The 115,343-nt window shown below is 44.0% G+C and carries 114 protein-coding genes and 2 pseudogenes (2 of these 116 cut by a window edge); 103 read left to right on the top strand and 13 right to left on the bottom strand.

Annotated elements, in window-relative coordinates:
• The 16 genes from pcsB to purH form a co-directional block, all read left to right on the top strand.
• Positions 1–1,058, top strand: the 3' portion of a protein-coding gene (gene pcsB, locus K1I80_RS10240; protein WP_223313743.1) for a peptidoglycan hydrolase PcsB. Its footprint begins 157 nt before the window's first position; 1,058 of the gene's 1,215 nt are visible here — the last part of the coding sequence; its start codon lies off the left edge, out of view; its stop codon occupies positions 1,056–1,058.
• Between the two features lie 124 nt (positions 1,059–1,182).
• Complete coding sequence (locus tag K1I80_RS10235) at positions 1,183–2,148, top strand: ribose-phosphate diphosphokinase (RefSeq protein WP_002894321.1); 966 nt, start codon at positions 1,183–1,185, stop codon at positions 2,146–2,148.
• A gap of 313 nt (positions 2,149–2,461) precedes the next feature.
• A complete protein-coding gene (locus K1I80_RS10230) occupies positions 2,462–3,031 on the top strand; it encodes an LPKTxAVK-anchored surface protein (RefSeq protein WP_002905703.1) in 570 nt (189 codons plus the stop codon).
• A gap of 94 nt (positions 3,032–3,125) precedes the next feature.
• A complete protein-coding gene (gene srtB / locus K1I80_RS10225; protein WP_223313742.1) occupies positions 3,126–3,968 on the top strand; it encodes a class B sortase, LPKTxAVK-specific in 843 nt (280 codons plus the stop codon).
• A 180-nt stretch (positions 3,969–4,148) separates the two neighbouring features.
• Positions 4,149–5,321: a pyridoxal phosphate-dependent aminotransferase gene (locus K1I80_RS10220; RefSeq protein WP_223313741.1), complete on the top strand. Its 1,173-nt coding sequence runs from the start codon at positions 4,149–4,151 to the stop codon at positions 5,319–5,321.
• Positions 5,314–6,087 carry a DNA repair protein RecO gene (recO, locus tag K1I80_RS10215; protein WP_223313740.1) on the top strand — a complete coding sequence of 258 codons (774 nt, stop codon included), beginning with the start codon at positions 5,314–5,316 and terminating at the stop codon, positions 6,085–6,087. Before K1I80_RS10220 ends, recO begins: the two co-directional genes overlap by 8 nt.
• 5 nt (positions 6,088–6,092) lie before the next feature.
• A complete protein-coding gene (gene plsX, locus K1I80_RS10210; protein WP_223313739.1) occupies positions 6,093–7,091 on the top strand; it encodes a phosphate acyltransferase PlsX in 999 nt (332 codons plus the stop codon).
• A 2-nt stretch (positions 7,092–7,093) separates the two neighbouring features.
• Positions 7,094–7,342, top strand: a complete 249-nt coding sequence (locus tag K1I80_RS10205) for an acyl carrier protein (RefSeq protein WP_002898839.1) — start codon at positions 7,094–7,096, stop codon at positions 7,340–7,342.
• Positions 7,343–7,495: 153 nt separating this feature from the next.
• Positions 7,496–8,203, top strand: a complete 708-nt coding sequence (gene purC / locus K1I80_RS10200; protein WP_223313738.1) for a phosphoribosylaminoimidazolesuccinocarboxamide synthase — start codon at positions 7,496–7,498, stop codon at positions 8,201–8,203.
• 19 nt (positions 8,204–8,222) lie between these two features.
• Positions 8,223–11,957 (top strand): phosphoribosylformylglycinamidine synthase, encoded by a 3,735-nt coding sequence (locus K1I80_RS10195; protein ID WP_223313737.1) that lies wholly within the window; start codon positions 8,223–8,225, stop codon positions 11,955–11,957.
• A 97-nt stretch (positions 11,958–12,054) separates the two neighbouring features.
• Positions 12,055–13,494, top strand: coding sequence for an amidophosphoribosyltransferase (gene purF / locus K1I80_RS10190; protein WP_223313736.1), 1,440 nt, complete (start codon positions 12,055–12,057; stop codon positions 13,492–13,494).
• A 14-nt stretch (positions 13,495–13,508) separates the two neighbouring features.
• Complete coding sequence (locus tag K1I80_RS10185; RefSeq protein WP_125435421.1) at positions 13,509–14,717, top strand: PDDEXK-like family protein; 1,209 nt, start codon at positions 13,509–13,511, stop codon at positions 14,715–14,717.
• Positions 14,714–15,733 carry a phosphoribosylformylglycinamidine cyclo-ligase gene (purM, locus tag K1I80_RS10180; RefSeq protein WP_223313735.1) on the top strand — a complete coding sequence of 340 codons (1,020 nt, stop codon included), beginning with the start codon at positions 14,714–14,716 and terminating at the stop codon, positions 15,731–15,733. The genes K1I80_RS10185 and purM overlap by 4 nt, the downstream gene beginning before the upstream one ends.
• Positions 15,730–16,281, top strand: coding sequence for a phosphoribosylglycinamide formyltransferase (purN, locus tag K1I80_RS10175; protein ID WP_223313734.1), 552 nt, complete (start codon positions 15,730–15,732; stop codon positions 16,279–16,281). The genes purM and purN overlap by 4 nt, the downstream gene beginning before the upstream one ends.
• Positions 16,282–16,325: 44 nt before the next feature.
• Positions 16,326–16,790 carry a GNAT family N-acetyltransferase gene (locus K1I80_RS10170; protein WP_223313733.1) on the top strand — a complete coding sequence of 155 codons (465 nt, stop codon included), beginning with the start codon at positions 16,326–16,328 and terminating at the stop codon, positions 16,788–16,790.
• Between the two features lies 1 nt (position 16,791).
• Complete coding sequence (gene purH / locus K1I80_RS10165; RefSeq protein ID WP_223313732.1) at positions 16,792–18,339, top strand: bifunctional phosphoribosylaminoimidazolecarboxamide formyltransferase/IMP cyclohydrolase; 1,548 nt, start codon at positions 16,792–16,794, stop codon at positions 18,337–18,339.
• 141 nt (positions 18,340–18,480) lie between these two features.
• On the opposite strand, the gene K1I80_RS10160 is transcribed toward purH, so the two are convergent.
• Positions 18,481–20,436, bottom strand: coding sequence for a GBS Bsp-like repeat-containing protein (locus K1I80_RS10160; RefSeq protein WP_223313731.1), 1,956 nt, complete (start codon positions 20,434–20,436; stop codon positions 18,481–18,483).
• 322 nt (positions 20,437–20,758) lie between these two features.
• Here K1I80_RS10160 and purD point away from each other — a divergent pair, with 322 nt between their 5' ends.
• From purD to purB, 10 genes and pseudogenes are all read left to right on the top strand, one after another.
• Positions 20,759–22,018: a phosphoribosylamine--glycine ligase gene (purD, locus tag K1I80_RS10155; RefSeq protein ID WP_223313730.1), complete on the top strand. Its 1,260-nt coding sequence runs from the start codon at positions 20,759–20,761 to the stop codon at positions 22,016–22,018.
• A gap of 59 nt (positions 22,019–22,077) precedes the next feature.
• Positions 22,078–23,259 (top strand): annotated as a pseudogene (locus K1I80_RS10150) (ATP-grasp domain-containing protein).
• 235 nt (positions 23,260–23,494) lie between these two features.
• The gene (purE, locus tag K1I80_RS10145) at positions 23,495–23,983 is read left to right on the top strand and encodes a 5-(carboxyamino)imidazole ribonucleotide mutase (RefSeq protein ID WP_223313729.1); all 489 of its coding nucleotides are present in this window, start codon (positions 23,495–23,497) and stop codon (positions 23,981–23,983) included.
• Positions 23,970–25,049, top strand: coding sequence for a 5-(carboxyamino)imidazole ribonucleotide synthase (gene purK, locus K1I80_RS10140; protein ID WP_223313728.1), 1,080 nt, complete (start codon positions 23,970–23,972; stop codon positions 25,047–25,049). The genes purE and purK overlap by 14 nt, the downstream gene beginning before the upstream one ends.
• A gap of 132 nt (positions 25,050–25,181) precedes the next feature.
• Complete coding sequence (locus tag K1I80_RS10135) at positions 25,182–25,859, top strand: hypothetical protein (RefSeq protein WP_125435437.1); 678 nt, start codon at positions 25,182–25,184, stop codon at positions 25,857–25,859.
• Positions 25,860–25,901: 42 nt separating this feature from the next.
• Positions 25,902–26,129: a phosphoribosylaminoimidazole carboxylase gene (locus K1I80_RS10130; protein WP_125435439.1), complete on the top strand. Its 228-nt coding sequence runs from the start codon at positions 25,902–25,904 to the stop codon at positions 26,127–26,129.
• Between the two features lie 3 nt (positions 26,130–26,132).
• Complete coding sequence (locus K1I80_RS10125; RefSeq protein WP_125435441.1) at positions 26,133–26,825, top strand: aspartate/glutamate racemase family protein; 693 nt, start codon at positions 26,133–26,135, stop codon at positions 26,823–26,825.
• 2 nt (positions 26,826–26,827) lie between these two features.
• Positions 26,828–26,911 (top strand): annotated as a pseudogene (locus K1I80_RS12110) (phosphoribosylaminoimidazole carboxylase); the annotation flags it as partial.
• Positions 26,912–27,021: 110 nt separating this feature from the next.
• A complete protein-coding gene (locus K1I80_RS10120; protein WP_125445487.1) occupies positions 27,022–28,479 on the top strand; it encodes a hypothetical protein in 1,458 nt (485 codons plus the stop codon).
• Positions 28,480–28,502: 23 nt separating this feature from the next.
• Positions 28,503–29,798: an adenylosuccinate lyase gene (purB, locus tag K1I80_RS10115; RefSeq protein WP_125445488.1), complete on the top strand. Its 1,296-nt coding sequence runs from the start codon at positions 28,503–28,505 to the stop codon at positions 29,796–29,798.
• A 191-nt stretch (positions 29,799–29,989) separates the two neighbouring features.
• Here the strand turns inward: purB and K1I80_RS10110 are convergent, their stop codons facing one another.
• On the bottom strand, positions 29,990–30,556 hold the full coding sequence (locus K1I80_RS10110; protein ID WP_125434087.1) for an NAD(P)H-dependent oxidoreductase: 567 nt from the start codon (positions 30,554–30,556) through the stop codon (positions 29,990–29,992).
• A complete protein-coding gene (locus K1I80_RS10105; RefSeq protein WP_125434086.1) occupies positions 30,553–31,149 on the bottom strand; it encodes a TetR/AcrR family transcriptional regulator in 597 nt (198 codons plus the stop codon). Before K1I80_RS10105 ends, K1I80_RS10110 begins: the two co-directional genes overlap by 4 nt.
• A gap of 217 nt (positions 31,150–31,366) precedes the next feature.
• Between K1I80_RS10105 and dhaK the strand changes: the two genes are divergently transcribed.
• From dhaK to dhaM, 3 genes are read left to right on the top strand one after another with little or no spacing between them, the layout of a single operon-like run.
• Positions 31,367–32,356 carry a dihydroxyacetone kinase subunit DhaK gene (gene dhaK / locus K1I80_RS10100; RefSeq protein ID WP_125434085.1) on the top strand — a complete coding sequence of 330 codons (990 nt, stop codon included), beginning with the start codon at positions 31,367–31,369 and terminating at the stop codon, positions 32,354–32,356.
• Positions 32,357–32,366: 10 nt separating this feature from the next.
• Positions 32,367–32,945, top strand: coding sequence for a dihydroxyacetone kinase subunit DhaL (dhaL, locus tag K1I80_RS10095; RefSeq protein WP_125434084.1), 579 nt, complete (start codon positions 32,367–32,369; stop codon positions 32,943–32,945).
• Positions 32,945–33,319 carry a dihydroxyacetone kinase phosphoryl donor subunit DhaM gene (dhaM, locus tag K1I80_RS10090; RefSeq protein WP_125445489.1) on the top strand — a complete coding sequence of 125 codons (375 nt, stop codon included), beginning with the start codon at positions 32,945–32,947 and terminating at the stop codon, positions 33,317–33,319. Before dhaL ends, dhaM begins: the two co-directional genes overlap by 1 nt.
• Positions 33,320–33,646: 327 nt before the next feature.
• On the opposite strand, the gene K1I80_RS10085 is transcribed toward dhaM, so the two are convergent.
• The gene (locus K1I80_RS10085) at positions 33,647–34,363 is read right to left on the bottom strand and encodes a GntR family transcriptional regulator (protein ID WP_002907683.1); all 717 of its coding nucleotides are present in this window, start codon (positions 34,361–34,363) and stop codon (positions 33,647–33,649) included.
• A 140-nt stretch (positions 34,364–34,503) separates the two neighbouring features.
• Here K1I80_RS10085 and K1I80_RS10080 point away from each other — a divergent pair, with 140 nt between their 5' ends.
• The 37 genes from K1I80_RS10080 (at position 34,504) to K1I80_RS09900 (ending at position 67,874) form a co-directional block, all read left to right on the top strand.
• Entirely contained in the window at positions 34,504–36,291 is a 1,788-nt protein-coding gene (locus K1I80_RS10080; RefSeq protein WP_223312008.1) for a glycoside hydrolase family 35 protein, read from the top strand.
• Positions 36,288–36,764: a PTS system mannose/fructose/N-acetylgalactosamine-transporter subunit IIB gene (locus tag K1I80_RS10075; protein WP_002898809.1), complete on the top strand. Its 477-nt coding sequence runs from the start codon at positions 36,288–36,290 to the stop codon at positions 36,762–36,764. The genes K1I80_RS10080 and K1I80_RS10075 overlap by 4 nt, the downstream gene beginning before the upstream one ends.
• Before the next feature lie 25 nt (positions 36,765–36,789).
• Positions 36,790–37,695 (top strand): PTS mannose/fructose/sorbose/N-acetylgalactosamine transporter subunit IIC, encoded by a 906-nt coding sequence (locus tag K1I80_RS10070; protein ID WP_161544014.1) that lies wholly within the window; start codon positions 36,790–36,792, stop codon positions 37,693–37,695.
• Positions 37,682–38,506, top strand: coding sequence for a PTS system mannose/fructose/sorbose family transporter subunit IID (locus tag K1I80_RS10065; RefSeq protein WP_002907685.1), 825 nt, complete (start codon positions 37,682–37,684; stop codon positions 38,504–38,506). Before K1I80_RS10070 ends, K1I80_RS10065 begins: the two co-directional genes overlap by 14 nt.
• Before the next feature lie 11 nt (positions 38,507–38,517).
• Positions 38,518–38,922 carry a PTS sugar transporter subunit IIA gene (locus tag K1I80_RS10060; protein ID WP_002894390.1) on the top strand — a complete coding sequence of 135 codons (405 nt, stop codon included), beginning with the start codon at positions 38,518–38,520 and terminating at the stop codon, positions 38,920–38,922.
• A gap of 310 nt (positions 38,923–39,232) precedes the next feature.
• Positions 39,233–40,411 (top strand): SIS domain-containing protein, encoded by a 1,179-nt coding sequence (locus K1I80_RS10055; RefSeq protein ID WP_223313727.1) that lies wholly within the window; start codon positions 39,233–39,235, stop codon positions 40,409–40,411.
• Between the two features lie 14 nt (positions 40,412–40,425).
• Positions 40,426–41,463, top strand: coding sequence for a tagatose-bisphosphate aldolase (gene lacD / locus K1I80_RS10050; RefSeq protein ID WP_048773652.1), 1,038 nt, complete (start codon positions 40,426–40,428; stop codon positions 41,461–41,463).
• 24 nt (positions 41,464–41,487) lie between these two features.
• On the top strand, positions 41,488–42,534 hold the full coding sequence (locus K1I80_RS10045; RefSeq protein ID WP_111675127.1) for an aldose epimerase family protein: 1,047 nt from the start codon (positions 41,488–41,490) through the stop codon (positions 42,532–42,534).
• A 560-nt stretch (positions 42,535–43,094) separates the two neighbouring features.
• The gene (gene ruvB / locus K1I80_RS10040; protein ID WP_048773656.1) at positions 43,095–44,093 is read left to right on the top strand and encodes a Holliday junction branch migration DNA helicase RuvB; all 999 of its coding nucleotides are present in this window, start codon (positions 43,095–43,097) and stop codon (positions 44,091–44,093) included.
• 131 nt (positions 44,094–44,224) lie between these two features.
• Positions 44,225–44,668, top strand: a complete 444-nt coding sequence (locus tag K1I80_RS10035) for a hypothetical protein (protein ID WP_125434078.1) — start codon at positions 44,225–44,227, stop codon at positions 44,666–44,668.
• Entirely contained in the window at positions 44,668–45,930 is a 1,263-nt protein-coding gene (locus tag K1I80_RS10030) for a hypothetical protein (RefSeq protein WP_125434077.1), read from the top strand. The genes K1I80_RS10035 and K1I80_RS10030 overlap by 1 nt, the downstream gene beginning before the upstream one ends.
• Positions 45,912–46,304, top strand: coding sequence for a hypothetical protein (locus K1I80_RS10025; protein ID WP_125434076.1), 393 nt, complete (start codon positions 45,912–45,914; stop codon positions 46,302–46,304). The genes K1I80_RS10030 and K1I80_RS10025 overlap by 19 nt, the downstream gene beginning before the upstream one ends.
• Entirely contained in the window at positions 46,285–46,581 is a 297-nt protein-coding gene (locus K1I80_RS10020; RefSeq protein ID WP_125434075.1) for a hypothetical protein, read from the top strand. Before K1I80_RS10025 ends, K1I80_RS10020 begins: the two co-directional genes overlap by 20 nt.
• A gap of 40 nt (positions 46,582–46,621) precedes the next feature.
• Positions 46,622–47,185, top strand: coding sequence for a nucleotidyltransferase family protein (locus K1I80_RS10015; RefSeq protein WP_223313726.1), 564 nt, complete (start codon positions 46,622–46,624; stop codon positions 47,183–47,185).
• A 275-nt stretch (positions 47,186–47,460) separates the two neighbouring features.
• The gene (locus K1I80_RS10010; protein WP_223313725.1) at positions 47,461–47,883 is read left to right on the top strand and encodes a low molecular weight protein-tyrosine-phosphatase; all 423 of its coding nucleotides are present in this window, start codon (positions 47,461–47,463) and stop codon (positions 47,881–47,883) included.
• Positions 47,876–48,301 carry an MORN repeat-containing protein gene (locus tag K1I80_RS10005; RefSeq protein ID WP_002907692.1) on the top strand — a complete coding sequence of 142 codons (426 nt, stop codon included), beginning with the start codon at positions 47,876–47,878 and terminating at the stop codon, positions 48,299–48,301. Before K1I80_RS10010 ends, K1I80_RS10005 begins: the two co-directional genes overlap by 8 nt.
• The gene (locus K1I80_RS10000; protein WP_317628164.1) at positions 48,291–50,096 is read left to right on the top strand and encodes an acyltransferase family protein; all 1,806 of its coding nucleotides are present in this window, start codon (positions 48,291–48,293) and stop codon (positions 50,094–50,096) included. Before K1I80_RS10005 ends, K1I80_RS10000 begins: the two co-directional genes overlap by 11 nt.
• Positions 50,097–50,117: 21 nt before the next feature.
• Positions 50,118–50,390, top strand: a complete 273-nt coding sequence (locus K1I80_RS09995) for a TIGR04197 family type VII secretion effector (RefSeq protein ID WP_223313723.1) — start codon at positions 50,118–50,120, stop codon at positions 50,388–50,390.
• Between the two features lies 1 nt (position 50,391).
• Complete coding sequence (locus tag K1I80_RS09990) at positions 50,392–50,751, top strand: hypothetical protein (protein WP_048773666.1); 360 nt, start codon at positions 50,392–50,394, stop codon at positions 50,749–50,751.
• Positions 50,742–52,193, top strand: a complete 1,452-nt coding sequence (locus K1I80_RS09985; protein ID WP_223313722.1) for a polymorphic toxin type 44 domain-containing protein — start codon at positions 50,742–50,744, stop codon at positions 52,191–52,193. Before K1I80_RS09990 ends, K1I80_RS09985 begins: the two co-directional genes overlap by 10 nt.
• Entirely contained in the window at positions 52,190–52,717 is a 528-nt protein-coding gene (locus K1I80_RS09980; protein WP_223312665.1) for a hypothetical protein, read from the top strand. Before K1I80_RS09985 ends, K1I80_RS09980 begins: the two co-directional genes overlap by 4 nt.
• Before the next feature lie 21 nt (positions 52,718–52,738).
• Positions 52,739–52,981, top strand: coding sequence for a hypothetical protein (locus K1I80_RS09975; protein ID WP_223313721.1), 243 nt, complete (start codon positions 52,739–52,741; stop codon positions 52,979–52,981).
• A gap of 14 nt (positions 52,982–52,995) precedes the next feature.
• Positions 52,996–53,613: a hypothetical protein gene (locus K1I80_RS09970; RefSeq protein WP_223313720.1), complete on the top strand. Its 618-nt coding sequence runs from the start codon at positions 52,996–52,998 to the stop codon at positions 53,611–53,613.
• A 358-nt stretch (positions 53,614–53,971) separates the two neighbouring features.
• On the top strand, positions 53,972–56,626 hold the full coding sequence (adhE, locus tag K1I80_RS09965) for a bifunctional acetaldehyde-CoA/alcohol dehydrogenase (protein ID WP_223313719.1): 2,655 nt from the start codon (positions 53,972–53,974) through the stop codon (positions 56,624–56,626).
• A gap of 202 nt (positions 56,627–56,828) precedes the next feature.
• Positions 56,829–56,987 carry a shikimate dehydrogenase gene (locus K1I80_RS09960; RefSeq protein ID WP_223313718.1) on the top strand — a complete coding sequence of 53 codons (159 nt, stop codon included), beginning with the start codon at positions 56,829–56,831 and terminating at the stop codon, positions 56,985–56,987.
• Between the two features lie 82 nt (positions 56,988–57,069).
• Positions 57,070–57,750: a DUF6796 family protein gene (locus K1I80_RS09955; protein WP_223313717.1), complete on the top strand. Its 681-nt coding sequence runs from the start codon at positions 57,070–57,072 to the stop codon at positions 57,748–57,750.
• Positions 57,751–57,865: 115 nt separating this feature from the next.
• Complete coding sequence (locus K1I80_RS09950; protein WP_223313716.1) at positions 57,866–58,867, top strand: acetylxylan esterase; 1,002 nt, start codon at positions 57,866–57,868, stop codon at positions 58,865–58,867.
• 377 nt (positions 58,868–59,244) lie between these two features.
• Positions 59,245–59,943 carry an N-acetylmannosamine-6-phosphate 2-epimerase gene (locus K1I80_RS09945; RefSeq protein ID WP_002922738.1) on the top strand — a complete coding sequence of 233 codons (699 nt, stop codon included), beginning with the start codon at positions 59,245–59,247 and terminating at the stop codon, positions 59,941–59,943.
• A gap of 13 nt (positions 59,944–59,956) precedes the next feature.
• Positions 59,957–61,093: an ABC transporter ATP-binding protein gene (locus K1I80_RS09940; protein WP_002931787.1), complete on the top strand. Its 1,137-nt coding sequence runs from the start codon at positions 59,957–59,959 to the stop codon at positions 61,091–61,093.
• A 257-nt stretch (positions 61,094–61,350) separates the two neighbouring features.
• Positions 61,351–62,670, top strand: a complete 1,320-nt coding sequence (locus K1I80_RS09935; protein ID WP_002922735.1) for an ABC transporter substrate-binding protein — start codon at positions 61,351–61,353, stop codon at positions 62,668–62,670.
• Positions 62,671–62,765: 95 nt separating this feature from the next.
• Positions 62,766–63,653, top strand: coding sequence for a carbohydrate ABC transporter permease (locus tag K1I80_RS09930; RefSeq protein ID WP_032906291.1), 888 nt, complete (start codon positions 62,766–62,768; stop codon positions 63,651–63,653).
• Positions 63,654–63,669: 16 nt separating this feature from the next.
• On the top strand, positions 63,670–64,500 hold the full coding sequence (locus K1I80_RS09925; protein ID WP_002905745.1) for a carbohydrate ABC transporter permease: 831 nt from the start codon (positions 63,670–63,672) through the stop codon (positions 64,498–64,500).
• A gap of 4 nt (positions 64,501–64,504) precedes the next feature.
• Complete coding sequence (locus tag K1I80_RS09920) at positions 64,505–64,957, top strand: YhcH/YjgK/YiaL family protein (RefSeq protein WP_223312020.1); 453 nt, start codon at positions 64,505–64,507, stop codon at positions 64,955–64,957.
• A gap of 21 nt (positions 64,958–64,978) precedes the next feature.
• Entirely contained in the window at positions 64,979–65,629 is a 651-nt protein-coding gene (locus K1I80_RS09915) for a DUF624 domain-containing protein (RefSeq protein ID WP_002922731.1), read from the top strand.
• A gap of 34 nt (positions 65,630–65,663) precedes the next feature.
• Positions 65,664–66,581, top strand: a complete 918-nt coding sequence (locus K1I80_RS09910; protein ID WP_223312021.1) for an N-acetylneuraminate lyase — start codon at positions 65,664–65,666, stop codon at positions 66,579–66,581.
• A gap of 33 nt (positions 66,582–66,614) precedes the next feature.
• Positions 66,615–67,499: an ROK family protein gene (locus tag K1I80_RS09905; RefSeq protein WP_223312022.1), complete on the top strand. Its 885-nt coding sequence runs from the start codon at positions 66,615–66,617 to the stop codon at positions 67,497–67,499.
• 45 nt (positions 67,500–67,544) lie between these two features.
• A complete protein-coding gene (locus K1I80_RS09900) occupies positions 67,545–67,874 on the top strand; it encodes a DNA helicase (RefSeq protein ID WP_223312023.1) in 330 nt (109 codons plus the stop codon).
• A gap of 61 nt (positions 67,875–67,935) precedes the next feature.
• Here the strand turns inward: K1I80_RS09900 and K1I80_RS09895 are convergent, their stop codons facing one another.
• Positions 67,936–68,787: a MurR/RpiR family transcriptional regulator gene (locus K1I80_RS09895; RefSeq protein ID WP_125330700.1), complete on the bottom strand. Its 852-nt coding sequence runs from the start codon at positions 68,785–68,787 to the stop codon at positions 67,936–67,938.
• 415 nt (positions 68,788–69,202) lie between these two features.
• Between K1I80_RS09895 and K1I80_RS09890 the strand changes: the two genes are divergently transcribed.
• The 13 genes from K1I80_RS09890 (at position 69,203) to thrC (ending at position 83,088) form a co-directional block, all read left to right on the top strand.
• Complete coding sequence (locus tag K1I80_RS09890) at positions 69,203–69,526, top strand: hypothetical protein (RefSeq protein WP_223313715.1); 324 nt, start codon at positions 69,203–69,205, stop codon at positions 69,524–69,526.
• The gene (locus tag K1I80_RS09885; protein ID WP_223313714.1) at positions 69,516–71,471 is read left to right on the top strand and encodes a V-type ATP synthase subunit I; all 1,956 of its coding nucleotides are present in this window, start codon (positions 69,516–69,518) and stop codon (positions 71,469–71,471) included. Before K1I80_RS09890 ends, K1I80_RS09885 begins: the two co-directional genes overlap by 11 nt.
• A 132-nt stretch (positions 71,472–71,603) precedes the next feature.
• A complete protein-coding gene (locus K1I80_RS09880) occupies positions 71,604–72,083 on the top strand; it encodes a V-type ATP synthase subunit K (RefSeq protein ID WP_002898768.1) in 480 nt (159 codons plus the stop codon).
• Between the two features lie 10 nt (positions 72,084–72,093).
• Entirely contained in the window at positions 72,094–72,684 is a 591-nt protein-coding gene (locus K1I80_RS09875; RefSeq protein WP_223313713.1) for a V-type ATP synthase subunit E family protein, read from the top strand.
• 10 nt (positions 72,685–72,694) lie between these two features.
• Positions 72,695–73,708: a V-type ATPase subunit gene (locus K1I80_RS09870; RefSeq protein ID WP_223313712.1), complete on the top strand. Its 1,014-nt coding sequence runs from the start codon at positions 72,695–72,697 to the stop codon at positions 73,706–73,708.
• Positions 73,695–74,015 carry a V-type ATP synthase subunit F gene (locus K1I80_RS09865; RefSeq protein ID WP_223313711.1) on the top strand — a complete coding sequence of 107 codons (321 nt, stop codon included), beginning with the start codon at positions 73,695–73,697 and terminating at the stop codon, positions 74,013–74,015. Before K1I80_RS09870 ends, K1I80_RS09865 begins: the two co-directional genes overlap by 14 nt.
• 7 nt (positions 74,016–74,022) lie before the next feature.
• Entirely contained in the window at positions 74,023–74,724 is a 702-nt protein-coding gene (locus K1I80_RS09860; protein ID WP_223313710.1) for a GNAT family N-acetyltransferase, read from the top strand.
• Positions 74,725–74,838: 114 nt separating this feature from the next.
• Positions 74,839–76,128 (top strand): hypothetical protein, encoded by a 1,290-nt coding sequence (locus K1I80_RS09855; RefSeq protein ID WP_223324091.1) that lies wholly within the window; start codon positions 74,839–74,841, stop codon positions 76,126–76,128.
• 37 nt (positions 76,129–76,165) lie between these two features.
• Positions 76,166–77,956: a V-type ATP synthase subunit A gene (locus tag K1I80_RS09850; RefSeq protein WP_125340230.1), complete on the top strand. Its 1,791-nt coding sequence runs from the start codon at positions 76,166–76,168 to the stop codon at positions 77,954–77,956.
• Complete coding sequence (locus tag K1I80_RS09845) at positions 77,943–79,337, top strand: V-type ATP synthase subunit B (protein ID WP_002902006.1); 1,395 nt, start codon at positions 77,943–77,945, stop codon at positions 79,335–79,337. Before K1I80_RS09850 ends, K1I80_RS09845 begins: the two co-directional genes overlap by 14 nt.
• Complete coding sequence (locus K1I80_RS09840; RefSeq protein WP_002902008.1) at positions 79,334–79,957, top strand: V-type ATP synthase subunit D; 624 nt, start codon at positions 79,334–79,336, stop codon at positions 79,955–79,957. Before K1I80_RS09845 ends, K1I80_RS09840 begins: the two co-directional genes overlap by 4 nt.
• A 436-nt stretch (positions 79,958–80,393) precedes the next feature.
• Positions 80,394–81,491, top strand: coding sequence for a LysM peptidoglycan-binding domain-containing protein (locus tag K1I80_RS09835; RefSeq protein ID WP_223313708.1), 1,098 nt, complete (start codon positions 80,394–80,396; stop codon positions 81,489–81,491).
• 112 nt (positions 81,492–81,603) lie between these two features.
• Entirely contained in the window at positions 81,604–83,088 is a 1,485-nt protein-coding gene (gene thrC, locus K1I80_RS09830) for a threonine synthase (RefSeq protein WP_125340232.1), read from the top strand.
• Between the two features lie 43 nt (positions 83,089–83,131).
• Here the strand turns inward: thrC and pulA are convergent, their stop codons facing one another.
• Both pulA and K1I80_RS09820 read right to left on the bottom strand, forming a co-directional pair.
• Positions 83,132–85,207 carry a type I pullulanase gene (pulA, locus tag K1I80_RS09825; protein WP_223313707.1) on the bottom strand — a complete coding sequence of 692 codons (2,076 nt, stop codon included), beginning with the start codon at positions 85,205–85,207 and terminating at the stop codon, positions 83,132–83,134.
• A 117-nt stretch (positions 85,208–85,324) separates the two neighbouring features.
• Positions 85,325–86,308, bottom strand: a complete 984-nt coding sequence (locus K1I80_RS09820) for a LacI family DNA-binding transcriptional regulator (RefSeq protein WP_002922705.1) — start codon at positions 86,306–86,308, stop codon at positions 85,325–85,327.
• Between the two features lie 435 nt (positions 86,309–86,743).
• Between K1I80_RS09820 and malQ the strand changes: the two genes are divergently transcribed.
• The 4 genes from malQ (at position 86,744) to nrdI (ending at position 91,798) form a co-directional block, all read left to right on the top strand.
• On the top strand, positions 86,744–88,255 hold the full coding sequence (malQ, locus tag K1I80_RS09815) for a 4-alpha-glucanotransferase (protein WP_223313706.1): 1,512 nt from the start codon (positions 86,744–86,746) through the stop codon (positions 88,253–88,255).
• Positions 88,256–88,288: 33 nt separating this feature from the next.
• Positions 88,289–90,550: a glycogen/starch/alpha-glucan family phosphorylase gene (gene glgP / locus K1I80_RS09810; protein WP_223313705.1), complete on the top strand. Its 2,262-nt coding sequence runs from the start codon at positions 88,289–88,291 to the stop codon at positions 90,548–90,550.
• 178 nt (positions 90,551–90,728) lie between these two features.
• Complete coding sequence (locus K1I80_RS09805; RefSeq protein WP_125410544.1) at positions 90,729–91,247, top strand: ABC transporter permease; 519 nt, start codon at positions 90,729–90,731, stop codon at positions 91,245–91,247.
• Positions 91,248–91,309: 62 nt separating this feature from the next.
• Positions 91,310–91,798: a class Ib ribonucleoside-diphosphate reductase assembly flavoprotein NrdI gene (nrdI, locus tag K1I80_RS09800; RefSeq protein ID WP_125410545.1), complete on the top strand. Its 489-nt coding sequence runs from the start codon at positions 91,310–91,312 to the stop codon at positions 91,796–91,798.
• 33 nt (positions 91,799–91,831) lie between these two features.
• Here nrdI and argS read toward each other — a convergent pair whose 3' ends face one another.
• A complete protein-coding gene (gene argS / locus K1I80_RS09795) occupies positions 91,832–93,520 on the bottom strand; it encodes an arginine--tRNA ligase (RefSeq protein ID WP_223313704.1) in 1,689 nt (562 codons plus the stop codon).
• Between the two features lie 300 nt (positions 93,521–93,820).
• Here argS and argR point away from each other — a divergent pair, with 300 nt between their 5' ends.
• Positions 93,821–94,258, top strand: a complete 438-nt coding sequence (gene argR, locus K1I80_RS09790) for an arginine repressor (RefSeq protein ID WP_002894105.1) — start codon at positions 93,821–93,823, stop codon at positions 94,256–94,258.
• Between the two features lie 78 nt (positions 94,259–94,336).
• Complete coding sequence (gene mutS / locus K1I80_RS09785; RefSeq protein ID WP_223313703.1) at positions 94,337–96,886, top strand: DNA mismatch repair protein MutS; 2,550 nt, start codon at positions 94,337–94,339, stop codon at positions 96,884–96,886.
• Between the two features lie 48 nt (positions 96,887–96,934).
• Here the strand turns inward: mutS and K1I80_RS09780 are convergent, their stop codons facing one another.
• Together K1I80_RS09780 and K1I80_RS09775 are read right to left on the bottom strand one after the other, a co-directional pair.
• On the bottom strand, positions 96,935–97,405 hold the full coding sequence (locus K1I80_RS09780; RefSeq protein WP_223313702.1) for a DUF3021 family protein: 471 nt from the start codon (positions 97,403–97,405) through the stop codon (positions 96,935–96,937).
• Positions 97,402–97,842, bottom strand: coding sequence for a LytTR family DNA-binding domain-containing protein (locus tag K1I80_RS09775; protein WP_223313701.1), 441 nt, complete (start codon positions 97,840–97,842; stop codon positions 97,402–97,404). Before K1I80_RS09775 ends, K1I80_RS09780 begins: the two co-directional genes overlap by 4 nt.
• Positions 97,843–98,026: 184 nt before the next feature.
• Here K1I80_RS09775 and mutL point away from each other — a divergent pair, with 184 nt between their 5' ends.
• Positions 98,027–99,970 (top strand): DNA mismatch repair endonuclease MutL, encoded by a 1,944-nt coding sequence (gene mutL / locus K1I80_RS09770; RefSeq protein WP_223313700.1) that lies wholly within the window; start codon positions 98,027–98,029, stop codon positions 99,968–99,970.
• Positions 99,971–100,005: 35 nt separating this feature from the next.
• Here mutL and K1I80_RS09765 read toward each other — a convergent pair whose 3' ends face one another.
• Complete coding sequence (locus K1I80_RS09765) at positions 100,006–100,527, bottom strand: RDD family protein (RefSeq protein ID WP_002907723.1); 522 nt, start codon at positions 100,525–100,527, stop codon at positions 100,006–100,008.
• On the bottom strand, positions 100,511–101,017 hold the full coding sequence (locus K1I80_RS09760; protein WP_223313699.1) for a helix-turn-helix domain-containing protein: 507 nt from the start codon (positions 101,015–101,017) through the stop codon (positions 100,511–100,513). Before K1I80_RS09760 ends, K1I80_RS09765 begins: the two co-directional genes overlap by 17 nt.
• Positions 101,018–101,186: 169 nt before the next feature.
• Here K1I80_RS09760 and ruvA point away from each other — a divergent pair, with 169 nt between their 5' ends.
• The 4 genes from ruvA to K1I80_RS09740 are packed head-to-tail and all read left to right on the top strand — an operon-like array spanning position 101,187 to position 103,566.
• Positions 101,187–101,777 (top strand): Holliday junction branch migration protein RuvA, encoded by a 591-nt coding sequence (gene ruvA, locus K1I80_RS09755; RefSeq protein ID WP_032913065.1) that lies wholly within the window; start codon positions 101,187–101,189, stop codon positions 101,775–101,777.
• A complete protein-coding gene (locus tag K1I80_RS09750) occupies positions 101,777–102,346 on the top strand; it encodes a hypothetical protein (protein WP_002907726.1) in 570 nt (189 codons plus the stop codon). Before ruvA ends, K1I80_RS09750 begins: the two co-directional genes overlap by 1 nt.
• Before the next feature lies 1 nt (position 102,347).
• Positions 102,348–102,902, top strand: coding sequence for a DNA-3-methyladenine glycosylase I (locus K1I80_RS09745; protein WP_002899291.1), 555 nt, complete (start codon positions 102,348–102,350; stop codon positions 102,900–102,902).
• 4 nt (positions 102,903–102,906) lie between these two features.
• Positions 102,907–103,566, top strand: coding sequence for a CPBP family intramembrane glutamic endopeptidase (locus K1I80_RS09740; RefSeq protein WP_032916163.1), 660 nt, complete (start codon positions 102,907–102,909; stop codon positions 103,564–103,566).
• Between the two features lie 50 nt (positions 103,567–103,616).
• Here K1I80_RS09740 and K1I80_RS09735 read toward each other — a convergent pair whose 3' ends face one another.
• A complete protein-coding gene (locus tag K1I80_RS09735; protein ID WP_002907728.1) occupies positions 103,617–104,027 on the bottom strand; it encodes a helix-turn-helix domain-containing protein in 411 nt (136 codons plus the stop codon).
• A 270-nt stretch (positions 104,028–104,297) separates the two neighbouring features.
• On the opposite strand from K1I80_RS09735, the gene K1I80_RS09730 reads away from it, so the two are divergent.
• The 13 genes from K1I80_RS09730 to K1I80_RS09670 all read left to right on the top strand — a co-directional run.
• Complete coding sequence (locus tag K1I80_RS09730; protein ID WP_223313698.1) at positions 104,298–105,554, top strand: competence/damage-inducible protein A; 1,257 nt, start codon at positions 104,298–104,300, stop codon at positions 105,552–105,554.
• A gap of 58 nt (positions 105,555–105,612) precedes the next feature.
• Complete coding sequence (recA, locus tag K1I80_RS09725; RefSeq protein WP_002907738.1) at positions 105,613–106,761, top strand: recombinase RecA; 1,149 nt, start codon at positions 105,613–105,615, stop codon at positions 106,759–106,761.
• Positions 106,762–106,846: 85 nt separating this feature from the next.
• On the top strand, positions 106,847–107,245 hold the full coding sequence (gene spx, locus K1I80_RS09720) for a transcriptional regulator Spx (RefSeq protein WP_002894078.1): 399 nt from the start codon (positions 106,847–106,849) through the stop codon (positions 107,243–107,245).
• 134 nt (positions 107,246–107,379) lie between these two features.
• Entirely contained in the window at positions 107,380–107,952 is a 573-nt protein-coding gene (locus K1I80_RS09715) for an SP0191 family lipoprotein (protein ID WP_002907741.1), read from the top strand.
• Positions 107,953–108,057: 105 nt separating this feature from the next.
• Positions 108,058–108,600: a hypothetical protein gene (locus tag K1I80_RS09710; protein ID WP_002928322.1), complete on the top strand. Its 543-nt coding sequence runs from the start codon at positions 108,058–108,060 to the stop codon at positions 108,598–108,600.
• A 177-nt stretch (positions 108,601–108,777) separates the two neighbouring features.
• Positions 108,778–109,044 (top strand): IreB family regulatory phosphoprotein, encoded by a 267-nt coding sequence (locus K1I80_RS09705; protein WP_002894075.1) that lies wholly within the window; start codon positions 108,778–108,780, stop codon positions 109,042–109,044.
• Entirely contained in the window at positions 109,044–109,463 is a 420-nt protein-coding gene (ruvX, locus tag K1I80_RS09700; protein ID WP_002911439.1) for a Holliday junction resolvase RuvX, read from the top strand. The genes K1I80_RS09705 and ruvX overlap by 1 nt, the downstream gene beginning before the upstream one ends.
• A 24-nt stretch (positions 109,464–109,487) precedes the next feature.
• Positions 109,488–109,799 (top strand): DUF1292 domain-containing protein, encoded by a 312-nt coding sequence (locus K1I80_RS09695; RefSeq protein ID WP_002894073.1) that lies wholly within the window; start codon positions 109,488–109,490, stop codon positions 109,797–109,799.
• Between the two features lie 184 nt (positions 109,800–109,983).
• Positions 109,984–111,216 carry a bifunctional folylpolyglutamate synthase/dihydrofolate synthase gene (locus tag K1I80_RS09690; RefSeq protein ID WP_223313697.1) on the top strand — a complete coding sequence of 411 codons (1,233 nt, stop codon included), beginning with the start codon at positions 109,984–109,986 and terminating at the stop codon, positions 111,214–111,216.
• A gap of 57 nt (positions 111,217–111,273) precedes the next feature.
• Positions 111,274–111,753 (top strand): SP_0198 family lipoprotein, encoded by a 480-nt coding sequence (locus K1I80_RS09685; protein WP_223313696.1) that lies wholly within the window; start codon positions 111,274–111,276, stop codon positions 111,751–111,753.
• A gap of 194 nt (positions 111,754–111,947) precedes the next feature.
• Positions 111,948–113,483: a cardiolipin synthase gene (cls, locus tag K1I80_RS09680; RefSeq protein WP_223313695.1), complete on the top strand. Its 1,536-nt coding sequence runs from the start codon at positions 111,948–111,950 to the stop codon at positions 113,481–113,483.
• A 177-nt stretch (positions 113,484–113,660) separates the two neighbouring features.
• Positions 113,661–113,804, top strand: coding sequence for a hypothetical protein (locus tag K1I80_RS09675; protein WP_002899268.1), 144 nt, complete (start codon positions 113,661–113,663; stop codon positions 113,802–113,804).
• A gap of 38 nt (positions 113,805–113,842) precedes the next feature.
• Positions 113,843–115,343, top strand: partial view of a heme transporter CcmD gene (locus K1I80_RS09670; protein ID WP_223313694.1) — the 5' portion only. Its footprint extends 47 nt past the window's final position; the window shows 1,501 of its 1,548 coding nt (coding positions 1–1,501); its start codon is at positions 113,843–113,845; the stop codon falls past the right edge of the window.

Here is a 115,343-nt window from a genome sequence, read left to right as displayed (position 1 = left end):
CACAAGTCAACGAGATTCAAGGTCAAGTATCTGCTATTCAAAAGCAACAAGAAGAGCTTAAAGCAGAAAATGAAAAATTGTCTGCTGAATCTGCAAGACTTTCTGCTGAGATTGATGAACTGTCTAAAAACATCGTAGCTCGTAATGAGTCACTTGCAAATCAAGCTCGCAGTACCCAAACAAATGGAACTGCTACTAGCTACATCAATACAGTTGTGAATTCTAGCTCTATCACAGAAGCTATTTCTCGTGTAGCAGCTATGAGCGAAATTGTTTCAGCAAATAATAAAATGCTGGAACAACAAAAGAAAGATAAAGAAGTAATTGCTGAAAAGCAAGTTGCGAATAATGAAGCTATCAATACTGTAATTGCTAACCAAGAGAAGTTAGCTGATGATGAGCAAGCTTTGGCAACAAAACAAGCTGAACTGAAAGCAGCTCAGGCAAGTCTTGCAGCTGAAAAAGCGACTGCTGAAAACGAAAAGAATTCTCTTCTTGAAGAAAAAGCAGCAGCTGAAAAAGCAGCAGCTGAAGCGGCAGCTCTTGAAGCAGCTTATAAAGCAGAGCAAGAATCAAAACGTCAAGCAATTGAAGCTTCAGGAAATACTACCCTGCAAGCTCAGGTTCAAGCAGTTGTTAATTCAGCTCCAGCAGCTGAAGCAGCGGCTCCAGCAGCACCTGCAGTAACTCAATCTGTTGCCCGTGCGAATAGACCAGTTTATAGCTCATCTGCATCTTCTTATCCAGTAGGTCAATGTACTTGGGGTGCTAAGACATTAGCTCCTTGGGCTGGCGATTACTGGGGTAATGGCGGACAATGGTCTGCAAGTGCAGCAGCAGCAGGCTTCCGTGTTGGTTCACAGCCAGAAGTTGGAGCGATCGCATGTTGGACTGACGGTGGATATGGACACGTTGCAGTAGTAACAGCTGTTCAATCTACTACAAGCATCCAAGTATCAGAAGCAAACTATCTTGGACAACAATCAATTGGTAACTACCGTGGATGGTTTAATCCAACAACTGCACAAGGTACAGTTTCATATATCTATCCGAACTAATCAGTAAAAAGCGCCTCTGGCGTTTTTTATTTTTAATTGAAAAATCAATTGAAAAAAGTTACAATGGTAGTTGGGAAAAGTTGTAATTGGACAATGAAAGACGATTTAGAATCTGGAGGGAATCATGTCTTTTTCTGATTTAAAACTCTTTGCTCTTTCTTCTAATCAAGAATTAGCGCAGCGTGTTGCTCAAGAGATTGGATTGCCACTTGGGAAATCAACTGTTCGTCAGTTCTCTGATGGAGAGATTCAAGTGAATATTGAAGAATCTATTCGCGGGAAACACGTCTTTATTTTGCAGTCTACCAGCTCGCCAGTCAATGATAATTTGATGGAAATCTTGATTATGGTAGATGCTTTGAAACGGGCTAGCGCTGAATCCATTAATGTTGTCATGCCTTACTATGGCTATGCTCGGCAGGATCGCAAGGCTAGAGCTCGTGAGCCAATTACATCTAAATTAGTTGCTAATATGTTGGAAATTGCTGGTGTGGATCGGATGCTGACTATTGACTTGCACGCAGCGCAAATCCAGGGCTTCTTTGATATTCCAGTGGATCACTTGATGGGTGCACCTTTGATTGCTGATTACTTTGAGCGCCGTAATATGACAGGAGGAGACTATGTGGTAGTCAGTCCTGACCATGGTGGTGTGAGTCGGGCTCGTAAGTTAGCAGAGTTTCTGAAAACCCCGATTGCCATTATTGATAAGCGCCGCAGTGTGGACAAGATGAATAGCAGTGAAGTCATGAACATCATTGGTAAGGTGGAAGGAAAAACTTGTATCCTAATTGATGATATGATTGATACAGCGGGAACTATCTGCCATGCAGCTGACGCTCTCGCTGAAGCAGGGGCTGTAGAAGTCTATGCTAGCTGTACTCATCCAGTCTTATCTGGTCCTGCTATGGATAATATTCAAAAATCAGCGATTAAAAAATTGGTTGTGCTGGATACGATTTATCTGCCTCAAGAGCGCTTGATTGATAAGATTGAGCAGATTTCAATTGCGCATCTTTTAGGAGAAGCCATTGTCCGTATTCATGAAAAACGGCCACTGTCACCCTTGTTTGAAATAGGCAAAAAATGATCTGAGATATATGGCTGGGATACTTGATTTCTGGCCTCTTTTTTATTTTATTCCTACTATCTTTTTAAAAAAAGTCCAACATTCACTTTGAAAGAAAAATCAAATTACTTGATGTTTCAAATATAAATAAATGACCATTTAAATAGTTGGTAAATTGACAATTTGTCTCATCCCTTGGTATTATTTGGTTTTAAAAATTTTTATGTAGTAAAATTCTTGACTTTTTTTAGAGTTCGAACTATACTTATTAGTAGGTAATATTAGGTAACGGGGAGTTACAATTATTTTTGAAAAGTAACGAGGAGATGAGATAATGAAAAAGGTTTTGCTTTCAAGTGCTGTAGCCCTTTCACTTTTCGCGGCTGCTGCACCAGTATTTGCTGAGGGTACAGCCAGTCTTTGGGTTAATGACATTGATAATAATGAAGTTCCCCAAGGCAGTACGGACTCAGAATCTAATAAAGTTATGGATGAATTGCAGGCCTATAGAGATGCACAATCAGCTCTGGATCAGCAAGTTGCTGAAGCTAAGAAAGCTCCAGTTGGCAAAAGTGCTGTGATGGAGGATCAAGCTGGTAACAAAGTTCTTGTTATCGGTGAGGGAGAGTCGGCTAATGCGGATCAGCCTTCAGTGGCACCATCTACTACAGATCCATCTACACCGGCTTATTCGGCAGCACCTTACTCCACAGCCTCTTCATCAGTTCCGACTTTTCCAGCACCGTCTCAATCTTCGGCGGCATCCTCTTCAACAGCAGGTAAAAAGAAAGCTAAAAAATCAGAAAATAAAGCAAAAAAAGCTCCGGAAGCAAAAGAAGAGAACAAGGAAAATGAGGAAAATTCTGAAGAAAAGTCACTTCCTAAGACAAGTGCAGTCAAATAATTTTGTCTTTAATTTGTGCTAACGCCTAAATATCACTGAGCCTTTGTTCGGTGATATTTTTTGTAAAAAATGAAAAATAAAGGATTTTTAGATTATGCAAGAAAAAGATAGGAGTCAAGCTTCGAATAAGAAACAGCTCCTTGTTGTTGGCATCTGCCTCCTGCTAGTTGTTCTGGTTATTGTTTCTGTTTTTTATTCTTTCCGTTCATCAGTATCAGGTAGCAAGCTTCGAGTTTCGCATCCTAGCAGGATTGAAACGTCAAGCTCATCTGCATCTTCAAGTCAGACAGAAAAGGATTATTTAGCAGAGCGTTTTGCTAAGCTGAAGGCTGTGAATTCAGAAACGATAGGCTATGTCTATGCTCCTGGTACACAGTTGGATGAGCCAGTGGTGCAAACGAAAGATAATGAGACTTATCTGCTGAAGACTTTTGAAGGAAAGCAAGAACCCTATATGGGAGCGGTCTTTATGGATAAGGACAATCAGAAAGATTTCAGTGATCGTCTGACTTGGCTTTTCGGGCATGCTCGGGGCAGCAAGGCAGGAGATCATCGCATGTTTAATGATGTCAACTACTATGATCGTCAGGATTATTTTGACAAACATAGATATGTCGTGATTGAGACTCCTGATCGTAAGTATTATTATCAAGCTATGGGACTGGTTATCGTGCCGGAAGAGACTGCTTTTTATCGGACGGAGTTTAAGGACGACGAGGACTTTACGACTCAGCTCAGAAATATCTATGAAGCTGCTCGGACTAAGGATCCTAAGATCCAGATTAAGGCGAGTGACCGGTATTTGGTTCTCTCAACCTGCCGTGAGGAAGATGACACGATTCGTTCCAACCTTTATTTGCGGCAGATTCCTGATTCGGAATTGGAAGATTTTCTGACCAAGCATGGCAAGGAATTGACTTATACTCCGACTCGTTGACTGGCCAGTCACGTGAGATGCAGCTATAACCATTATCTGCCAGAGAAGAATTTTAAGGCAAGGAAAAAAGGGACTGAGTGCAATCTTAGTCCTTTTCTCTGTATGGAAAATCATGTAATAGCTTTTGCTATGCTTCTGCATTTATAGTATAATAGTTCTATTGAGCGGCTGGAGGTATGTATGGATTTAAGTAAGAAATTTAATAAAAACTTAGAAAAAATAGAAATTTCGCTGATTCGTCAGTTTGACCAATCAATTTCTGCTATTCCGGGAGTTCTTCGGCTAACCTTAGGGGAGCCGGACTTTACAACACCGGATCATATCAAAGAAGCAGCCAAGGCGGCGATTGATGCTAATCAAAGTCACTACACTGGTATGAGCGGTCTCTTGGAGCTGCGTCAGGCGGCTAGCAGCTTTGTGAAAGAAAAGTACAATCTGCACTATCGCCCGGAAGATGAGGTTTTGGTCACAATTGGGGCGACAGAGGCCTTGTCAGCTACGCTGACAGCTATTTTAGAAGAAGGAGACAAGGTCTTGCTGCCAGCTCCTGCTTATCCAGGCTATGAGCCCATTGTCAATCTAGTAGGGGCGGAGATTGTCGAGATTGATACAACGGCCAATAACTTTGTCCTCACTCCAGAGATGCTGGAAGCAGCTATTTTGGAGCAGGGCGAGCAGTTAAAAGCGGTCATTCTTAATTATCCAGCCAATCCGACCGGCGTGACTTATTCGCGGGAGCAGATAAAAGCTCTGGCGGATGTCCTAGGAAAATACCAAGTCTTTGTGGTCTGCGATGAGGTCTATTCTGAGCTGACCTATACGGAGCAGGGGCATGTCTCCATCGCGGAGTATCTGCCAGACCAAACTATCGTCATCAACGGCCTGTCTAAGTCTCATGCCATGACTGGCTGGCGGTTGGGCTTTATCTTTGCTCCAGCAGTTTTCACTGCTCAGCTGATTAAGAGCCATCAGTATCTCGTAACAGCGGCCAATACCATGGCTCAGTTTGCTGGTATTGAAGCCCTGACAGTTGGGAAAGATGATGCGGAGCCAATGAAGGCTGAGTATATACAGCGCCGCGATTATATCATAGGGAAAATGGCTGAGCTAGGCTTTAAGATTATCAAACCAGACGGGGCTTTTTATATCTTTGCTAAGATACCAGATGGTTATAATCAAGATTCTTTTGCTTTTCTGCAGGATTTTGCAGAGAGGAAGGCTGTGGCCTTTATCCCGGGAGCAGCTTTTGGTCAATACGGGGAAGGCTATATCCGTCTGTCCTATGCGGCTAGTATGGAGACGATTCGAGAAGCCCTGAAACGCCTCAAGGACTACATGGAGGACTATGCTTAAATCTCTAACAAGTCAAGGTCTGGTTCTCTATAACCGCAATTTCCGTGAGGATGATAAGCTGGTCAAGATTTTTACGGAACAGGCTGGTAAGCGTATGTTTTTCGTCAAGCATGCTGGTAAATCCAAGCTAGCACCCGTCATTCAGCCTTTGACTGCGGCGAATTTGCTGATGAAAATCAATGATGATGGTCTTAGCTATATCGAGGACTATCAAGATGTGGTCACCTACCATCGCATCAATGAGGACTTATTCATCATGGCCTATGCCAGTTATGTTGCAGCCTTGGCAGATGCCAGTCTTCAGGATAATCATCCAGATCCGGCGCTCTTTGCTTTTCTGCAGAAAACCTTGGAGCTGATGAATAGTGGTCTGGACTATGAGGTGCTGACCAATATCTTTGAGATTCAGATTTTGTCACGTTTTGGAGTTTCGCTGAACTTCCATGACTGTGCCTTTTGTCATCGGACGGGTCTGCCTTTTGACTTTTCTTTCAAATATAGCGGAGTCCTTTGCCCTGAACATTACCATCAGGATGAACGGCGCTGTCATCTGAATCCAAATCTTCCTTTTCTGCTGGACCAATTTCAGGCGGTCCGCTTTAGCGAATTGGAGACCATTTCTTTGAAGTCAGATATTAAAAAGCAGCTGCGGGATTTTATCGACCTGCTCTATGATGAATATGTCGGCATCCATCTCAAATCCAAAAAATTTATAGATTCTCTGGGGGACTGGGGAAGCATTTTAAAAGATAAGAACGAGGAATAAATCGAATGAAAAAAATAGCTGTTGATGCTATGGGAGGGGACAATGCCCCTCAGGCTTTGGTGGAAGGAGTCAATCGAGCGGTACAGGAGTTTTCGGATATTGAAATTCTCCTTTATGGCGATGAGGCGAAAATTAAGCCTTTTCTGACTGCTGGTGAGCGGGTCCGCATCATCCACACGGAGGAAAAGATTGACTCGGACGACGAGCCGACAAAGGCCATTCGTCAGAAGAAAGAGGCTAGTATGGTGCTGGCAGCCAAGGCTGTGAAGGCAGGGGAGGCAGATGCCATGTTGTCTGCTGGAAATACTGGAGCGCTTTTGGCGGCAGGTTTCTTTATCGTAGGGCGTATCAAGAATATTGACCGACCAGGTCTCTTATCTACTATGCCAACGGTTGGCGGTCAGGGATTTGATATGCTAGATCTGGGAGCCAATGCTGAAAACACAGCCCATCATTTACACCAGTATGCGACTTTGGGTTCTTTCTATGCTGAAAATGTCCGAGGAATCAAAAAGCCGCGAGTGGGTCTTTTGAATAACGGAACGGAAAGCAGCAAGGGCGACCCTCTGCGCAAGGAAGCCTATGAGCTTTTAGCTGGGGATTCGACACTTAACTTTATCGGCAATGTAGAAGCGCGTGATTTGATGGATGATGTGGCGGATGTTGTCGTTGCAGATGGTTTTACTGGTAATGCAGTTCTGAAATCAATTGAGGGAACTGCTATCAGTATCATGGGTCAGCTGAAGAAGTCTATTTTAGGCGGTGGTTTCAAGGCTAAATTGGGAGCTTGGCTGCTCAAGGACAGCCTGCGAGGACTCAAAAATAGTCTGGACTATTCTAGTGCAGGCGGTGCAGTTCTATTCGGTTTGAAAGCGCCTGTTGTCAAAACGCATGGCTCTAGCGATGTTAAGGCTGTTTATAGCACGATTCGTCAGATTCGGACCATGTTGGAAACGGATGTTGTTGGTAAATCGGTCATTGAATTTTCAGATGCAAAGGAGTAACCATGAGCGAAAAAGAAATTTATGCAAAAATTGTCGAAATCATTCAAGAACATGACAGCAGTAAGCTGCATGTCACTCCAGAGTTGAATTTGAAAGAAGAACTGGGAGTGGACTCTGTTGATTTGATGGAGTTTATCATCAATCTGGAAGAAGCTTTTGATATTGAGATTCCTGACGAGGATATGGATAACTTCAAAACAATTTCCGACGTGGTGGCTTATATCCACGAAAAACTGAAGAAGCAACATTAAAAATCAAAGATCGGTATCTTCCGGTCTTTTTTCGTATCTTGGAAAGGAAACGATTTCTTTAACTAGGTACATAAAGTTTATACGGAATTTCTTGTAAAATATATTCAAAGATGATAAAATGAGGGTATAAAACCACGAAAGGCGAATATTAAAATGTCTAATAAGTTATTATATTCGGGAAAAGCTAAGGATATTTTCTCTACAGATGATGAGCAAGTCATTCTGGCACGCTACAAGGACCAGGCAACGGCTTTTAATGGAGTCAAGAAGGAGCAGATTGCTGGTAAAGGAGTGCTCAACAACCAGATTTCATCTTTTATTTTTGAGAAACTCAATGCAGCTGGTGTGGCGACGCATTTCATTGAGAAGGTTTCGGATACAGACCAGTTAAATAAAAAAGTGGAGATTATTCCTTTGGAAGTGGTGCTGCGCAATTACACAGCGGGTTCTTTTTCCAAACGTTTTGGAGTAGAAGAGGGCATCGCGCTTGAAATTCCGATTGTGGAATTTTACTACAAAAATGATGATTTGGATGATCCTTTCATCAATGACGAACATGTGAAATTCTTGAAGATTGCCAGCGATCAAGAAATTGCCTTTTTGAAAGAGGAGACTCGTCGGATTAATGAACTCTTGTCAGACTGGTTCCGCCAAATCGGACTGAAATTGATTGATTTCAAGTTAGAGTTCGGCTTTGACAAAGATGGCAAGATTATTCTGGCAGACGAATTTTCACCAGATAATTGCCGTCTCTGGGATGCGGAAGGCCATCACATGGACAAGGATGTTTTCCGGCGTGGCCTTGGTGAACTGACAGATGTCTATCAGGTTGTTTGGGAAAAATTGCAGGCGATTAGGTAAGGACAGGGTGTGAAAAATCATGGACAAGCGTATTTTTGTAGAGAAGAAGAGCAACTTCGGTGTGAAGTCACAGAGCTTGGTGAGAGAGCTGACGCATAATCTTCAGTTGAAAACATTGTCAGATCTTCGGATGATTCAAGTTTATGATGTCTTTCATCTGGCAGAAGATTTGGTCGCTCGGGCTGAAAAGCATATTTTCTCTGAGCAAGTGACTGATAGATTGCTGGCGGAAGAGGAAGTAGAGGCTGCATTTGCAGAGACAGCGTTTTTTGCCATCGAAGCGCTGCCGGGTCAGTTTGACCAGCGGGCAGCCAGCTCTCAGGAGGCCCTCTTTTTGCTCGGCGCTGGGACAGATGTTCTGGTGAGGACTGCTCAGCTTTATTTGATCAATAAAGACATCTCAGACAGCGAGTTGAAAGCAATCAAGAAATACTTGCTGAATCCAGTTGATTCACGCTTTAAAGATATTGAGCAGCCGATCCAGCTGGAGCAATTCTCCGAGTCGGATAAGACCATTCCGGTTCTGGACTTCTTTAAGGACTATACGGAAGCGGACTTTAAAGCCTACAAGCAGGAGCATGGTCTGGCTATGGAAGTAGCAGATTTGCTCTTTATTCAGGACTATTTCAAGTCGATTGGCCGTTTCCCTACGGAGACCGAGCTCAAGGTTCTGGATACTTACTGGTCTGACCACTGTCGACATACGACCTTTGAGACGGAGTTGAAGAAGATTGATTTTTCTGCTTCTAAGTTTGAAAAGCAGCTGCAGTCTACTTATGATAAATACTTGGCTATGCGCGATGAGCTGGGACGTGGGGACAAACCGCAGACTCTCATGGATATGGCGACTATTTTTGGGCGCTATGAGCGAGCTAATGGCCGTCTGGATGACATGGAAGTGTCTGATGAGATTAATGCCTGTTCAGTAGAGATTGAAGTGGATGTGGATGGTGTCAAGGAGCCTTGGCTGCTGATGTTTAAAAATGAAACCCATAACCACCCAACAGAAATTGAACCTTTTGGTGGGGCTGCGACCTGTATCGGCGGAGCCATTCGTGATCCGCTTTCTGGCCGTTCTTATGTTTATCAGGCTATGCGGATTTCTGGTGCGGGCGATATTACTCAGCCGATTGCTGAAACGCGGGCTGGCAAGCTCCCTCAGCAGGTCATTTCAAAAACTGCAGCGCACGGCTATTCTTCTTACGGGAATCAAATTGGTCTAGCAACGACCTATGTCCGTGAGTATTTCCATCCAGGCTTTGTAGCCAAGCGGATGGAGCTAGGTGCAGTTGTTGGTGCGGCTCCTAAGGAAAATGTTGTCCGTGAAAAACCAGCGGCAGGTGATGTGGTCATCTTGCTGGGAGGCAAGACGGGCCGTGATGGTGTTGGTGGAGCCACTGGCTCGTCCAAGGTACAGACAGCTGCGTCTGTGGAGACGGCTGGCGCGGAAGTCCAAAAAGGAAATGCTATTGAGGAGCGCAAGATTCAGCGCCTCTTCCGCGATGGCAATGTGACTCGTCTCATCAAGAAATCCAATGACTTTGGGGCCGGCGGTGTCTGCGTAGCTATTGGTGAATTGGCAGATGGGCTGGAAATTGACCTTGACAAGGTGCCGCTCAAATACCAAGGACTTAATGGTACAGAAATCGCTATTTCCGAGTCGCAAGAGCGGATGGCCGTGGTGGTCCGCCCAGAAGATGTGGAACAATTTATCGCTGCAGCAGCTAAGGAAAATCTGCTGGCAGTCGTTGTGGCTAAAGTGACAGAAAAGCCAAATCTGGTTATGCACTGGAATGGGGAAACCATCGTTGATATTGAGCGGAGTTTTCTGGATACCAATGGTGTGCGCGTGGTTGTGGATGCCAAGGTTGTGGATGCTCAAGCAACATTGCCAGGGCAGGCTGTAACTTCTGAAGCAAGTCTGGAACAGGACCTCAAGAGCTTACTCAGTGACCTCAATCATACCAGTCAAAAGGGGCTGCAGACTATCTTTGACAGCTCTGTTGGTCGCTCTACTGTCAATCATCCTATCGGCGGGCGCTACCAAATTACGCCGACTGAGGCTTCTGTGCAGAAACTGCCAGTTGAACATGGTAAGACTGAGACGGTCTCTGTGATGGCGCAAGGCTACAATCCTTATGTGGCAGCTTGGTCACCTTATCATGGAGCAGCTTATGCAGTGATTGAAGCGACAGCTCGCTTGGTTGCTACTGGTTCGGACTGGTCCAAGGCTCGCTTCTCTTATCAGGAATACTTCGAGCGGATGGACAAGCAGGCTGAGCGTTTTGGACAGCCGGTCTCTGCTCTGCTTGGTTCGATTGAAGCTCAGATTCAGCTCGGTCTGCCGTCTATTGGTGGTAAGGATTCCATGAGCGGAACCTTTGAAGAATTGACCGTACCGCCGACCTTGGTAGCTTTTGGAGTGACTACTTCAACTGCTGGGCGCATTCTGTCTCCAGAGTTTAAGGCAGCAGGAGAGTCCATCTACTATCTGCCAGGACAGGTCTTGTCTCAGGATATTGACTTTGACTTAATCAAGAATAACTTTGAAAATTTTGCGGCCATTCAGTCCAAGTATCAGATTACAGCAGCAGCCGCTGTTAAATACGGTGGTCTGGCAGAGAGTCTGGCCTTGATGAGCTTTGGTAATCGTATTGGTGCTCAAGTGGATGTTGCTGATCTGCCTTCCGTTTTGCAGGCGCAGCTGGGCGGATTTGTCTTTACTAGTCCGAAGCAGGATATTCCAGGTGCAGTGAAGATCGGTCAGACCAAGTCAGACTTTACACTGATTGTCAATGGTGTCCAGCTTGAGGGAGCAGAGCTCTTGGCAAGCTTTGAAGGCCGACTAGAGCCTATCTACCCAACAGAATTTAAACAGGAAACAGTTATTGAAGAAGTGCCGGCTCTTGTCGCTGATACAGTTATCAAAGCCAAAGAGACAGTGGCGGAGCCGCTGGTTTACATTCCAGTCTTCCCTGGAACCAACTCAGAATACGATTCAGCCAAAGCCTTTGAAGCAGCTGGAGCCAAGGTCAATCTAGTTCCATTCGTTACTTTGGATGAAGCAGCCATTGTTCAGTCCGTTGACAGCATGGTTGACAATATTGACAAAGCGAATATCATCTTCTTTGCAGGCGGCTTCTCTGCTGCAGATGAGCCAGATGGATCCGCTAAGTTTATCGTCAACATCTTGCTAAACGAGAAGGTCAAGAAAGCCATCGATGCTTTCATTGCTCGCGGCGGTCTCATCATTGGTATCTGTAATGGATTCCAGGCTCTGGTAAAATCCGGTCTTCTTCCTTACGGAAACTTTGAAGAAGCAGGGGCTAGCAGTCCTACTCTCTTTTACAATGATGCCAACCAGCACGTGGCCAAGATGGTTGAAACCCGCATTGCAAATACTAACTCGCCTTGGCTGGCTGGTGTGCAAGTGGGAGATATCCATGCCATTCCGGTTTCTCATGGTGAAGGGAAATTTGTCGTGACAGCAGAAGAATTTGCTGAGCTGCGCGATAATGGTCAGATTTGGAGTCAGTATGTAGACTTTGATGGTCAGCCAAGCATGGACAGCAAGTATAATCCAAACGGCTCTCTCTACGCTATCGAAGGAATTATGAGTAAGAACGGCCAAATCATTGGGAAGATGGGTCACTCAGAACGTTATGAAGACGGCCTTTTCCAAAATATTCCAGGTCAGAAAGACCAGAAATTGTTTGAAAGCGCCGTTCGTTATTTCCAAGCGAGTCACGAATAAAGTTGGCTTGCAAGAGCAAGCAATCAAAAAGGAGTCTGCTTGGCCTGAAAGGCCAGGTTTTCTCCCTTTTACAAGACAAAAGAATTTAGGTAAAACCATGACATACGAAGTAAAGTCACTGAATGAAGAGTGCGGTATTTTTGGAATCTGGGGTCATCCACAGGCGGCTCAGGTCACCTATTTCGGGCTTCATAGCCTGCAGCACCGCGGTCAGGAAGGAGCAGGCATCCTGTCAAACGACCACGGAAAGCTCAAACGCCACCGAGATTTGGGGCTGGTTGCAGAGGTTTTTAGAAACCCAGCAGATTTGGATAATCTGACAGGAGAAGCAGCCATCGGCCACGTCCGCTATGCAACATCTGGCGGAGCTTCCATCAACAATGTCCAGCCTTTTTTCTTCAGTTTCTATGATATGCAGATGGGCTTGGCGCATAATGGCAATCTGACCAATGCCCATTCACTGAGACGGGAGTTGGAAAAGAAGGGTTCCATCTTTGCCAGCTCGTCTGATACGGAAATTCTCATGCACTTGATTCGCCATAGCGAGCAGGAAAATTTCTTAGACAAGCTTAAGGAATCCTTGAGACGAGTTCAGGGGGGCTTTGCCTATCTCATCATGAGAGAGGAAAAGCTCTACGCCGCGTTGGATCCTAATGGCTTTCGTCCTTTGTCCATCGGCCGCATGAAAAATGGGGCCTGGGTCGTTTCTAGTGAAACCTGTGCTTTTGAAGTGGTGGGTGCCGAATGGCTGCGCGACCTTGAGCCGGGGGAAATCGTGATTATCGATGATGAAAGCGTGACCTACGACAGCTATACGACAGATACCCAGCTGGCTATTTGCTCAATGGAATATGTCTATTTTGCTCGGCCGGACAGCGTCATTCACGGTGTCAATGTTCATGCAGCTCGCAAGCGGATGGGCCGCAGACTGGCTCAGGAATTCCAGCATGAGGCGGATATCGTTGTCGGCGTGCCTAATTCTTCCCTGTCAGCGGCCTCTGGCTTTTCCGAAGAGTCTGGCCTACCAAATGAAATGGGCCTGATTAAAAATCAATACATCCAACGGACTTTTATCCAACCGACGCAGGAGTTGCGAGAGCAAGGAGTTCGTATGAAATTATCTGCTGTTTCCAGCATTGTCAAGGGCAAGCGTGTGGTCATGGTGGATGATTCTATTGTGCGGGGAACAACCAGCCGACGTATCGTCCAGCTCCTACGAGATGCAGGTGCAGCTGAAGTCCATGTGGCTATCGGCAGTCCAGAACTAAAATATCCATGTTTCTACGGTATTGATATTCAGAATCGACGCGAGCTCATCTCGGCCAATCATACGGTTGATGAGGTTTGTGAAATTATCGGAGCTGACAGCCTGACCTACCTGTCGCTGGAAGGTCTCATTGAATCAGTTGGTATTGAGACGGACGCTCCGAATGGCGGACTTTGTGTGGCTTACTTTGACGGTCAGTACCCAACTCCGCTCTATGACTATGAAGAGCGCTATCTGGAAAGCCTGAAGGAGAAGACGAGTTTTTATTGAGAGGTAGATAAGGTTTGATAAATGAGGACAAACTAGCTAATTTTTTGCTTTATCTTGAAAATCAATCAGAAAAAGATTTTTCAAAATGGCTCACTGGTGTAAATATTTTTGAGATTCTTGGAATAGAAAGTGCAGAAATCCGTCATAGCCGAGTCCTAGCATGGTTGCTTGATCCAAGAGAAAATCATTATTTAAAAGATAAATTTTTGAAAAAATTTTTACTTAAAGTTATTCAGAATAATTTAGTAGTACCTGAGATAGAAACAACAGAGGTGTTATTGAAAGACTTTTCTAAAGGGGAAGTTTTTAGAGAAAGTAAAAATAATATTGATATTCTATTTTCTAACTCGGAGTATAAATTTAATCTTATCATTGAAAATAAAATATTTACTTCTGATCATGATAATCAACTTACAAAGTATCGAACATTTGTTGAGAATTCCTATGTTGGATACCGGAATATATATATTTACTTGACGCCTAATGGAGATAGTCCAGTAGATGCTAGTATTGAGGAAAGAAATTATTGGAAGTTACTTTCTTACAAAGAAGTTTCAGACATTTTAGAAGAGTTATTCCACGATGATAGTACTGATGATAAAGTAGCTTATATTATCAAAGAATACAATGACAATATTAGGAGAAATATTTTGAATGATTTAGAGTTGAAAGAATTGAGTGCAGAAATTTATTTTAAATACAAGGAAATTTTGGATCTTATTATTGATAATCGACCCACTACCAGCGTTTTTCGTGAAAAACTTATTGAGATTCTAAATAGTCTAAGCGAGCAGAATAGATTAATATTTAACGAAAAATATTGCTCTAAAACTTTTTTGCGATTTAGGACAAAACAGCTAGATGATTTTTTAGAGAATGTTATTAATGATAATAATAGAGAATGGTTAACAGGTTCGTCATATTTTTATGAAATTACTTACGATAATTTTCAGGCCGCTGTATATCTATCTATTTCTTTAAAGAATCAGACAGAAGTTCAGTCTAAGAAGTTGGCTACGGTAACTCATAGTAGTTATAGTAAATATGGATTTAATACATCAAATAGATTTTTAAGTTTTGATGCTTCTGAAGAAAATTTATTGCTTACAGAGACATTCAATAGTTTAATCAAATTCTTACATGAGAATCTTCAACAGATTGATGAATTTGAAAAGGATTTAATTCTCAAGTGGACCGAGTACCAAAAGGAGGGATTGGAATGAGTAAAAATGCATACGCTCAATCCGGTGTGGATGTTGAAGCGGGTTACGAAGTTGTTGAGCGAATCAAAAAACATGTAGCACGTACAGAGCGGGCTGGCGTCATGGGGGCGCTGGGTGGCTTTGGCGGCATGTTCGACCTATCTCAGACTGGGGTCAAGGAGCCAGTGCTAATTTCTGGTACGGATGGGGTCGGAACCAAGCTCATGCTGGCCATTCAGTATGACAAACACGATACCATTGGGCAGGACTGTGTGGCTATGTGTGTCAACGACATCATCGCTGCAGGGGCTGAGCCTCTTTACTTCCTGGACTATATTGCCACTGGGAAAAATGAGCCAGCAAAGCTAGAGCAAGTTGTTGCCGGTGTGGCTGAAGGCTGCGTCCAGTCTGGAGCTGCTTTGATTGGTGGAGAAACCGCTGAAATGCCTGGCATGTACGGTGAAGATGACTATGACCTGGCTGGTTTTGCAGTTGGGGTTGCTGAGAAGTCAGAGATTATTGACGGCTCTAAAGTCGCTGAGGGTGATGTCCTTCTGGGATTGGCGTCAAGTGGCATCCATTCAAATGGTTATTCTCTCGTTCGTCGTGTCTTCGCAGACTACACTGGTGAAGAAGTCTTACCAGAATTGGAAGGTAAGCAACTTAAAGAAATCCTGCTTGAGCCGACTCGTATCTATGTCAAGGCTTTGCTGCCGCTGATTAAGGAAAAGCTGGTTCATGGGATTGCCCATATTACTGGTGGCGGTTTTATCGAAAATGTGCCCCGTATGTTTGCCGATGACTTGGCTGCTGAGATTGAAGAAGACAAGATTCCAGTCTTGCCGATTTTTAAGGCCTTAGAAAAATATGGTCACATCAAGCACCAAGAAATGTTTGAAATCTTTAATATGGGGTTAGGGATGATTTTGGCAGTAGCACCTGAAAATGTGGCTCGTGTCAAAGAACTTCTTGACGAGCCTGTTTTTGAAGTCGGCCGGATTGTCAAAAAAGAAAGTGAAAGTGTCCTTATCAAATGAAAAAAATTGCCGTTTTTGCTTCGGGAAATGGATCAAATTTCCAAGTGATTGCTGAGCAGTTTCCTGTTGAATTTGTCTTTTCAGACCATCGCGATGCCTATGTGCTTAATCGGGCGGACAAGCTAGGCGTCAAAAGCTATGCCTTTGAGCTTAGAGAGTTTGACAGTAAGGCGGCTTACGAGCAAGCTATTGTAGACCTGCTAGAAGCGCATCAGATTGACTTGGTTTGCCTAGCAGGCTATATGAAAATCGTCGGGCCGACCTTGCTTAGTGCTTATGAAGGTCGTATTATCAATATTCACCCAGCCTATCTGCCCGAATTTCCAGGAGCTCATGGCATTGAGGATGCTTGGCAGGCTGGCGTCTCTGAGAGCGGCGTGACCATTCACTGGGTGGACTCGGGTGTGGATACTGGCAAGATTATCCAGCAAGTGCGCGTGCCACGACTAGCTGATGATACGATTGAAAGTTTTGAAGAACGCATCCATGCCGCCGAGTATCAGCTCTATCCTCATGTGCTTGAGAGTTTAGGGGTGGGGAGAAGGTAGGAAGTAAATCAAGCTTTGATTGTACAATATTACTAGGAGAAAAAATGATTGAGCTGAAATTAGTAGATGAGAGCAGTTTTCAGGCAGTGCTGGATTTGAAAATATCTGATGCTGATGAACGAGCACGTTTCGTAGCTCCAAATGTGCGCTCTTTAGCTGACGCATGGCTCTACCGGAAAAATGAAGATGTGTTTCCGATGGCAATCTATTGGGATAAGCAAGTGGTTGGCTTTCTCCTGCTGGAAATAGACAAGGATGAAGCGGAATACTTTATCTGGCGGATAATGATTGGTCAGCAGTACCAAGGAAGAGGTTATGGTAGAAAAGCCTTGGAAGTTCTAATCAAAGAGGCTCAGATGGATAGAGCTTGCAGTCATGTTATCGCAGATTATGTGGTTGGAAATGAAAAAATGAAGCACCTGCTAACTAGTCTGGGTTTTCAGGAAACAGGATTTATAGAAGAAAATAACGAAGTCGCTATGCGCTTGGACCTAAAGAAAGAGGAATAGAATGACGAAAAAAGCCCTAATCAGTGTATCAGACAAGACAGGCATTGTAGAATTTGCGAAAGAGCTGAAAGCTCTGGGCTGGGATATCATCTCAACCGGTGGTACCAAGGTGGCCTTAGACAATGAAGGAGTGGGCACCATTGCTATTGATGATGTGACTGGCTTTCCAGAGATGATGGATGGCCGTGTCAAGACCCTCCATCCAAACATTCACGGAGGTCTCTTGGCTCGTCGGGACTTGGATAGCCACTTGCAAGCGGCCAGGGAAAATCAGATTGAGCTCATTGACCTGGTCGTGGTCAACCTCTATCCTTTTAAGGAAACCATTCTCAAGCCGGGTGTTGAGTATGCGGACGCGGTGGAAAATATTGACATCGGTGGCCCCTCTATGCTGCGCTCTGCGGCTAAAAATCATGCCAGCGTGACAGTTGTCGTAGATCCGGCTGATTATGCTCTTGTTCTGGAAGAGTTGGCAGCAAATGGCCAAACGACCTATGAAACGCGGCAGCGCTTAGCAGCCAAGGTTTTCCGTCATACAGCGGCTTATGATGCCTTGATTGCGGACTATTTCACAGCTCAGGTGAACGAAAGCAAGCCTGAAAAGCTGACCTTGACTTATGAGCTTAAGCAGCCCATGCGCTACGGGGAAAATCCCCAGCAGGATGCTGATTTCTATCAGACTGCTTTGCCACTGGACTATTCCATCGCTTCGGCCAAGCAGCTGAATGGGAAAGAGTTGTCCTTCAACAACATCCGCGATGCAGATGCGGCCATTCGGATTATTCGAGATTTCAAGGATCGGCCAACTGTTGTGGCGCTAAAACATATGAATCCTTGCGGTATTGGTCAGGCGGATGATATCGAGACAGCTTGGGACTATGCTTATGAGTCTGATCCAGTTTCTATTTTTGGTGGGATTGTCGTCCTCAACCGTGAGGTGGACGCTGCGACAGCTGAGAAGATGCACGGTATTTTCCTGGAAATCATCATTGCACCGAGCTACACGGCAGAAGCGCTAGCTATTTTGACCAATAAAAAGAAAAATTTGCGGATTTTGGAATTGGCTTTTGATGCGCAGGCAGCTTCTGGAGTAGAGAAGGAAGTGACCGGTGTTCTGGGTGGTCTCCTCGTGCAAAACCAAGATGTTATCAAGGAGAATCCAGCTGATTGGCAGGTCGTGACCAAGCGCCAGCCGAGCGAGCAGGAGCGTGTTGCTTTGGAATTTGCTTGGAAGTCCGTCAAATATGTCAAATCTAATGGTATCATCATCACCAATGATTGTCAGGTGCTGGGAGTCGGTCCCGGTCAGACTAACCGTGTGGCTTCTGTCAAGATTGCTATTGAGCAAGCCCAAGATCGTCTTGACGGTGCTGCTCTGGCTTCTGATGCTTTCTTCCCCTTTGCGGACAATATCGAAGAAATCGCAGCAGCTGGTATCAAAGCTATCATCCAGCCGGGTGGATCTGTCCGTGATGAGGAGTCTATTATTGCGGCTGACAAGCATGGCTTGACTATGGTCTTCACAGGTGTGAGACATTTTAGACATTAAGAAATATAAAAAATCCTCGGTTCGTTATGAGCCGAGGATTTTTGAGTAGACTTATACTCAATGAAATTCATGAACAAACTAAGCAGGAGCAGTTTGCTCAAAGCACTGGTTTGAAGTGGTTTTGAGGAGTGCGAAAGCGATTTATTTAGGATAGATATAGGTCAGGCGGCCCCAGTAGGAAGCAGTTGGGTCAAACCAGCCACGGAAGTTGCTGATGTACTGCTTGCCGAGGTAGTTAGACTCTTGAATCTGGATGCGGGTATTGGATTCGACATGAGTCACAACACCGACGTGGCCGTAGCCGCCGTCATCCCAGCAGGCGATGGCGCCAACCTCAGGCGTACTACCAGTACGGAATCCAGCTCTTCTGGCACTAGCTGCCCATTGACCGCCGTTGCCCCAGTAATTTCCTGCCCAAGGAGCTAGAGCCTTGGCTCCCCAAGTGCATTGGCCGACAGGATAAGTTGTCGCATTAGCAGCGGCATAGTTAGGCTGAATATTAGCTGATTGAACGCTTGATTTCTCAACCTGATAGCTAGTTCCAGTCAGGCCGATTAACTGTCCTGCTTTTCTACGATAGACATGGGTGTTAAATAGACCGCTCCCCTTGTGATTCTGAGTATCTACGGTGAATTTGTAGGTTCCATTGCCGACCTTATTGGCGGTATACCATTTGATATCATCTTGCCCATTGACTTCTGACCAAGTTGGCAGAATAATATCGCCATCTCCGTAGGCGTCTGTCACTGTCACCTCATAGCGATTAGCCTCAGTTTTCCTGACTGCAACCTTGGCTTGAATTTGGTCGGTAGACATTGAGACGGCATCTGCTGCGTAGCTACGCTCACTGCCGTCCTTATAGGTGACATACACATGGTTGTTATAGGTTCCAGACAAAGCCTGATGATTACGGATATCAAAGGTTGCGCTGAAGGAGCCATCTCCGTTAGGAGTGGCTACATACCATTTAAGATTGCTCTGATTGCTAGTGCTCCAAATTGGCACCCGAACAGATTGAATAGGTTTAGATAAGCTAGTTTCGGTAGTTTTCACGGTGTAGGTCCCTTGTTTGGGGTTGATATTTTCCACCGTAAAAAGAGGTTTCTGTTCCTCGTCCGAAGGTAATTTTCCACTGTCAACTTCAACTGTCGTTCCTGTTATACCAGTTGATTCCGGTTGAACATAGCTTTGGCCGTAAAGGTGGATATTGTAAGCCCCAGTGTCGTAGTTATGTTTTCTGAGTTCCACCCGAGCGCTGTAGCTACCATCCGGATTTTTGCTTGTTTCGTACCATTGTAGATCATCTTGCCCTTTCTTATCAGACCAAGTAGGAAGAACAATTTGATGCATGGTGTCAGGTACGTTTTTGACAGTAATTTCCATGATACCGGTCTGAGGGAAGCTGGTTTCAACAGTAGGATTAGGTTTTTCTAAATTGAAAGTGGTCCCGTTTAAGCCAATCATCTTACCATCTTTATTTTCATAAGTATGAATATGATAAGTTCCATAGCCTTTGTGATTTGAAAGTTCAAATTCAGTAATATCTTGTCCTGCATTGTACCATTTGATATCATCTTGTCCATTTTCATCAGACCAAACAGCATGTAAAATATTGGAATTTATTTGGTCTTTGTTGCGATTAAAGTGAATTTGAGCGGTTTTCCCTAGGATATTAGAAGTGACATTAATGGCTGGTTTATCGAGAGTAAAGGTTGTTCCATTCAACCCAATTAATTTTCCATAGAGATCAATATAGGTATGAACATGAAAGGTTCCGTAACCTGGATGGTTACTCAGGTCAATGTCAGTGTTAGTAGTTGTTGTTGACGGTGCTTCATACCATTTGATATCATCCTGTCCGTTCTCCTCAGACCAAACAGCGTGGAGAATACGATGAGGTTCTTGAGCTTGGGAACGGGTATAACTAATAGAGGCTGTACGATCGTTCACAGTCACATCGACATTGCTGGCACGATCAGTAGGGCCTAGAATTTTGACTTCAGATTCAGGCGTTTCGGTCGCATGAACTGTTGAATGGCTCGCAAAGAGACCTAGGACAGCTCCGGATAATAAAAACAGTTTTTGATATTTCTTCATAAAACTCCTTTGTGAGAATGGTTTTGGATGGGCCCACCTGTATTATTCGGAAAACTTGTTTGAAAATGATAGTAAATTTGACAAGCCCTGAATATTTTTTGTCTAAAATGGGTACAATCTACTCAAAAAGAAGAAGGCTGAAGCCAACAATAATTACGGCGATCATATGGAAGAGAGATTCTTTTTCTTATTAGAATGGAATAAAACGAACGATTGTGTTATAATTTAGATGAATAATTCGTAAAAATGGCAATAATTTTTACGTGATGTGTTAGCTTGGTGCGTAAGCGCCTGTGATATTGGATATTGGGGTATCTTAGCTATGAAGCTTTTGGTTGTTGGTTCAGGCGGTCGTGAGCATGCGATTGCCAAGAAGTTATTAGAGTCTCAGGATGTGGAGCAGGTTTTTGTCGCTCCTGGAAATGATGGCATGACCTTGGATGGGTTGGATTTAGTAAACATTGGAATTTCCGAACATTCCAGACTAATTGAATTTGCCAAGGAGAATGACATTGCTTGGTCCTTTATCGGTCCGGATGATGCTCTGGCAGCCGGAATTGTAGATGATTTTAACCAAGCTGGGCTCAAGGCTTTCGGTCCATCTCGTTTAGCAGCGGAGCTGGAGTGGTCCAAGGATTTTGCCAAGGAAATCATGGTCAAATACGGTGTTCCGACAGCAGCCTATGGCACATTTTCCGACTTTGAGGAAGCCAAAGCTTACATCGAAAAGCAGGGAGCACCTATTGTGGTCAAGGCGGACGGCTTGGCTCTGGGTAAGGGAGTGGTCGTCGCAGAGACTGTGGAGCAGGCAGTCGAAGCAGCTCACGATATGCTCTTGGACAATAAGTTCGGCGACAGCGGTGCGCGTGTGGTTATCGAAGAGTTCCTGGACGGCGAGGAGTTCTCCCTTTTTGCCTTTGTCAATGGCGATAAGTTTTACATCCTGCCGACGGCTCAGGATCACAAGAGGGCCTACGATGGGGACAAGGGGCCCAATACAGGCGGCATGGGAGCCTATGCGCCAGTTCCTCACCTGCCACAAAGCGTGGTGGACCAGTCAGTTGAGACGATTGTCAAGCCCGTTCTCAAAGGCATGATAGCTGAGGGACGACCTTATCTTGGCGTGCTCTATGCTGGGCTGATTTTGACAGCCGATGGCCCTAAGGTTATCGAGTTCAACTCGCGCTTTGGCGACCCAGAGACCCAGATTATCCTGCCGCGCCTTACGTCTGATTTTGCGCAGAACATCACGGACATTTTGGACAAGAAAGAGCCTGCTATCACTTGGCTGGATGAGGGGGTGACACTTGGCGTGGTTGTCGCATCAAATGGCTACCCGCTGGACTATGAGAAAGGCTTGCCTCTGCCGGACAAGACAGACGGCGACATCATCACCTACTATGCTGGGGCTAAGTTTGCGGAAAATAGCAGAGCACTGCTGTCGAATGGCGGCCGAGTGTACATGCTGGTCACCACAGCAGATACCGTCTCAGCTGCGCAGAAAAAAATCTACGACCAACTAAAAAAACAAGACACAACAGGCCTCTTTTACCGAACGGATATCGGAAGCAAGGCTTTGTAAATCAAATGTATTAAACTTTGAGCCGTGAGGCTTGAATATAGAATTCTGGTGTTTGAAAAATGAAAAACAGACTGCTATTTTTAGAAGGTTCTAGCTTAACTTCAAGAGAGACTCTAACAGTATTGCTAAAAGAGAGCTACAAAGTTGATGTCCTGTCTCCTGATAAGTTTTCTATTGCAACATTCAGTCGACTCACTCATAGAATTCCGACAGTTGATATAAATCGTTTTCCTTTAGATTACTTGAAACAAGTTAATCAGCTGCTTCATCAAAAAAATTATGCAGCTATTTTGCCGACACATGAGGAAGGCTGGTTATTGGCAAATGGGGGAAATTTTTTACCAACTCGTTTGCCAGTAGCGCTTGCTGATAAAGAACAAATTGAAAAGCTGGCTGGGAAGATTGCGTTTGCTGAAATTTCGGATCAGTTAAATCTGCCAATTCCTAAATGGGAGCGTGTGGAAAATTTAGAATCTGTTTCTCTTCCTTATCCTTATTGGCTAAAGGCAGACTATGGTACTGCCGGTCGTTTGGTTTATAAAATCACAAGTAAGGAAGATTTGGCGAGAGCTGCGGACGTTTTATTAGCCAATGATGAAAAATGGATGGTTCAGCAAGACATAGTCGGAGATTATGGTCAGGTTCAAGCAGTATTTCATCATGGTCAGTTACTTGCAGTTCATTCTAGTGTTAAAGTGGGTTCTGGTGCCGGTGGTTCAGCTGCTGCTAGATTAAGTATAGAATCTGAGAAAACGAGAGAGCATGTCGAAAAATTAGGTCAATTTTTACAATGGCATGGTGCTTTAACTTTAGATTTTATACGTACCGACGGTTATTTTTATTACATAGAATGCAATCCTAGAATGGTTGAACCTGCTAATGCCTACAAAGCAGGAGTTAACTTCCCAAAAATCATGATAGAGTTAGCCAATGGCTGCTATTCCAAATCTGATGTTAGTGTTGGGCAAGCAGGGGTAGGGACGCATAGCCTGATGGCTTTGCTTATCGGCACTGCTGAAAGAACCAAGAGCAGAAGAATGATATTACAAACCATAGGGCACTGACTTTTTAAAAGTGACAGTGAAGAGGTTTTAACCCCAGTTTGGAAAGACTTTTTGAGTTTTATTCCTCTTGCCATTATTATAATCCGATTATTGATAAATCCTGGAAGTGTCACAAAACTGGTCAATAATACTGTTAAACATTACAGTGTAGAAGCAGCCACCCTAAAAAATCTTTGAATAAATGACTTCATTTATTCAAATAGAAAAAGGAACATTCCGTTAGTTTACTTATTCTTTTCTACGGGATTTTCGCAAATAACAAAAAATGCTATAACATAAAAATGAAAGGAACTGAACACGGGACTAAATCCCTAGGAAAAAAGATAAAACTGCCTAGACGTAACCGTCGTTGTTAGTTTTCCTATTTTTCTACGGGATTTTTCACAAGCGAATCGTCCCTTTGTATCTTAATATGAAACCAATTATTTCCATCATCATGGGCTCCAAATCCGACTGGGCAACCATGCAAAAAACCGCCGAAGTGCTAGATCGCTTCGGAGTTACCTACGAAAAAAAAGTCGTCTCTGCCCACCGCACACCTGATCTCATGTTTCAACATGCGGAAGAAGCCCGCAGTCGCGGTATCAAGGTCATTATTGCAGGTGCTGGAGGCGCAGCCCATTTACCAGGTATGGTAGCAGCAAAAACCACTCTGCCTGTCATTGGTGTACCAGTCAAATCACGTGCTCTTAGTGGCGTGGACTCGCTCTACTCTATCGTACAGATGCCAGGTGGCGTGCCTGTGGCGACAATGGCTATCGGTGAAGCAGGCGCGACCAATGCGGCCCTCTTTGCCCTCCGTCTCCTGTCAGTAGAGGATCAGGCTATTGCGACAGCTTTGGCAGATTTTGCAGAGGAACAAGGAAAAATCGCTGAGGAGTCTAGTAATGAGCTCATCTAAAACAATCGGAATTATCGGTGGTGGTCAGCTGGGGCAGATGATGGCCATTTCTGCTATCTACATGGGGCACAAGGTCATCGCGCTGGATCCAGCGGCGGATTGCCCAGCCTCTCGCGTGGCAGAGATTATCGTGGCGCCTTATAATGACGTGGATGCCCTTCGTCAGTTGGCTGAGCGTTGCGATGTCCTGACCTATGAGTTTGAAAATGTCGATGCTGACGGTTTGGATGCCGTTATCAAGGATGGTCAGCTCCCTCAAGGGACAGACCTACTTCGTATTTCTCAAAATCGCATTTTTGAAAAGGACTTTCTCGCAAACAAGGCCCAAGTCACCGTGGCACCTTACAAGGTCGTGACTTCTAGCCAAGACTTGGCGGATATCGACCTGTCGAAAAACTATGTTCTCAAAACGGCGACTGGTGGCTACGATGGCCATGGGCAAAAGGTTATTCGCTCGGCAGCAGACTTGGAAGAAGCCCATGCTTTAGCCGATTCAGCAGCTTGTGTCTTGGAAGAATTCGTCAATTTTGACCTTGAAATTTCTGTCATCGTGTCAGGAAATGGCAAGGATGTGACAGTTTTCCCAGTTCAGGAAAATATTCACCGCAACAATATCCTGTCTAAGACCATCGTGCCAGCTCGCATTTCGGAAAGGCTAGCAGATAAAGCCAAAGCCATGGCAGTGCGAATAGCAGAACAATTGAACCTCTCTGGTACTCTCTGCGTGGAAATGTTTGCGACAGCTGATGACATCATCGTCAATGAGATTGCCCCACGGCCACACAACTCTGGCCACTACTCTATCGAAGCCTGCGATTTCTCGCAGTTTGACACCCATATTTTAGGCGTTCTTGGAGCACCATTGCCAACTATTAAACTGCATGCGTCTGCCGTTATGCTCAATGTTCTCGGCCAGCACGTCGAGGCCGCTGAAAAATATGTCACAGAAAATCCAAGCGCCCACCTCCACCTGTATGGTAAAATAGAAGCGAAGCACAACCGTAAAATGGGGCATGTGACCTTGTTTAGTAGTGTGCCGGACGAGGTGGAGGAGTTTGGGGAGTAAGACAGGACCCCAGTTATAAGGTCCGTCGTCTTACCCCTGCAAAGTTGACTAGGCTTGTCGTATCTGATAAAGTCAGCAAGAGAAGTCAGTCAACTACTGCTGGAAAGGGATTGATTTTTTAGGTGAAGTGAAATGCCACTAGAATATTTTGAGATAAAAAAGTTATTAAGAAGCCAAATAAGTTTGGTTGATTCTCTTATGAACAAAGCATTAAAGTATATGTTGCTCTATGGAATTTTATTGTTGGTTTTCTCTGTTAGGTATTCACAAAATACTAGCGATTCTATTATAATTTTTATTTTATTGCTTATTATGGGAATGCTCTATAGATTAAATGTTCTTTCTGAGAGAATAAGTCTTAAGAATTTAACGATAACTTTTAGAAAAGGCAATTTTTTAGAAACCAAATATATAGAGTTACTAGTCTCTGATATAGAAAGTTCCTTAAATAAAATAAATAGTTTTGTAAATTGGAGTTGTGGTATTTTAGCTACTATTTCAATATTTGCTAGTACGATATATCTTAACTTTTTAAAAGATCTTGTTTCTAAGGAAGAACTTGCAAAACTATTAGGTGGAGAAAATAGTAGTTTACAAAATAGCTTTATTGGGGGGTTATGGCAATTAATGTTAATGATAATTTTAGTGTTATTAGTGTATTACCTAACTGTTCAAGCTTTTACTTATGATAGGCGATTTGTAATTATTGTTTTGAAAAGTAGTCGTTATATTGATGAAAATGATGAAATAATAGTTGGTTTTTTAAATAAGTTGCAATATATTATAAAAAATTTTATTTCAGGGATATAATGTATACAACAAAAACGGTTGAAGACTATCAGAGGTAGGTTTATGATTCAAATCATCGTCAATGCTTTTGTGGAAGAAGGCAAAGAAACTGCTGTTGTGGAAGTGCTCTTTGCCAGCGCCGACCATGAAAAAGTAAAAGCCAAATATCAGGAATTAAAGATTCAATATCCAGACAATTATCTGGCTATCTATGATTTGCCTTTGGATACAGCTCTAAGTAGCTTGCCACACTATCCGTCGGTGGCGATAAGCAAGGAGGAATTTAATTAGCCTATGAAAACTATCGGTCTGATTGGCGGTATGAGTTGGGAAAGTACCACATCTTACTACCAAATAATCAACGAAACCATCAAAAAAGAGCTGGGTGGCTTGCATTCAGCCAAGATTCTGCTTTACAGTGTTGATTTTGCAGAGATTGAACATTATCAGGCAGTCGGGAACTGGGAGAAAAGCGGTCAACTTTTGACAGATATTGCTCAGCGCTTGGAGCAAGCAGGTGCGGATTTCATCGTTATTTGTACCAACACCATGCACAAGGTTGCTCCGCAGATACAAGAAAAGATTACGATTCCAATCTTGCATATTGCGCAGGCAACTGCGCAGGCCTTGTTGGCTGACGGTATTCAAAAAGTCGGCCTCCTAGGAACCAAGTACACCATGACTCAAGATTTTTATAAGGAGAAATTAATAGAATCTGGGTTAGAAGTGCTGATTCCAGACCAAGCTGGTATTACAGAGGTCAATCGGATCATTTATGACGAGCTCTGTCTAGGAGATATCAAAGAAAGCTCAAAGCAGACTTATCTTACCATTATAGATGATTTGAAAAAAGCAGGCGCTGAAGCTGTTATCTTGGGGTGTACCGAGATAGTTCTCCTCGTCAAGCAATCCGACACTGACCTGCCTCTCTACGACACAACAGTGATCCATGCACAGAAAGCAGCGGAGTGGGCGATAAATAAGTGACCATAGAAGACAAGCGCAACCGTAGAGTAGGGCATGTAACTTTGTTTAGTGATGCGCCGGATAGTGTTATTGAGTTTGGGGATTGAAACAGTTCTTATTTGGATGTTATTATATCTCATCTTAATAGTCCTGTTTTCTTTAGTAAAGAGATTGACCTAAAAGTTGAGTAGTTACTATTATAAGGAATAGATTTTGAATGGAAAATAATTCTTTAGATTTTAGATTGATAAATAATTTGTTGTTACCATCAATTAACTATGTATCTAAAAAAGATTTGAAAAAAAGAGATTTTTTAAGCATTTTATACGGAATTCTTTTTTTAATATTTACATGCATACTTGTAGTTGTAGTTTATCAGCAGTTAAAACCGTTTATTTTACAGACGGCAGTATCATTTGCTAATTTATACTTTATAACAGATGCAATATTTTCAGGGAAGAAAGAGTTTCTACAATATGTACCATCAACTCAGAATGTACATTCTGTCATATTATCTTCTGAAATAATTTTTGATAAGTTATCCTTACTTTTTAAAATGTTTTTTCCTATGATATTATCGTTGGTTACAATGTTAATTTTTAAGAAACAAAATTTTTTGTCGAGAGTAATTATTATAATCTTAACAATTCTAATTTATACCCTAATCTTTGAAGTTTATTTTCAAGCAACGTTAATTATTATTTTATTTGGTATTTTAATTATTTTTCATCCTATTGGAGATGGTAAATATTATACTGTTGTGCAATATTTTAATTATCTTGAAGAAATTCTTTATAATTGGCGGAGGAATCGTAAAAAAAATAAAAATAATAGAAAGAACATCATACTTTTAATTATTTCTTCCATAACTATGAGTTATTGTCTATTTAGATTCTTTCCGGGAGGAGGGGCAAGTTTTTCTTTACTTCTAACTTTATTAGTAGTATTTATTATGTGGATCTACAATGGAAGTGCTGGCAAAGAAAGTAAATTATTAAAAAAAATATTTATTTATATTATATTTTTTGGATTTACTTTAATTGGGAATTTAGAAATTGGTTCTGATGTTTTAAAAGTACCAGTATTATTTATTACTTTATTCTTTGCATTAGATCGGATTATTGCATTGTCAAAAGAAATGAAGGAAATAATTATTGAAAAAAGTATATTGTATTACTATGAATATGAAAATATAGAAAAATTACTTTTAATAAAAGAACTAATAAATATTGAGATTCTGCATGAAGTAGATGTGTCTGAATTGGAGTTGGCAAAACAAATAGCTATTAGAATTAAATTGGGTATCTACCAAGAAGTGCTAAAGTTATCAGATATTTATATAAAAAGAGAGTTTAAAAACTATCGTCACTTTGTAGAAGGAAATATTTTTTTACTAACTTTTGATGAAACAACTTTAGATGATGCGGTATCTTTGGAATCTTTAAAAGAAAGCCTCTTCGATATACTTAAATTAGAAGAACAAAATATTCTTTTGCCAGAGTTATATGAAATATACGCAAAAGTATTATTTAAATTAGAGCAATTTGATGATGCTATAGTTTACTTTGAGGAAAATATAATGTATATAAGCGAAGAATCGAGATTAATGTATATTAAAGCATGTGAACAAGTTGGAAATATAAAACAAGCTGAATATATACGTCGAAATTATTAATGATAGAATCAAGGAGAAAAATCATGATCAACCGTTACTCTCGCCCTGAAATGGCGAACATTTGGAATGAGGAAAATAAGTACAAGGCTTGGCTGGAGGTAGAGATTCTGGCTGATGAGGCCTGGGCTGAGTTGGGTGAGATTCCCAAGGAAGATGTGGCCTTGATTCGTGAGAAGGCAGGCTTTGACATTGACCGCATTTTGGAGATTGAGCAGGAGACGCGCCACGATGTGGTTGCCTTTACTCGGGCAGTTTCTGAGACGCTGGGTGAGGAGCGCAAGTGGGTGCACTATGGCCTGACCTCGACCGATGTGGTGGATACGGCCTACGGCTACCTCTACAAGCAGGCCAATGACATTATTCGTGAGGACCTGCGTCGCTTTACCGACATCATTGCAGAGCGGGCGCGGGAGCACAAGTTCACCATCATGATGGGACGGACCCACGGAGTGCATGCGGAGCCGACGACTTTCGGTCTTAAGCTCGCGACTTGGTACAGCGAAATGAAGCGCAACATCGAGCGTTTCGAGATTGCAACTGCGGGTGTGGAAGCTGGGAAAATTTCTGGTGCGGTTGGGAACTTTGCCAACATTCCGCCATTTGTGGAAAGCTATGTCTGTGAGAAATTAGGCATCCGTCCGCAGGAGATTTCGACCCAAGTCTTGCCGCGTGACCTCCACGCTGAATACTTCTCTGCTTTGGCCTTGATTGCGACGTCTATTGAGCGCATGGCGACCGAGATCCGCGGTCTGCAAAAGTCTGAGCAGCGCGAGGTGGAAGAGTTCTTTGCCAAGGGTCAAAAGGGTTCATCTGCCATGCCTCACAAGCGCAACCCTATCGGCTCTGAAAATATGACTGGTCTGGCGCGTGTCATTCGTGGTCACATGGTGACAGCCTTTGAGAATGTCTCTCTCTGGCATGAGCGCGATATTTCCCACTCATCAGCTGAGCGGATTATCGCACCGGACACGACCATTCTCATCGACTATATGCTCAACCGCTTCGGTAATATCGTCAAGAACTTGACCGTCTTCCCAGAAAACATGAAGCGCAACATGAACTCAACCTTTGGTCTTATCTTCAGCCAGCGGGCTATGTTGACCTTGATTGAGAAAGGCATGACCCGTGAGCAAGCCTATGACTTGGTGCAGCCAAAGACTGCCCAGTCTTGGGATAATCAAGTAGACTTCAAGCCTCTGCTCGAAGCAGATCCAGAAGTCACTTCCCGCCTGACTCAGGAAGAGATTGATGAAATCTTCAATCCAACTTATTACACCAAGCGCGTGGATGAAATCTTCAAGCGCGTGGGTTTGGAATAAACATAAAAACGAGCCTGGGCAAAAAGTCCAGGCTTTTGAATCTAAATTAGAAAAAATAGATGACGCAGTGGTTGATTGGCATCTTCCTTCGCTTTTTAAGCTCCAAAGATGACCTAATCAACTGTGCGGGGGTGGGAAGACGAGCTTTTTTAACTTGTTTGAAGTTCTTTCCCACTCTCGTTTTCTTTGTCTTAAATCTGACTGGCCATTTGCCCGATTTTCTGCAGCATTTCTTGGCGTTGTTGGTCCGTCTTGCGTTCTACTCCGTTGAGCTCGGTCAGTTTGACTGGGGTAATTCCGCACAGTTTCAGAACTTGATTCTTCAGTACCTTGCCATAGTCTTGGACAAAAGGCAGGGCAAAGGCTGGTGTATTATGGCTGGCGATAATACATCCGGACTTGCCTTGCAGGTGGCCTTGCATGCCTACTTTCTTATAAGAATAGGCAAAGTCAGCAGCAAAGACGCGGTCGATAAAGCCTTTGAGAATGGCCGGCATACCGCTCCACCAGATAGGGAAAATGAAAATCAGATGGTCTGCCCAAGTAATCAAATCCCGGTATTTGGCCATTTCAGGGTCTTTGTGCAGGTCACGGCGTCTATGTTCTTGGTCAAAGCGCAAGATCGGATCAAAATTTTCAGCATACAAGTCCAAGGTTTTCACCTCATGCTTCTTAGAAAGGTTGCTTTGAACTTCTTTGAGAATAGCAGCATTGAAGCCAGTTGGGCTGGGGTGGGTGTAAATAATCAAGGTTTTCATGATCGTTCTCCTTTGATATAAATGTCAAGCATGTGTTCAATCGTGCTTTGGATAGCTTGAGGATCAAGGTCTTGCCCGATAGGACTGTTGGCCAGAACGGCTAGACCCGTGATAAAGCTCCAAAAGTGAAAAAGGCTTTCCGCTTCGCTATTGCTAAAATTTTCCTCCTTGCGAAGCTTTAAAACAAGCTCCTTAAATTTATCAAATCCAGGCAGGTCAGACTCCAAGAGAATGGTGTCCCGAGTCACCTTCATATATTTAAAAGGAAATTTGATAAAAAGAGCTTCGAAAAAATGAGGGTAGGTCTTGGCAAAAATAATAAAATTAAGACCAAGCTGGGTCAGCTGATCACGCGCAGAACCTGTCGCATCAATCTTTTCATTGATTTCCTGATTGAGAAACAGCGAAAGCTGGGTCAAAACGACCTTAAGGTAGCCTTCCTTGCTCTCAAAATGGCGGTAAGGGCTGCCGTGAGTCACACCGCAGGCCTTGGCAACAGTCCTGAGCGAAAGCTGTTCAATTCCATGTTTTCCGATTTCGTCAATCCCTGTTTGGATGAGCTGTTCTTTCAGCTGGGCAGTATTGCGTTTCATGTATCTCCTCCGAAAAGTATACACTGTCTACTTATCTATCTTTAGTATACACTGTCTACTTTTTCTTGTCAACTAATTTGATGTTTTCTTCTAGTCTAAGATGTGGCAGAATTTGCTTTCGGTAAGATAAAATGTTAAAATGATATCAAAATGATAGCGCTTTCTTTTTAGAGCAAATTGCTCATTATAGAGAAGCGCAGAGAAACGGAGGACATCTATGAAGAAAATTATCAACGATCCAACGGCGGTTGTGGACGAGATGCTGGATGGCTTGGCCTATATTCACAGTGATTTGGTTTATCGGGTGGAGGGCTTTGATATCATTGCCCGCAAGAGTGAGAAGACAGGCAAGGTTGGCCTGATTTCTGGTGGTGGCAGTGGCCATGAGCCTTCCCACGCTGGCTTTGTCGGTGAGGGCATGCTGTCGGCCGCTATCTGCGGAGCAGTCTTTACTTCACCAACACCTGATCAGGTCTTGCAGGCTATCAAGGAAGCAGATGAGGGAGCTGGGGTCTTCATGGTAATCAAGAATTACTCCGGTGACATCATGAACTTTGAAATGGCTCAGGAAATGGCTGAGATGGAAGGGATTGAGGTGGCTAGTGTCATCGTAGATGACGATATCGCAGTGGAAGACAGCCTCTATACTCAAGGCCGCCGTGGAGTGGCTGGCACCATCCTTGTCCATAAGATTCTAGGGGATGCGGCGCGTGCAGGCAAATCTCTGACTGAAATCAAGGCTCTGGCTGATGAGCTAGTCAAAAATATTCACACAGTTGGCTTGGCTCTGAGCGGGGCAACCGTTCCGGAAGTCGGCAAGCCTGGTTTTGTTTTGGCTGATGATGAGATAGAGTTCGGCATTGGCATCCATGGTGAGCCAGGCTATCGCAAGGAAAAGATGCAGCCGTCTAAGGACTTAGCTAAAGAATTAGTCGAAAAGCTAAGTCAGTCTGTTGAGCTCAAATCTGGCAAGAAAATCGGCATCCTCATCAATGGTATGGGTGCAACACCACTCATGGAGCAGTATGTCTTTGCGGCCGATGTAGCAAATCTTCTGGCAGAAGCTGGAGTCGAAGTTGTCTATAAAAAGCTGGGTAATTACATGACCTCCATTGATATGGCGGGGATTTCTCTGACCTTTATCCAGCTGGAACAGCCAGACTGGCTGACAGCTCTCAACAGTCCTGTCACGACAGCCGCTTGGTAAGGAGGTACTTATGGACGCAGCAAGAGCAAAAAAATGGATGCAGTTGTTCAACGATAAGATCCAGGACCAAAAAGCTTATCTATCTGATCTCGATACACCCATCGGTGATGGCGATCATGGCGCCAATATGGCTAGGGGAATGGCAGCAGCAGTAGAGAGTCTAGCTGCTAAGGACTTTGCCAGTGCGGCTGAGGTTTTTCAGGCTGTTTCCATGCAGCTGATTAGCAAGGTCGGCGGTGCTTCAGGCCCTCTTTATGGCTCGGCCTTCATGGGCATGGCCAAGGCTGAAAAAGACGGCAAAGACTTGTCAGAAGTCATCCAAGCTGGTCTGGACATGATTCAGAAGCGGGGCAAGGCTGTGCCAGGCGAGAAGACCATGGTGGATGTCTGGTCGAGGATTCCTGTTTCTCTGCAGTCTGGAGACTTGACGCATGAAAAAATTAGCTCCTTAGTGGAAGCGACCAAGGATTTGAAGGCGACTAAGGGGCGGGCTTCCTATGTCGGGGAGCGCTCTATCGGTCATATCGATCCCGGTTCGGCTTCATCTGGTCTCCTCTTTGAGGCTCTTTTAGAAACGGAGGCAGGCTGATGGCAGATACTGGCATTCTTATCGTTTCTCATTCCCAAAACCTGGCCCAAGGTTTGTTTGACATCATTTCGCAGGTGGCGGCAGATGTGGCCATCAGCTATGTAGGCGGGCTAGAAGACGGCAGCATCGGGACCAGCTTTGAAGGGATTCAGGCAGCTTTAGATGCCAATGACAAGGACATTATTTTGGCCTTTTTCGATCTGGGCTCGGCTCGGATGAATCTAGAAATGGTCGCAGACTTTTCTGACAAGGAAATCATTATCAATAATGTTCCCTTAGTAGAAGGCGCTTATACGGCTGCTGCCCTTCTTCAGGCTGGGGCAGATTTGCCTAATGTTTTGCTTCAGGTCCGTGAAATGGAAATAAAGAAATAGCAGGTTTTCTAGAGACTTAATAAACGACTTCATTTGCAAAATAAGGAACATTTTATATCAAAAAGCTGGGATTCAACTCCAGCTTTTTTGCTTTATAATTATACCAATCTTCAGGAAAACAGCCTGTGTTTCTTATTTTTTCTTCTTTAAATCGATTAAAAATAGGACAAATACATAATATGTGGTTAATTTTTGACACAATTCACTTTTTAATGAACAAAAATTTTTAGAATGAATTGCAAATTGGTATAGATAGACTTATAATAGATATAAGTACACAAGATGAAACAAAAAACGACAGCCGATTAGAAGCCATCGTTTTCAATCTTAGTGATCCCGATTACAGGAAATGAACTTGATCTTGAAGAAGTCACCGCGTTTGTAAGTTTCGCTGTACTCTAAGATTTGTCCAGTGCTTTCCAGCTGGGTAATCTTCACCTGATGAACGGTCGGGAAGTTGGTATCAACTTCCAGTACTTTCGCAACATCTTTTGGTGTTGGGAAGACAATTTCATTGGTCTCTTCAAAATGCTCATCATTCATGTGAATGTGGTAGTCAGTTTTGAAGCGGTTGTAGATAGAGCTGTAGTAGTCCATATCTGGATAGTTAGGATTGATGTACTGCTCAGGGATATAGGTTTGGTGATAGATATAGACTTTATCGCCAGTCCGTCTGATCCGATCAATCTTATAGTAGAACTGCGTTGGTGCTAGTTCTAGCTTATCCAAGATTTTCAGGTCATTCCCACGCTTGATGGAGAGAACAGTCACCTTATCTTTTTGGATAGGGAAGGTCTCAACGTCAGAAAATTCCACCAGTTTGTGCTTTCTTGCACGTGAAACGAAGGTCCCCTTGCCTTGCTGGCGGATGATGTAACCATCATTGGCCAGTTCATTCAAAGCGCGGACAACAGTAATGGAGCTGACATTAAACATCTGAATCAGCTCAGCCTCTGTGTAAAACTTATCGCCATTTTCAAATTTGCCAGAAATGATTTGCTGCTTGAGCTCATCTTTGATTTGTTGGTATTTTGGAATAGCCATTTTGTTCACCTCTCTTTTTTTTACTTCTCTTACTTAAGATTTTAACATATTTTAAAAAAAAATGTTGACATTTATGCAAAGATTTATTATATTAATATTAATAAGAGATGAAAGCGGTTTTATAACTGGGGGAACATCAGATGGCAAGATTCAAAATTGGTCATTCCTTCTGTTTGGATGACCGGGAGTTTAAGATTTTATCGGGAGCCATTCACTATTTTCGGGTACAGCCTGAGGATTGGTATCATTCCCTTTATAATCTCAAAGCTCTGGGCTTTAATACAGTGGAGACCTATCTTCCTTGGAATATGCACGAACCTCAAAAAGGTGTTTTTGACTTCCAAGGGATTTTAGATATTGAGGCATTTTTACAGACAGCTCAGGATTTGGGACTTTATGCCATTATCCGCCCTTCGCCTTTTATCTGCGCGGAATGGGAGTTCGGTGGTCTGCCGGCCTGGCTGCTCAATGAAAATATGCGCATCCGCTCATCAGACGAGGCCTTTCTGCAGGCTGTAGCCAGCTATTATGACGAGCTGCTGCCGCGACTGACTCCAAGGCTGCTGGACAATGGGGGAAATATCCTCATGATGCAGGTGGAAAATGAGTACGGTTCTTATGGGGAAGACAAGGCCTATCTGAGAGCAATCAGACAGCTCATGGAAGAACGAGGTGTAACCTGTCCGCTCTTTACTTCAGACGGACCTTGGCGGGCTACGCTTCAAGCGGGTACACTGATTGATGATGATGTCTTTGTGACAGGAAATTTCGGCTCCAAGGCAGATTACAATTTTGCCCAGATGCAGGAATTCTTTGACGAGTATGGGAAAAAGTGGCCGCTCATGTGTATGGAGTTCTGGGATGGCTGGTTCAATCGCTGGAAAGAGCCTGTCATCAAGCGAGATCCAGACGAACTGGCTCAAGCTGTTCACGAAGTGCTCCAGCAGGGCTCAATCAATCTCTATATGTTTCATGGCGGTACCAACTTTGGCTTCATGAACGGCTGTTCGGCTAGAGGTGTCATTGACCTGCCACAGGTAACTTCCTATGACTATGATGCTCTACTCGATGAGCGTGGCAATCCGACGGACAAGTACTATGCAGTCCAGAGGATGCTGAAAGAGAATTATCCAGAGTATCCACAGATGGAGCCGCTGGTGAAAGAGTCTTTTGAGCTTAGGAATATTCCGCTCAGTCAGAAAGTCAGTCTCTTTGAGACCCTGCCTGACTTGGCAGAGCCTATCGAAAGTCTCTATCCGATGAAGATGGAGGAGCTGGGGCAAAATGTCGGCTACCTGCTCTATCGGACTTGGGCTAGTTGGGATGCTGATCAGGAAAGGCTCCGTGTCATTGACGGCCGTGACCGTATGCAGCTCTATGTGGACGGTCAGCACATTGCAACCCAGTACCAGACAGAAATCGGTCAGGATATTATGGTGGACGGTCAGAAAAAGGCAGAGCACCAGCTTGACATTCTGATGGAAAATATGGGCCGGGTCAATTATGGGCACAAACTCTTGGCAGATACCCAGCAGAAGGGCATTCGTACCGGTGTCTGCAAGGATCTGCACTTCCTGCTTGACTGGCAGCATTATCCACTGCCACTGGACCATCCAGAAAAGATTGACTTTTCAAAAGGGTGGCAGGAAAAGCAACCAGCTTTCTACGCTTTTGATTTTAAAACGAAAGCGCTTAAAGATACTTATCTGGATCTGTCCGACTTTGGCAAGGGCGTCGTCTTTGTCAACGGTGTCAACATTGGCCGCTTCTGGAATGTCGGACCGACCTTATCGCTTTATATTCCGCATAGCCTGCTCAGAGAAGGCAACAATCGCATCATTATCTTTGAGACAGAAGGGATCTACAACGAAACCATTCACTTAGTTAACCAACCTACATTTAAAACAATAAAGGGGGAAAATCTATGACAATAGTAGGTGCACGTATCGATGGACGTTTGATCCATGGACAGGTAGCCAATCTTTGGACTACAAAGCTTAACATTTCACGCATTATGGTGATTGACGATGAGGTGGCTGAAAATGCTATCGAAAAGAGCGGGCTCAAGCTCGCAACGCCAGCTGGTGTGAAACTCAGTGTCTTGCCGATTGCTAAGGCAGCAGAAAATATCTTGGCCGGCAAGTATGATTCACAGCGACTCTTGATTGTCGCTCGCAAGCCAGACCGCTTCCTGCGGTTGGTCGAAGCTGGTGTTCCACTGGAAACGCTGAACGTCGGCAATATGTCTCAGTCAGACGAAACTCGCTCCATTACCCGCTCTATCAACGTGGTAGATGCAGATGTTGAAGCCTTTCACAAGCTGCACGAAAAAGGAGTCAAATTGACAGCGCAAATGGTTCCCAACGATCCGGTTGAGGATTTCATGAAGTTATTAAAATAAGACAAAATTTTAGGAGGACATTGTTATGATACAATGGTGGCAAATTTTACTACTCACTTTGTACTCAGCTTATCAAATCTGTGATGAGTTGACCATCGTTTCGTCAGCAGGATCCCCTGTATTTGCCGGATTCATTACTGGTTTGATTATGGGTGATTTGACGACCGGTTTGTTTATCGGTGGTAGCCTGCAATTGTTCGTTCTTGGTGTAGGGACATTTGGTGGGGCTTCTCGTATTGATGCGACATCAGGTGCCGTTTTGGCGACAGCCTTCTCCGTAGCACAAGGCATTAAGCCAGAGTTGGCTATTGCGACAATCGCAGTACCGGTAGCAACTTTGCTAACTTACTTTGATATCTTGGGCCGTATGACAACGACTTACTTTGCGCACCGTGTGGATGCAGCAGTTGAACGCTTCGACTATAAAGGTATTGAACGCAACTATCTCTTAGGTGCACTTCCTTGGGCTCTGTCTCGTGCCCTCCCAGTCTTTCTGGCTCTGGCATTTGGTGGAGCATTTGTACAAGCGATAGTAGATGGTGTTGCTGGTGTGAAATGGCTGGCTGCAGGATTGACACTGGCTGGTCGTATGTTACCAGGACTTGGATTTGCTATCTTGCTTCGTTACCTTCCAGTTAAACGCAATCTTCACTACTTAGCTCTTGGTTTTGGCTTGACGGCTATGCTGACTGTGCTTTACTCAAACATTCAAACTTTGGGTGGGGCTGTATCTAGCATTGTTGGAACTCTTCCAAAAGATGCTGCGATTACATTTGCCAACAATTTCAAAGGCTTGTCTATGATTGGTGTAGCTATCTTTGGTATCTTCCTTGCCGTACAGCATTTCAAATATAGCCAAAGAACAGTAGTTGCTGCTCCAGCTGCTAGCACAAACTCAGAAAGTGAGGAAATTGAAGATGACGAACTCTAATTATAAATTAACCAAAGAAGATTTTAAACAAATCAATAAACGCAGCTTGTTCACTTTCCAATTAGGCTGGAACTACGAGCGGATGCAAGGTTCTGGCTATCTCTACATGCTCCTGCCTCAGCTGCGCAAAATGTACGGAGACGGCACTCCTGAATTGAAAGAAATGATGAAATTGCATACGCAATTCTTCAATACTTCACCTTTCTTCCATACTATTATTGCAGGTTTTGACCTAGCTATGGAAGAAAAAGATGGGGTTAAATCAAAAGATGCGGTCAATGGTATCAAGACAGGTCTTATGGGACCGTTCGCTCCTCTTGGAGACTCTATCTTTGGCTCTCTTGTGCCAGCTATCATGGGATCTATCGCTGCTACCATGGCTATCGCAGGCCAACCTTGGGGAATTTTCCTTTGGATTGCTGTAGCAGTTGCTTATGACATTTTCCGTTGGAAACAGTTAGAATTCGCCTACAAAGAAGGTGTCAATCTCATCACCAACATGCAAAGCACTTTGACAGCTCTTGTTGAAGCGGCTTCTGTACTGGGGATCTTCATGGTTGGTGGTTTGATTGCTACTATGATCAACTTTGAAGTATCTTGGGTATGGAACATCGGTAAAAAAGCGATTGATTTCCAAGATATGATGAATCTGATCTTCCCACGTTTGATTCCAGCAGTCTTTACAGGCTTTATCTTCTGGCTTTTGGGCAAGAAAGGAATGAACTCTACTAAGGCTATTTTCATTATCATTATCATGGCAGTAAGCTTCTCTGCTATCGGCTACTTCCTGCTAGGACAAGTACCAGAGTAATGGAGTAATTTATGAGCAAGAAATTAGTTTTAGTCAGCCACGGTCGCTTTTGTGAAGAACTGAAAACAACTACGGAAATGATTATGGGGCCTCAGGAAGACATCCATGCAGTAGCCCTGCTTCCGGAGGAAGGCCCAGAAGATTTTGCAGCTAAATTCTTAGAGACGGTCAAAGATTTTGAGGATTACTTGGTTTTTGCGGATCTCTTGGGGGGCACTCCTTGTAATGTAGTCAGCCGCTTCATTATGGAAGGACAGGATATCGAGCTTTATGCGGGGGTCAATCTGCCCATGGTCATTGAGTTTATTAACGCTTCTTTGACAGGAGCAGAAGTCAGCTATCCATCCAAGGCAGCAGAGAATATTGTTAAGGTTAATGATGTTCTAGCTGGCCTAATGGATGATGAAGATGAATAAAGCTTGAACAACCACTTCTAGTTGGGTCAAGTTCTTGCGCTGTCAGCAGATGGGAGACTGCTGATAGGTAAGGATTGGCCACGGTGGATGATTCAAGCATATTGGTCTAAGAGGAATTTGGGAGATGCCTCTTAGCTTAGGGAAATGGATGGTTCAGCATTGCAAAATGCAGTCGCTGTCTAGTTTGAAAAAGCTTGTTAAAAGCATATTTCAAGTCTGGCCATCGTTGCGGGGGTGGGACAGCGAGCCGAAAATCTTGGATTTTCTGGATTTCTGTCCCACTCCCCCTTTTTTCAAATAATGGAAAGGAATGAGAAAGAGAATGTTAGATTATTCACAGGAAGAATTGCAGCGTCTGGGGGCTGACATCACAACGCGAGAAATCTATCAGCAGCCTGAGGTTTGGCAGGAAGCCTTTGACAGTTACAAGGCTCAGGCCGCAGCTATCGCTGCTTTTCTGAAAGAAATCGAGGACAAACATGACTACATCAAGGTCATTTTTGCCGGAGCTGGCTCATCAGCCTATGTCGGAGATACCTTGACACCTTATTTCAGGCAGATTTATGATGAGCGCAAATGGAATTTCAACGCTATTGCGACGACAGATATCGTGGCCAATCCCTTGGTACATCTGAAGAGAGAAGTGCCGACAGTACTGGTTTCCTTTGCCCGCAGCGGTAATTCCCCAGAAAGTGTAGCGACTGTGGACTTGGCCAAGCAGCTGGTAGATGACTTGTACCAGATTACCATTACCTGTGCTGCCCAAGGCAAGCTGGCCCAGCAGGCCCAAGGTGATGAAAAGAATCTTTTGCTCCTGCAGCCAGAAGCTTCTAATGATGCTGGCTTTGCCATGACTTCTAGCTTCAGCTCTATGATGCTGACAGCCCTTTTAGTCTTTGACCGGGCTGAATTAGCCCAGAAGGAAGCCAAGGTTGCGGCTCTGCTTCAGCTCAGTCAGGATGTTTTGGGACGTGTTGCAGATGTGCAGCAGCTGGTTGATTTGAATTTCAGTCGGGTCATTTATCTGGGGGTAGGGCCTTTCTTTGGTTTGGCACATGAAGCCCAGCTTAAGATTTTAGAGTTGACAGCCGGCCAAATTGCGACCATGTACGAAAGCCCAGTCGGTTTCCGGCATGGACCTAAGTCGCTGATTAACCAAGACACCGTCGTTCTGGTCTTTGGTTCGGCAGATGCCTATACCAAGGCTTATGATTTGGATTTGGTGCGGGAAGTGGCTGGTGACGGGATTGTCCGCAGGCTGGTGATGCTGACTGACCGGGAGGAGCAGTTGGAAGGAGTCGAGCAAGTAGTGCTAAGTACCCAAGAGCCTCTGGGAGATAGCTATCGCATCTTCCCTTACATTGTTTACGCTCAGCTCTTTGCCCTCTTGTCCTCGCTCAAGGTCAAAAACCGTCCAGATACACCGTCTCCGACAGGCACGGTCAATCGTGTAGTACAGGGAGTTATCATTCACCCTTTTGGGCAGTAAGAAAAGGAAAAGTTATGGAGAAATTACAAATCAGTCACAAAAAAGTGAGCCATTTGAAAAAACTATCAAACGAGCAGGGGATTATCGGGGCTTTGGCCATTGACCAGCGTGGCTCGCTCAAGAAAATGCTGGCCAGCGGAGAAGATGCGCCATCTGGTGACCAAGCTCTGGTTCAGTTTAAAGAATTAATCTCTAGTCAGCTGACGCCCTATGCCAGCTCCATCCTGCTGGATCCAGAGTTCGGTCTGCCAGCAGCCGAGCTGCGAGCTGCGTCCTGTGGGCTAATAGTGGCCTACGAGAAGACCGGCTATGATGCGACAGCCGAGGGCCGCCTGCCGGACTTGCTGCCTAACTGGTCAGCTAGTCGCATCCGAGACATGGGCGCAGATGCCGTTAAGGTCTTGATTTACTATGATGTGGACGACAAGCCAGAAATCAACGATATCAAGCAGGCCTGGGTTGAGCGCGTGGGCAGTGAATGCTTAGCTGAGGATATTCCCTATTTTCTGGAGATTTTGACCTATGACGCTAAGAGTGACAGTGTCTTGGACGCTAACTATGCCAAGCTTAAGCCGCATAAGGTCAACGAGGCAGTCAAACTCTTTTCAGATTCCCGCTATCATGTAGATGTCTTAAAGGTTGAAGTGCCGGTCAATATGAACTTTGTCGAGGGCTTCACAAAAGAAGGAGTTCAGCCAGTCTACAGCGTGACGGAAGCCCGAGCTTTCTTTAAAGAACAGTCAGATGCGACGCACTTGCCTTTCATTTTCCTCAGCGCTGGTGTCAGTGCCGAGCTTTTCCAAGAAACGCTGCGGCTAGCCCATGAAGCGGGCTCACAGTTTAACGGCGTTCTGTGTGGACGGGCTACCTGGAAGGATGCAGTCTCAGTCTTTGCCCAAGAGGGAGCTGCAGCAGCTCAAGCGTGGCTGGACGAGACAGGCCGTCAGAATATCGAGGATCTTAATCAAGTCTTGCGCCAAACAGCGGTGTCTTGGGTGGACAAGCTTGACCTGCCTTTTGAAGACAGGACTTGGCAAGTTCGTGATTTTTAGCAGGATAGATAAAAGAGGTTTTGTATGAAATCTTACCGAGAATCCATTTTTGGCAAGCTGGGCGGTCAGGAGATTCTGGCTTATACTTTTGAAAACGATCGAGGTTATCGACTGACAGTCATGAACTACGGAGCGACCGTCATCCAGTATGTCACTCCTGATAAAAATAATCACTTTGACAATATCGTCGTTGGCTTTGATCAGTTTGAGGACTATATTGGGAACAGCCCTAAGCACGGAGCCAGCATTGGTCCAGTTGCTGGACGTATTGCTGGTGCAACATTTGATCTGAATGGTCAGACCTTTCAGCTAGAGGCCAATAATGGCTTAAACTGCAACCATAGTGGATCCAGCGGCTGGGACAGTAGCGTTTTTGAAGTAGAGGAAGTCAGTAATGACGGACTTACCTTTTATACAGAGCGGACTGACGGAACTGGCGGCTTCCCGGGCAATCTGAAAATCTGGATTTCCTATACCCTGACAGAGAAGGGCAAGCTGGAAATCTCCTATCAAGTTCAGACAGATCAAGATACCTTGGTCAATCCGACCAACCACAGCTATTTCAACCTGTCAGGTCGTTTCAATCAGCCCATTGATGACCATATCCTGCAGCTCAATACTGGTGGTGTCTATCCTATCGCAGCTGACGGTCTTCCTGAAAAAAAGGCTGATGCAGAGCGTGACTTTGTCAAGAAGCTGACCAAGGGCGCTTCCCTTAAAGAAATTTTCGCTGCGACCGATGAGCAAATTCGGCTAGTATCTGGCTTGGATCATCCTTTTGCTCTAAACCCAAGCCGAGATCAGGCAGGGACGCTCTATTATCCAGCATCGGGCCGCCGCCTGACTATTGAGACTCAGGCGCCCTGCTTAGTGATTTATTCAGCGAATTGTGTGGATGATTCGGTTCAGTTTGACGGCCAGCCTATGATTCAGCATAATGGCTTGGCTCTGGAAGCCCAGGCCCTGCCGGATGCCATTCACAGCAGCCAGCAGTCAGATGTCATTCTCAAGGCCGGTCAGATTTTTACCAGCAGGACGGTGTATTTTGCTGATGTACCAGCAACTTTATAAAGAAACAATCGCGAAAGAGCACAAAAAACGGCAGTACCTCCTTCTGCCGTTTTTCTTGGTCCAGTTTTCAGAGACTATGTTTTCATAAGTAGCTAATCTTAAGCAAGGAAAAAGGCTCCACTATCAAAAGCAAAATCTTTTTTGCTAACTGAATTTTACTTTAAGTTTTTCTTAAGCTAAGGCTGCTATACTTATTCTTATCAAATGAAGCCCCCTAACTTTGTTTGATAATCCTAAACTTTTTCATAATAATCTCCCATAAAGGCCACCCAATCCGGTGGTCTTTTTTTGCTCAAATTTTAGAATAAGACAGGATGTTTATCGGATTGTAACTCAAATGTTAAATTTTAAAGGATACGTTATACAAAGTTAAGGTTTCTTTAAGTTAGGGGCAGTATACTATGAGTATCAAATGAAGACCTCCTAACTTTATTTGATAGAAATCCTAAACTTTTTCATAATAATCTCCCATAAAGGCCACCCAATCCGGTGGTCTTTTTTTGTGTTCAGACGCGAATTAGATTTGCTTCCTCGGCTTTATTTTCTGCTATAATAGTTCTATGAGTAGAATTTTAGATAATGAATTAATGGGCGATGAGGAATTAGTGGAGCGCACCTTGCGTCCCCAGTATTTACAGGAGTATATCGGTCAGGACAAGGTCAAGAACCAGCTGAAGATTTTTATTGAAGCGGCTAAGCTAAGGGATGAGGCGCTGGACCACACCCTGCTTTTTGGCCCTCCAGGTCTGGGGAAGACGACCATGGCCTTTGTCATTGCCAATGAACTAGGCGTAAATCTCAAGCAGACTTCTGGTCCGGTGATTGAAAAGTCCGGTGATTTGGTTGCGATCTTAAATGACCTTGAACCGGGTGATGTCCTCTTTATAGATGAGATTCACCGCTTGCCAATGGCAGTAGAGGAAGTGCTGTACAGCGCTATGGAAGACTTTTACATCGACATTATGATTGGCTCAGGTGAGACCAGTCGCAGCGTCCATCTGGATTTGCCGCCTTTCACTCTGATTGGGGCGACCACTCGGGCAGGCATGCTGTCCAATCCTCTGCGGGCTCGCTTTGGAATTACTGGTCATATGGAGTATTATGAAACTGGCGACTTGACGGAAATTGTCGAGCGGACTGCAGAGATTTTTGAGATGGATATTACCCACGAGGCTGCGAAGGAGCTGGCTCTGCGTAGTCGAGGCACTCCGCGGATTGCCAATCGTTTGCTCAAGCGGGTGCGGGATTACGCGCAGATTATGGGCAATGGCCTGATTGATGATAAGATAACCGATCAGGCTCTCTCCATGCTGGATGTGGACCAGGAAGGGCTGGACTATGTGGATCAGAAGATTTTGAAGACTATGATTGAGGTCTATGGTGGCGGTCCGGTAGGGCTGGGAACCCTCTCGGTCAATATTGCTGAGGAGCGTGAAACAGTGGAGGACATGTATGAGCCTTACCTAATTCAGAAAGGCTTTGTCATGCGGACACGGACTGGGCGCGTGGCTACCCGCAAAGCCTATGAGCATTTAGGATATGAGTATATGAAGGAATGACGGAGACGTTGTTTCTTTTTTCATACATCAGAACAATATATTGTAGAATTATTATTTGCTCTAAAGAACATTATTCTATTATACTTTGCTTTAGAAATTATAGTATAATAGCGATAAAGGAGAAAAAGCTTATGGCAAAATCTAGATATATGAGCAGATTCAAATGGCTCATTGTTATTGTATTGTTGACTATCATTACTGTAGGAGGTATTTATATGTTTACCTTGAACAAAAAGTCCGAAGAAGAGCGTCGCAACAGAGAGTATGAAGTCAGTCTAGTAAAGGCTTTGAAGAATTCTTATGAAGGGATTGAGGAAATTGAGATAACAGAACCCTACTATACTGATAAACCAGGTTCTTGGTCTTGTGATGTAAAAATACGATTTAATAATGGAGAAAAAATAATTTATGGAATAAATCATAAATTGTATAGTAAAGAAAATCATGATGGACTAATGAAAGGAAAGACAGATGAAGAAATTGATCAGCAATGGAAGATGCTTCAAAGTCATAGGGGAAAAACTTCATCCAAAATATTAGTTATCTATTCTAATAACGAGAGAGGAGAAGTATAATGTCGTTTAATTACACAGATGAACAATTGAATGGTTTGAATCAGGATTATGCTGTCTACAGTGTGAATAAAGATTTTTCAGATCGGAATAAACAGAAATTAGTGACGTCTAATCCAAAGAATAGTAACGAAACCAACACTATTACGACTTCAGATGGTCAGGAATTTCGTGTTATTGCGACTAAGGCAGATCCTAAGACAGGTTTTGATGGTATGGCCGTTGCGCCAATTGTTAACGGACTACCTGACTATAAGAGTGTGGCTGTAATTTCGGCAGGAACGGATCCTAAAAGTCCAGTTAACAAGTTGGGTCCGCTTACGCGTGATGCCGCTGGTGCAGTTGGAGCCAGACAAACATACTTATCTCCTCAATATAAGGTGGCGGATCAATTTGTCAAAGAGATTATGGATAATCCTCAGTATGAAGTAAGTAAATTATCTGGTTATTCTCAAGGAGCATACATGCTTAAATTGGGGGCAAAGTATCATATTCCAACAACCACTTTTAATGCTTGGTTTAAATATGGAGCTTTGACTGAGGAAGAAAAACAGTTTCTGGAAAAGAACTCTGCTATGTTTGTGGATTACCGTAGAAAGAATGATGACGTAGTTCGCTATAATGATTTTAATCATCCTGAATGGTTTACTAGTCAAAATGATATATCAAATTCTATTCCCAGAACTATATATTGGGTAGATGGAACTAGTCATAGAATTGATGAATGGATATTTGACCCTGTAACTGGACAGGTGATTGATAGCAAGGGAGGTAAACCTTTAGTCAGCGGGCTCTATAAGGCTTATGCTGATAGTTTGAGTAGAATGCAGCGTTATAAGGAATTAAAAACGAGGTGGGCTTCCAATCGTATTAGTGGAGCAGAACAGATTTATCTGGATGCTGTACAGGGACAGATTTTGTCTTCTAGTATGATGAACGCAGCGCGTATTGGAGCGGAAGAGTTATTGAAATTATCTGAAGAGGCAAACAATCAAGTAGCGAATCTCTGGTCCAAAATTGACTTTACTAACTATACAGAACTATCCATTGAAGAAGTAGAAGCTATCTATGCTAGTCAAGGTGTTACAAAAGACCAATATGTAGATGGATTTCAGAGTGAAACCAATCATCAAGTTGCTAAAATGGCTGATCCAGCGACAGCTTTTGAACGACTAAACGGGCAGCTTCAGGAAGCTATTGAAAAAGTACTGGCAACAGATGCAGGATTGGCGGAGGAATTTAAACGATGGAAAGAAGAGATGTAACTTGGGAAGATGTAAACAGAAAAGAACGAGAATTGACTGAGTTTGAAGATAAATATCGTCATGAAAAAAAGTTATTTGAGAGGAATGAGAAAGAACTTTATGACCGCTTCAGGGAATTCGGGAATTTAGTAGATGAGGAGATAGAGAAAATGACTTATGTTTTGGAGAGGTTTTCGGTTTCTTCTGAGGATATGCAGGACTATTTCTCTAACATGGAAAATCTAATGTTGGAATCCCAAACTGTTTATAATCAACAAACTATAAAATTAGATGAAAAACAACTCGAATGCGAAAAAGCTTTCCGAAAGAACAGGGATAAGCTAGAAGAAGAATATTATCAGATGAGGAAGAGATATGAGAGCTCCAATAAATGAATATTATACAGACAAGGAATATGAATTTGCTTTGAAAGAGATGCGAAGGATAATGGAACGCAAGCGTGCATTAGCGGAAGCTCAGGCTGCGCAGAAAGCTCGTGAAAAAGTGAAGAAAGAATTTCAGACTAGAGCCAAGCAAATTGCACTTGAAACAAAGACAACGATTATCAACATCAGTAGTCAAATGGATACTGCTATCCGGGGTAATATCCTACAAAGATTAGAAATGTATGTTCCCAATATGCTAGCAAAATATGATGATATAGGTAAGTGATAAAGTGAAGGGGAATGCTAATATCCAACATGAGACGAAAATGGAACAGATTGCCTTAAATCAACTAGGTCAGGATCCAGACATCCGAGCGATTTTGGAAATTATTCGCAGTCTGGAGCTCAAGGATTCTTGGTTAGCGGCTGGATGTGTGAGGAATTTTATCTGGAATATGCTGTCAGAGCTATCAGGTTTTGACCCAGATACGGACGTAGATGTCATTTTCTTTGATCCGACTTATGCTGAGGCAGAGAGGATAGAGCTGGAAGCCAAACTCAAGGAAGACTGGCCACAGTATCGATGGGAGCTGAGAAATCAAGCCTATATGCACCGGCATAGTCCTGGAACGGCACCTTATAAAAATGCTTGCGAAGCCATGAGTAAGTATCCTGAGCGCTGCACTGCTATCGGACTGCGCTTGCTGGCAAATGGCAAACTGGAACTTTTTGCTCCCTATGGTTTGGAGGATATCTTAAACTTTCAGGTCAGACCGACTCCTCATTTTCTTGAAAATAAGGAGCGCCAGCGTGTCTATGCTGAGCGCTTGGCTAAGAAGAATTGGCAGAAACGCTGGCCCCAGCTGGAATATCACTATCCTAATAAATAAGTACAAGATAAGAGTAAAATGTTTAAGTTATTTTAAGGAAGTTTTAAGGAATGGATATTATACTATAACTAGGTTAAGAAATTAACTTAACTCCTAAAACTTTTTTCTTTTTAAAAAATAATCTCCCTACAAAAAGCCACCAAATGGTGGTTTTTTGCTATTTTCAGACATGAGAGGGGCAGGGCTTGCCAATTCTCAACGAGAATCAGGAAACTGTAAACGATTCAGAGCTAGTTTTTGCCATTATTTTGTTATAATAGATAGCGAGGTATTGTATGAAGAAAATTGTATTTGTATGTTTGGGCAATATCTGCCGCAGTCCGATGGCAGAATTCGTCATGAAGAGTTTAACAGACCAACTGAAAATCGAGAGCCGGGCAACCTCAAGCTGGGAACACGGCAATCCCATTCATCAGGGAACACAGGCTATTTTTAAGAAATATGCCATTTCTTATGATAGGAACAAGACTTCTCAGCAGATTTCGACAGCAGATTTTGCGGATTTTGACTACGTCATCGGTATGGATGAAAGCAATGTCCTAGATTTGAAGCGGATGGCGCCTGAGGATTTTCAGCATAAAATTTATCAGTTTGAAGAAGAAGGTGTGCCGGATCCTTGGTACACAGGAGATTTTGACCAAACCTATGATTTGGTCTTGGCTGGCTGCAAGAAGTGGCTAGAGCGTTTGGATGGATAGGAATATGGATAAAGTAAAAGAATTTTACGATAAATACAAGGTCTATCTGACCCGGCAGAATTTAGAACTTTTGGCTGTAACGGTCATTGTGCTGTCAGCTATTCTGGTCTTTACTTCGGGGATTCCTGGTAAGGGCGTTTTAACGCTGGATCAGGGGAAGATCAAGTATGACGGGACCTTGGTTCGCGGGAAGATGAACGGTCAGGGGACTATGACTTTTCAAAATGGGGACAGTTATAGCGGTCAATTTCGCAATGGCATCTTTGACGGAAAAGGAACCTTTACCTCGCAGGCTGGCTGGAAATATGAAGGGGACTTCAGCAAGGGTCAGGCTGATGGACAAGGGAAGCTAACGACAGAAGGCAATGTCGTTTATGAAGGAACGTTTAAACAAGGAATTTATCAAAATGCGCATTAAATGGTTTTCGCTCGTCAGAATCACGGGGCTGCTTCTAGTTCTGCTTTATCATTACTTCCAGGGCGTTTTCCCTGGCGGTTTTATTGGTGTGGATATCTTCTTTACCTTTTCTGGCTTCTTGATTACCGCTCTGCTTATTGACGAGTTTGCCAAGAAGAAAGAAATCGATATCCAAGGCTTTTTCAAACGGCGTTTTTATCGGATTGTACCACCTCTGGTCTTTATGATTTTGGTCGTTATGCCCTTTACTCTCTTGATACGTAAGGATTTTGTGGCTGGGATTGGGACGCAGATTGCGGCTGCTTTGGGCTTTGTGACCAACTTTTATGAAATGCTATCTGGCGGCAATTATGAGAGTCAGTTTGTGCCACACATCCTGATTCATACTTGGAGTCTGGCTTTAGAAGTTCACTATTATGTTCTTTGGGGCTTGGCTGCTTGGGGCTTGGGCAAGGTTGCTAAGTCAACGGCCCGCTATCGCGGTATGATTGCGCTGGTTTCTGTAGGTCTCTTTTTGGTCAGCTTTGTATCAATGTTTGCTGGCGCTTTGACCACTAAGAATTACTCTGACATTTATTTTTCAAGTTTGACCCACGTCTTTCCTTTCTTTGCAGGAAGCATCTTGGCTACTTTGTCTGGTGTCGGCCATGTCAGCAGTCGCTTTAAGATGCTGGAGCAAAAGCTGGCTCTCAAGCAAGTGCTAGGAATTATGGGGAGCAGCGCAGCTATTTTGCTTTTGCTCAGCTTCCTGCTTAAGTTTGACAACCTTTGGACCTACCTGGTAGGATTCTTGATTTCGACTACCTTGGCCTGTCTGATGATTTTGGCAGCTAGGATGTTGCATGACAAGCTCCCTGATGTGAAGGAGCCTAGTGTTATCAACTTTATCGCAGATACCAGCTATGGAGTTTATCTCTTCCACTGGCCATTCTATATTATCTTCACCCAGCTGATGAGTAACGGCTTGGCTGTTCTCTTGACGACGCTGCTGTCTCTTACTTTTGCAGCTTTGTCTTTCTATATTTTGGAGCCAACTCTGGCTGGTCGTCAGCCGGTTATCATGGGAACCAAGATGGATCTATCGTCTCTTACCAGACCAATCTTTTACAGCATGATTCCGCTGACTTTGATTATGTTCTTTATCTCGGTGACAGCACCAAAGGTCGGAGCTTTTGAGGAAAGTTTGATTGTCAATGCTCTGAATCAAGCAGACACTAAGATGCAGACAACTCGCAGTCAGGTTGATCAGTCCAAGGCGACTGAGTACAATGTGGCGGACGGGATTACTATGATTGGCGACTCGGTTGCCCTGCGCTCTAGCGATCAATTGCAGCAGATCTTGCCAGGAATCGAGCTAGACACTGTCGTTAGTCGCAGTCTGAGCACAGGCTTGGAGGTCTATAAGACAGATATTGCTAATAGAGTGCTGAAGAAGCAGGTTGTCCTGGCTCTTGGAACCAATTCGTCCGGTTACTCGAATGAACTTTTGGATGAGTATGTTTCCAGCCTGCCTAAGGGGCATCAGCTGATTCTCGTGACCCCTTATGACGGTCGCTCAGAGGGCGGAGTCTTGGCCCAGCAGCGGGAGTATGAACTGGAATTAGCCAAAAAGTACGACTATGTCTTTGTGGCTGACTGGCATCAAACTGCTATCGAAAATCCGCAGATTTGGGAAGGGACAGACTATGTCCACTTTGGCTCGAACTCAGAGTCCATCATTGAGGGGGGGACTCTCTATGCCAATACCATTAAGCAAGCCATAGATGAAGCAAATTCTGGCAATGTGAAACCATAAATTCCAAAAGGAGAAGCAACAATGGGACAAATTAAATCGAGCGCCATTTCAGCTGGCTCTGCTATCAGTGAGCTCGTTGGAGTTGATACTAGCAATACACAAAATCAACAAGTCGAATTTTCCTATACAACAGGGATTGCTGGGATGGAAGCTGGCCGTCAGGCCTGCAATCAAATGCTGCAGGCTGTCAGTGACTTCAGCTCGGCTGTTCTGACTCAGGCCAATAAATTTCCAGAAATTGCTGCAAAAATTGAAAAACGCGATATTGAGGAAGCCAAGCGCTGGGAGAGTTGAGATGAAGGCAGATAAAAGCGAAAAAGAACGTCAGGCACTTTACGAAAAAATTCTCAAAGTTGACCAAAAAGAAGACGAATTTATGACGATGAAACGTCAATACGAGATTTCTCTGGCGAATTTTGCGACGGATTTCCAATATTTGACGACCCGAATGGAACATCTACTTTATGAACACCCTCAAAGCTCTGCTGCCCTCAGTCGTGATTTATCAGAAACTCAGTATCTTAACCGACAGGTTAAGAACTATGTGGATGTTCAGATGGATGAACTGGGAAAGCTCAGTCGTCAAACAAGAAAGACTATGGAAGAAGAGCGAGACAAACTGACCAAAGAAAGGAATAGTTTGCCATGGGAGTAAAATATAGTGCAGCAGATTCAGCCCAGCTTATCCAAGCGATGACCGGCAACCTTCAAGTAGCCAATCAAGTGACCGATCGTCTATCTAGTGGCTGCGACCATTTGATTGCCTCTTTGGATTCGGGTGAGTTGCAGGGAGCGGCTTATACAGCGGGGAAAGGCTTATTTACAGATATTATCATTCCGGCTATCAAGAAGTTGCAAGAGGCTATTGATGATATTCAGGGGGAGCTTTCCTCTTATAAAAGTGCTGATTCCGAGGTGGCTGGATATGGCGAATTGGACTTGGATCTACTGAAGGAACAGCTGAAAATAAAAAATGAGCAACTGGCAAAAGTAGAAAAGCAGATTGCAGATAATCAAGATTTTTTCCGTAATGCAGGAGCTCTGCTGACAGGTAAGTTGGGAGACCTTTTATCTCAGACATCTGCTTTAATGGAAGTTGAAACTCAACTAAATATCGGTATTCGAGAAATTCAAGAAAAAATAGACAAACTGGAATGGTTTGTGGATCAGGTGTCCCAGTATTTCACAGATAGTCTGCAGGTTTTGGGTTTAGCTATCCAAGGAGCGACGCAGCTTAGTCAGGTATTGGTAGACAGTGAGGGTAATTACTCTACTGATGGTATAGATATGAGTTGGTCTACTAAGATGAAGGTTCAAGAGATTCAGACATATAGTCTTGATTCAGAGACTGTTGAGAAAGCAAATTTGCGTAATCTTAATAAAAAAGTTGAAGAAATCAAAGAGAGTGATAAATCTGCTACTGATAAAATTGATTCCATTATCAAGGCGTATGAAGATTATCTATTTTATAGCAATAAAGACGTATTTGAATCGTACTGGAAGAAGAGAAATAGCCTAACTAAAGGTGGTGAAATAAACTGGAGTGATGTTTCCAGACAAGAAAAGGATGATTTAGAGCAGGATTTTAATAAATCTTTAAAGACTAAAGTAGATATTAAAGCTTTGACTAAAAAAATGGGTGAATCTATTTTGGAAGTGAGTGACCAAGATATAAATAGCAAGGCTACATTATTAGCAGCAACTGGAAGCATGGCCGGGTATAAATATGTTAATTTTGCAACGTTAGTATACACAGATAGGCCAATGGATTTAAAAAATAGGGAATATAGCAAAGAGATGCCGATATCTATTTGGTCTCGTCAGTGGGAAGAAGGAATGGCAGCTGATTACTTAGGTAACTATTTGTACGGTTACTTTGGTCAGGGTTACTTACCTGCTGGTGATGATGTTTTGAAATATGGTGCAGGGAAGGCTCAACAATTTTCAGATTATCTTGATGTTGATAAATATTTCATAGTGGGTGCAGATATTAAATATGACTTGAGTTTATTGCAAGGTCATTATGGGGACAATGAAGGAGACGCGGCTATGATTCAGGATGGAATTGATGCATACAAGAAGGGGAATAAAGAATGATAACTTCAATAGTTTTTATTACTTCTCTAGTGTTACTTTTCCGTTATTTCAAAAATAGGAAATCACGGATTATTATTGCGTTATTATATAGTTTATTTCTTATATGGTATGTTCAAGCAGTTTTGAATTACGGTAAATACACTTTGCAGCCTGGTCAAAGCATAGAGCTTAGAGTGCATCCTAATGCAGACCAACTGGAATATAGTTCTGAGTTGATTTTAAAAAAGAACGATGCTAAAAAAATCAAATTAACAGGTATTGAAGTTTGGAGCGAAAAAAATTCTAGAATTTACTATTATGTTAAGGAACAGTATATCTCTCAATCTATTTATGAAAATGGTGAAACGACTGCTAAAAAACTATCTAATAATCAAAAAAATATTCACCTAGAGAAAGATGGAATTGTAGTTAATTATACTAATAAAAAAATCTTTGATGTTACTAAAAGTAAACCGTATAATATCACTATCACTAATATTGATGATAAACCCGCTCAATTTGAAGCCCGAGTGGTGGATAGATGAAGTCGAATAGGAAATCGAAAAGTGAAACTTCGTGTAGATTGGGAGCCAACTAGTGGTTCGAATGGTGAAGGAGTATTCCAGGTTCAATCTGGAAGTGGTAAATCGGGGTATGGAGTGAATGAGCATATTGACATTAAGAATATTTACAATAAAAACTCAATATGGGATTGGATTAACACTAATGATAACTTAAAAAACCTTAATAAAACTGTTAAAGAAGAAATCTTCAATAGAATTTGGAAAACTTATCAAAATAATTACTGAAATTAGGAGGGAATATGAAACTATATATTAAAAGTGATTTTACGAAAAAAATAGACTTCACAACTAGAGAGCTTGTTTGGAAGATGTGGTTTAAGGAACGGAATGGCAAGAAAATAAGTTACTCCAACGTTGGTGATGATGAGATGCTGCAAAATGACTTCTATTTATCTTTGCGGTTAGATAAGTGGGGAGCAAGTGGCTCTCGTTGGAAAGATGCCAAGGTTAAAGGTGGCAGTGCAATAAATTCCCAAAAATATGAAAATATTGATTTGGATTATGAGGGAAGTTATGAAAGCGACGGTAGAGAAAAGGGAAAATATCTAAGAATCGCTTCTAATTATTTGGATGTTTTAACAGTTGATAAGCGTGCTATGTATATTATGGCGCTTGAAATTGCAATTGCTATTGATGGACAAATCAGTGAAGATGATAAGAAAACATGGCTAACAGTCGAGGAATTCAAGGAAAAGCACCAAGATATCTTATCTCTAACCTTTGATGAAGCAAATGAGATGAGTTTGGAAGAAATTCAAACGATTGACGCTATTGACGATCCCATCTGGGAAGAATTGGATAAGAAGCGTGAGGAGTACATCCAAATCCATGGTGAACGTGTTTATGATGACGATTGAGATTATTATTAAAAATGGGAATTAAGGTTCATCTTTTTGATGTTTATAAAGTAAAGATCAGCTCGGTTCATCCGAGCCTTTTATATCTAAACCAAGAAAGCGCTTTCATATATTATGTGAAAACAAAAAGTATGTGAAATCTCTAAAAAATTAAAAAATTTTTTCACAAAATAGACAAAAATAATCTGGCAAATCAGCGCTTATTGTATAACATTCACAAAATAACAGGAAAAAGTTTGTGAATGTTAAGTGAAAGTGTTTACAAAAATCATCAAATGGGTTATAATTGAATTGTGAAATATTTAACAAAGGTTGGAGTTCTTCGTCTAACCTAAGGCAAAACCATTGGAGGAATAGAATGGCTGAAAAGAAGAAAACGGTAGAACAAGAAGACAAGGCTTTGGCAGCGCAAAAGCATGTCGACGAATTGGTGCAAAAAGGTCTGGTTGCACTCGAGGAAATGAGAAAGCTGAATCAGGAACAGGTGGACTACATCGTAGCCAAGGCCTCTGTAGCAGCTTTGGATGCCCATGGTGAGTTGGCTCTGCATGCTTATGAAGAAACGGGTCGCGGAGTTTTTGAAGATAAGGCGACTAAAAACCTATTTGCCTGTGAGCACGTTGTGAATAATATGCGCCACACGAAAACTGTCGGTGTTATTCAGGAAGATGATGTGACTGGTTTGACCTTGATTGCGGAGCCAGTGGGTGTTGTCTGCGGAATTACTCCAACAACCAACCCGACTTCAACAGCGATTTTCAAATCTTTGATTTCCTTGAAGACTCGTAATCCGATCATCTTTGCTTTCCACCCATCAGCTCAAGAATCTTCTGCTCATGCAGCACAAATCGTGCGTGATGCAGCGATTGCAGCAGGTGCGCCTGAAAACTGTGTACAGTGGATTACAGCGCCATCTATGGAAGCAACTTCTGCACTCATGAACCACGAAGGAATCGCAACAATCCTTGCGACAGGTGGTAATGCAATGGTGAAGGCAGCTTATTCATGTGGTAAGCCAGCTCTTGGGGTTGGTGCCGGAAACGTACCAGCTTATGTGGAAAAATCCGCTAATATCCGTCAAGCAGCGCATGATATCGTTATGTCTAAGTCCTTTGACAATGGTATGGTCTGTGCTTCTGAGCAAGCGGTTATCATTGACAAGGAAGTTTATGATGAATTTGTAGCAGAGTTCAAATCTTATCATACCTACTTTGTCAATAAGAAAGAAAAAGCTCTGTTGGAAGAGTTCTGCTTCGGTGCTAAGGCAAACAGCAAGAACTGTGCTGGTGCTAAGCTCAATCCGGATATCGTTGGTAAGCCAGCTACTTGGATTGCAGAGCAAGCAGGCTTCAGCGTGCCAGAAGATACGAATATCTTGGCTGCAGAGTGTAAAGAAGTTGGTGAAAAAGAGCCGTTGACACGTGAAAAACTGTCACCTGTCATCGCTGTTCTCAAGTCTGAATCTCGTGAAGACGGTGTTGAAAAAGCCCGTCAAATGGTAGAATTCCATGGTCTTGGTCACTCAGCTGCTATCCATACAGCGGACGAAGAGTTGACTAAGGAATTTGGTAAAGCTGTTCGTGCCATCCGTGTTATTTGCAACTCACCTTCCACTTTCGGCGGTATCGGGGATGTTTATAATGCCTTCCTGCCATCATTGACACTGGGCTGTGGATCTTATGGTCGCAACTCAGTTGGTGATAACGTTAGTGCTGTGAATCTCTTGAACATCAAAAAAGTAGGAAGACGTAGAAATAATATGCAATGGATGAAACTCCCTTCAAAAACTTACTTCGAGCGTGACTCTATCCAATACCTGCAAAAATGTCGTGATGTGGAACGTGTCATGATCGTTACAGACCATGCTATGGTAGAGCTTGGTTTCCTAGATCGTATCATCGAACAACTCGATCTTCGTCGTAATAAGGTTGTTTACCAAATCTTTGCAGACGTAGAGCCAGATCCAGATATCACAACTGTTGAACGTGGTACGGAGATTATGCGTACCTTCAAACCTGATACAATCATCGCGCTTGGTGGTGGTTCACCAATGGACGCAGCTAAAGTAATGTGGCTCTTCTATGAGCAACCAGAAGTGGATTTCCGTGACCTTGTGCAAAAATTCATGGATATCCGTAAACGTGCCTTCAAATTCCCGTTGCTTGGTAAGAAGACTAAGTTTATCGCAATTCCTACAACATCTGGTACAGGTTCAGAAGTAACACCGTTTGCCGTTATCTCTGACAAGGCTAACAACCGTAAGTACCCAATCGCTGACTACTCTCTGACTCCAACTGTAGCCATCGTAGACCCAGCTCTGGTACTGACTGTTCCAGGATTTGTTGCAGCAGACACTGGTATGGATGTTCTGACTCACGCAACAGAAGCTTATGTATCTCAGATGGCCAGCGACTTTACGGATGGTTTGGCTCTCCAAGCTATCAAACTAGTCTTTGAAAATCTGGAAAGCTCTGTTAAGAACGCTGACTTCCACTCTCGCGAAAAGATGCACAATGCCTCTACTATCGCTGGTATGGCCTTTGCCAATGCCTTCCTGGGAATTTCCCACTCTATGGCCCATAAGATTGGTGCTCAGTTCCATACGATCCACGGTCGTACCAATGCGATCTTGCTGCCATATGTAATCCGCTACAACGGTACACGTCCAGCTAAGACAGCGACATGGCCTAAGTACAACTACTACCGTGCGGATGAGAAATACCAAGACATCGCTCGTATGCTTGGCTTGCCAGCTTCTACTCCAGAAGAAGGTGTTGAATCATTTGCGAAAGCTGTTTATGAACTGGGAGAACGTGTCGGTATCGAAATGAACTTCAAGGCTCAAGGTATTGACGAAAAAGAATGGAAAGAACATTCACGCGAATTGGCCTTCCTTGCCTACGAAGACCAATGTTCTCCAGCCAACCCACGCCTTCCAATGGTTGACCACATGCAGGAAATCATCGAAGACGCTTACTATGGCTACAAGGAACGCCCAGGACGCCGCAAATAAGCGAGCAGCTTCCTCAATTAAGAATAAGACAGTTTGTCGATCATCCCCTGCCTTTTGGTGGGGGATTTTTCTATGTGTCTCAGCGAGGCAAGACCTCTGGTCGAAGCCGAGCTTAGAGACATTGATGCTGAGGAGCGGAGCGACGTGAGCGCTATGTGTCTTAACGAAACGTGTCCGTAGGACAAAGTTGAGTCATAGAGCAATGGATGCAGTTTTGTCCGTTAGAAAGAAAGCTATATACCTTGAAGAAACACATAGCGAGGCAAGACCGTCGGTCGAAGCTGAGCTTAGAGACATTGATGCTGAGGAGCGTAGCGACGTGAGTGCTAGATCTCTTAACGAAAAGAGCTTGCTGGGATAAAAAGACGTAAACCTTCTAACTACTTGTTATTGAGCGAGCTTTTGTGCTAAGATAAGGGGACAATGGAAAAAAGGAGAGCAATGTGATTTTTTTATCTTTGTGGGCTGGGCTGTTGAGTGGTCTTTGCTGGTTGTTGGGGGATATTCTGCTGGTTGGCTTTGAGGTAAACAAGAAAAGTTATGCTTCCTTTACGGAGCAGAGTCGGATTGGCAATAAGAAGCTGGCTATGCTGATGCTGTCTGGCTCTGTCGGTCGGCTGCGTCTAGGTGCTCTGGTGGCTAACTTCTCAATCCCTCTTATGTTAGTCTCGCTTTATGCTCTCTTTGGTTTGACAAATAAGGGCTTGTGGGCCTATCTGTCAATAGCCTTGTTAGGAATTGGATTTGCTCTGTCGCCGGTGGCACATGTGGCCTTTTACTACGTTGGGATCATCAGCAAAAAGGTTTATAAACGAAGCAAAGGACAGGTCTGCTCAGACGAAGATAGCGAGCTTATCAATGAAGCGGTACTCTTTCTAGATATAACCTGGCGAACAGCTATCGCCCTGACCGGTCTAGGCTGGTTCGTTTACTCACTGCTAATAGTTACCGGTCAGACAATATTGCCTGCTTATCTGGGGCTGCTGACTCCTTTACCGCTGAGTCTGTTGACTATCTTACTGGTAGAAAAGCTGAGAATCGGACGCCCCTACCTTAACGGAGCCGGCCTAAACATAGGATTTAGTTTGTTCTATTTACTGCTCCTGCTTCATATAGGTTCTTAGGTAGTGGGCCCGACAAATTTCAGAAAAACAGAAAATCTATATATTAACCTATTGAAAACTTCCTCTTTATATGGTATGATGAAAGAGGTCTCAAGAATCGTTGGGAGGATAAGACATGAAAAACCCTACTTTACTTAAAGAAATGTTAGATTATCGCGGAAGAGATGAAATGCCCGACGATTTTGATACCTTTTGGAATAAACAAGTGGCGGAGGTGGAAGTGCCTCAGGACTACCAGTTGCTGGAAAAAGATTTTCAAATTGCATATGCGACTTGCTATGAGCTAACCTTCAAGTCTGGAAACGGTGGGCAAATCTATGCTAAGCTAGTTGTGCCTAAGTTATCAGAAAAAGTTCCGGTATTGTTTCATTTCCATGGTTATATGGGGCAGGGCTGGGATTGGGCTGATATGCTGGCCTATACGGCAGCGGGCTGGGGTGTGGTGTCAATGGATGTCCGTGGTCAGTCTGGCTATTCACTGGATGGTGATAGAGAAGTCCGCGGCAATACTGTTAAAGGACATATTATCCGCGGGGCTCTGGATGGACCGGATCAGCTTTTTTTCAAGGATGTCTATCTGGATGTTTACACCTTGGTCGAGCTAGTGGCTGGTTTGGACTTCGTGGATGAAAATCGTTTGTCTAGTTTTGGCGGTTCACAGGGCGGAGCCTTGGCCCTAGTGGCAGCTGCTTTAAACTCTCGGATCAAGCAGACTGTAGCCATCTATCCCTTCCTTGTGGACTTTAGACGGGTTTTGGAGATTGGCAATACCAGTGAAGCCTATGATGAGCTCTTTCGTTATTTCAAATTCCATGATCCTTTTCATGAGACAGAAGAGCAGTTGTTGCAGACACTTGCTTATATTGACGTGAAAAATCTGGCCCATCGTATTAGCTGTCCAGTGCAGATGATTATTGGCCTGGAGGATGATGTTTGCTATCCTATCACGCAGTTTGCCATTTATAACCGTTTGGCTGGAGAAAAGGAGTATCATCTCCTGCCTGAATATGGGCATGAGGCTATGAATGTCCGTGTCAGCGATACTGTCTTTAACTGGCTCTGCGGAACCAAAATAAAAAGACTTTCTCTCATTTCGGACTTTAAATCAGAGAGATAATATTCGTCCCCCCTTTGGGGCTAGGCCTTTGTCTAGCCCTTTTTACTTGCCTGAGGGAGTATAGAAATGAGAATCTTTTTAGAAGTTTGCTCGCTCTTTCATTGACTTTTCTACAAAACGGATTCCTGAAAGTACTTTCAGGAATTTCTGTTTTTCTGGAAAATTCGGAAACTAAAATCTAAATTCCAAACAATATTGAAAGCGCTTTAAAAATTATTTATAATAACATTATGAAATACTCGAGTTAAAAAATGGAGTCTAGGATAAGGAAGTAAAAATATTTGTTTGCGGCCTTCTTCCCTGCTCTACCTGAGGTCCGAGATAGTTGTTAGACTATCTGATCAGACCGATGTCATACGAAAGGAGATTGTATATTCATGTCACAGATTTTAAAAGATGACTTGATAGCCAAGATTAAAGACGGCATCATTGTTTCTTGTCAAGCCTTGCCCCAGGAGCCGCTTTATACGGAAGCTGGAGGAGTCATTCCTCTCTTGGTCAAGGCTGCTGAGCAAGGCGGTGCTGTCGGTATTCGAGCTAATAGCGTTCGCGATATTCGGGAGATTAAGGAAGTAACTTCTCTGCCCATCATCGGAATTATCAAACGCGACTATCCGCCACAAGAGCCTTTTATCACGGCTACCATGCGGGAAGTGGATGAGTTGGCTGCTCTGGATATTGAAGTCATTGCTCTGGACTGTACCAAGCGGGAGCGCCATGATGGCTTGACAGTTGCGGATTTCATCAAGCAGGTCAAGTCCAAGTATCCTCATCAGCTATTGATGGCAGATATCAGTACCTATGAGGAAGCTGCTGCTGCTGTAGAAGCTGGTGTAGACTTTGTCGGCACGACCTTGTCGGGCTACACTTCCTACAGCCCTAAGGTTGACGGACCGGACATTGAGCTCATCCGCCGCTTGTGCCAAGCAGGCTTTGACGTCATCGCTGAAGGAAAGATTCATTATCCAAGTCAAGCCAAGCAGATACATGATTTGGGTGTAAGAGGCATCGTTGTCGGCGGAGCCATTACTCGCCCTAAAGAAATTACAGAGCGCTTTGTTGCAGGATTAAAATAAGTGAGGTAGATGAATGACAACCTTAACACTAAATAAACTATATAAAAAATATCCTAATAGTGATTTTTACTCTGTTGAAAATTTTGATTTGGATATTAAGGATAAGGAGTTTATCGTTTTTGTAGGACCTTCCGGTTGCGGAAAATCAACAACCTTGCGGATGATTGCAGGACTTGAGGATATCACAGAAGGGGAGCTCTATATTGATCAAAATCTTGTCAATGACATTGCTCCTAAAGATCGGGATATCGCCATGGTTTTCCAAAATTATGCCCTTTATCCTCACATGACTGTTTATGACAATATGGCATTCGGACTTAAGCTTCGCAAGTATGACAAGGCTGATATTGACAAAAGAGTCCAGGAAGCGGCGGAAATCCTTGGGCTGAAAGAGCTGCTGGATCGTAAACCGGCCGACTTATCTGGTGGTCAGCGTCAGCGTGTAGCTATGGGGCGGGCGATTGTTCGTGATGCCAAAGTCTTCCTTATGGATGAGCCCTTGTCTAACTTGGATGCTAAACTGCGCGTGTCCATGCGGGCAGAAATCGCAAAAATTCACCGCCGTATCGGAGCGACGACAATCTATGTAACCCACGACCAGACCGAGGCCATGACCTTGGCTGACCGCATCGTTATCATGTCAGCTACTAAGAATGAAGCAGGAACAGGTACTATCGGTCGAATCGAGCAAATCGGTACGCCGCAGGAACTTTATAACGAACCAGCTAATAAATTTGTGGCAGGTTTTATCGGCAGTCCAGCCATGAATTTCTTTGAAGTGAACTTAGAGGGTAATCAGCTTACAGATGGACAAGGCTTTGCTGTTGGACTCCCAGACGGTCAGCGTAAAATCCTAGAAGAAAAAGGCTATCAAGGAAAGAAAGTGATACTGGGCATTCGACCAGAGGATATCTCGGCTGAGTTGATAGTAGAAGATACTTTTCCAGATAGCACTGTAGATGCTGAAGTCACCGTTTCTGAGTTGCTAGGCAGTGAGTCTGTTCTCTATTGTAAGGCTGGTGTACAAGAATTTTCAGCCAAAGTGGAAGCTTCTAACTATTTGGAGCCTGGCTCTAAGATTCGCTTTACCTTTAAGATGCCTAAGGCTCATATATTTGATTTTGATAGTCAGGAGAGAATCAAAATCTAAGAATTTTAAATAAAAATGAAAACGCTATCTTTAAAAAGAGAATTATTAAAAGGGAGTGAATTTATCGAGTTAAGGTTCTAAAAATGATTATTTACTGTTCTGAAGAAGCAGTAAAACAAGAAGGACTAACAGGTCCATGTCTGTCACCAGGTCCAATCCTTACTTGAAACTGGAAAAACAAAGGCAGATAAGTCTCTCAGTTTTTGTAAAGAAAAGGACTAGATTCAAGAGAAATTCATTTTTAAGGAGAAAAGAATATGAAATTCGGAAAATTATTCGCATCGTTATTGACAGGTGCTGCAATTGTTTCTTTAGCAGCTTGTGGAAACAATGGCGGATCAGATAAAACAGCTAGCTCTGGTAGTAATTCTGGCAAAACAGAGATTACTTGGTGGGCTTTCCCAGTCTTCACACAGGAAAATGCCAACGATGGTGTTGGAACCTATGAAAAATCAATTATCGAGGCTTTTGAAAAAGCGAACCCAGATATTCACGTCAATCTAGAAACTATTGACTTTAAATCTGGTCCTGAAAAGATTACGACCGCTATCGAAGCAGGCACAGCACCGGATGTTTTGTTTGATGCACCAGGTCGGATTATCCAGTATGGAAAAAATGGTAAATTAGCTGATTTGAATGATCTCTTTACTGATGACTTTGTCAAAGATGTCAATAATGATAACATTATCCAAGCCAGCAAGGCAGGAGACAAGGCTTACATGTATCCTATCAGCTCTGCTCCATTCTATATGGCTTTCAATAAGAAAATGTTGGAAGATGCTGGTGTAGCAAATCTTGTCAAGGAAGGCTGGACAACATCTGATTTTGAAAAAGTGCTGAAAGCTCTGAAAGATAAAGGCTACACTCCAGGTTCCCTCTTTAGTAATGGTCAAGGTGGTGACCAAGGAACTCGTGCCTTCATCGCTAATCTTTACGGCGGATCTATTACAGACGAAAAAGTTACCAAATACACAACTGATGATCCTAAGTTTGTCAAAGGACTGGAAAAAGCAGTTGGCTGGATTAACGACGGTTTGATGATGAACGGCTCTCAATATGATGGTGGAGCAGATATTCAAAACTTTGCTAACGGCCAAACATCCTACACTCTTCTTTGGGCTCCTTCTCAAAATGGTATTCAAGCACAACTTTTAGAAGCCAGCAAAGTCGATGTGGTGGAAGTACCGTTCCCATCAGAATCTGGCAAACCAGCTCTTGAATATCTTGTAAACGGATTTGCAGTCTTTAACAATAAAGATGAAAAGAAAGTAGCAGCTTCTAAGAAATTCGTCCAATTTATCGCTGATGACAAAGAGTGGGGACCTAAGAATGTAGTTCGTACAGGTGCTTTCCCAGTTCGTACTTCATTTGGAAAACTCTATGATGATAAACGTATGGAAACCATCAGTGGCTGGACTCAGTACTATTCACCATATTACAACACGATTGATGGCTTTGCGGAAATGAGAACCCTTTGGTTCCCAATGCTCCAATCTGTATCCAATGGTGATGAAAAGGTTGAACCTGCTTTGAAGACATTTACAGAAAAAGCAAACGAAACTATTACTAAAAAATAAGCAAATGTGAAATCCTCCCCTTTTTCTGTTGACGGTTTCTAGAAGTAGAAAAAGGGGGATTTTGTTAGAAAATCTTGAAAGAGGGGTACCTCATTGTGAAAGTCAATAAAATCAGAATGAAAGAAACCCTAGTATCATACGCGTTTTTAGCTCCAATACTGATATTTTTCACGGTATTTGTCTTGGCACCTATGATTATGGGTTTTGTTACTAGTTTTTTTAACTATACGATGACCTCCTTTACTTTTGTCGGATTTGATAATTATATTCGGATGTTTAAAGATCCGGTCTTTATGAAATCGCTGATTAATACGGTCATTATCGTGGTCGGCTCTGTGCCGATTGTAGTTCTCTTCTCTTTGTTTGTGGCTTCGCAGACTTATGAGATGAATGCTGTCTCTCGTTCCTTTTACCGTTTTGTATTCTTCCTGCCAGTTGTTACAGGGAGCGTAGCTGTGACGGTCGTATGGAAATGGATCTACGATCCGCTGTCTGGTATTTTGAACTTTGTTTTGAAGTCAGGCCATGTCATCAATCAAAATATTTCTTGGCTTGGGGATAAACATTGGGCATTGCTAGCGATTATCATTATTCTCTTAACAACTTCTGTGGGCCAACCTATCATTCTCTATATCGCAGCTATGGGAAACATTGACAATTCTCTAGTTGAGGCTGCGCGAGTGGATGGTGCAACAGAAATGCAAGTCTTCTGGAAGATTAAATGGCCTAGCCTGCTTCCAACAACCCTTTACATTGCTATCATTACTACGATTAACTCATTCCAGTGTTTTGCCTTGATTCAGCTCTTGACATCAGGCGGACCTAATTACTCAACCAGTACGCTCATGTACTATCTGTATGAAAAAGCCTTCAAGTTATCTGAATACGGCTATGCTAATACCATGGGAGTCTTTTTAGCAGTCATGATTGCCATCATCAGCTTTGCCCAATTCAAGATTCTTGGAAACGATGTAGAATACTAGAGAAAGGAGAAAGAAGATGCAAACTAAAAAAATGAATGTTTTTAAGGTGGTATCAGGCTTTGTTCTGGCCATATTAACCATCCTCTTTGTCTTTCCTTTCTATTGGATTTTGACAGGAGCTTTCAAGTCTCAACCAGCAACGATCGTCATTCCGCCAGAATGGTGGCCAAAAATGCCAACGGTTGAAAACTTCCAGCAATTGATGGTGCAAAATCCAGCCATGCAATGGATGTGGAATAGTGTTTTCATTTCGCTTGCGACCATGTTTCTGGTCTGCGCCACGTCTTCTTTGGCAGGATATGTTTTGGCTAAGAAGCGGTTCTATGGTCAACGGATTCTTTTTGCCATCTTCATTGCGGCCATGGCTTTGCCTAAGCAAGTAGTACTGGTACCACTAGTGCGTATTGTTAATTTCATGGGAATTCACGATACCTTGGCTGCAGTAATCTTACCGTTGGTTGGCTGGCCTTTCGGAGTTTTTCTAATGAAGCAGTTCAGTGAAAACATCCCGACAGAGCTTCTTGAGTCTGCTAAAATCGACGGTTGTGGCGAAATCCGGACTTTCTGGAGTGTTGCTTTCCCTATTGTCAAACCAGGTTTTGCGGCTCTAGCTATTTTCACATTTATCAATACTTGGAACGACTACTTTATGCAGCTGGTTATGTTGACATCCAGGCAGAATTTGACGATTTCTCTCGGGGTTGCGACCATGCAGGCTGAAATGGCAACCAACTATGGCCTCATTATGGCTGGAGCAGCTTTGGCTGCAGTGCCAATTGTAGCAGTCTTCCTCATCTTCCAAAAATCCTTCACACAAGGAATCACGATGGGAGCTGTTAAGGGATAGAAATATGATTTTTGATCAATTAGAGAATCTCGTTCGCTATCGAGGGATTCACAAAAATATCGATACAGCTATTGATTATCTCCTGAGTCACGATGTATCTAATCTAAATTCAGGGCGCTATGAAGTAGATGGTGATAGGGTCTTCTTCTTTTTGCAGGAAAATACTCTTAGTCAACAGCAAGAGGAAAGCTTTGAATTTCACCAGAGATACTTGGACCTGCACTTTCTTTTGGAAGGGCATGAACTAATCCAATATGGCTGTCAGATTAGAGAACTTCAGGAAGCCTATGATGAAGGGCGAGATATTGGTTTTGTTGTTTGCGAACAGACTTATCCGCTCTTGTTAGACGGTTTAAATTTTGCTGCTTTTTTGCCAGAAGAAGCCCACCAGCCTAATCAATTTGCTGGCAGAGAAGAGACAGTTAAAAAGTGTGTATTTAAAGTTTTGTTGGATTAATATTTGAAAAGGAGGCTAGCAATGGATAAAAGAGGTGCCCGATTGATAGAGACTATTTTTGATACGGATAATTTCTTTATGCAGATTTGTGAGAAAATCCTTGATTTAGCGACAGTAAACTTGCTTTTTCTGCTGACATCTCTGCCTCTTCTAACCATCGGTATTGCGAAGCTAAGCCTCTATCAAACTCTTTTTGAGATCAAAGGCGGTCGTCGTGTAAAAGTAACGGCTGTCTATATCAAGGCCTTCCGAGAAAATTGGCAGTTGGGCTTCAAGTTGGGCCTGCTGGAGCTGATGCTGTCTGCTATCAGTATTTTTGACCTTCTTCTTATCTGGGGTCAGGAGGCTCTACCTTTTCAAATACTGAAAGTTGCCTGCTTTGCTCTTCTTATCTTTACAACAGCGCTTTTTCTGTGTGTTTATCCACTGGCTGGCCGATTTGAGCAGTCTCTTATAGGTGGGTTACAGACTAGTCTAGTTTTGCTCAGTCTTAACTTTCCTTGGTTTTTCCTGATGATAGCTATTCTAGTAGCTATTTTGACAGTGCTTCTTAGTTCAGGACTTCTACTTTTACTAGGGTTATCGCTCTTTGTTTTAATCGGTTTTGCTGGATTGGCCTTCACGCAAATTACTGTTTTAGAGAAGATTTTTGCCAAATACGAAAAGCCTTAATTTATAGAAATTCTAGATTTGGAGATAAAAGAAAATGAAAAATATGACCAAATACCAAGGTGTCATTCCTGCTTTCTACGCCTGCTATGACGAGGAAGGTGAAATCAGCCCGGAGCGGACTCGTGCTTTAGTGGAATATTTCATCGCCAAGGGCGTGCAAGGTCTTTATGTCAACGGTTCTTCGGGCGAGTGTATCTATCTGAGTGTAGAAGACCGAAAACGAGTTCTAGAAGAAGTGATGAAAGTTGCTAAGGGGCGTCTGACTATCATTGCCCATGTGGCTTGCAACAATACTAAAGACAGCGTGGAGCTGGCTCGTCATGCGGAAAGTTTGGGAGTCGATGCTATTGCGGCTATTCCGCCGATTTATTTCCGTTTGCCAGAGTATTCGGTTGCCCAATATTGGAATGACATTAGTGCGGCGGCGCCTAATACTGATTTCGTGATTTACAATATCCCTCAGCTGGCTGGTGTAGCCTTAACTCCTAGCCTTTACAAGGAAATGCTCAAGAATGAGCGCGTGATCGGTGTGAAGAACTCTTCAATGCCGGTGCAGGATATTCAGACCTTTGTAGCTCTTGGGGGAGAAGATCATGTAGTCTTTAATGGTCCAGATGAGCAATTCTTAGGTGGCCGTCTTATGGGTGCTGGAGCCGGTATTGGTGGTACATACGGATCTATGCCAGAGCTCTTCCTAAAACTCAATCAACTGATTGCTGACAAGGAATTGGAACGGGCTAAAGAGTTGCAATATGCAATAAATGCAATCATTGGAAAATTAACCAGCGCCCATGGCAATATGTACGCTGTTATTAAGGGTGTTTTGGAAATTAATGAAGGCTTGACCATCGGATCTGTCCGTTCACCTCTGACGCCAGTGACTGAAGAAGATCGGCCGATTGTGGAAGAAGCAGCTCAGTTGATTAGACAAACCAAGGAGCAATTTTTATAAGCAACAGGATAAACACTAGAGAGAAGGTGTGCTATGAAACACTATGTTGCTATTGATATTGGCGGCACCAATATCAAGTATGGCTTAATCAATGAGGCGGAAACCTTGGTGGAAGCACATGAAATGCCGACGGAGGCCCACAAAGGCGGTCCGGGAATTTTGCAAAAGGTTGAAGGGATTGTTGCAGCCTATTTAGAAAAAGGACCTCTGGTTGGGATTTGTATTTCTTCAGCTGGTATGGTGGATCCAGACAAGGGTGAAATTTTCTATGCCGGGCCACAGATTCCGAATTACGCTGGGACTCAGTTCAAAAAAGTGCTGGAAGAAAAATTCTCCCTGCCTTGTGAGATTGAAAATGATGTCAACTGTGCTGGTCTGGCTGAGGCTATGTCAGGCAGTGGCAAGGGAGCCAAGATTGCTCTTTGTTTGACAATTGGTACAGGTATTGGAGGCTGTCTGGTCGTAGATGGTCAAGTCTTCCATGGTTTTAGTAACTCTGCCTGTGAGGTCGGTTATCTGCATCTACCAGACGGAGCCTTTCAGGATGTGGCATCTACAACTGCTTTAGTCAATTATGTGGCTGAGCTACACGGAGAAGACGCAGAACATTGGAATGGCCGTCGGATTTTCAAAGAAGCAACTGAGGGCAATAAACTCTGTATCGAGGGCATCGATCGCATGGTTGGCTATCTAGGTCAAGGAATTGCCAATATCTGCTATGTTGTTAATCCAGAAGTTGTTATTCTAGGAGGCGGCATTATGGGCCAAGAAGCTATTCTTAGGCCGCGTATTCAGGTGGCTTTGCAGGATGCTTTGGTTCCAAGCATTGCTGACAAAACCAAACTGGCCTTTGCTCATCATCAAAATACTGCAGGTATGTTTGGAGCCTACTATCATTTCAAAAATAGACAAGCTTAACCTGAGATTTTTCTCAGGTTCCTTGTCTTTCAAGAGGAAAATCAAATGACAGAAAGAAGTTTCATTCAGGAAGCTGCTCAGCTTCTAGGTTCCTTGATGGAAGATTTTCAAAAGAAGACAATTCGGTCAAGTGATGAAATCCGCTTTTACGAGTGCTTAGCAGAAGTTTTGAGGAGTTTGGAGAAAACCAAAGCTCTGGATAATCGTCTTCTCATTGCTCTTGAAAGCTTCCATAAAAGTGCTAGTTTTTTAATTGGTCTTAGTAGCCTCAAACTGGATCAGTCTACTTATCAAAAGTGGTGTGCCTACGATGCCTTTCATATGGAAAAAGTTCAGCCCCAATTAGAAATCTACGGGTCAATCCTCCCCTTGTGAAAGAAAGAGGAAAAAGTTAGAACCGAAAAAGAAAAACGAGTCAGAAAATCCTGATTCGTTTTTATCGTTTGTGGGTATTGCGGCGGTAGTAGCCATTTAGTTTTTGATTCTCCCAATAGCTGTTAAAGATTCTTTCTTTCTTTTCACGGTTAATCTCTAGGAAAAAGGCATAGATAAGATCGATCATGAGAAGCATGGGGAATTGTGCGGAAATCCGCAGGATAAACTCAGGCTTGCTTTGAAGGGCAACAGGAACGACTTCAGTGAAGTCTTCTTGAATCTTTTCAGGTTGTCCTGTCACCAAGATGGTTTTCGCTCCCATATTTTTAGCGTCAATCAAGCTGTCAATGATGGACTGGGTTTGTCCGGATAGAGAAAATCCGATAACGAGGCAGTTCTTGTCCAGAATACTAGTTGTCCAAGCGAAGCCATCTTGGTCAGTTAGGGCTTCACAAACAACTCCCAGTCTCATGAAGCGCAGCTTCATATCACGTGCTACTAAGCCTGAGCTCCCTGTTCCAAAGAAATAAACTCGGTCCGCCTCTTCTATGATTTGAGCCACTCGCTCCAGCTTTTCCTCATCTATCAGTTCTTTTGTCTGCTGGTGGATTTGGTTGTAGTTGTACAAGACATGACGGGATAAGCTGCTTTGCATATTATCCGACTCGGTTTGCGCCTTTTGTAGGTCCTGTAGATATTGAAAACTAAATTCCCGATAACCTTTAAAGCCGCATTTTTTGGCGAAACGGGTCAAGGCTGCTTGAGAAATGTGCAAGGTTTGGGCAACTTGCAAAGAGGATAAATCCTCTTGAATACTATTTGGATCCAAAAAATAGTGACCAATCCTCTGTTCTAAGTCGGTCATCTTGTCAAGATGGCTCTCAATGATGGCCAAGATATTCTGCTGACTCATAAAATCACTTTCTTCATGGGATAATGTTTAGTAAAAGTTTAAGGGCTGTTCTGGCTGGAAAGTGCATTTGAAGCCACTTTTACTTTTCTGCTATTCTATATTTGTCTTAGAATTTGTTTATATTATAGCATAGTTATAGACAAATAAACCGTTTGCAAGACTGAAACTTATCAAGAGTGTACAGCTGAGACTGATTTGTAAGTATTGAAATGAATCAAATCTATATCGGCTTTTCCTATCAGTTTGAGATAGATGTTTAGCAATCTCTGACTGTTTTTCTGAAAATATGTTATAATTTATGCAAGTACGAAGCTGTATTCCAGAAGATGACTATACCAGATGCTGGACTGTCAGCCAGGAATGCAGATTTTAAAAATCCGTTTTCGAAGGTTTTTGAAAACGAGGGGGTGAATAGATGGCCAATGAAACACTTGAAAAAATGCAGGAAATTGAGACTGCTGCAGAAGAAGTTTTGATGGGCTACAGGAAGCAGACTCAGGAGCTGCGGCAGCAGGTAGATGAAGATCTCAGGCAGCTGGGTCTGACCTATGACAATGAAACGCAGAAGCTGGCAGAGGAATTAACTGCAAGTTCTCAGCAACAGTTGGTGCTCCTGCAGCAAGACTTGGAGCAGACAACCAAGCAGAATGAGGACAAGGTTGAGGCGGCGCTGACGGACAAAAAAGCAGACTTGGCGCGAGCCATTGTAGAGAAGGTGGTAGAAGCCTATGGCCATTAGTCAAATGCGGCAGCTGTCTCTGCTTCTGCCCAAGGAACTGCTGGACCAGCTTCTCTTTTACCTACAGGGCTTAGAGTCGGTTCAGATTCATGACTTGCGGCAGGAAGAGGACTGGAAGGCAGCCTTTGAGCAGGCTTTAGTCGGCCGGCCAGATCGGCAGCTATCTCAGCAGGATTTGCTCAGTCGTCAGGAAAAGCTCAAGAGGCTGGTTGAAGAGCTGGAGCCTTTTATGCCCAAAAAGAAACTGCTGGAATCCTTAAAAGAAGAGCCTTTGGAGCTGTCCTTTGCTGCTTTGGAGCAGGCAGGGAAGGCTCGCGATGAGGTGGCGCTATTAGAAGGAATCAGCAAACAGCTCAAGGTCTTGCAAGAAGCCAAAGCTCAGATAGAAGCTGACCGCTTGGAAGTGGCTGCGCTGGAGAAGTGGGAGCCGCTGGAGCTAACACCACAATCGGCTGCGACTTTCAGTCATCTGGGAGCTTTGATTGGGACGATTCCCAATACAGACGACGATGCTCTGCGCCTGACTCTGGGAGCACATCCTGACCTGAAGTTTCAGGAAGTCTTTACCGATGATACGGAGCATGGGGTTCTTATTTTTTACAAGACAGGCTCTCTGGAAGAAGTTCGCAAAATCTTGAAAGAGTATGGCTTTAAGCCTTTTGAGTATGACCATGCGGAACTGCCTGCTGAGCGGATAGCCCAGCTCAAGGCCAATATTCGACAGCAGGAGGCTGTGGCAGATGCTATGACTAAGAGTCTGGCAGCTTCTAGGAACGAGTTGGATCAGCTCAAGGTTCAGCTTGATTATCTCTGCAATCTCTCCTCTCGCCAAGAAAGTAAGAACCAGTTAGCCAGCACGCAAAATCTGGCGGCCTTGGAAGGCTGGATCGAAAGCAATCAAGTTCAAGCTCTTGAGGCTTGCTTGACAGAGCAGTTTGGTCAGAGCATTCTCATCCAGACCAGAGAGATTCGACAGGACGAGGAAGATAAGGTTCCGACCAAGCTAAAAAACAATGTCTTAGTGGAGCCTTTCGAGCTTGTGACGGAGATGTATTCCTTGCCTAAGTATGGTGATAAGGATCCAACCCCTGTCGTTTCCCTATTTTATTTTGTATTCTTTGGCATGATGGTTGCCGACATTGGCTACGGTCTTTTGCTCTTTGTGGGGACCAGTCTGGCGCTTCACTTCTTGCATGTCAAGTCGGGGTTGGCTAAGAATCTGCGATTCTTTCGCTTGCTGGGTGTGGCAGTCATCATCTGGGGACTGGTTTATGGCTCTTTCTTTGGCTTTGAACTGCCCATTGCTTTGATTAGCACCAGTTCCGACGCCATGACGATTCTGGTTATTTCGGTCGTCTTTGGCTTTGTTACAGTGCTAGCGGGCCTCTTCCTCAGCGGTCTGAAAAATATCCGTCTCAAAGATTATGCAGAAGCTTATAATGCAGGCTTTGCTTGGGTACTGATTTTGCTGGGGCTGCTACTCTTGGCCCTGGGAAATTTCTTCCCATCCTTGGCCTTTGCTGCAACGATTGGTCAGTGGCTGGCCATCATCAATGCTCTGGGCATACTGGCAGTATCCATTGTCAGTGCTAAGAGCTTGGCAGGATTGGGGTCAGGTCTCTTTAATCTCTACAATGTTAGCGGCTATGTAGGAGACCTTGTCAGCTTTACACGGCTGATGGCTCTGGGGCTTTCGGGGGCTAGCATTGGCTCGGCTTTTAACTTGATTGTCAGCCTCTTTCCACCTGTCGCTCGCTTTAGCATTGGCATTCTGCTCTTTATTGCCCTGCATTTGGTCAATATGTTTCTATCTTTTCTATCCGGTTATGTGCACGGAGCGCGTTTGATTTTCGTGGAATTCTTTGGAAAATTCTACGACGGCGGTGGCAAGCCTTTCACTCCGCTCAAGCCTAGCGAAAAATACGTTCAGCAAAGCAAGAAATAAAGATTAGGAACTATGGTAAGAGATGAGAAGCTCATCTTTAGAAAAACACTTTCTAAAACATCAAAACAAATATTATTCATTCAACTAGCTGTTGATTTTACGATGATTACAGCATTTTCATAGGAGTAAATCATGGAACATTTAGCATCATATTTTGGAACTTACGGTGGCGCCTTTTTTGCAGGTCTGGGAGTAGCTTTGGCGGTCTTTCTCAGCGGAATGGGCTCAGCTCTGGGTGTCGGAAGCACTGGTCAGGCAGCGGCAGCACTCTTGAAAGAGCAGCCGGAAAAATTCGCTCAAGCTCTGATCTTACAGCTTTTGCCAGGTACCCAAGGTCTCTATGGCTTTGTTATCGGGATTACCGTCTTCTTTAATATCAAGCCGGAATTGGCTCTGCAATCAGGCGTGGCTTATTTCCTAGCAGCTCTGCCAGTTGCCATCGTAGGCTACTTTTCAGCCAAGCACCAAGGTCGAGTAGCGACAGCTGGTATTCAGATTTTAGCCAAGCGTCCGGAAGAGGTCATGAAAGGAGTTATCCTTGCGGCCATGGTTGAAACTTACGCCATCTTGGCTTTCGTTGTATCCTTCATCATGGTTCTGAATGTGAAGTAAGGAGGCTTTTATGTCTGACATATCAGATCTCAAAGCTTCTGTCTTGGAGCAGGCTCACGAGAAGGGGCGTTTGCTTTTGACCGAGGCTACTGAGAAAATTGAACAGGAAGCCAAGGAACGTGAGGCCCAGCTGGTTCGGCAGAAGCTGGCTCAGCGGGAGCAGCAGCTGAAAGAAATCAGCCGGCGCAGTCAGCGCGATATTCAGCAGTTAGAAAATCAAAAGCGCCAGTCTACTCTGGTCATCAAGCAACGGGTTCTCAGAGAGCTTTTTGAGGAGGCTTATGCTCAGATGGCGGCTTGGTCACCAGCTGAAGAAGAGCATTTTCTGAAGAGTGTCCTGGCTAAATATCCAGAGGAAGAGTTGACGCTGGTTTTCGGTGCTCTGTCTGCTGAGAAATTCAGCTCCAGCCAGTTAGAAGACTTGAAAAAAGCCTTTCCGCGAGTGCATTTTTCAGACCAGTCCATAGCCGGTCAGGCAGGCTTTGTACTAAGCCAAGGACGAGTGGATGATAGTTATCTCTATCGTGACTTGCTGGATTCTGTCTGGCAGGAGGAAAGCTACCGTCTGGCTCAGGATATTTTCAAAGACCAGGCAGAATAGGAGGCGGACCATGAGTGAAACAAGCTTCTCTCAAGTCAATACAGCCATTAGTGTGCAGGAGGCTTCCTTTTTGACGCCCCAGCAATATGAACAGTTGCTGCAGGCTGACGATCCTGCCAGCCGTTCGGCTCTTCTGCAGGGAACGGTCTATGCCATGGATGCTGAAGCGATTAAGGATCTCAATGCCATTGAGCAAGTACTGATGAAGCATTTGTATTCCGTTTATAATTGGGCGCTCGAGATTAGTCCTAGCAAGGAGCTGGTGGAGATTTTCACGCTCCGCTATACTTACCACAATCTCAAAGTGCTTCTCAAGGGTCGGGCGACAGGTCAGTCCTTGGAGCATTTGCTGATGCCGGTGGGGACCTATTCGCTGGAGGTTTTGGAGCACTTGATCATGGCCTTTTCGGCTGAGTATTGTCCAGATTTCATGCTGGATGAGGTGCTTGCGACCTGGCAGGAATACCAGGATTATCAGGATGTGCGCGTGCTGGAGATTGGCATGGATATGGCTTATTTCCAGCATATCAAGCGCCTGACACAGGAGTTGGAAGATGAGAGCCTGCTGCAGCTGGTGAATCTGACTATTGATTTTTACAATGCCATCACCGTCAAGCGGGCTGTTGGCTTGGGAAAACCGCGCAGCTTTATGAAGCAGCTTCTGTCTGATGAAGGAAGTCTTTCTGCTGCCAACTGGATTGCCATGGCAGAGCAGGGAGATTTCTTGACTTGGTTTAGCCAGATTAATCCCTGTGGTTACGATCTGGATCTGCGCTCCTATGAGGAGAAAATGCGGAACCAGACCTTGACGACAGTAGAGTTAGAATATCTGGCGGACCTCTTGCAGGCTAAGTTGCTGGCGGCTGGTCAGTTTGAGACAGATGGCCCGCTTCCTCTGGCCCGCTATCTGCTGGGTAAGGAGTTGGAAGTTAAGAATCTGCGGCTGATTTTGACCGGTATGGACAATCAGCTGCCAGTAGAGCTTATCAGAGAAAGGATGCGACCGATTTATGGACAAGACTAGCTACAAGATTGCTGTCGTGGGGAATCGCGATACCATTCTCCCATTTAAGCTGATTGGTTTTCAGACTTTTCCAGTGAAGGAAGCTCAGGAGACGATCAATACCCTGCGTCGGATAGCCCGTGAAGATTTCGGTATTATCTATCTGACGGAGGATATGGCTGCTGATATTCCAGAAACCCTGGCCTACTATGACCAGCTGGAGATTCCTGCTCTTGTGCTCATTCCTACCCATAAGGGGAGCACGGGACTGGCTCTTTCGCGGATTCATGAAAATGTCGAGAAGGCTGTAGGACAAGATATATTGTGAGGTTTTTATGCGAATGAATGAACTAGGTCAGCCCATTGGGGATGCTCTGCCGGATTTTCAGTCGGGGGACTTGCCTAACCTGGAGCGAATCGAAGGCCAGTATGTTATTATCGAGCGTTTGTCCAAGAACAAGCATGGGGCGGATTTGTATGAAGTGTATGGCCCGGATTCTCCTGCGGATATGTGGACCTACCTCTTTCAAAATCCTGCCCAAAGTCAGGAAGAGTGGTCCAAGTTGCTAGAACAGATGCTGGCAGCACAGGATCGTTTTCACTATGCCATTGTAGACAAGGAGAGCGGCAAGGCTCTAGGAACTTTTGCCTTGATGAGGATTGACCGAAATAACCGCGTTATCGAAGTGGGCTCTGTGACCTATTCGCCCAAGCTGAAGCGCACCAGACTGGCTACGGAAGCCCAGTACTTACTGGCACGCTATGTCTTTGAAGAGCTGGAGTATCGCCGCTATGAATGGAAATGCGATGCCCTTAATCAGCCGTCAAGGCGGGCAGCAGAGCGGCTTGGTTTCACCTACGAAGGCAGGTTTCGTCAGGCGGTAGTCTATAAGGGGCGCAACCGAGACACGGACTGGCTGTCTATGATTGACAAGGATTGGCCGGCCGTCAAGAGCCGTCTAGAAAAATGGCTAAGCCCAGACAATTTCGACGAAAACGGTCAGCAAATAAAAGCCTTATCTGATTTTAAGATATAGTTTCTTAGTGGTGAAATAGTTTTAAAATATGAAAATATCAGAAAGTTTCACATAGTTCTTCTCTGTCGCGAATTCATAAAAATATTAAAACACTAAAAATAATATAGAGTATGTATGCTAAAAAAAATATTTCTAATTCTCCTTGTAATCTTACTTCATTTTAATGGCATAAATAATATGTCTGGTTATATTAATGACTCAAATGGAGATTTGTTTAAGTTTCTTAACCTGCTTTTTTTATACTTTTCTATATATGTCCTTATAACATCTATAGTGTTTGTGATTTTATTAAGTTACGATTTCTTGATAAATATATCCTATGCTCGATTGGAGTTGATTGTTGAAGAACGTGGAAGATTGGCTATAAAAGAAAGAAATATTCGAGCCTCTCTTATCTGGATTAGGATTGATTATTCCTTATCTAAAATATATTATAAAAATAGACTAGGTTGGGTTACTTATGGTACCTCTCCTGATGATAGTAAAGTATGGAGAGGAATTATAAATAAACCTATCAAGAAGATTTTAAATTTTTTAATCAGTATACCTGCGGTTATTTCTCTGGGAATGACTAGTTTATTGTTATTGTATCTTAATGATAGCAAGCAATTCCTTTTGTATATAGATCTAATCAAAACTACTTTATTCAAATTGTTAAGTTTAGAAATTAATTTTGGAGAGGTACTTACGAGGCTTCCGGCAATGGTAGCATTGATTACGATTATCCCTACGTTATTCTTCTTTTACTTTTATAATCAGCAAAGAGAGGTAAAAAGAGTGATTGATGAGAAGCATGGGGAACTGTTTAGAGAAATTGTGCTAAAACATGAAGAATTATCTAACATTATGGATAAGTTAATTTATGATTTTTCTATGAATATGGATTATGTAATCAATGATCAAGATATAATAGTTAAATCATTTTTAAATAAAATGATTCCAAACTACAGCGAATTAGATAAGAGTTATTATTTTAATGAGTTTGGCATGTTGGATAAACATTTAAATAACTTTGTAGAGATTAAAAATATGGCAAGAGTAATTAAATTTCTTTTGCAAACTAGAGATAAAACTTCTATTTGGAAATTATTTGTAAAAAGATACGATATACTACAGCTATGTACCCAGTTTTCTAAATTAGATACAGAGGAAAAAATTGATAGATTGTTTTTTACTAAAAAAGGTATGAGTTTGAGATTATCTAGTGTTGATATGAAATCATGCACTTATGATATAAATTCACTGGACGAAGAAACTACAAACCAACTTGATGTTCTATTATATGATATTTATGAATCTATAAGAACGCTTTATTCTCTTAAGAAGTATAATGATTCTTTAATAGGTTATCTATACCCAACAGCGTTTGAAAAAACATTATTAAAAATATTTATAAAAAAATAAAAGTATATACAATCTTTACAAAGAATGGAGGAAGATTGTGAGTCAAGGAAAGATTATCAAAGTTTCTGGTCCTCTGGTGCTGGCATCAGGGATGCAGGAAGCGAATATTCAGGATATCTGCCGGGTTGGCGATTTGGGGCTGATCGGTGAGATTATTGAAATGCGGCGGGATCAGGCCTCTATTCAGGTTTATGAAGAAACTTCTGGCTTGGGTCCGGGAGAGCCGGTTATCACGACTGGAAGTCCTCTGTCCGTTGAGCTGGGACCAGGTCTGATTTCTCAGATGTTTGACGGGATTCAGCGGCCTTTGGAGCGTTTCCAAACCATGACGGAGAGCGACTTCCTCGTCCGCGGTGTCCAATTGCCAAATCTAGACCGAGAGGCTAAGTGGGATTTTGTTCCAAGTCTGTCTGTCGGAGATACGGTTGAGGCTGGCGATATTCTGGGCACGTTGCAGGAGACCAATCTGGTGGAGCACCGCATCATGGTGCCAGTCGGTGTCAGTGGACGCTTGGCCAACATCTCAGCTGGCAGTTTCACTGTTGAAGAGACTGTTTACGAGATTGAGCAGGCGGACGGTGCTGTCTTTAAAGGGACTCTCATGCAAAAATGGCCAGTCCGTCGTGGGCGTCCTTTTGCTCAGAAGCTGATTCCAGTTGAGCCTTTGGTGACAGGTCAGCGGGTCATCGATACCTTCTTCCCAGTAACCAAGGGTGGAGCAGCTGCCGTACCAGGACCTTTCGGAGCCGGTAAGACTGTCGTTCAGCACCAAGTGGCCAAGTTTGCTAATGTTGACATCGTTATCTATGTCGGCTGCGGTGAGCGTGGCAATGAGATGACCGACGTACTTAATGAATTTCCAGAACTGATTGACCCAGCAACTGGCCAGTCTATTATGCAACGGACGGTGCTGATTGCCAACACTTCTAATATGCCAGTAGCGGCTCGGGAAGCGTCAATTTACACAGGGATTACTATTGCAGAATACTTCCGCGACATGGGTTATTCTGTAGCCATCATGGCGGACTCTACCTCTCGCTGGGCAGAAGCCCTGCGGGAAATGTCCGGCCGTCTGGAAGAGATGCCAGGCGACGAAGGCTATCCTGCCTATCTCGGCAGCCGGATTGCTGAGTATTATGAGAGGGCAGGTCGGGTCAAGACGCTCGGTTCAACTGCGCGCGAAGGATCTATAACTGCTATCGGAGCTGTATCGCCTCCGGGTGGAGATATTTCTGAGCCGGTGACGCAAAATACCCTGCGGATTGTCAAGGTTTTCTGGGGCTTGGATGCCCAGCTGGCTCAACGCCGGCATTTCCCAGCTATCAACTGGTTAAGCTCTTACTCGCTCTATCTAGACGAAGTGGGAGCCTATATCGACCAGCATGAGAAGATTGCTTGGGCAGAAAAAGTCACCAAGGCCATGAATATCCTGCAAAAGGAAAGCGAACTGCAGGAAATCGTGCGTTTGGTGGGCTTGGATTCCTTGTCTGAAAAGGACCGACTGACCATGAATGCAGCCAAGATGATTCGCGAGGACTACTTGCAGCAGAATGCCTTTGATGATGTGGACACCTATACTTCTTTCAAAAAGCAGGTGGCTTTATTGAGCAATATCCTGACCTTCGATGCGGAGGCCAATCGTGCTTTGGAGCTGGGAGCTTATTTCCGAGAAATCATGGAAGGAACGGTGGAGTTGCGTGACCGAATTGCCCGCAGTAAGTTTATCCATGAAGACCAGCTGGAAAAAATTCAGGCTCTCAGTCAGACTATCGAGGAAACTCTGCACCAGATTCTTGCCCAAGGAGGACTAGACAATGAGCGTCATTAAAGAATACCGCACCGTCAGTGAAGTTGTCGGCCCTCTGATGATTGTCGACCAAGTCGCTGGTGTGCATTTCAATGAATTGGTAGAAATCCAGCTGCATGACGGCAGCAAGCGTCAGGGCCAGGTTCTGGAAGTCCAAGAAGACAAGGCTATGGTCCAGCTTTTTGAGGGATCTAGCGGTATCAATCTGGAAAAAGCCAAGGTTCGCTTTACCGGCCGTCCGCTAGAGTTGCCAGTGTCAGAAGACATGGTAGGTCGGATTTTCAATGGAATGGGCAAGCCAATTGATGGCGGCCCAGCTATCTTGCCAGAAAAATATCTGGATATTGACGGTCAAGCCATCAATCCAGTAGCTCGCGACTATCCGGATGAGTTTATCCAGACCGGTATCTCGGCCATCGACCATCTCAATACCTTGGTTCGGGGACAAAAACTGCCAGTATTTTCTGGATCCGGTCTGCCCCACAAGGAATTAGCTGCTCAAATCGCTCGTCAGGCCACAGTGCTTAACTCCGATGAAAACTTCGCCGTGGTCTTTGCGGCCATGGGAATTACCTTTGAAGAAGCCGAGTTCTTCATGAATGACCTCCGGGAGACGGGAGCCATTGACCGCTCGGTGCTCTTTATCAATCTGGCTAATGACCCAGCTATTGAGCGGATTGCGACGCCGCGTATTGCCCTGACAGCAGCTGAGTACCTGGCTTATGAAAAGGACATGCATGTTCTGGTTATCATGACTGACATGACCAACTATTGCGAAGCCCTACGGGAAGTTTCTGCAGCTCGTCGTGAGGTGCCGGGTCGCCGTGGGTATCCGGGTTACCTCTATACTAACTTGTCCACCCTCTATGAGCGGGCTGGACGTCTGGTCGGAAAGAAAGGCTCGGTGACGCAGATTCCGATCCTGTCTATGCCAGAGGACGATATTACCCATCCGATTCCAGACTTGACGGGTTATATTACAGAAGGTCAGATTATCCTTTCACGCGACCTTTACAACAGCGGCTATCGTCCGCCCATCAATGTCCTGCCATCTCTGTCCCGTCTCAAGGACAAGGGCTCAGGTGAGGGCAAGACTAGAGGTGACCATGCCGCAACTATGAACCAGCTATTTGCTGCCTATGCGCAAGGCAAGCAGGCCAAGGAGCTGGCTGTCGTTCTGGGAGAATCCGCCCTGTCCGAAACGGACAAGCTCTATGTGCGCTTTACCGACCGCTTTGAGCAGGAATACATCAATCAAGGTTTCCAGACCAATCGAACCATTGAGGAAAGCTTGGATCTGGGCTGGGAACTCCTGTCCATCTTGCCAAGAACAGAGCTCAAGCGGATCAAGGACGATATGATTGACCAATACCTGCCGCAGACCAAGGAGGAAGAAAGATGACGCGACTCAATGTCAAGCCGACTCGGATGGAGCTGAATAACTTAAAAGCTCGTCTCAAAACGGCTGTCCGCGGGCATAAACTGCTCAAGGATAAGCGGGATGAGCTGATGCGGCGCTTCATTGAGTCTGTCCGTGAGAACAATCAGCTCCGCCAAAAGGTCGAATCCGCTCTGGTTGGTCATCTGCAGGATTTTGTCATGGCCAAGGCGCTGGAGAGCGACCTCATGGTCGAGGAGATTTTTGCTGTGCCCACGCGGGAGGTCAATCTGCATGTGGAGACTGAGAATATCATGAGTGTGCGCGTGCCCAAGATGTACGCCCATATTGACAATCCGCATACTGATGACGAGGGAGACGTGGTTTATAGCTATGTGGCGTCTAATAGCCAGATGGATGAAACCATTGAAAGCATGAGCGATCTGCTCCCTGACCTGCTGCGACTGGCTGAAATTGAGAAAAGCTGCCAGCTCATGGCGGATGAAATCGAGAAAACCCGCCGCCGGGTCAACGGACTAGAGTATGCTACCATCCCTGACCTCAAAGAAACCATCTACTACATCGAAATGAAACTGGAAGAAGCCGAACGGGCCAGCCTCGTCCGAATGATGAAGGTGAAATAAGATGTGTAGGCATTAAAAAACGAATGAAAAATAGGAACTGGACGATGGATTCGATGAATTCAAGCCCAGTTCTCTTTTTTCCGAGTTTTTAGCCGAAGCTCGATTTAGCTAGGCTAACCTAGACTGAATAGATTTATTCATAGCCAAAATAGACGAAGAAGCGATAGCTTCTAGGGATTTTCTCTTTTTTGCCAAGAGCTTAGGTCGGGTTTAGTTTACCAGAGTAGAAAAAATTCAAATAAGCCCAAAAGAAAAAACAGAACCTCTCCAAGTGGGGTTCTTTTGCTTGTTGCCTGTTTTTATATGTTACAAACAAATCTCCATATTACAGGGGGCAGACAGTTTTGTTAAATAGGTCGAAAAAGGCTTTTTTCTTAGAAGATTTATGGTAAGATGGTTTTCGTATCATGAATGATTAGGAAGGTGCATTTTGCATATGAAAATGAATAAGAAATTACTTTTGGCTTCAACTGTTGCTTTGTCAGCATTGCCTTTGTTTACAACAAAAGCTGAGGAGCAGCCACAAAACTGGACTGCCAGAACAGTTGAGCAAATTAAAGCGGATATTACGAGCAATGAAAACCAACAAACTTACACTGTTCAATATGGAGACACTTTAGGCAATATCGCTCAAGCGATGAACATTGACCTTGTTGAATTGGCTAAAATCAACCAAATTGCCAATGCAGACTTGATTTTCCCAGGAACTGTTTTGACTATTACAACAAATGGACAAAATGAAATTGCCTCTGTAGAAATCCAAAGCTACCAAGCAAGAAATAACGCAGGATATGTAACAGAAAGTTATACAGCTGACGAGATTTTTGGTACTGAACAAGCCGCTCCAGCGGCACCGGCTCAAACAGCAGAAACTCCAGCTCCGGCTGTTGAGGAAGCTGTTGCAGCTCCAGCAGACCAAGCACCAGCGCCTGCTGAAGAAGCTCCTGCCCCAGTAGCAGAAGTTGCAAGTGAAGCAGCCCCAGCTGCGGAAGCAAATGCAGCCGCTCCTGTAGAGGCAGCACCGCAGCCAGCAGTTGCAGCAAGTCCAGAAGCTCCAGCAGAGGCGGCTCCAGAAGCTACTGAATTAGGCCAAGACCAAGTCAGTCAAGCAACTGCCGCTGTTGAGCCAACAACTTACAATGCTCCAGCTGTAACAGACGCAGCTAGCGTGACAACTAACAATCCTGCTAATGAAGGTCTTCAGCCACAGACTGCTGCTCTGAAAGAAGAGATAGCAGCTAAATATGGCATTACAGAATTTAGTCTCTACCGCCCAGGTGATAGTGGTGACCATGGTAAAGGCTTGGCGGCTGACTTTATCGTTGGTGAGAATACTGAATTAGGAAACCAAGTCGCAGCCGATGTTACTTCTAACATGACTGAAAGAGGAATCTCTTACGTTATCTGGCAGCAACAGTTCTATGCACCATTTGAAAGCATTTATGGACCAGCTAATACTTGGAACCAAATGCCAGACCGTGGTAGTGTAACTGAAAATCACTACGACCACGTTCACGTATCTATGAATGAATAAGATGAATACAAGCCCAGAAATGGGCTTTTTCTTATATTCTCTGTGAAAAAGCGAGAATTTTCTGATAAATTTTGGTATAATAAAGCGAACTATAGATAAAGGATGAGAGAGAATGACCTTAGTTTATCAATCAACACGCGACGAAAAGAATAGAGTAACAGCCAGCCAGGCGATTCTGCAAGGTTTGGCAACAGACGGCGGGCTCTTTACGCCCATTACCTATCCGCAGGTCGATTTGGACTTTGCCAAGCTCAAAGACGCTTCTTATCAGGAAGTAGCCAAGCTGGTTTTGTCTGCATTTTTGGATGATTTTTCTGAAGCAGAGCTGGACTACTGTATCAACCATGCCTACGACAGCAAGTTTGATGATGCGGCTATTGCTCCCTTGGTCAAGCTGGATGGTCAGTACAATCTAGAGCTTTTCCACGGAGCGACCATTGCCTTCAAGGACATGGCTTTGTCTATCCTGCCTCACTTGATGACAACTGCAGCTAAAAAGCACGGCTTGGAAAACAAAATTGTCATTTTGACAGCGACTTCTGGTGACACAGGCAAGGCGGCTATGGCAGGTTTTGCGGATGTTCCTGGGACTGAGATTATCGTCTTTTATCCCAAAGACGGTGTCAGCAAGGTCCAAGAGCTGCAAATGACGACCCAGACAGGTACTAATACGCATGTCGTTGCCATTGATGGCAACTTTGACGATGCCCAGACCAATGTCAAGCGCATGTTTAACGACCCAGACCTACGAGCTCGTCTCTTGGAGCATAAGCTGCAGTTTTCATCAGCTAATTCTATGAATATCGGCCGTTTGGTGCCTCAGATTGTCTACTATGTCTATGCCTATGCTCAGCTGGTGAAGGCGGGAGAAATCACAGCAGGAGACAAGGTCAACTTTACAGTTCCGACAGGGAACTTTGGTAATATCTTGGCGGCCTACTATGCCAAGCAAATCGGTCTGCCAGTTGGCAAGCTGATCTGTGCTTCTAATGAAAACAATGTCCTGACTGACTTCTTCAAGACTCAGGTTTATGACAAGAAGCGGAGCTTTAAGGTGACGTCTAGTCCATCCATGGATATTTTGGTTTCCTCTAACTTGGAGCGCTTGATTTTCCATCTGTCTGGTAACAGCGCTGAGAAAACAGCTGCCCTGATGGCGGCTCTGAATGAGCATGGACAGTATGAACTGACGGACTTTGACGCTGAGATTTTAGAGCTCTTTGCGGCTGATTATGCAACAGAGCAAGAAACAGCTGCTGAAATCAAGCGGGTCTATCAGGCCTCTGACTACATCGAAGACCCTCATACGGCTGTCGCGTCTGCTGTCTATCAAAAATATCTGGCAGAGACAGGTGATCAGCGCAAGACTGTTATCGCGTCTACCGCTAGTCCTTATAAATTCCCAGTCGTGGCTGTTGAGGCTGTGACTGGTCAGTCAGGACTTAGTGACTTCGAGGCTTTGGAGCAACTGCACGAACTTTCTGGCGTAGCTCTGCCACCAGCTGTGGACGGCTTAGAAACAGCCCCAGTGCGCCACAAAACGACGGTCGCTGCAGATCAAATGCAGGCAGCGGTTGAGGATTATTTGGGGTTGTAAAAAACAAAAACATCAGCTTATTCATTGGCTGATGTTTTATAATCTATTTCAATACAATCAACTGCTTCCCAGCTAGGCTGTAACTGTCAGCTAGCGGTGCGATTGGTTTTTGGACATCAATGGCTGGATACTGGAGATGCAATCTTTGCTTGTTTTTATTTTCGTAGACAGCCTCTTGGTTGCCAAAGTTGATGACGATTGTCATACTTTCTTTGCTGTCTTGAATCTTGTACTCCAATAAACTGTCTGATAGCCAGTTGATCTGACAGGCTTGCTTGATGGCGGTGCTGGTCTTTAGATGCAGCAGCGGATGTGCCCTGCGAAAGGCAATCAGCTGTTTAACAAAAGCAATGTCCTCTGTGTAATGCAGGGAGCGCAGCCAGTCTAGTTTATTGATTTCGTCAGGCATATTGTAGGTGTTGTCAATCAGATTTTTAGTCCGGAAAAATTCCTGACCGCTGTGGATAAAGGGCACACCTTGGGCCAGCAGTACGAGGTGGAGGGCCAGCCGCGAATTGGCCAGCCGATCCCGCAGGGTGATAGCAGGGTTGACGATATCAAAGTAGTCAAAAACCGTTGCATTGTCATGGCACTCCACATAATTAATAGCTTGCTGGGGCGCTATAAAGTGAGCCTCGCCTTTTAGTCCGACATTGGCTGTCAGGACGTTTTCAAGCTGACTGGCAGGAGTCTTGCTCTCGATTTGCCGGCCTTGAGCGATGGTCTGCTTGAGACTGTCGCGGAAATGGTCGCTGAAGAACCCATAATCTGGCAGCTGGGTAGCATTGTACTGATGGGCCAAACGCTCACTTGCCAGTCCAGTGTCCATCTGCCAGCCTTCACCGTAGAGATAGATGTTAGGATAGAGTGCCTTGAGCTCGTCAGCTATTTGCTGCATGGTTTGGATATCTAAAATCCCCATCAGGTCAAAGCGGAAACCGTCAAAGCCATAGAGGCTGACCCATTGCTTGACCGACTGCTTGATATAGCGGCGAACCATGGCCTTCTCACTGGCTACATCATTGCCGCAGAAGGTTCCGTTGGTCCGGTAGCCCATGTCATTGAGCCGGAAAAAATAGCCGGGCACGATTTTTTCAAAAGCATAGCTGTTGGCATCATAGACATGATTGTAGACCACATCCATGATGACGCTGATATCAGCATTGTGGAAGGCATTAATGGCCGCCTGCAGCTCTATGATACGGGCATAAGGGTCTCGCGGATCGCTGGCAAAACTGCCGTCTGGGACATTGTATTGGACAGGATCATAACCCCAGTTGTAGACGAGCTCTGGATGCTTTTCATCAACGCTGCCAAAGTCGTAGACAGGCATAAGCTGCACATGGCTGATACCTAGCTCTTTCAGATAGTCCAGACCGAACTTCTGGTCGTGGACGACTGGAGATTCGCTCAGCGAGGCAAACTTCCCAGGATAGGAGAAGCCAGCTTCTTTCTGCATAGAGAAATCACGGACGCTCATTTCATAAATGACGGCTTCTGTCGAATCCAACTGTGTTTTCGCTCGTTTGATAGGCTTTTTAATCTTTTCTAAATCAATGACATAGCTGTTGCCCGAATTGACATCTGAGGATAGGGCATAGGGATCATGGACTTCTACCCACTTGCCATTGATCTTATGGAGATAAGAATAGGAGGCTCCCTCTAAATCTCCCTCAATCCGGATATGCCAGACTCCCTTATCCAGACGTTTGAGATGGTGAACCTGGTCTTTCAGATGCAGGAGGACTTTTTCGGAAATCGGCGCCCAGAGTCTGAAGTCGGTGGCTTGGGGGTTGTACTGAGCTCCCAAATCGTCGCCTGCATAGTCAAAAATCTCATCGAAAATAGGCTTTTTCACGATATGGCGGTACTGAAGGTCGGTATGGTTGCGATCCTGGTCATAGACCTTGTAAGACTGCGTCAGGTCAATGGGTTCATTAGCTGACACGGTGTAGATAATCCGATCTTCCTGATTGTTGATGTTTTTGATGGTTAAGGGGCTGGAGCTGTGCTTGTCTTCCAGTGTAAAGTGGATGGAATAGGCATCAAAGCTCTTTTCCAGTTCGATAGTGATAATGTTTTCGTCATCTAAATAGGCTTGAAAAATACGAAAGGCCATGTTTTTCCTCTTTCTTTGTCAGTTTCTCTTCGGGTAATTGTTTTGAGTTTAGGGCTCTGCCCTGGTTGGGACAAGGCTATTCTGTGAATCGTTGATAAATGAGCAAAAGCACTCGGATTAGCGAGTGCTGATGCTATGCGGAATCAGCTGGCGATAGCAGATCTGCTTGTCTTCTTTATTGTCCTTGATGATTTGGAAGAGGGTCCGGAAAGACTCTTTCCCAAGCTCGAGGGCATTGATATCGATATAGGCATCTACATCAATGCGCGGTTTGAGAGAATCAAAGGTGATAATGGGAATCTGGTAGTCCTGATCTTTGAGATAGTGCAGGGCTCCTTCTGCTACCAGAGTATCGGAGGTCACGATGGCTTCAATCTCGTCCAGCGGCAGCTCCTCCATAATCTTGTAACTGTTGTCTTCCAGTAGGAAACCGAAGGCAAATTTGATAATGCGTTCATCCAAAGGCCGTTCTGCTTCATTCAGAGCTTGCTTGTAGCCTGTGTAACGATCCTGAGAAACGACCAGCTCCTTATTCCCAGCTAGAAAGGCAATTTTCTGATAGCCCTTGTCAAGGAAATATCTGGTCGCGTCATAGCCGGCCTTGATATTGTCATTGTCCACCAGAGAGATGAAAGGAGAGACAGCTTTCCCTAGGATGAGGAAGGGGAAGTTGTTTCTGACTGCAAAGTCGACCAAAGGATCGTCCTGCTTGGAGTAAAGGAAAATCAGTCCGTCAACTCGCTTGCCCAAAATCATCTGCTTCATATTTTCCAAGCGATGTTCTTCGTCTTGCCCCGTGCTGATCTGGATGGCATAGTCATAGTCAGAAGCAATCTGAGAAATCCCCCGCAATACAGTTGGGAAGAAAGGGTTTTGATAGAAGACATCTGAGTCATCCGGCAGGACCAAGCCGATGACCTGGCTGGACTGGCTGACCAGACTTCTGGCATTGAGGTTGGGATGATAGTCCAGTTCCTTCATAGCAGCACGGACCCGTTTTTTGGTTTCTTCACTGATGGTTGATTTGTTTTGTACGACGCGGGTCACAGTAGAGGGCGACACGCCTGCTAGTTTTGCGACTTCTTTGATAGTAACTCGCATAAAAACCTCCTAAAGGCCTGCATTTGCTGGAAATCCTTGATATATCATCAACTATTTTAAATCTAGTAGTAGAAGCACTTGCTTTCTATGAGTCATGCAAACCTATGCCCAAAATGGTTCTTATAACCAGTGATATTGCCTAACTATTATGGTTGAAAAAGCAAGTATAAAGCAGTTTCTCAGTAAACGCAAACGTTTTCTGTTTGTAAGAACATTTTAACACAAAAAGAGAACGCTTGCAAGAAGAGAAAAACGGCAAATAATTGGGGCTGTAAGAGAGTCCTAAAAGAGCATTATATCCATTAACCAATAAATTGAAAAAAATCTCAAAAACCCCTTGCACTAAAAAAAAAAATAGGTTATAATCAAGTCGACGCAAACGTTTGCATTAAGTAAAAATGAAAAGGCGTAGAGGAAAAATAACGAGGTGACAAAATGAAAAAACGTCAAAGCGGCGTGCTCATGCACATTTCATCCCTTCCGGGTAAGTACGGTATCGGATCTTTTGGCCAAAGTGCTTATGATTTTGTAGACTTCTTGGTTCGCACCAAGCAGCGCTATTGGCAGATTTTGCCACTGGGAACGACCAGTTATGGTGATTCTCCTTATCAGTCTTTCTCTGCTTTTGCGGGGAATACCTACTTTATCGACTTTGATGTTCTGATAGAAGAAGGTTTGCTGAACGAGGTAGATGTCAAGGGAGCTGATTTCGGAGATGATCCTAAAAAAGTAGATTATGCAAAGATTTTTGACGCTCGCCGTCCAATCATGGAAAAAGCAGTAGCTCGTTTCTTGAAAGCAGATGATCTGTCTGACTATGAGAGCTTTGTAGAGCAAAATGCAGCTTGGCTGGAAGTTTTCGCTGAGTACATGGCTATCAAAGAGCATTTTGATAATCTAGCTTGGACAGAGTGGCCGGATGAAGCGATCCGTCGCCGTGACGCTGCTAGTCTCGCTTCTTATCGTGAGAAGCTGGCTGACAAGCTGACCTACCATCGTGTAACTCAGTATCTCTTCTTTAAGCAGTGGTTAAGATTAAAAGCCTATGCTAATGAACATCATATCGAGATTGTCGGTGATATGCCAATCTATGTGGCAGCTGACAGTGCTGATGTGTGGGCACAGCCGCACTTCTTTAAGACAGATGCTGTTGGCAAGCCAACTTGTGTGGCAGGCTGTCCGCCAGATGAATTTTCAGAAACTGGCCAGCTTTGGGGCAATCCTATCTATGACTGGGAAGCTATGGATAAGGATGGTTATGCTTGGTGGATTGAACGTCTGCGCGAAAGCTTCAAGATTTACGACATTGTCCGTATCGACCACTTCCGCGGCTTTGAGTCTTACTGGGAAGTACCTGCTGACTCAGAAACATCTGCTTCTGGTAAGTGGGTCAAAGGTCCAGACTACAAGCTCTTTGCAGCGGTTAAGGAAGCCTTGGGTGATTTGAATATCATCGCAGAAGACCTGGGCTTTATGACGGACGAAGTGATTGAGCTGCGCGAGCGCACTGGTTTCCCAGGAATGAAGATCTTGCAATTCGCCTTCAATCCTGATGATGAAAGCATCGACAGCCCGCATCTAGCGCCAAACAACTCAGTCATGTATACCGGAACCCATGATAATAATACTGTTCTGGGCTGGTACAAGGATGAGATTGATGACGCTACTCGCCAGTACATGGCTCAGTACACCAACCGTAAGGAGTACGAAACAGTACCTCATGCAATGCTGCGCACAATCTTTGCTTCAGTCAGCTTTATGGCCATTGCGACTATGCAAGACCTGCTGGAATTAGACAGTGCAGCACGGATGAACTATCCATCCACAATTGGTGGCAACTGGACTTGGCGGATGACAGCTGAAGAGCTGAATCCAATCGTCGAAGGTGAGCTTTACAGCTTGACCAAGACTTACCGTCGGATGAATACCGATTTAATTAACGAATAAAGAACAGCCGAATCAGGCTTGAAGGGATTAATCATGTCAAACTTACAAACTTATATCAAAAATACTTATTCAAAAAATCTTGCTGATTGCAGCAACGAAGAACTCTACCTGGCTCTTTTGAACTACACTAAATTAGCCAGCGCTCAAAAGCCAGTCAACACTGGTAAGAAAAAACTCTACTACATCTCAGCTGAATTCCTGATTGGTAAACTCTTGTCTAACAACTTGATCAACCTTGGACTTTACGACGATGTGAAGCAAGAGTTGGCAGATGCTGGCAAGGACTTGATCGAGGTAGAAGAAGTTGAGTTGGAGCCGTCTCTGGGTAACGGAGGCTTGGGTCGTTTGGCTGCCTGCTTCTTGGATTCTATTGCGACCTTGGGTCTCAATGGTGATGGTGTAGGACTGAACTACCACTTTGGTCTCTTCCAACAGGTTTTGAAAAACAACGAACAGACAACTATTCCTAACTTCTGGCTGACTGAGCAAAACTGGTTGGTTCGCTCTAGCCGCAGCTACCAAGTGCCATTTGCTCACTTCACCCTGACATCTACTCTTTATGATATTGATGTGCCAGGTTACAAGACAGAAACTAAGAACCGTCTTCGTCTCTTTGATTTGGACTCAGTGGATGCAGATATCATCACAGACGGTATTGACTTTGATAAGACAGATATCGCTCGCAACTTGACCCTCTTCCTCTATCCAGATGATAGTGACAAGCAAGGGGAATTGCTCCGTATCTTCCAGCAGTATTTCATGGTTTCAAATGGTGCTCAGCTGATTATTGACGAAGCGATTGAAAAAGGCAGCAACCTGCACGACTTGGCAGACTATGCTGTCATCCAAATCAATGATACCCACCCATCTCTGGTTATCCCAGAAATGATTCGTCTCTTGACTGAGCGTGGTTTGGATTTGGATGAAGCAATTGCCATCGTACAGAAGATGACTGCTTATACGAACCACACAATTCTGGCAGAAGCTCTTGAAAAATGGCCTCTGGAATTCTTGAAAGAAGTAGTACCGCATCTGGTACCAATCATCAAAGAGCTTGACAAGCGAGTTAAAGCTAAATACGCAGATCCAGCAGTGCAAATCATTGATGAGGACGATCGTGTGCACATGGCTCACATGGATATCCACTACGGATACAGTGTCAATGGGGTTGCTGCTCTGCATACAGAAATCCTGAAAAACTCTGAGCTTAAAGCCTTCTACGATATCTACCCTGAAAAATTCAATAACAAGACCAACGGTATTACTTTTCGCCGCTGGCTCATGCATGCCAACCCACGTCTGTCTCATTATCTAGATGAGTTGCTGGGCCGCGACTGGCACCATGATGCAACTAAGCTCGAAGGCTTGTTGGAATTCACTGGCGCTGCAAATGTTAAAGAAAATTTGGAAGGTATCAAGGCTCACAACAAACGTAAATTGGCTCGTCACTTGAAGGAAGCCCAAGGCGTGGAAATCAATCCAGAATCTATCTTTGATATCCAAATCAAGCGTCTGCATGAGTACAAGCGCCAACAAATGAACGCTTTGTACGTTATCCACAAGTATCTGGACATCAAGGCTGGTAACATCCCTGCTCGTCCAATCACTGTCTTCTTCGGTGGTAAGGCTGCTCCTGCTTACACAATTGCACAGGACATCATCCACCTCATTCTTTGCTTGTCAGAAGTGATTGCTAATGACCCTCAAGTGGCTCCACACTTGCAAGTAGTTATGGTAGAAAACTACAATGTTACAGCGTCTAGCTTCTTGATTGCAGCTGGTGACATTTCTGAGCAGATTTCCCTGGCTTCTAAGGAAGCATCTGGTACTGGTAACATGAAGTTCATGCTTAACGGTGCTTTGACTCTTGGTACAATGGACGGAGCAAACGTTGAGATTGCAGAGCTAGTCGGCGAAGACAACATCTACATCTTCGGTGAAGATTCTGAGACTGTTATTGACCTCTACGCAAAATCTGCTTACAAGTCTAGTGAGTACTATGCACGTGAAGCTATCAAGCCATTGGTTGACTTTATCGTCAGCGATGAAGTATTGGCAGTTGGTAAAGCTGAACGCTTGGAACGTCTTTACAATGAACTGATCAGCAAGGACTGGTTCATGACCCTGCTGGATCTAGAAGACTATATCCAAGTCAAAGAGCGCATGCTGGCGGACTATGAAGACCGCGATGCTTGGATGGACAAAGTCATCGTCAATATCGCCAAAGCTGGCTTCTTCTCATCTGACCGTACTATCGCTCAATACGAAGAAGAAGTATGGCACTTGAACAGCTAATATTCTTTAAATAAAAAAAGCCGAGACAGCAGTGTTTCGGCTTTGATTTTTTAGTCGAAGAAATGAATAAGGATTTAGCTATTGTTTGGGCTTCTGAAAAGGTGAAAGCCTCTTGGCCTTGTCAGCTTTTTCTTTTCGGTGTATAATAAGTGAAAATATTTCTTTACAGGAGGCGTTCATGAAAAAGAAACCAATTTATCTTTATATTTTGCTGGGATTGTCAGCAATCGGAACTTTACTGGGAGTATGGAGTCGTTTTTTCTCCAAGTTTTCTGAGGTAGATTATACACAAATCGGTTTCTCAAAAGAATTGAGTGATCAGACAAATCAGTTTAATAAACTTTATTTTGAATTTCTTCGTAATGGAATGAATATGATGATTTTTTTCGTTATGACGGCTCTGTTAATAGCATCTATCGTCTTTTTGGTTAGAAAAAATCTGCAGATGGCTAATATTAGCTATATCGTTTATATATTAGTCAGTTTGCTATCTCAGGTTTACGTCTATATTTCATCGAAAGGGATTGTTGGCAAGGTATTTACAAGCCCTGAGAACATTGCAACGCATTCAAACAGTCTTCTTTTAGGAACAGTGCTTGGCTTTGTTATCAGTTTAATTTATCTTTCCATCGTTATCTTTAAGTTAATTCAGCAGCAGAAAGAGGCTGAAAAAGCGGAACTAGCTGCAAACGAATAAAATTTGACAAATAACAGATAAGTGCTTACAATTTTAAGAAGCAATATCTGTTATTTTTTAGAATGGAGAGTAAAATGACAAAGGTTTCCTTGGTTTACATCAGCTTGAGCGGCAATACAGAGAGTTTTGTCCGACGGCTGACAGACTATTTGCTGGATCAGCATCCAAGCCTAGAAGTAGAGAAGATTCATATCAAAGACATGGTAAAGGAAGGGCAGCCCTTTTTTGAAATGGACAATCCTTTCGTAGCTTTTCTGCCGACTTATTTGGAGGGCGGCAATGGTGTGGACAATGGTGATGTAGAAATTCTGACAACCGATGTGGGGGACTTTATTGCCTATGGTCAGAATGCCAGCAAGTGCCTGGGCGTCATTGGCAGTGGCAATCGTAACTTTAGCAACCAATACTGTCTGACAGCCAAGCAATATTCAGAGCGCTTCGGATTTCCGGTTTTGGCTGATTTTGAAATGCGTGGCATGTTGGGAGACATTAAGAAGGTTGCAGGGATTATTGAAGAGCTCTATCATATTGAAAAAAGCGAAAACCAGTGAGGTTTTCGCTTTTTTGATGTTTCTAAAGCAAGCTTACATCTTTTCTGGCGCTTCTACTCCCAGCAGACGCAAAGCTTCTTTGAGGACAACAGCTGTTGAGTAGCTGAGAGCCAGACGGCTGTCGCGCTCAGGGCTTTCATCCAGAATCCGAGTGTGCGCATAGTATTTGTTAAAGGCTTGAGCCAGGCTGATAGCGTATTTGGCAATCAGTGATGGCTCATAGTTATCAGCAGCACGCTTGACAACGCGACCGAAGTCTTGAAGCAGCTTGATAATTTCCCAGCTTTCTGGATCGTTCAGGCTGTATGTAGCCTCTGCATCAGGCTGGAAGTTCGCCTTGCGCAGGATAGACTGGATACGAGCATAGGCATACTGGATGTAAGGGCCTGTTTCTCCCTCGAAGGAAACCATAGCTTCCAGATCAAAGTCGTAACCATTGCGGCGGTCAGTTTTGAGGTCGTAGAACTTAACTGCTCCAACTCCAACTGCACGAGCAACAGCTTCCTTGTTTTCCAAATCTGGGTTTTTAGCTTCAATCTGACTTTTTGCCCGGCTGATAGCTTCTAGCAGAGTTGGTTCGAGGAGGATGATATTTCCTTTACGTGTGGACAATTTTTGCCGGTTCTTTGTCACCAGTCCGAAGTCAACGTGAATCATGTCATCGCTCCAGTCAAAGCCCATCTTTTTCAGAACGGCCTTGAGCTGTCTGAAGTGGTTGGCCTGCTCTTGACCTACAACATAGACATTTTTGACAAAGTTGTAAGTGCGGGCCCGGTAGATGGCTGTAGCGATATCTCGTGTGATGTAGAGGGTAGCACCGTCTGATTTTTTAATCATAGCAGGCGGAAGGTTAAAGTCTTCCAAGTCTACAATGCTAGCTCCTTTGGATTCCTGCAGGAGACCCTTGTCTTCAAGGATTTGAATCCCTTCGTCCATCTTATCGTTGTAGAAGGCTTCACCATTTAGACTGTCAAATTCAACGCCTAGGAGTTCGTAGATACGGTTGAATTCTGTCAGACTTTCGTCTCGGAACCATTGCCAGAGCTCAGTTGCTTCTGGGTCGCCATCTTCCAGCTTCTTGAACCAAAGGCGGCCTTCTTCATCCAGAGATGGGTCATTTTCAATCTCGGCATTGATACACACGTAGAGTTTGAGGAGCTCGTCAATAGGGTTAGCTTCAACAGCTTCCTGGCTTCCCCACTTCTTATAAGCTACCATCAAGAGGCCGAACTGTTTGCCCCAGTCTCCCAAGTGGTTGATTTTGATGGTGTTGTAGCCTATTTTGCGGAAGATGTTGGAAAGAGCGTCACCGATAACAGTAGAGCGCAAGTGGCCGACTGAGAAAGGCTTGGCAATGTTTGGACTGGACAGGTCAATGGTGATATTCTGATTATTTCCTTCGTTCTGCTGGCCGTAGTCAGCTCCGTCTTTGATGACTTCTTTGATGACTTGGCCAGAAATTTCAGCCTTGCTGAGGAAAAAGTTGACATAAGGACCAGTCGCAACGACTTTGTCAAAATGCGCTGTGTCAATCTTTTCAGCGATATCAGCAGCGATGATTTGAGGAGCTTTGCGCTCAGTCTTTGCCAGAGAAAAGGCTGGGAAGGCGATATCGCCAAGTTCAGAGCTCTTTGGCTGCTCCAATAAATTTAAAATAGCGTCTTGATCAAGGCTGTCAATAACCTTGGCCAATTCGCTGGCAATCAACTGTTTGTTATCCATATTTGCTCCTTTGTGTCTTTTGTTATTATTTTATCACATTTTTCAAGGAATCTTCAATTTTTTTGGGAATAATTTTTGGGCTAATAGGAATTTTTCTGATATAATAAGAGGGATAAGAACCTGTATTTATAGATGGACTTTTCATCTAAATGCTTCCTTCCCTGTTACTCTTCGTTAAAGTTTTTTGTTTATTCTCAGTATTCCTGCAAATCTTTGCCTAGATTGATGGAGAAGCAGTCTTTTGTCCGTTGAAGTGCCCTTCATGAATGCAGCTTCTAAATATTCAACAATGAGGTAAAAATGAGAAAGAATGACCGTCATCAGTTAGTCAAAACGATGATTAAGGAGGAAAAGCTAGGAACGCAAAAGGAGATTCAGGATCGTCTGGAAGCGCAAGGGATTTATGTAACACAGACTACCCTGTCGCGTGACCTTCGTGAAATCGGCCTGACTAAAGTTAAGAAGAAGGGGCTGACTTATTATGTTTTGGCGCATGAGACTGAAGAGATTGATTTTATAGAGTTTTTAGCCAAGCATGTGGAGAGTGTAGCTAGGGCAGAGTTTAGTCTGGTTCTTCGTACGGGCCTGGGAGAGGCAACAGTGCTGGCCAATGTCGTGGATAACTCGTTCGATAGCCGTATTCTGGGAACCGTTGCGGGTGCCAATACTCTTTTAGTGGTTTGCCGGGATCAGGCAGCTGCTCAGGAGATTGAGGAGCAAATACAGGAAGTGATGTAAGAGTCACAGTTTTTTCAGGAAAATTGGAGAGGTTTGAGACAGAAGTCCTGACCTCGTTTGTTTTTAGAAAGGATAGAGATGGCAGTAGAAAAGTTATCGCCAGGCATGCAGCAGTATTTGGATATCAAAAAGGATTATCCAGATGCTTTCTTGCTCTTTCGGATGGGGGATTTCTATGAGTTGTTTTATGATGATGCGGTCAATGCCGCCCAGATTTTAGAGATTTCTCTCACCAGCCGCAATAAAAATGCAGAAAATCCGATTCCCATGGCTGGAGTTCCCTATCATTCGGCACAGCAGTATATTGATGTTTTGGTCGAGTCAGGCTATAAGGTAGCGATTGCGGAGCAGATGGAAGACCCCAAGGAAGCCAAGGGAGTTGTTAAGCGGGAGGTCGTTCAGGTTATCACACCGGGGACGGTGGTGGACTCCAGTAAGCCGGACTCTGCTAATAACTTTCTGGTGGCTCTGGATTACTCAGACGGGCTCTATGGTTTAGCTTATATGGACTTGGTGACCGGTGAGTTTCAGGTGACCAGTTTAGAGGACTTTACCTTGGTCTGCGGGGAAATCCGTAATTTGAAGGCTAGGGAAGTGGTGCTGGGCTATACCTTGCCAGAATCTGAGGAGCAGGTCTTGGCTGGACAGATGAATCTTTTACTGTCCTATGTACAGACAGCTTTGGACGATGTTCAGCTGCTGGGCGAGGAGCTGTCTCCGATGGAGCGTCAGGCAGCGGGGAAATTGCTGGAGTATGTGCACCGGACCCAGATGAGGGAGCTCAGCCATTTGAAGAAGGCTCAGCATTATGAAATCAAGGACTTCCTGCAAATGGACTATGCCACCAAGGCGAGTCTGGATTTGACAGAAAATGCTCGATCGGGTAAGAAGCACGGCAGTCTTTATTGGCTGATGGACGAGACCAAGACAGCCATGGGCGGCCGCATGTTGCGCTCTTGGATCCAGCGTCCGCTGATTGATGAAGCGCGAATTAGCCAGCGACAGAATGTCGTCGAGGTTTTTCTGGATCATTTCTTTGAGCGGAGTGATTTGACGGAGAGCCTCAAGGGAGTCTATGATATCGAGCGGTTGGCTAGTCGGGTTTCTTTTGGTAAGACCAATCCCAAGGATCTGCTGCAGCTGGCAGCTACATTGGGCAATGTGCCTCAGATCAAGGCTATCTTGCAAGGAATCGGCAGCCCGCATCTAGCTCGTTTGATTGAGGGTTTGGATCCTATTCCAGAGTTGGCAGGCTTGATTAGCTCAGCTATTTCGCCGGATGCGCCCCATATCATCACCGAGGGCAATATTATTCAGACTGGTTTTGATGAGACCTTGGATCAGTATCGGCTTGTGCTGAGGGAGGGGACTGGATGGATTGCGGAGCTGGAAGTTAAAGAACGTGCCAACAGCGGCATCAGCAATCTGAAGATTGATTACAACAAAAAAGATGGTTACTATTTTCATGTGACCAATTCCCAGCTGGCTCATGTGCCTAGTCATTTCTTCCGCAAGGCGACTCTGAAAAATTCGGAGCGTTTCGGAACGGAAGAGCTGGCACGAATTGAGGGAGAGATGCTGGAGGCGCGTGAAAAATCTGCTAATTTGGAATACGAGATCTTCATGCGGGTTCGCGAGGAAGCTGGCAAATATATCCAGCGCTTGCAGGCCTTGGCACAAACGCTAGCAGCTGTAGATGTCCTGCAGAGCTTTGCTGCGGTAGCAGAGCAACAGAATCTAGTGCGCCCCGTCTTTACTGCAGAGCGCTGTCTGCAGATTGAAAAAGGCCGGCATGCTGTTGTGGAAAAGGTCATGGGTGCCCAAAGCTACATTCCAAATAGTATTCTGCTGGACCAGGAAACGGACATCCAGCTGATTACCGGGCCGAATATGAGCGGGAAATCGACCTATATGCGCCAGTTGGCAATCATCGTCATTATGGCACAGATGGGATCTTATGTGCCTGCTCAGTCTGCCAGTCTGCCGCTATTCGATGCGATTTTCACTCGTATCGGCGCAGCGGATGATCTGGTGTCTGGCCAGTCTACCTTTATGGTGGAGATGATGGAGGCCAATCGGGCCATTCGGCAGGCCAGCGAGCGTTCGCTCATCCTCTTTGATGAGCTGGGCCGTGGGACGGCTACTTATGATGGGATGGCGCTGGCTCAGGCTATTATCGAGCACATTCATCATTATACTGGAGCCAAGACCCTCTTTGCCACCCACTATCATGAGCTGACAGCCTTAGAGGATAGCTTGGATCATTTGGAAAATGTCCATGTGGCAACCTTGGAAAAGGACGGGCAGGTGACTTTCCTGCATAAGATTGAGCCGGGTCCGGCTGACAAGTCCTATGGAATCCATGTAGCGAAAATTGCCGGTCTTCCTGAGAAATTGCTGGAGCGGGCTGACAGTATTTTGAGTCATTTGGAGAGTCAGGATACAGGACTAGGCTCAGAGCTTCCTGCTGCATCCAGACCGAAGCAGTCGCAAGTGGCGGAGCAGATGTCTCTTTTCGCAGAAGGGCCGGAAAATCCAATCCTGACTGAACTACGAGACTTGGACATCTACAATATGACTCCACTGGAAGTCATGGCGGCGGTAGCCGAGCTCAAGAAGAAGTTGTAAAAACAAAGAACAGACTTGTTAATGCCTCAAGTCTGCTCTTTTTATTTCTCACGATTTGCCAGACAAACCGCTATTGATTTTTTGAATGTTGCGGTAAGTGCGGTAGTAGATAGCACCTGAAATGATTAGATAGATGAGGGTGAATTCCCCGACGGCAGTCAGTGTCAGGCTGAGTATTTTTTCTCTTGGGAAAAATCCAGCTAGATTAGCCAAAAGTGCAAAGGTTAGAATCATCACGCCAAAGTGGCTGACGATGGAGCGCAGGATGCTCCAGTCTCTTTGGAAGAAGCTTCCACTCCATCTGAAAATAGCTCCCATGATAAACCAGATAAGCATGCAATAGAGCATGATGAGGGAAACATGGACATGCTGGCTCAAAAAGAAGTGGCCGGTAGGAGAGCGAGGGTGCAGCGGTAGATAAGCTGGATTGTAAAAATAAGAAACAATCATGGAGAAGAAGAGACCGATGAAAATCCCTCCAATTCCTCCGAAAAAGAGTTCTTTAAGACGAGTTTTCATAATTGCAACCTTTCTTTGATGGATTTGAGATAGCGACGGGACGAGTATGTCTGGTCGCCGTTTTTCAGAAATATTTGAATCAGACCATTTGGAGTCAGCTTGAGATGGCTGATTTGTCGGCTGTTGATAATCTCCGACTGAGAAATCTGCAGGAAATAGTCCGGTAGGACCTGCAACAATTGATAAAGAGGTTGTTGAGCTCGATAGCCGTCTTTTGCCGTTCGAACTTGAACCTGACGATTTTCTGTATAGACTCGGTGGATTTCCTTAGCGTCCAGCAGATAGATGTTGTCTTCTTTCTTGACATGGATCTTGTCTTCTTTGCCTAGATGTTGAGCAAAGTGGACCAATTCCTGAATGCTTTCTGTCATGAGGCGAGCCTCAATGCTGACGGAGTCTTCGGTGACTTGAGAATCGATTCTTAGCTTAACTTTCATAACTTCCTCCTTTCACCTTTATTAAACCTCAACTTGGCAGCGAAAACAAGTCCTTTTGTCTATGTGGCAGCTATTTGTGTCTATCTGGTTTGGCTTACGAGCAGAATGGTCGAGAAAAGGCTGCCTTCTGATAGAAAGAGCCCAATGTGTTATAATAGATAGCAGAACAAATACGGAGAAAAAGATGTCAAAAATTATCGAACTTCCAGAAATTCTAGCCAATCAGATTGCGGCCGGTGAGGTTATTGAGCGGCCTAGCAGCGTGGTCAAGGAGCTAGTGGAAAATTCAATTGATGCGGGTGCCAGCCAGATTACCATCGAAATCGAGGAGGCTGGACTCAAGACTATCCAGGTAACGGATAATGGTGAAGGCATAGACCACGAAGATGTCCCTCTGGCCCTTCGCCGCCATGCTACCAGTAAAATCAAGAAACAAGCGGATCTCTTTCGGATTCGGACACTGGGTTTTCGTGGTGAGGCCATTCCTTCCATTGCTTCTGTCTCTCGTTTTACCATTGAGACAGCGACTGAAGCCGGCCAGCACGGAACCCTGCTAGTTGCCCAAGGCGGTGAGATTGAAGAGCATGAGCCTACCAGCAGTCCAGTGGGAACGAAAATCAAGATAGAAGATCTCTTCTTTAATACTCCAGCCCGGCTCAAGTATATGAAGAGCCAGCAGGCTGAGCTGTCCCATATCGTTGATGTGATTAATCGGCTTAGTCTGGCCCATCCGGAAGTGGCTTTCACCCTTATTAGTGACGGCCGCGAAATGACACGGACTGCCGGCAGTGGCAATCTGCGTCAGGCTATTGCAGGAATCTATGGTTTGGCAACAGCTAAGAAAATGGTAGAAATCTCTGCTTTAGATCTGGACTTTGAGGTGAGCGGCTATGTCAGCCTGCCTGAGCTGACTCGTGCGAATCGGAATTATATTACGATTCTCATCAACGGCCGTTACATTAAGAACTTTCTGCTCAATCGTGCTATTTTGGACGGCTACGGCAGCAAGCTTATGGTAGGCCGCTTTCCACTAGCGGTCATCAATATTCAGATTGACCCCTATCTAGCCGATGTCAATGTCCATCCGACCAAGCAAGAGGTGCGGATTTCTAAAGAGCGGGAACTCATGACCCTGATTTCGCAAGCCATTGCGACCAGTCTCAAGGAGCAGGACCTTATCCCAGATGCTTTGGAAAATCTAGCCAAATCAACTGTTAAGCGTGCCAATAAGCCTGAACAGACCAGCCTTCCCCTTAAAGAAAATCGCCTCTACTACGATAAGGAGCAGAATGACTTCTTCCTCAAGCCACAGGTGGCAGAGCAGCAGTTATCCTTCGAAGAATCAGCGGAGCCTGTTCATGAAGCGACAGATGAAAAAGTAGAACCGCAACCGACTTCGGTCAAATTTGCAGAGAGAAGGCCAGTTAGCTATGACCAACTAGACCATCCAGAGCTAGACCAAGCCAGTCTGGAGCGGGCTGTGGATAAGTTGGAACAGGAAGAGAAATCAAGCTTCCCAGAGTTAGAATATTTCGGCCAGATGCATGGTACCTATCTCTTTGCTCAGGGCAAGGGCGGTCTTTACATTATTGACCAACATGCTGCCCAAGAGCGGGTCAAGTATGAGTATTATCGGGAGAAGATTGGAGATGTGGACAATAGCCAACAGCAGCTCTTAGTGCCCTATATCTTTGAATTTCCAGCGGACGATATGCTGCGAATCAAGCAGCGGATGGAGCTGTTAGAAGATGCTGGCATCTTTTTAGAAGAGTACGGAGCCAACCAGTTTATCCTCCGTGAGCATCCGATTTGGTTTAAGGAAGAGGAGATTGAGGCCGGCATCTATGAAATGTGTGATATGCTTCTCCTGACCAAGGAAGTTTCTATCAAGAAATATCGAGCAGAGCTGGCCATCATGATGAGCTGCAAACGCTCCATCAAGGCCAATCACAGTCTGGATGACTATTCTGCGCGTGATTTGCTCTTTCAGCTGTCCCAGTGTGACAATCCTTACAACTGCCCACACGGCCGACCGGTCTTGGTCAACTTTACCAAGTCGGATATGGAAAAAATGTTCCGCCGCATTCAGGAAAATCACACTAGCCTGCGGGAGTTGGGGAAATACTAAACTTTATAGAAGATAAAACAGCCCTAGTCATAGAACTAGAGCTGTTTTGAATTTTTGAGCTGAACTTGCGTTCCAGCAAGCAAATCAGCTGGATGGCGTTTGTCCTTGCGAAGTAGTCCCATCAGCAGAAAGATCAAGAAGAGAATCCCTGCTGAAGTTGACAAGAAAATTGACAAAGCATCTGCTTGATAAGCACTACGGATAGCTCCCATATGCCCCAGCTGCCAAGGGAAAAGCTTGATAGTAGAGCGCAAAAGGCTGTGGGAAAGGCTCCTATGTTTGTAAACCAATTGTAAACCTGCCCAACGCTTGCCAAAACTGCCTTTTCTATAGTCTAGCCAAGCAAAGATGATAGTTAGAGGCAGGACTGAGCTAGAAAAAGCCAGAAGCTGGCTCTGAGCTTCAGTGAATACAGGAATGCCTCCTAGAACCAGATTGTAAAAGCCCATAGCTAGTAAAAAAAGAGAAATGAGGTAGCCTGAGATGAAGAGCCAGTCTCCAATCAGCTCTTTCAGACGAGTTTTGACAGGTATGGGATTGTCAATTTTTAGTTTCATCTTTAGCACCTTCTTTTTTAGAATCCTCATCAAGGCCGATAACCTTGTCCAGATACTTTTTCTTCATCTTTAGCGTCTTGTTAATAGCCATTGCTGATGCGATTAAGAGGAAAAAGGTCAACCAGACCAGCGCAGTGAATTTTGCTGGAAAGCTAGAACCTGCGAAAAAGAGAAAGATAGCCAAGGCTGATACAAAAATATACAGAACCTGCCAGAAGCCATAAGATTTCACTTCCTTGTAGTAGCGATCTTTTTCGTCTTCTGAGAGGATGGGTTTTATTTCCGGCTTATCGCTGTCTTCTAAAAGCAGATAATCTGTCGTCACTTGGAAAATTTTGCTCAGCTCTACAATTTTTTCCAGCTCTGGCAGCGCTTGGCCAGACTCCCACTTAGAAATGCTCTGGCGAGAGACATTGATTTGTTCAGCTAGCTTTTCTTGTGACCAGCCTTTTTCTTTTCTTAGTTCAAATAATTTATCAGCGAGTTTCATGATCGCAGCCTCCTTTTCTTTGCTAACTCTATCCTAACAGCTTTTAGTTATCTTGAGAATACAGCTTTCTGTACATTTTGTCAACCACCGGTTGCACTTCTATTTGCAGTTTCCAGACAGAAAATATGATATACTAGATAGGCAAAATGATACAACAAGAAGGAAGATTATGTACGAATATTTTAAAGGAATCATCAGTAAAATAACAGCCAAGTACATTGTATTGGAAGTCAACTCTATCGGCTATATTCTTCATGTGGCCAACCCCTATGCTTACTCAGGACATCTCCATCAGGAAGCTAAGGTCTATGTTCACCAGGTGGTGAGAGAAGATGCGGAGCTCCTGTACGGTTTTGCGACCGAGGAGGAGAAGCAACTCTTTCTTAGCTTGATTTCAGTCTCAGGTATTGGCCCAGTGTCTGCCTTGGCTATTATTGCGGCGGATGATAATGCTGGCTTGGTGCAAGCCATTGAGCAGAAAAACATCACCTATCTGACCAAGTTTCCTAAGATTGGCAAGAAGACGGCCCAGCAGATGGTGCTGGACTTAGAAGGCAAGGTGGTGGTGGCAGATGGTCCGGCAGAAAGTAAGGCGCCCGTCCAGACTGTGGATAATCAGGAGCTGGAAGAAGCCATGGAAGCCATGCTGGCTCTGGGCTACAAAGCTGCTGAACTCAAGAAAATCAAGAAATTCTTTGAAGGAACGACGGATACAGCTGAAAACTATATCAAGTCAGCTCTTAAGATGTTGGTGAAATAATGGGGATTGCTCGAATTAGTTATGCTGAAAGCAAAAATGTTAACAATAATATAGCCCTAAGATTTAGGAATGGTGAGATAGAAGATGTCTGGCTAGACTGTAAAACTTTTCCTTTGTATTGTAAATATTGTGAACAAACTCAAACGGAATTATTTTTACATATGTCGTCTCGATATGGTCAAGTAGGACCGATTCCTTGTGAATTTTGTAATCGTGATATAACGGTTGTAGATAGTGATACTTATGTTGATGGAATAGAGGTGAGTGGTGAGTCCTGTTCCTTTCAACAACTCTATTTGTTAAGTGCAGACTACATTGGATGGTTTGAAGAATGGTATGGTATAACTCTGGCCTCAGAAAGTTTATTTGAAAGTTGGACTGATTGGATGTCTGTAGATCAGCTTCGAGAACAGATTGAAACATTAACTGGAATAGAAACAGATAGTCAAGCAAGGTATCAAACAGATGAGAAATTTAACCCTCTGCCACCAGATATTAATCGTTGGATCAATTTATTAGATAGGTCTACGGTTCCCTTACCTAGCTATGTTTTAAAGATTGGAGAATAACATGACCAAACGCTGCGGCTGGGTAAAAATGAACAACCCCTTGTATGTGGCCTATCATGATGAGGAGTGGGGCAAGCCTCTCCATGATGATCAGAAATTATTTGAATTGCTCTGCATGGAGACTTATCAGGCTGGACTTTCTTGGGAGACCATTCTGAATAAACGTCAGGCTTTTCGGGAAGCTTTTCATTTCTATGATGCCCAGAAAATTGCTCAGATGACGGATGCGGATCTGGATGATTTGTTGGGCAATCCCGACATCATCCGTAACAAGATGAAAATTTATGCAACTAGGGCTAATGCCCAAGCTTTTTTGGCTGTTCAAAAGCAGTTTGGCTCTTTTAATGACTATATCTGGTCCTTTGTAGATTTCAAAACGATTGACAATGAAATTTTGGACTACGAGGAAGCGCCAGCCAAGACAGAGCTGTCAGAAACTATGTCCAAGGCGCTGAAAAAGCAAGGCTTCAAATTTGTTGGTCCTGTTTGTGTCTATTCATTCCTAGAAGCAGCTGGCCTTATCAATGACCATGAAAATGATTGTGACTGGAAGTAGAACGATGAAAACAAGAAAATCTCAGCTTATTTTTATTTTTCTATATACCATTTTATTCCTAGATAGAGGTTTGCAGTTTATTGGACAAAAATGGCTGAATTATCCAGTATATTTCCTTTTATTTGTTTTGGGAATTTTAGATTATCGGGAGGAATTGCAGAAGCAGTTTTCTATGATTCTGACTGAGAAGAAGGAATTTCTGAAAACGATTTCCTTATATATGTTTTTTGTTTTCCTCCTGTCTATTGCTTGCAACCTGCTTTCAGCTTTGATTAAACAGAGTCTGGGGTTGCCACTGCAGGGACAGAATGAAGCCAATATTCAAGGTGTGCTTTTAGAAAATCCTTATCTGTTCTTGCTTGTTGGTTGTTTTATTGGACCAGTTGTGGAAGAACTTTTCTTCCGTCGTTTTTTCCTAGGAACCTTCTTGGCAAAATTCTCCAATTGGATAAGTATTGTGTTAACAACCTTTCTATTTGCTACTCTTCATATGCACAGCTGGTCAATGTCAGAGTGGGTGACAGCCATTTCCTATATTGCTGGAGGTTTTCTTTTCTCGCTTCTGTATCTGAAAAAAGACAAAAACATCTGGTATCCAATTACCCTCCATTGTTGTAATAATATCTTTGCTTTCATCATTACTTTATTGACCATAATTAAATGAAAACCTAGAAGTTCCAGACCTCTAGGTTTTTTATTATTCTCTTTATCTCCTCATTCTCCTTTCTGCATCCAAATCTTTTCCTTGATAAAGATGCGCAGCTCATAGAAGAGCATAAAGAGCGTGGAGATGAGGAAGCCAGCCATAAAGATATGGTGCAAGTAAGCGAAGACACCAATATAAACCAAGATGGAAAAAAGGTAGAGAATGACTAAATAATGCCATTTTTTGGCCTTGCTATCTTCGATAACCTTTTTCTCCAAACGCTCATCCTCCTTGATGAGTGTGTCCAGACTGATATCAAACTCCCGACTGATAGAGATGAGATTTCCAATATCAGGGATACCTTTTTCGCTTTCCCAGCGGGCAATGGCGGAGCGGGAAACCTTGAGCCTTTCTGCCAAAGCCTCCTGAGTGAGTTGATTTTGTTGACGAATATCTTTGAGAACTTGTGAAATTTTCATGATGATCTCCTTTCTTTAAATAAAAATATTTAGATGATTTCCTTTTTTCATCTTTATTATAAAAATAATGAAACCATTTGCCAATAGCATTTCCCTAACAATCCAGTTATTCTGCTTAACATCAGTCACTCTTAAAAGTTTTCCACAGCATGTTGACAAGTTTGTCAAGGAGCTTGACAGCTCTTTTTATTTCTTGAAATGAAAATCAACTTTTTTAAGATTTTTTGTGATAAAATAAAGCCAATTCCGAATTGTAAGGTAGGAGGTTCTATGAAAGCAGAAATTATTGCTGTGGGCACCGAGATTCTGACAGGTCAGATTGTCAATACCAATGCCCAATTTTTATCTGAAAAACTGGCGAGTCTGGGGATTGATGTTTATTTTCAAACAGCAGTGGGGGACAATGAAAATCGTCTCTTCTCTGTTTTGGAAATTGCCCAAAGGCGCAGTAATCTGATTATCCTGACTGGAGGCTTGGGGCCAACAGAGGATGATTTGACCAAGCAGACCTTGGCTAAGTTCTTAGGGCGTGAGCTAGTCTTTGACCCACAGGCTGTGGAAAAGCTGGATCGCTTTTTTGCTAGCCGGCCAGATTATGCTCGAACGCCCAATAATGAGCGTCAGGCCCAGCTGGTCGAAGGCTCAACTCCGTTACCAAATGCCACCGGCTTAGCTGTCGGAGGATTGTTAGAAGTAAACGGAGTGACCTATGTAGTCCTGCCTGGCCCGCCTAGTGAGCTCAAGCCCATGGTCAATAACGAGCTGGTTCCCCTCTTATCCACAGGCCAGAAATTGTATTCACGAGTGCTGCGCTTCTTTGGTATCGGCGAGAGTCAGCTAGTGACTATTTTGTCAGAGATGATTGAGCAGCAGAACGACCCCACCATTGCTCCTTATGCAAAGACAGGGGAAGTTACCCTGCGACTGTCCACCAAGGCTCTGAGTCAGGCAGAAGCTGACACCAAGTTTGAGGCTGTGGAAAAGTTAATTTTGGCACACAAGACTTTTGAGGGACATTCACTGTCAGAGATTTTCTATGGTTATGGGGATGACAATTCCTTGGCACAGGCGGCTTTTGACTTGCTGAAGAGTCAAGGAAAGACGATTTCGGCGGCGGAGAGTCTGACAGCAGGGCTCTTTCAGGCGACCTTGGCTGATTTTGCTGGAGCCTCTTCCATTTTTTCAGGTGGCTTTGTCACCTACAGCATGGAGGAAAAGAGCCGGATGCTGGATATTCCGTTGGGAGACCTGGAGAAGCACGGTGTCGTTTCCGCTTTTACGGCTGGGAAAATGGCAGAGCAGGCTAGAAAGCTGACCGAAAGTGACCTAGCTGTCAGTCTGACAGGTGTGGCTGGTCCAGATTCACTGGAAGGCCATCCAGCAGGGACCGTTTTTATCGGCTTAGCAAGTGCTTCAGGAACAGAAATTATTAAGGTCAATATTGCTGGACGCAGTCGGCGTGATGTGCGGAAAATTGCTGTTCTGCACGCCTTCAACCTAGTACGAAAAACTTTATTAAATAGCTGATTTTTGGTATAATGACGAAGATGGCCAAAAGACATTTTAGAAAAAACAGGAGAAATAAATGGCAAAGAAACAAAAAAAATTAGACGAAATCTCAAAGAAATTCGGCGATGAGCGCCAAAAAGCCTTGGATAATGCCCTGAAAAACATTGAAAAGGACTTCGGTAAGGGAGCCATTATGCGTCTTGGCGAGCGGGCAGAGCAAAAGGTTCAAGTCATGAGTTCAGGCTCTTTGGCCTTGGATATTGCTCTTGGCGCTGGGGGTTATCCTAAGGGACGGATTATTGAAATTTACGGTCCAGAGTCTTCTGGTAAGACAACCGTTGCTCTTCACGCAGTTGCTCAAGCGCAAAAAGAAGGTGGTATCGCAGCCTTTATCGATGCTGAGCATGCTTTGGATCCATCGTACGCAGCTGCTCTGGGTGTTAATATTGATGAGTTGCTGCTGTCTCAACCTGACTCTGGGGAACAGGGACTGGAAATTGCCGGCAAGCTGATTGACTCAGGTGCGGTGGATTTGGTTGTTGTGGACTCAGTTGCAGCTCTGGTACCGCGTGCAGAAATCGATGGCGATATTGGTGACAGCCATGTCGGCTTGCAGGCTCGGATGATGAGCCAGGCTATGCGCAAGCTGTCTGCTTCTATCAACAAAACGAAGACGATTGCGATTTTCATTAACCAGCTGCGTGAAAAAGTTGGCGTTATGTTTGGTAATCCTGAAACAACACCAGGTGGCCGTGCACTGAAGTTCTATGCTTCTGTCCGTTTGGATGTCCGTGGCAATACTCAAATCAAGGGAACTGGTGATGAGAAGGATACCAATGTTGGTAAAGAAACCAAGATCAAGGTTGTTAAAAATAAGGTTGCTCCGCCATTCAAGGAAGCCTTTGTAGAAATCATGTACGGAGAAGGCATTTCTAAGACAGGTGAGTTGATTAAGATTGCGACTGATTTAGATATCATCAAAAAAGCGGGTGCTTGGTACTCCTACAATGATGAAAAAATCGGTCAAGGATCTGAAAATGCTAAGAAGTACTTGGCTGATCATCCAGAAGTCTTTGACGAAATTGACCGTCAGGTCCGTGTACGCTATGGTTTGATTGAAGGCGATGACTTGGCAGAAGCGGTTGGCAACAAGGCTGACAGCTCTGTGGAAACGATGGAAGAAGTGACTCTGGATTTGGACGATGCCATCGAAATTGAAGAGTAATTTTGCAAAATAGGTCGCAAGACCGATGGTTTTTGTGATATAATAGACTACGATATTAGTATCGTGTAGCGAAAGGAGTACTTACATGATCACAATCTATACTGTCTCAAGTTGTACTAGTTGTAAAAAAGCAAAAACCTGGCTAAACGCTCATCAATTAACTTATAAAGAACAAAATTTAGGCAAAGAAGGCATCACCAAAGAGGAACTTCTGGATATTTTAACCAAAACAGAAAATGGTATCGCGAGCATTGTTTCATCAAAAAACCGCTATGCTAAAGGTTTGGGTGTTGACATTGAGGAGTTAAGTGTCAACGAAGTTCTTGATATTATCATGGAGACCCCGCGTATTTTGAAAAGTCCTATCTTAGTGGATGATAAACGTCTCCAAGTTGGTTACAAAGAAGATGATATCCGTGCTTTTCTGCCACGTTCTGTTCGTAATGTTGAAAATGCAGAAGCTCGTCTGCGGGCAGCTCTCTAATCTTTGAATATAACTGAAAGAGTCGGGAAGAGAATCTCGGCTCTTCTTTTTGTTCAGATTGACAGGGGCTTTGGCGACAGGATGGATTGACAAGGAGCAGAACTGTGATACAATATCTCTGAGGAGGATGGAAGATGAAGAAAATTTTATTAGGACTGGGCTTGAGTGTGGCGTTGTTAGCAGGCTGTGGACATAAAAAGACAGAGACGAATTCGAATGCGGCTGACAAGAAAGAAATCAGCAATAATTTGCCTATCATTGATAATGCTAAGCAGCAGGAAGTGATTACTCGGACACTTGTTTTTCCAAAGGATGAACGAGGAAACCAGCAGAGCCAGACAGTGACTTATCAGGGAGAGCATTTTAAACGCTTGGTTATTGAAAGGCTGACCGCGACTGATAATGAGATGAAAGAAGCTATCAAGCAGATGGGACTGGAGGAAGCGCAGAAGTCTCTCAATGAGTCACTGGAGCAGGATGCAGACTATGTGCAGGCTCGTGGACTTCAAGGCTTTAGCGGCTCAGTGACAATTTTGAATGAGAACGAGCTGAAAATGACTTCTACCTATGATTTTGAGAGCCTAGATATCGAAAAAGCAGCGTCTATGCCTTATTTTCAAAATCTCAAGCTCAAAGAAATGATTAAGCTGACACCAGAAGAATATATCAACAATCTCCTGATGAATGGAGCAGAAGAGCAGAAATAAGCTGCTCTTTTTTATTACATTTTAATGACAGAGTGACAATCAGTTTGACAGCGCCGTTTTTATAATGATATGATAAAATCAGCTCAATATTGAAGGAGATAAGACATGAGAAAATTAATTGTCTTTTTGCTGGCAGCTTTGGCAATCTTAACAGCTTGCAGTCAGCAGTCAAATAACAGTTCATCCTCACAGGGAGGGGCTGGAAAAGGAGATATTGTCACTAAGTCCTATAAAACTGAGAAGCAATTGGAACATGGAAAAGAAACCAGAATCTTAACCGTCAGCTACAGCGGACAGAAGTATGATAAGGTTATCCTGCATGTCAGCAAGGCTATTCCTGACAACATCAAGGAAGCTCTGTCAAAACAGGATGTTTCCACTGTAAAGAAAGAAATGCTGTCTTTGATCGAGGAAGCACTGGGTCTGAAAGAGGCGGTGAATATCACCGGTCTTGACTTGAAAACAGATATGACAGCGGAAGAGATTTCTCTGGAGATGACTATCGATCCTGAGAATCTAGACTACGAAGCAGCCAAAAAGCTTCCAAACTACGCGCAGCTGTTTGAGCAGATCGAGACCCTGAGTCCGGAAGAATTGCTTAACAAGTTTAAGGGAAGCGACGGTGTAGAAGTGCCGTCTTCAAATTAGGAAGTTTCCATCCAGTTCTCTGAAGAGAGCTGGATTTTTGCTGGATTTTAGAGCCAGACTTCGGATAAATATTAGCTAAAGCTTATTGAAAAATTAGGAAAATTCGGGTGAATTAAATTTGTGAAAAGCCTATAATTATGCTATAATAGGGATATTCTAAAGAAAGAGGGTGTAATTGTGGGATTTACAGATGAAACAGTACGTTTTAATCTCGATGATTCAAATAAAAAGGAAATTAGCGAGACTTTGACCGATGTCTACAAGTCGCTCAATGAAAAAGGATACAATCCAATCAATCAAATCGTGGGATACGTACTCAGTGGTGATCCTGCGTACGTACCTCGCTATAACAACGCCCGCAATCAAATCCGCAAATATGAGCGCGATGAGATTGTTGAGGAGTTGGTTCGTTATTATTTGAAAGGACAAGGCGTCGATCTCTAATGAGAATTATGGGATTAGATGTGGGCTCGAAAACGGTTGGGGTTGCTATTAGTGATCCTCTTGGTTTTACGGCTCAAGGACTGGAGATTATTCCGATTCATGAAGATAAGGGCGAATTTGGCCTAGAGCGCTTGGGCGAGCTGGTGAAAGAGTATAAGGTTGATAAGTTTGTTATTGGCCTGCCTAAGAATATGAACAATACCAGCGGACCTCGAGTAGAGGCTAGTCAGGCTTATGGCCAGCGGGTTGCTGAGCTGTTTGGTCTGCCGGTTGACTATCAGGATGAGCGTCTGACGACGGTGGCTGCTGAGCGCATGCTGGTGGAGCAGGCGGACATTAGCCGCAGCAAGCGCAAGAAAGTTATTGATAAGCTAGCCGCGCAGCTGATTTTGCAGAATTATCTGGATCGAAATTTTTAGAAAAGAAATGAAGGAGACACTAGTATGACACATGATCATAACCATGACCACGAGCATGAAGAGCGTGAATTAATCACCTTGGTTGACGAGCAAGGGAACGAAACTTTATTTGAAATTCTTTTGACCATTGATGGTAAGGAAGAGTTTGGCAAGAATTATGTTCTTTTGATTCCGGCTAATGCGGAAGAAGATGAGAATGGTGAAGTAGAGATTCAAGCTTATTCCTTTACCGAAAATGAAGATGGCACAGAAGGTGACTTGCAGCCAATCCCAGAAGACTCAGATGCTGAATGGGATATGATTGAAGAAGTCTTCAATAGCTTTATGGAGGAGTAAGACTAGCCTAGTCTCATTTCTAGAAATGGACAAGTGCGGGTGAAAAGCTAGCTAAACTTGACAGAAGAAGGAAGTAGCCAAGCCTTGGCTCTTTTCCAGCGTGCATTATGATAAACATTAGAAAGAGGAGCGAGTTGCAATTCAGATTTGAATTCTGCTTCGCTGCTCTTTTTTGGGTAAGAAAATGAATGAAATTGAAGAATGGCTGAACAGCCGAATTGGTCTAAACTTTCGTTCGGGTCTAGGGCGGATGCAGCAGGCAGTGACTCTTTTGGGGAATCCTGAGCGGAGCTATCCAACGATTCATGTAACTGGTACAAATGGCAAAGGTTCTACTATTGCCTTTATGCGTCAGCTGTTTGCGGGGCATAGTCGCAAGACAGGAAGTTTTACTTCGCCTCACATGAGTAGTATTCATGATCGGATTTGTATCAACGGCCAACCAATTGCTTCAGCTGATTTTATCCGTCTGGGTCAGCAGGTGCAAAAGATGGAGCAAGAACTGCTCAAAAGCCATGACCAGCTGTCCTATTTTGAAATTCTGGCTTTGATTGCTTTTCTCTATTTCAAGGAGCAGGAAGTGGATTTGGCCTTGATTGAGGTAGGGATTGGCGGACTCTTGGACACGACCAATGTCATTACGGGAGATATTGCGGTCATCAGCTCTGTGGGCTTGGACCATCAAGAAACTCTGGGAAGGGGCTTAACGGCGATTGCGGAGCAAAAGGCAGGGATTTTCAAGACGGGGCGGCCAGCGGTCATCGGGCCGCTGCCAGAGGAGGCGCGATTGGTTTGTAAGCAACGAGCTGAGGAGCTGGGAATAGAACTCTATCAGTATGGTCGCGATTTTTCTCTGACGAATCAGTCTTTTTCCAATTCGACTATGACCCTATCCAATCTTGAACTGGGTCTCAAGGGGGGCTATCAGGAGGAAAATGCAGCGCTGGCCCTGCAGGCATTCCTGCTCTTCATGCAGCAGCAAGACTGGGAAATAGATTCTGCTAAGATTCGGACAGCCTTGCAGGAGACTCGATGGGCAGGGCGTTTGGAAGAAGCCGGTCCAGGTATTTATCTAGATGGGGCCCATAATCTTCCTGCGCTGGAGAGGTTAGTAGAGTTTATCCAAAGCCAGAATGACAAAGAGTGCCTGCTTCTTTTCGGTGCTCTCAAGCGTAAGGACTATAGCGCTATGCTGGCTTATCTGCGAGAGGCTCTGCCAGATGTTCAGTTGACGGTTACTTCCTTTTCTGATGGAGATTCCCTTAGTCGAGCTGAAGTAGAAGGCTTCTTCTACATAGAGGATTATCGGCAGCTTATTCAGAATTTTAAGGAGAGGCAAAACGATAATCAGCTGCTTTTCATTACGGGCTCTCTCTATTTTATTGCAGAAGTCAGAGCTTATTTGACAAGTTTATAAATTGACCGCAAGAGTCCTGCTTTGGTACAATAAAGACAGAAGAAAAAGGAGAATACTATGGCAATTTCTAAAAAGTTAATGATTTCAGGTCTAACTGCTGCGGCTATTTTGGCCTTGGCAGCTTGCGGTTCTAATCAGAACCAGACGGCACCTTCCTCTCAGTCTCAGTCAGTCGCTTCCAGCAAGCCAGCAGAGTCTTCGTCGGTAGCTAGCTCGTCTAGTGCGGTCAATAACAGCTCATCTGCTTCTGCATCCTCTTCTGAGCAAGCAGCCAATGGTGAGCTTGATGGTAGCTATCAGACAAGTCATGAAGGCGATCAGCTAACCTTGCAAATTTCAGGAACTACTGGCCAGCTGACCAAGGTCGAGGCGGATGGTGAGCAGGAAATTGAACAGGTTCAGATTGATGTTACCAACCAGACCATGGTCATTGGAGATGATGTCAAGCGCTATCGCATTGAGGGCAATCAGCTGACTATCGAGGACCTTTCCCAAGAGCCTTATGATGATGACACACTGATCTTTACAAAACAATGATGAAAGAGCCCTGTCTTGAATAGGGCTTTTCCTTTTATCGGTTCTAATCTTTCAGTGAAATTCTTAGGATAGTAGTATTCAAAAGCTGTGCTTAGATTTTCATCGGCCAGAAATACAGTTTGCATTGATATAAACGTTGTTTTAAGGCAGTTTTACTGCTATACTAGAATATATGCAATGAGATAGGAGAGTGTATGACTTTCAGGAAGTTCCGCTTATTAATGTCAAAATACGGTTTCAGCATTATTATTATGCTATTGGAGCTGGTCTTTGTCTTTGTTGCGTTTTTCTATTTTAATGAAATTGCACCCAACTGGCTGTCAGTGGTCATGATTGTCTTCCTGTATATTGGGACCATTTTAGCAATTGTCAACCGCAATATGCCGCCTGAGAGTAAGGTGACCTGGCTCCTGATTGCTGTGGTGCCGGTCTTTGGCTTCCTGCTCTATCTGATGTTTGGCGAGCGGCGGCTGTCTAAAAAAGAAATGGTTCAGCTGGAAAATATGGACTCCATGAAATTTCGTGAGGACAACAGCTACGATCTTCGTGTCCAGCTGAAAAAGGAAAATAAGTCGGCCTATGGTATTATCAAATCACTGCTGAGTATGGACAATAATGCAGATGTCTATGACGGTACAGCTTCTTGCTATTTTCCCATCGGTGAGGCGATGTTTGAGGCTATGCTGGCTGATCTGCGGGCTGCTGAGAAATTCATTTTTCTGGAGTTTTATATCATCGATGAAGGACTGATGTGGAACAGTGTTCTGGATATCTTGGTCGAAAAAGCCGCCCAGGGCGTTGAAGTCAAGCTGCTCTATGATGATATTGGCTGCATGGCAACTCTGCCGGGCGATTATACGCGTAAACTGCGCAAGATGGGCATCGAGGCTTATAAGTTTAACAAGGTGATTCCGCGAATGACGGTATCCTACAACAACCGTGACCACCGCAAGATTTTTGTGATTGATGGTCAGGTTGGCTATACTGGCGGCATCAATCTGGCCGACGAGTATATAAATCATATTGTTCGTTTTGGTCACTGGAAAGATGGCGGTATCCGCTTGGAAGGTCGGGCAGTCAAGGCTCTGACGCGACTCTTTCTCATGAACTGGTACATCAACCGCGGGGAAATCACAGACTTTGATAAGTACCATCTGGAAAATAAAGCTGTTGAAGGCAAAGGGCTTTACATTCCCTATGGCAGCGGGCCTAAGCCCATTTATAAGGGCCAGGTTGGCAAAACAGTCTATCAAAATATTATCAGTCAGGCTACGGACTATGTCTACATTACTACGCCTTATCTGATTATTGACTATGACCTGACGGAGGATATCAAGAATGCTGCTATGCGGGGAGTGGATGTCCGCATCGTGACTCCTTTCATTCCGGACAAGAAGCTGATTCAGATTGTTACCCGTGGAGCCTACCCAGATCTAATGGAAGCAGGGGTTAAGATCTTTGAGTACACGCCAGGGTTTATCCACAGTAAGAACGTGGTGGCTGATGATGAATTTGCTGTGGTAGGGACGATTAACTTTGACTACCGCAGTCTGGTGCACCATTATGAAAATGCAGTCCTGATGTACCATACGGAGAGTATCCCAGCTATCAAGGAAGATTTTGAAGCCATTTTTGAGGCTTCTGAGGAAATTCTTCCTGAAAATCTCGATAGCAGCTGGTATCGTCGCCTTATCAAAGAAATCATGCAGCTCTTTGCCCCTATGCTCTAATGCCAGAGGTTGGCAAATTCTGCAGCAATATACAGAAAATCTGAGGCGGAAGTCTCAGATTTTTTGCTTGTGCTTTTTCTAATCGTATTGAGATGTGTTCTTGTCATTTTTGCTTTTATACTGGGACAGATTTTTGCTCTGTTTTTACGAATGTAAAAAATAAAGGAATTTTTTAAGATGACAATGGAGAAAATTTCCAGTCAGCCGCTTGCTTATGAAACGAGAGAATATCGCTGTTTTCGGGAATTGGAGGAGCTTGCTAGAAGCTATAATGCCCAAAAGAAGGGTCAAGAGAAAGCTGACAGAAGGACAGGAATTTGATATACTAGATGGGACTGATATCAAGGAGAATATTTTATATGCATGATACAACGGAAGAAAAAGTTTTAGAGGTTTCAGAGGAGCAGCTGACTAGGGCTGAAAGGTCTGAGCAAAAAATTACCAAGCCAGAGCCGACGCCCTATTTTTTGACGCTCTTATGCAGTTTGGCTATCAGCTTGCTGAGTGTGGTCAATCCTTTTTTGACCAATCTAGCAACGAATTTACAAAGTCAGAACCTCTATGCCGGCTGGGCCATGACTCAAGGGCAGGTGCCTTATTCGCAAATATATGGGACTAGTGGTCTGCTTTACTATCTGATGGCTTGGTCCAGCAGTCTGGCTTTTGGACAGCTTTTGTGGATGATCTTTCAGACGCTGGCTCTGTGGCTGGCTGGACTTTTCCTGCACGAGACCTTGGTGCTCTTACAGCCTAAACAGAATCTATCGCGCAGCCTGCTGCTGCTCTTTTACCTGCTAGTCTTTGCCCTTGGATTTGGCGGTCTTTACTCTAGTATTTTTGTTCTGCCCTTTATTTTTTGGAATCTATCTTTCTTGGTCCGCTATCTGCAGGATTCAATCAAGGATGAAAAGTTCATTCTATATGGAGCTTTCGGAGCTCTTGCTTTTATGATTGATCCGGTTTCCAGCCTAGTCTTCTATTCTTTGACTGCTCTAGTGCTTTTGGTCTACAATATCGCAGCCAAGCGTGCGGCTCGAGGCTTTTATCAGCTTTTAGCTGGTCTCTTTGGCTTCTCAGTGATTTTTTATCCTATCGGCTACTTTACTGTTGCCAATCAAACCTTTGGCCAGGCTATCAGTCAGGTGACCTATGCTTGGGATTCCATCAGCTTAATTGGCAGTCATAGTCTTTCTAATTTGATTTATTATGGCTTGCTGACGGTCGGTCTAGGTTTCATTTCTGCTTTGGGTGTCAATCTCTTTTCAAGAGAAAAGGGGCAGGCAACCAGCCTGCGCGTCTTGCGCTTTATCGGCTTGCTAGGGCTCTTCATTACTGTCTTTGCGGCTTTTATCCTGCCAGATCAGGGCAGCTATCAACTGCTTCCTGCTCTGCCTTTTGCCGTGATTCTTTTTGCTTTGTGGTTCAATAAAGGCAAGCAGCAGGAATCAGGGCGTCATCGTCGGAATCGTCGTCGCCCTACGATGTGGACTTCTTATCTCTCAGGCCAGTTCTTTCTGCCACTCTTAGCCATTTTTTATCTGATTGGTTATCCTTTGGTGAATGAGTATATCTTTTCCAGCGGTGTCTCTGCTGAAAGAAGTGAGGCGGCTCAGTATATTAAGGAAAAGACCAAGGACGGGGATACTATCTATGCTTGGGATACCTCGGCTAGTCTGTATCAGAAGAGCGGCCGCCTATCAGCTGTCTCTCTCTTGTCTCCAACTTTGTATGTGGGAACGGCTGAAAATCGTTTGGGTCTTCAGAATGGACTTGAAAACAGCCAGCCCAAGTATATTTTGGTTAACAATGATGTCAAATTGCTATCAGATGTGAAGCAGCTAATTTCCCAAAATTACAAGG

Source organism: Streptococcus sanguinis, from assembly GCF_019929225.1.
Taxonomy (GTDB): Bacteria; Bacillota; Bacilli; order Lactobacillales; family Streptococcaceae; genus Streptococcus; species Streptococcus sanguinis_J.
The sequence above is the reverse complement of the archived record's forward strand: the minus strand, read 5'-3'. Positions and strand labels throughout refer to the sequence as shown.

Excerpts from the sequence above, each read along its gene's own strand:
- K1I80_RS09765 (WP_002907723.1), bottom strand. The coding sequence starts at position 100,527 with ATGAAACTAAAAATTGACAATCCCATACCTGTCAAAACTCGTCTGAAA.
- K1I80_RS10060 (WP_002894390.1), top strand. The coding sequence starts at position 38,518 with ATGAGCAAGAAATTAGTTTTAGTCAGCCACGGTCGCTTTTGTGAAGAA.
- K1I80_RS09865 (WP_223313711.1), top strand. The coding sequence starts at position 73,695 with ATGGACAAGACTAGCTACAAGATTGCTGTCGTGGGGAATCGCGATACC.
- K1I80_RS09845 (WP_002902006.1), top strand. The coding sequence starts at position 77,943 with ATGAGCGTCATTAAAGAATACCGCACCGTCAGTGAAGTTGTCGGCCCT.
- K1I80_RS09855 (WP_223324091.1), top strand. The coding sequence starts at position 74,839 with ATGCTAAAAAAAATATTTCTAATTCTCCTTGTAATCTTACTTCATTTT.
- K1I80_RS09805 (WP_125410544.1), top strand. The coding sequence starts at position 90,729 with ATGAAAAAGAAACCAATTTATCTTTATATTTTGCTGGGATTGTCAGCA.
- K1I80_RS10065 (WP_002907685.1), top strand. The coding sequence starts at position 37,682 with ATGACGAACTCTAATTATAAATTAACCAAAGAAGATTTTAAACAAATC.
- ruvB (WP_048773656.1), top strand. The coding sequence starts at position 43,095 with ATGAGTAGAATTTTAGATAATGAATTAATGGGCGATGAGGAATTAGTG.
- K1I80_RS09820 (WP_002922705.1), bottom strand. The coding sequence starts at position 86,308 with ATGCGAGTTACTATCAAAGAAGTCGCAAAACTAGCAGGCGTGTCGCCC.
- K1I80_RS10015 (WP_223313726.1), top strand. The coding sequence starts at position 46,622 with ATGGAACAGATTGCCTTAAATCAACTAGGTCAGGATCCAGACATCCGA.
- K1I80_RS09915 (WP_002922731.1), top strand. The coding sequence starts at position 64,979 with ATGGATAAAAGAGGTGCCCGATTGATAGAGACTATTTTTGATACGGAT.
- K1I80_RS10160 (WP_223313731.1), bottom strand. The coding sequence starts at position 20,436 with ATGAAGAAATATCAAAAACTGTTTTTATTATCCGGAGCTGTCCTAGGT.
- K1I80_RS09875 (WP_223313713.1), top strand. The coding sequence starts at position 72,094 with ATGTCTGACATATCAGATCTCAAAGCTTCTGTCTTGGAGCAGGCTCAC.
- K1I80_RS09690 (WP_223313697.1), top strand. The coding sequence starts at position 109,984 with ATGAATGAAATTGAAGAATGGCTGAACAGCCGAATTGGTCTAAACTTT.
- K1I80_RS09775 (WP_223313701.1), bottom strand. The coding sequence starts at position 97,842 with ATGAAAGTTAAGCTAAGAATCGATTCTCAAGTCACCGAAGACTCCGTC.
- K1I80_RS10000 (WP_317628164.1), top strand. The coding sequence starts at position 48,291 with ATGCGCATTAAATGGTTTTCGCTCGTCAGAATCACGGGGCTGCTTCTA.
- dhaM (WP_125445489.1), top strand. The coding sequence starts at position 32,945 with ATGGCAGATACTGGCATTCTTATCGTTTCTCATTCCCAAAACCTGGCC.
- glgP (WP_223313705.1), top strand. The coding sequence starts at position 88,289 with ATGTCAAACTTACAAACTTATATCAAAAATACTTATTCAAAAAATCTT.
- K1I80_RS09860 (WP_223313710.1), top strand. The coding sequence starts at position 74,023 with ATGCGAATGAATGAACTAGGTCAGCCCATTGGGGATGCTCTGCCGGAT.
- K1I80_RS09990 (WP_048773666.1), top strand. The coding sequence starts at position 50,392 with ATGAAGGCAGATAAAAGCGAAAAAGAACGTCAGGCACTTTACGAAAAA.
- K1I80_RS09675 (WP_002899268.1), top strand. The coding sequence starts at position 113,661 with ATGACAATGGAGAAAATTTCCAGTCAGCCGCTTGCTTATGAAACGAGA.
- dhaK (WP_125434085.1), top strand. The coding sequence starts at position 31,367 with ATGAAGAAAATTATCAACGATCCAACGGCGGTTGTGGACGAGATGCTG.
- K1I80_RS09895 (WP_125330700.1), bottom strand. The coding sequence starts at position 68,787 with ATGAGTCAGCAGAATATCTTGGCCATCATTGAGAGCCATCTTGACAAG.
- purC (WP_223313738.1), top strand. The coding sequence starts at position 7,496 with ATGTCTAATAAGTTATTATATTCGGGAAAAGCTAAGGATATTTTCTCT.
- K1I80_RS09945 (WP_002922738.1), top strand. The coding sequence starts at position 59,245 with ATGTCACAGATTTTAAAAGATGACTTGATAGCCAAGATTAAAGACGGC.
- K1I80_RS10135 (WP_125435437.1), top strand. The coding sequence starts at position 25,182 with ATGCCACTAGAATATTTTGAGATAAAAAAGTTATTAAGAAGCCAAATA.
- K1I80_RS09870 (WP_223313712.1), top strand. The coding sequence starts at position 72,695 with ATGAGTGAAACAAGCTTCTCTCAAGTCAATACAGCCATTAGTGTGCAG.
- dhaL (WP_125434084.1), top strand. The coding sequence starts at position 32,367 with ATGGACGCAGCAAGAGCAAAAAAATGGATGCAGTTGTTCAACGATAAG.
- K1I80_RS09685 (WP_223313696.1), top strand. The coding sequence starts at position 111,274 with ATGGCAATTTCTAAAAAGTTAATGATTTCAGGTCTAACTGCTGCGGCT.
- srtB (WP_223313742.1), top strand. The coding sequence starts at position 3,126 with ATGCAAGAAAAAGATAGGAGTCAAGCTTCGAATAAGAAACAGCTCCTT.
- K1I80_RS10045 (WP_111675127.1), top strand. The coding sequence starts at position 41,488 with ATGAAATCTTACCGAGAATCCATTTTTGGCAAGCTGGGCGGTCAGGAG.
- K1I80_RS09715 (WP_002907741.1), top strand. The coding sequence starts at position 107,380 with ATGAAGAAAATTTTATTAGGACTGGGCTTGAGTGTGGCGTTGTTAGCA.
- K1I80_RS10170 (WP_223313733.1), top strand. The coding sequence starts at position 16,326 with ATGATTGAGCTGAAATTAGTAGATGAGAGCAGTTTTCAGGCAGTGCTG.
- thrC (WP_125340232.1), top strand. The coding sequence starts at position 81,604 with ATGACCTTAGTTTATCAATCAACACGCGACGAAAAGAATAGAGTAACA.
- K1I80_RS09880 (WP_002898768.1), top strand. The coding sequence starts at position 71,604 with ATGGAACATTTAGCATCATATTTTGGAACTTACGGTGGCGCCTTTTTT.
- ruvX (WP_002911439.1), top strand. The coding sequence starts at position 109,044 with ATGAGAATTATGGGATTAGATGTGGGCTCGAAAACGGTTGGGGTTGCT.
- K1I80_RS09985 (WP_223313722.1), top strand. The coding sequence starts at position 50,742 with ATGGGAGTAAAATATAGTGCAGCAGATTCAGCCCAGCTTATCCAAGCG.
- K1I80_RS09935 (WP_002922735.1), top strand. The coding sequence starts at position 61,351 with ATGAAATTCGGAAAATTATTCGCATCGTTATTGACAGGTGCTGCAATT.
- K1I80_RS09950 (WP_223313716.1), top strand. The coding sequence starts at position 57,866 with ATGAAAAACCCTACTTTACTTAAAGAAATGTTAGATTATCGCGGAAGA.
- plsX (WP_223313739.1), top strand. The coding sequence starts at position 6,093 with ATGAAAAAAATAGCTGTTGATGCTATGGGAGGGGACAATGCCCCTCAG.
- purN (WP_223313734.1), top strand. The coding sequence starts at position 15,730 with ATGAAAAAAATTGCCGTTTTTGCTTCGGGAAATGGATCAAATTTCCAA.
- K1I80_RS09905 (WP_223312022.1), top strand. The coding sequence starts at position 66,615 with ATGAAACACTATGTTGCTATTGATATTGGCGGCACCAATATCAAGTAT.
- spx (WP_002894078.1), top strand. The coding sequence starts at position 106,847 with ATGATCACAATCTATACTGTCTCAAGTTGTACTAGTTGTAAAAAAGCA.
- K1I80_RS09735 (WP_002907728.1), bottom strand. The coding sequence starts at position 104,027 with ATGAAAATTTCACAAGTTCTCAAAGATATTCGTCAACAAAATCAACTC.
- K1I80_RS09840 (WP_002902008.1), top strand. The coding sequence starts at position 79,334 with ATGACGCGACTCAATGTCAAGCCGACTCGGATGGAGCTGAATAACTTA.
- K1I80_RS10125 (WP_125435441.1), top strand. The coding sequence starts at position 26,133 with ATGAAAACTATCGGTCTGATTGGCGGTATGAGTTGGGAAAGTACCACA.
- K1I80_RS09740 (WP_032916163.1), top strand. The coding sequence starts at position 102,907 with ATGAAAACAAGAAAATCTCAGCTTATTTTTATTTTTCTATATACCATT.
- K1I80_RS10195 (WP_223313737.1), top strand. The coding sequence starts at position 8,223 with ATGGACAAGCGTATTTTTGTAGAGAAGAAGAGCAACTTCGGTGTGAAG.
- K1I80_RS09925 (WP_002905745.1), top strand. The coding sequence starts at position 63,670 with ATGCAAACTAAAAAAATGAATGTTTTTAAGGTGGTATCAGGCTTTGTT.
- adhE (WP_223313719.1), top strand. The coding sequence starts at position 53,972 with ATGGCTGAAAAGAAGAAAACGGTAGAACAAGAAGACAAGGCTTTGGCA.
- mutS (WP_223313703.1), top strand. The coding sequence starts at position 94,337 with ATGGCAGTAGAAAAGTTATCGCCAGGCATGCAGCAGTATTTGGATATC.
- mutL (WP_223313700.1), top strand. The coding sequence starts at position 98,027 with ATGTCAAAAATTATCGAACTTCCAGAAATTCTAGCCAATCAGATTGCG.
- K1I80_RS09730 (WP_223313698.1), top strand. The coding sequence starts at position 104,298 with ATGAAAGCAGAAATTATTGCTGTGGGCACCGAGATTCTGACAGGTCAG.
- K1I80_RS09835 (WP_223313708.1), top strand. The coding sequence starts at position 80,394 with ATGAAAATGAATAAGAAATTACTTTTGGCTTCAACTGTTGCTTTGTCA.
- K1I80_RS10055 (WP_223313727.1), top strand. The coding sequence starts at position 39,233 with ATGAGAAAGAGAATGTTAGATTATTCACAGGAAGAATTGCAGCGTCTG.
- K1I80_RS10110 (WP_125434087.1), bottom strand. The coding sequence starts at position 30,556 with ATGAAAACCTTGATTATTTACACCCACCCCAGCCCAACTGGCTTCAAT.
- K1I80_RS09750 (WP_002907726.1), top strand. The coding sequence starts at position 101,777 with ATGGGGATTGCTCGAATTAGTTATGCTGAAAGCAAAAATGTTAACAAT.
- K1I80_RS09745 (WP_002899291.1), top strand. The coding sequence starts at position 102,348 with ATGACCAAACGCTGCGGCTGGGTAAAAATGAACAACCCCTTGTATGTG.
- K1I80_RS10130 (WP_125435439.1), top strand. The coding sequence starts at position 25,902 with ATGATTCAAATCATCGTCAATGCTTTTGTGGAAGAAGGCAAAGAAACT.
- malQ (WP_223313706.1), top strand. The coding sequence starts at position 86,744 with ATGAAAAAACGTCAAAGCGGCGTGCTCATGCACATTTCATCCCTTCCG.
- K1I80_RS09970 (WP_223313720.1), top strand. The coding sequence starts at position 52,996 with ATGAAACTATATATTAAAAGTGATTTTACGAAAAAAATAGACTTCACA.
- K1I80_RS10010 (WP_223313725.1), top strand. The coding sequence starts at position 47,461 with ATGAAGAAAATTGTATTTGTATGTTTGGGCAATATCTGCCGCAGTCCG.
- K1I80_RS09980 (WP_223312665.1), top strand. The coding sequence starts at position 52,190 with ATGATAACTTCAATAGTTTTTATTACTTCTCTAGTGTTACTTTTCCGT.
- purF (WP_223313736.1), top strand. The coding sequence starts at position 12,055 with ATGACATACGAAGTAAAGTCACTGAATGAAGAGTGCGGTATTTTTGGA.
- K1I80_RS10030 (WP_125434077.1), top strand. The coding sequence starts at position 44,668 with ATGTCGTTTAATTACACAGATGAACAATTGAATGGTTTGAATCAGGAT.
- purM (WP_223313735.1), top strand. The coding sequence starts at position 14,714 with ATGAGTAAAAATGCATACGCTCAATCCGGTGTGGATGTTGAAGCGGGT.
- purE (WP_223313729.1), top strand. The coding sequence starts at position 23,495 with ATGAAACCAATTATTTCCATCATCATGGGCTCCAAATCCGACTGGGCA.
- K1I80_RS10220 (WP_223313741.1), top strand. The coding sequence starts at position 4,149 with ATGGATTTAAGTAAGAAATTTAATAAAAACTTAGAAAAAATAGAAATT.
- nrdI (WP_125410545.1), top strand. The coding sequence starts at position 91,310 with ATGGAGAGTAAAATGACAAAGGTTTCCTTGGTTTACATCAGCTTGAGC.
- K1I80_RS10005 (WP_002907692.1), top strand. The coding sequence starts at position 47,876 with ATGGATAGGAATATGGATAAAGTAAAAGAATTTTACGATAAATACAAG.
- K1I80_RS10025 (WP_125434076.1), top strand. The coding sequence starts at position 45,912 with ATGGAAAGAAGAGATGTAACTTGGGAAGATGTAAACAGAAAAGAACGA.
- K1I80_RS09920 (WP_223312020.1), top strand. The coding sequence starts at position 64,505 with ATGATTTTTGATCAATTAGAGAATCTCGTTCGCTATCGAGGGATTCAC.
- K1I80_RS10235 (WP_002894321.1), top strand. The coding sequence starts at position 1,183 with ATGTCTTTTTCTGATTTAAAACTCTTTGCTCTTTCTTCTAATCAAGAA.
- K1I80_RS10230 (WP_002905703.1), top strand. The coding sequence starts at position 2,462 with ATGAAAAAGGTTTTGCTTTCAAGTGCTGTAGCCCTTTCACTTTTCGCG.
- K1I80_RS10120 (WP_125445487.1), top strand. The coding sequence starts at position 27,022 with ATGGAAAATAATTCTTTAGATTTTAGATTGATAAATAATTTGTTGTTA.
- K1I80_RS10075 (WP_002898809.1), top strand. The coding sequence starts at position 36,288 with ATGACAATAGTAGGTGCACGTATCGATGGACGTTTGATCCATGGACAG.
- K1I80_RS10085 (WP_002907683.1), bottom strand. The coding sequence starts at position 34,363 with ATGGCTATTCCAAAATACCAACAAATCAAAGATGAGCTCAAGCAGCAA.
- K1I80_RS09900 (WP_223312023.1), top strand. The coding sequence starts at position 67,545 with ATGACAGAAAGAAGTTTCATTCAGGAAGCTGCTCAGCTTCTAGGTTCC.
- K1I80_RS10205 (WP_002898839.1), top strand. The coding sequence starts at position 7,094 with ATGAGCGAAAAAGAAATTTATGCAAAAATTGTCGAAATCATTCAAGAA.
- K1I80_RS09910 (WP_223312021.1), top strand. The coding sequence starts at position 65,664 with ATGAAAAATATGACCAAATACCAAGGTGTCATTCCTGCTTTCTACGCC.
- argS (WP_223313704.1), bottom strand. The coding sequence starts at position 93,520 with ATGGATAACAAACAGTTGATTGCCAGCGAATTGGCCAAGGTTATTGAC.
- purK (WP_223313728.1), top strand. The coding sequence starts at position 23,970 with ATGAGCTCATCTAAAACAATCGGAATTATCGGTGGTGGTCAGCTGGGG.
- K1I80_RS09940 (WP_002931787.1), top strand. The coding sequence starts at position 59,957 with ATGACAACCTTAACACTAAATAAACTATATAAAAAATATCCTAATAGT.
- purB (WP_125445488.1), top strand. The coding sequence starts at position 28,503 with ATGATCAACCGTTACTCTCGCCCTGAAATGGCGAACATTTGGAATGAG.
- K1I80_RS10080 (WP_223312008.1), top strand. The coding sequence starts at position 34,504 with ATGGCAAGATTCAAAATTGGTCATTCCTTCTGTTTGGATGACCGGGAG.
- K1I80_RS10020 (WP_125434075.1), top strand. The coding sequence starts at position 46,285 with ATGAGAGCTCCAATAAATGAATATTATACAGACAAGGAATATGAATTT.
- K1I80_RS09710 (WP_002928322.1), top strand. The coding sequence starts at position 108,058 with ATGAGAAAATTAATTGTCTTTTTGCTGGCAGCTTTGGCAATCTTAACA.
- cls (WP_223313695.1), top strand. The coding sequence starts at position 111,948 with ATGACTTTCAGGAAGTTCCGCTTATTAATGTCAAAATACGGTTTCAGC.
- recA (WP_002907738.1), top strand. The coding sequence starts at position 105,613 with ATGGCAAAGAAACAAAAAAAATTAGACGAAATCTCAAAGAAATTCGGC.
- K1I80_RS09695 (WP_002894073.1), top strand. The coding sequence starts at position 109,488 with ATGACACATGATCATAACCATGACCACGAGCATGAAGAGCGTGAATTA.
- ruvA (WP_032913065.1), top strand. The coding sequence starts at position 101,187 with ATGTACGAATATTTTAAAGGAATCATCAGTAAAATAACAGCCAAGTAC.
- K1I80_RS09780 (WP_223313702.1), bottom strand. The coding sequence starts at position 97,405 with ATGAAAACTCGTCTTAAAGAACTCTTTTTCGGAGGAATTGGAGGGATT.
- K1I80_RS09890 (WP_223313715.1), top strand. The coding sequence starts at position 69,203 with ATGGCCAATGAAACACTTGAAAAAATGCAGGAAATTGAGACTGCTGCA.
- lacD (WP_048773652.1), top strand. The coding sequence starts at position 40,426 with ATGGAGAAATTACAAATCAGTCACAAAAAAGTGAGCCATTTGAAAAAA.
- purD (WP_223313730.1), top strand. The coding sequence starts at position 20,759 with ATGAAGCTTTTGGTTGTTGGTTCAGGCGGTCGTGAGCATGCGATTGCC.
- K1I80_RS09995 (WP_223313723.1), top strand. The coding sequence starts at position 50,118 with ATGGGACAAATTAAATCGAGCGCCATTTCAGCTGGCTCTGCTATCAGT.
- pulA (WP_223313707.1), bottom strand. The coding sequence starts at position 85,207 with ATGGCCTTTCGTATTTTTCAAGCCTATTTAGATGACGAAAACATTATC.
- K1I80_RS09885 (WP_223313714.1), top strand. The coding sequence starts at position 69,516 with ATGGCCATTAGTCAAATGCGGCAGCTGTCTCTGCTTCTGCCCAAGGAA.
- K1I80_RS10105 (WP_125434086.1), bottom strand. The coding sequence starts at position 31,149 with ATGAAACGCAATACTGCCCAGCTGAAAGAACAGCTCATCCAAACAGGG.
- purH (WP_223313732.1), top strand. The coding sequence starts at position 16,792 with ATGACGAAAAAAGCCCTAATCAGTGTATCAGACAAGACAGGCATTGTA.
- argR (WP_002894105.1), top strand. The coding sequence starts at position 93,821 with ATGAGAAAGAATGACCGTCATCAGTTAGTCAAAACGATGATTAAGGAG.
- K1I80_RS09760 (WP_223313699.1), bottom strand. The coding sequence starts at position 101,017 with ATGAAACTCGCTGATAAATTATTTGAACTAAGAAAAGAAAAAGGCTGG.
- K1I80_RS10035 (WP_125434078.1), top strand. The coding sequence starts at position 44,225 with ATGGCAAAATCTAGATATATGAGCAGATTCAAATGGCTCATTGTTATT.
- recO (WP_223313740.1), top strand. The coding sequence starts at position 5,314 with ATGCTTAAATCTCTAACAAGTCAAGGTCTGGTTCTCTATAACCGCAAT.
- K1I80_RS10070 (WP_161544014.1), top strand. The coding sequence starts at position 36,790 with ATGATACAATGGTGGCAAATTTTACTACTCACTTTGTACTCAGCTTAT.
- K1I80_RS09960 (WP_223313718.1), top strand. The coding sequence starts at position 56,829 with ATGGATGCAGTTTTGTCCGTTAGAAAGAAAGCTATATACCTTGAAGAA.